Source organism: Neoroseomonas soli (assembly GCF_018129065.1).
Classification (GTDB): Bacteria; Pseudomonadota; Alphaproteobacteria; order Acetobacterales; family Acetobacteraceae; genus Neoroseomonas; species Neoroseomonas soli.
Map to the genome: position 1 here is coordinate 56,680 of NZ_JAAEDM010000002.1, position 104,422 is coordinate 161,101.

At 70.7% G+C, this 104,422-nt stretch carries 97 protein-coding genes (1 of these 97 cut by a window edge); 52 read left to right on the top strand and 45 right to left on the bottom strand.

Annotated elements, in window-relative coordinates; genetic code table 11:
• Positions 1 to 471: the 5' portion of a DUF6065 family protein gene (locus GXW76_RS01060; RefSeq protein WP_211860127.1), read on the bottom strand. 342 nt of this gene lie to the left of the window's left edge; the window shows 471 of its 813 coding nt (coding positions 1-471); its start codon is at positions 469 to 471; its stop codon lies beyond the left edge, outside the window.
• Positions 472 to 550: 79 nt separating this feature from the next.
• Positions 551 to 964 carry a hypothetical protein gene (locus tag GXW76_RS01065; RefSeq protein ID WP_211860128.1) on the bottom strand — a complete coding sequence of 138 codons (414 nt, stop codon included), beginning with the start codon at positions 962 to 964 and terminating at the stop codon, positions 551 to 553.
• A 433-nt stretch (positions 965 to 1,397) separates the two neighbouring features.
• On the opposite strand from GXW76_RS01065, the gene GXW76_RS01070 reads away from it, so the two are divergent.
• Complete coding sequence (locus tag GXW76_RS01070; RefSeq protein WP_211860129.1) at positions 1,398 to 3,407, top strand: BTAD domain-containing putative transcriptional regulator; 2,010 nt, start codon at positions 1,398 to 1,400, stop codon at positions 3,405 to 3,407.
• Positions 3,408 to 3,596: 189 nt separating this feature from the next.
• On the opposite strand, the gene GXW76_RS01075 is transcribed toward GXW76_RS01070, so the two are convergent.
• The 4 genes from GXW76_RS01075 to GXW76_RS01090 all read right to left on the bottom strand — a co-directional run bounded on the left by GXW76_RS01075 (position 3,597) and on the right by GXW76_RS01090 (position 6,856).
• Positions 3,597 to 4,070 (bottom strand): MOSC domain-containing protein, encoded by a 474-nt coding sequence (locus GXW76_RS01075; protein ID WP_211860130.1) that lies wholly within the window; start codon positions 4,068 to 4,070, stop codon positions 3,597 to 3,599.
• Positions 4,067 to 4,906: an alpha/beta hydrolase gene (locus GXW76_RS01080; protein ID WP_338150861.1), complete on the bottom strand. Its 840-nt coding sequence runs from the start codon at positions 4,904 to 4,906 to the stop codon at positions 4,067 to 4,069. The genes GXW76_RS01075 and GXW76_RS01080 overlap by 4 nt, the downstream gene beginning before the upstream one ends.
• Positions 4,903 to 5,874: a D-2-hydroxyacid dehydrogenase family protein gene (locus GXW76_RS01085; RefSeq protein WP_211860131.1), complete on the bottom strand. Its 972-nt coding sequence runs from the start codon at positions 5,872 to 5,874 to the stop codon at positions 4,903 to 4,905. The genes GXW76_RS01080 and GXW76_RS01085 overlap by 4 nt, the downstream gene beginning before the upstream one ends.
• Before the next feature lie 76 nt (positions 5,875 to 5,950).
• Entirely contained in the window at positions 5,951 to 6,856 is a 906-nt protein-coding gene (locus tag GXW76_RS01090; RefSeq protein ID WP_211860132.1) for an ABC transporter substrate-binding protein, read from the bottom strand.
• A gap of 235 nt (positions 6,857 to 7,091) precedes the next feature.
• On the opposite strand from GXW76_RS01090, the gene minC reads away from it, so the two are divergent.
• From minC to minE, 3 genes are read left to right on the top strand one after another with little or no spacing between them, the layout of a single operon-like run.
• Entirely contained in the window at positions 7,092 to 7,859 is a 768-nt protein-coding gene (gene minC, locus GXW76_RS01095; RefSeq protein WP_211860133.1) for a septum site-determining protein MinC, read from the top strand.
• Positions 7,860 to 7,897: 38 nt separating this feature from the next.
• Positions 7,898 to 8,716 carry a septum site-determining protein MinD gene (gene minD / locus GXW76_RS01100; protein WP_211860134.1) on the top strand — a complete coding sequence of 273 codons (819 nt, stop codon included), beginning with the start codon at positions 7,898 to 7,900 and terminating at the stop codon, positions 8,714 to 8,716.
• Positions 8,716 to 9,003, top strand: coding sequence for a cell division topological specificity factor MinE (minE, locus tag GXW76_RS01105; protein WP_211860135.1), 288 nt, complete (start codon positions 8,716 to 8,718; stop codon positions 9,001 to 9,003). The genes minD and minE overlap by 1 nt, the downstream gene beginning before the upstream one ends.
• Positions 9,004 to 9,019: 16 nt before the next feature.
• Here the strand turns inward: minE and GXW76_RS01110 are convergent, their stop codons facing one another.
• Positions 9,020 to 9,937: an ABC transporter substrate-binding protein gene (locus GXW76_RS01110; RefSeq protein ID WP_211860136.1), complete on the bottom strand. Its 918-nt coding sequence runs from the start codon at positions 9,935 to 9,937 to the stop codon at positions 9,020 to 9,022.
• 75 nt (positions 9,938 to 10,012) lie between these two features.
• Between GXW76_RS01110 and GXW76_RS01115 the strand changes: the two genes are divergently transcribed.
• The 4 genes from GXW76_RS01115 to pobA all read left to right on the top strand — a co-directional run bounded on the left by GXW76_RS01115 (position 10,013) and on the right by pobA (position 14,337).
• Positions 10,013 to 10,981 (top strand): Bug family tripartite tricarboxylate transporter substrate binding protein, encoded by a 969-nt coding sequence (locus GXW76_RS01115; RefSeq protein WP_211860137.1) that lies wholly within the window; start codon positions 10,013 to 10,015, stop codon positions 10,979 to 10,981.
• A 4-nt stretch (positions 10,982 to 10,985) separates the two neighbouring features.
• Positions 10,986 to 12,593, top strand: coding sequence for a gamma-glutamyltransferase family protein (locus GXW76_RS01120; RefSeq protein ID WP_211860138.1), 1,608 nt, complete (start codon positions 10,986 to 10,988; stop codon positions 12,591 to 12,593).
• A 166-nt stretch (positions 12,594 to 12,759) separates the two neighbouring features.
• Entirely contained in the window at positions 12,760 to 13,059 is a 300-nt protein-coding gene (locus GXW76_RS01125) for a transposase (RefSeq protein WP_246513825.1), read from the top strand.
• Positions 13,060 to 13,164: 105 nt separating this feature from the next.
• Positions 13,165 to 14,337: a 4-hydroxybenzoate 3-monooxygenase gene (pobA, locus tag GXW76_RS01130; protein ID WP_211860140.1), complete on the top strand. Its 1,173-nt coding sequence runs from the start codon at positions 13,165 to 13,167 to the stop codon at positions 14,335 to 14,337.
• A gap of 74 nt (positions 14,338 to 14,411) precedes the next feature.
• On the opposite strand, the gene GXW76_RS01135 is transcribed toward pobA, so the two are convergent.
• The gene (locus GXW76_RS01135; RefSeq protein ID WP_211860141.1) at positions 14,412 to 15,389 is read right to left on the bottom strand and encodes a Gfo/Idh/MocA family oxidoreductase; all 978 of its coding nucleotides are present in this window, start codon (positions 15,387 to 15,389) and stop codon (positions 14,412 to 14,414) included.
• A gap of 86 nt (positions 15,390 to 15,475) precedes the next feature.
• Here GXW76_RS01135 and GXW76_RS01140 point away from each other — a divergent pair, with 86 nt between their 5' ends.
• From GXW76_RS01140 to GXW76_RS01185, 10 genes are all read left to right on the top strand, one after another.
• On the top strand, positions 15,476 to 16,273 hold the full coding sequence (locus GXW76_RS01140; RefSeq protein WP_211860142.1) for an enoyl-CoA hydratase/isomerase family protein: 798 nt from the start codon (positions 15,476 to 15,478) through the stop codon (positions 16,271 to 16,273).
• Between the two features lie 367 nt (positions 16,274 to 16,640).
• Entirely contained in the window at positions 16,641 to 18,233 is a 1,593-nt protein-coding gene (locus GXW76_RS01145; RefSeq protein WP_211860143.1) for an ABC transporter substrate-binding protein, read from the top strand.
• A 10-nt stretch (positions 18,234 to 18,243) separates the two neighbouring features.
• Positions 18,244 to 19,257, top strand: a complete 1,014-nt coding sequence (locus GXW76_RS01150; protein ID WP_211860144.1) for an ABC transporter permease — start codon at positions 18,244 to 18,246, stop codon at positions 19,255 to 19,257.
• Complete coding sequence (locus GXW76_RS01155) at positions 19,254 to 20,096, top strand: ABC transporter permease (protein WP_211860145.1); 843 nt, start codon at positions 19,254 to 19,256, stop codon at positions 20,094 to 20,096. Before GXW76_RS01150 ends, GXW76_RS01155 begins: the two co-directional genes overlap by 4 nt.
• Positions 20,093 to 21,064: an ABC transporter ATP-binding protein gene (locus GXW76_RS01160; RefSeq protein ID WP_211860146.1), complete on the top strand. Its 972-nt coding sequence runs from the start codon at positions 20,093 to 20,095 to the stop codon at positions 21,062 to 21,064. The genes GXW76_RS01155 and GXW76_RS01160 overlap by 4 nt, the downstream gene beginning before the upstream one ends.
• Positions 21,057 to 22,022, top strand: coding sequence for an oligopeptide/dipeptide ABC transporter ATP-binding protein (locus GXW76_RS01165; RefSeq protein ID WP_211860147.1), 966 nt, complete (start codon positions 21,057 to 21,059; stop codon positions 22,020 to 22,022). Before GXW76_RS01160 ends, GXW76_RS01165 begins: the two co-directional genes overlap by 8 nt.
• Positions 22,023 to 22,032: 10 nt before the next feature.
• Positions 22,033 to 23,793, top strand: coding sequence for a hydantoinase B/oxoprolinase family protein (locus GXW76_RS01170; protein WP_211860148.1), 1,761 nt, complete (start codon positions 22,033 to 22,035; stop codon positions 23,791 to 23,793).
• Positions 23,780 to 25,861 (top strand): hydantoinase/oxoprolinase family protein, encoded by a 2,082-nt coding sequence (locus GXW76_RS01175; protein ID WP_211860149.1) that lies wholly within the window; start codon positions 23,780 to 23,782, stop codon positions 25,859 to 25,861. Before GXW76_RS01170 ends, GXW76_RS01175 begins: the two co-directional genes overlap by 14 nt.
• Before the next feature lie 64 nt (positions 25,862 to 25,925).
• Entirely contained in the window at positions 25,926 to 26,828 is a 903-nt protein-coding gene (locus GXW76_RS01180; protein ID WP_211860150.1) for an NAD(P)-dependent oxidoreductase, read from the top strand.
• 17 nt (positions 26,829 to 26,845) lie between these two features.
• A complete protein-coding gene (locus tag GXW76_RS01185) occupies positions 26,846 to 27,805 on the top strand; it encodes a Bug family tripartite tricarboxylate transporter substrate binding protein (protein ID WP_211860151.1) in 960 nt (319 codons plus the stop codon).
• Between the two features lie 12 nt (positions 27,806 to 27,817).
• Here GXW76_RS01185 and GXW76_RS01190 read toward each other — a convergent pair whose 3' ends face one another.
• The 3 genes from GXW76_RS01190 to GXW76_RS01200 all read right to left on the bottom strand — a co-directional run bounded on the left by GXW76_RS01190 (position 27,818) and on the right by GXW76_RS01200 (position 31,332).
• The gene (locus GXW76_RS01190) at positions 27,818 to 29,326 is read right to left on the bottom strand and encodes an amidohydrolase family protein (RefSeq protein ID WP_211860152.1); all 1,509 of its coding nucleotides are present in this window, start codon (positions 29,324 to 29,326) and stop codon (positions 27,818 to 27,820) included.
• A gap of 127 nt (positions 29,327 to 29,453) precedes the next feature.
• A complete protein-coding gene (locus GXW76_RS01195; protein WP_211860153.1) occupies positions 29,454 to 30,530 on the bottom strand; it encodes a tartrate dehydrogenase in 1,077 nt (358 codons plus the stop codon).
• Between the two features lie 82 nt (positions 30,531 to 30,612).
• Complete coding sequence (locus GXW76_RS01200) at positions 30,613 to 31,332, bottom strand: DUF1028 domain-containing protein (protein ID WP_211860154.1); 720 nt, start codon at positions 31,330 to 31,332, stop codon at positions 30,613 to 30,615.
• 106 nt (positions 31,333 to 31,438) lie between these two features.
• Between GXW76_RS01200 and GXW76_RS01205 the strand changes: the two genes are divergently transcribed.
• Complete coding sequence (locus tag GXW76_RS01205) at positions 31,439 to 32,422, top strand: Bug family tripartite tricarboxylate transporter substrate binding protein (protein ID WP_211860155.1); 984 nt, start codon at positions 31,439 to 31,441, stop codon at positions 32,420 to 32,422.
• 189 nt (positions 32,423 to 32,611) lie between these two features.
• Here the strand turns inward: GXW76_RS01205 and GXW76_RS01210 are convergent, their stop codons facing one another.
• The 4 genes from GXW76_RS01210 to GXW76_RS01225 are packed head-to-tail and all read right to left on the bottom strand — an operon-like array spanning position 32,612 to position 36,370.
• Entirely contained in the window at positions 32,612 to 33,796 is a 1,185-nt protein-coding gene (locus tag GXW76_RS01210) for a class I SAM-dependent methyltransferase (protein WP_211860156.1), read from the bottom strand.
• 3 nt (positions 33,797 to 33,799) lie between these two features.
• Positions 33,800 to 34,525 (bottom strand): haloacid dehalogenase type II, encoded by a 726-nt coding sequence (locus tag GXW76_RS01215; protein ID WP_211860157.1) that lies wholly within the window; start codon positions 34,523 to 34,525, stop codon positions 33,800 to 33,802.
• Positions 34,522 to 35,391, bottom strand: a complete 870-nt coding sequence (locus GXW76_RS01220) for an isocitrate lyase/PEP mutase family protein (RefSeq protein ID WP_211860158.1) — start codon at positions 35,389 to 35,391, stop codon at positions 34,522 to 34,524. The genes GXW76_RS01215 and GXW76_RS01220 overlap by 4 nt, the downstream gene beginning before the upstream one ends.
• Positions 35,392 to 35,401: 10 nt before the next feature.
• The gene (locus GXW76_RS01225; RefSeq protein WP_211860159.1) at positions 35,402 to 36,370 is read right to left on the bottom strand and encodes a Bug family tripartite tricarboxylate transporter substrate binding protein; all 969 of its coding nucleotides are present in this window, start codon (positions 36,368 to 36,370) and stop codon (positions 35,402 to 35,404) included.
• Between the two features lie 107 nt (positions 36,371 to 36,477).
• Here GXW76_RS01225 and GXW76_RS01230 point away from each other — a divergent pair, with 107 nt between their 5' ends.
• Positions 36,478 to 36,855 (top strand): nuclear transport factor 2 family protein, encoded by a 378-nt coding sequence (locus GXW76_RS01230; RefSeq protein ID WP_211860160.1) that lies wholly within the window; start codon positions 36,478 to 36,480, stop codon positions 36,853 to 36,855.
• Between the two features lie 34 nt (positions 36,856 to 36,889).
• On the opposite strand, the gene GXW76_RS01235 is transcribed toward GXW76_RS01230, so the two are convergent.
• The 4 genes from GXW76_RS01235 to GXW76_RS01250 form a co-directional block, all read right to left on the bottom strand.
• Positions 36,890 to 37,306, bottom strand: coding sequence for a nuclear transport factor 2 family protein (locus GXW76_RS01235; protein WP_211860161.1), 417 nt, complete (start codon positions 37,304 to 37,306; stop codon positions 36,890 to 36,892).
• Positions 37,307 to 37,385: 79 nt separating this feature from the next.
• A complete protein-coding gene (locus tag GXW76_RS01240) occupies positions 37,386 to 38,372 on the bottom strand; it encodes a Bug family tripartite tricarboxylate transporter substrate binding protein (protein WP_211860162.1) in 987 nt (328 codons plus the stop codon).
• Positions 38,373 to 38,395: 23 nt separating this feature from the next.
• Positions 38,396 to 39,301, bottom strand: coding sequence for a fumarylacetoacetate hydrolase family protein (locus GXW76_RS01245; protein WP_211860163.1), 906 nt, complete (start codon positions 39,299 to 39,301; stop codon positions 38,396 to 38,398).
• Positions 39,298 to 40,179, bottom strand: a complete 882-nt coding sequence (locus tag GXW76_RS01250; RefSeq protein ID WP_211860164.1) for a TauD/TfdA dioxygenase family protein — start codon at positions 40,177 to 40,179, stop codon at positions 39,298 to 39,300. Before GXW76_RS01250 ends, GXW76_RS01245 begins: the two co-directional genes overlap by 4 nt.
• A gap of 106 nt (positions 40,180 to 40,285) precedes the next feature.
• Here GXW76_RS01250 and GXW76_RS01255 point away from each other — a divergent pair, with 106 nt between their 5' ends.
• Entirely contained in the window at positions 40,286 to 41,539 is a 1,254-nt protein-coding gene (locus GXW76_RS01255; RefSeq protein ID WP_211860165.1) for an NAD(P)/FAD-dependent oxidoreductase, read from the top strand.
• Positions 41,540 to 41,551: 12 nt separating this feature from the next.
• On the opposite strand, the gene GXW76_RS01260 is transcribed toward GXW76_RS01255, so the two are convergent.
• The 5 genes from GXW76_RS01260 to GXW76_RS01280 form a co-directional block, all read right to left on the bottom strand.
• Complete coding sequence (locus GXW76_RS01260; RefSeq protein ID WP_211860166.1) at positions 41,552 to 42,427, bottom strand: hypothetical protein; 876 nt, start codon at positions 42,425 to 42,427, stop codon at positions 41,552 to 41,554.
• A gap of 11 nt (positions 42,428 to 42,438) precedes the next feature.
• Positions 42,439 to 43,587, bottom strand: coding sequence for an iron-containing alcohol dehydrogenase (locus tag GXW76_RS01265; RefSeq protein ID WP_211860167.1), 1,149 nt, complete (start codon positions 43,585 to 43,587; stop codon positions 42,439 to 42,441).
• Positions 43,588 to 43,733: 146 nt separating this feature from the next.
• Positions 43,734 to 44,759 (bottom strand): amino acid ABC transporter substrate-binding protein, encoded by a 1,026-nt coding sequence (locus GXW76_RS01270; protein WP_211860168.1) that lies wholly within the window; start codon positions 44,757 to 44,759, stop codon positions 43,734 to 43,736.
• Between the two features lie 96 nt (positions 44,760 to 44,855).
• Entirely contained in the window at positions 44,856 to 45,728 is an 873-nt protein-coding gene (locus GXW76_RS01275; protein ID WP_211860169.1) for an SDR family oxidoreductase, read from the bottom strand.
• 5 nt (positions 45,729 to 45,733) lie between these two features.
• The gene (locus GXW76_RS01280; RefSeq protein WP_211860170.1) at positions 45,734 to 46,519 is read right to left on the bottom strand and encodes an enoyl-CoA hydratase; all 786 of its coding nucleotides are present in this window, start codon (positions 46,517 to 46,519) and stop codon (positions 45,734 to 45,736) included.
• Positions 46,520 to 46,757: 238 nt separating this feature from the next.
• On the opposite strand from GXW76_RS01280, the gene GXW76_RS01285 reads away from it, so the two are divergent.
• Positions 46,758 to 47,564: an SDR family oxidoreductase gene (locus GXW76_RS01285; RefSeq protein ID WP_246513821.1), complete on the top strand. Its 807-nt coding sequence runs from the start codon at positions 46,758 to 46,760 to the stop codon at positions 47,562 to 47,564.
• Here GXW76_RS01285 and GXW76_RS01290 read toward each other — a convergent pair whose 3' ends face one another.
• Positions 47,565 to 48,902, bottom strand: coding sequence for an aspartate aminotransferase family protein (locus tag GXW76_RS01290; RefSeq protein ID WP_211860171.1), 1,338 nt, complete (start codon positions 48,900 to 48,902; stop codon positions 47,565 to 47,567).
• Positions 48,899 to 49,624, bottom strand: coding sequence for a DUF1194 domain-containing protein (locus GXW76_RS01295; RefSeq protein ID WP_211860172.1), 726 nt, complete (start codon positions 49,622 to 49,624; stop codon positions 48,899 to 48,901). Before GXW76_RS01295 ends, GXW76_RS01290 begins: the two co-directional genes overlap by 4 nt.
• Positions 49,625 to 49,826: 202 nt before the next feature.
• Here GXW76_RS01295 and GXW76_RS01300 point away from each other — a divergent pair, with 202 nt between their 5' ends.
• The 5 genes from GXW76_RS01300 to GXW76_RS01320 are packed head-to-tail and all read left to right on the top strand — an operon-like array spanning position 49,827 to position 54,807.
• On the top strand, positions 49,827 to 50,948 hold the full coding sequence (locus GXW76_RS01300) for an NAD(P)/FAD-dependent oxidoreductase (protein ID WP_211860173.1): 1,122 nt from the start codon (positions 49,827 to 49,829) through the stop codon (positions 50,946 to 50,948).
• Entirely contained in the window at positions 50,929 to 51,225 is a 297-nt protein-coding gene (locus GXW76_RS01305; RefSeq protein ID WP_211860174.1) for a (2Fe-2S)-binding protein, read from the top strand. The genes GXW76_RS01300 and GXW76_RS01305 overlap by 20 nt, the downstream gene beginning before the upstream one ends.
• Positions 51,222 to 52,601, top strand: a complete 1,380-nt coding sequence (locus GXW76_RS01310; RefSeq protein WP_211860175.1) for an FAD/NAD(P)-dependent oxidoreductase — start codon at positions 51,222 to 51,224, stop codon at positions 52,599 to 52,601. The genes GXW76_RS01305 and GXW76_RS01310 overlap by 4 nt, the downstream gene beginning before the upstream one ends.
• Before the next feature lie 58 nt (positions 52,602 to 52,659).
• The gene (locus tag GXW76_RS01315) at positions 52,660 to 54,216 is read left to right on the top strand and encodes a L,D-transpeptidase family protein (RefSeq protein WP_211860176.1); all 1,557 of its coding nucleotides are present in this window, start codon (positions 52,660 to 52,662) and stop codon (positions 54,214 to 54,216) included.
• 3 nt (positions 54,217 to 54,219) lie between these two features.
• Positions 54,220 to 54,807, top strand: a complete 588-nt coding sequence (locus tag GXW76_RS01320) for a DUF882 domain-containing protein (protein WP_211860177.1) — start codon at positions 54,220 to 54,222, stop codon at positions 54,805 to 54,807.
• 80 nt (positions 54,808 to 54,887) lie between these two features.
• Here the strand turns inward: GXW76_RS01320 and mepA are convergent, their stop codons facing one another.
• Positions 54,888 to 55,697: a penicillin-insensitive murein endopeptidase gene (mepA, locus tag GXW76_RS01325; protein ID WP_246513822.1), complete on the bottom strand. Its 810-nt coding sequence runs from the start codon at positions 55,695 to 55,697 to the stop codon at positions 54,888 to 54,890.
• A gap of 98 nt (positions 55,698 to 55,795) precedes the next feature.
• Between mepA and galE the strand changes: the two genes are divergently transcribed.
• Positions 55,796 to 56,791, top strand: a complete 996-nt coding sequence (gene galE, locus GXW76_RS01330) for a UDP-glucose 4-epimerase GalE (RefSeq protein WP_211860179.1) — start codon at positions 55,796 to 55,798, stop codon at positions 56,789 to 56,791.
• 120 nt (positions 56,792 to 56,911) lie between these two features.
• On the opposite strand, the gene GXW76_RS01335 is transcribed toward galE, so the two are convergent.
• The 3 genes from GXW76_RS01335 to GXW76_RS01345 are packed head-to-tail and all read right to left on the bottom strand — an operon-like array spanning position 56,912 to position 60,365.
• Complete coding sequence (locus tag GXW76_RS01335; RefSeq protein ID WP_211860180.1) at positions 56,912 to 57,193, bottom strand: hypothetical protein; 282 nt, start codon at positions 57,191 to 57,193, stop codon at positions 56,912 to 56,914.
• A gap of 17 nt (positions 57,194 to 57,210) precedes the next feature.
• Complete coding sequence (locus tag GXW76_RS01340; protein WP_211860181.1) at positions 57,211 to 58,611, bottom strand: HlyD family type I secretion periplasmic adaptor subunit; 1,401 nt, start codon at positions 58,609 to 58,611, stop codon at positions 57,211 to 57,213.
• Positions 58,608 to 60,365, bottom strand: coding sequence for a type I secretion system permease/ATPase (locus GXW76_RS01345; protein ID WP_211860182.1), 1,758 nt, complete (start codon positions 60,363 to 60,365; stop codon positions 58,608 to 58,610). Before GXW76_RS01345 ends, GXW76_RS01340 begins: the two co-directional genes overlap by 4 nt.
• 303 nt (positions 60,366 to 60,668) lie before the next feature.
• On the opposite strand from GXW76_RS01345, the gene GXW76_RS01350 reads away from it, so the two are divergent.
• Positions 60,669 to 61,868 carry a glycosyltransferase family 2 protein gene (locus tag GXW76_RS01350; RefSeq protein WP_211860183.1) on the top strand — a complete coding sequence of 400 codons (1,200 nt, stop codon included), beginning with the start codon at positions 60,669 to 60,671 and terminating at the stop codon, positions 61,866 to 61,868.
• A 6-nt stretch (positions 61,869 to 61,874) separates the two neighbouring features.
• On the opposite strand, the gene GXW76_RS01355 is transcribed toward GXW76_RS01350, so the two are convergent.
• On the bottom strand, positions 61,875 to 62,330 hold the full coding sequence (locus GXW76_RS01355; RefSeq protein WP_211860184.1) for a GtrA family protein: 456 nt from the start codon (positions 62,328 to 62,330) through the stop codon (positions 61,875 to 61,877).
• Positions 62,331 to 62,522: 192 nt separating this feature from the next.
• On the opposite strand from GXW76_RS01355, the gene GXW76_RS01360 reads away from it, so the two are divergent.
• From GXW76_RS01360 to GXW76_RS01445, 17 genes are all read left to right on the top strand, one after another.
• Positions 62,523 to 64,118: an ABC transporter substrate-binding protein gene (locus GXW76_RS01360; protein ID WP_211860185.1), complete on the top strand. Its 1,596-nt coding sequence runs from the start codon at positions 62,523 to 62,525 to the stop codon at positions 64,116 to 64,118.
• Between the two features lie 81 nt (positions 64,119 to 64,199).
• Positions 64,200 to 65,789, top strand: a complete 1,590-nt coding sequence (locus GXW76_RS01365; protein ID WP_211860186.1) for an ABC transporter substrate-binding protein — start codon at positions 64,200 to 64,202, stop codon at positions 65,787 to 65,789.
• Positions 65,790 to 65,983: 194 nt separating this feature from the next.
• A complete protein-coding gene (locus GXW76_RS01370; RefSeq protein WP_211860187.1) occupies positions 65,984 to 67,576 on the top strand; it encodes an ABC transporter substrate-binding protein in 1,593 nt (530 codons plus the stop codon).
• A 14-nt stretch (positions 67,577 to 67,590) separates the two neighbouring features.
• Positions 67,591 to 69,177, top strand: coding sequence for an ABC transporter substrate-binding protein (locus tag GXW76_RS01375; RefSeq protein WP_211860188.1), 1,587 nt, complete (start codon positions 67,591 to 67,593; stop codon positions 69,175 to 69,177).
• Between the two features lie 190 nt (positions 69,178 to 69,367).
• Positions 69,368 to 70,969, top strand: coding sequence for an ABC transporter substrate-binding protein (locus GXW76_RS01380; protein ID WP_211860189.1), 1,602 nt, complete (start codon positions 69,368 to 69,370; stop codon positions 70,967 to 70,969).
• A 24-nt stretch (positions 70,970 to 70,993) separates the two neighbouring features.
• Positions 70,994 to 71,935: an ABC transporter permease gene (locus GXW76_RS01385; RefSeq protein ID WP_211860190.1), complete on the top strand. Its 942-nt coding sequence runs from the start codon at positions 70,994 to 70,996 to the stop codon at positions 71,933 to 71,935.
• Positions 71,935 to 72,864 (top strand): ABC transporter permease, encoded by a 930-nt coding sequence (locus GXW76_RS01390; protein ID WP_246513823.1) that lies wholly within the window; start codon positions 71,935 to 71,937, stop codon positions 72,862 to 72,864. Before GXW76_RS01385 ends, GXW76_RS01390 begins: the two co-directional genes overlap by 1 nt.
• 5 nt (positions 72,865 to 72,869) lie before the next feature.
• Complete coding sequence (locus GXW76_RS01395; RefSeq protein ID WP_211860191.1) at positions 72,870 to 73,859, top strand: ABC transporter ATP-binding protein; 990 nt, start codon at positions 72,870 to 72,872, stop codon at positions 73,857 to 73,859.
• The gene (locus GXW76_RS01400) at positions 73,856 to 74,887 is read left to right on the top strand and encodes an ABC transporter ATP-binding protein (RefSeq protein ID WP_211860192.1); all 1,032 of its coding nucleotides are present in this window, start codon (positions 73,856 to 73,858) and stop codon (positions 74,885 to 74,887) included. The genes GXW76_RS01395 and GXW76_RS01400 overlap by 4 nt, the downstream gene beginning before the upstream one ends.
• A gap of 326 nt (positions 74,888 to 75,213) precedes the next feature.
• A complete protein-coding gene (locus tag GXW76_RS01405; RefSeq protein WP_211860193.1) occupies positions 75,214 to 75,717 on the top strand; it encodes a (2Fe-2S)-binding protein in 504 nt (167 codons plus the stop codon).
• 94 nt (positions 75,718 to 75,811) lie between these two features.
• Complete coding sequence (locus GXW76_RS01410) at positions 75,812 to 78,202, top strand: xanthine dehydrogenase family protein molybdopterin-binding subunit (RefSeq protein ID WP_211860194.1); 2,391 nt, start codon at positions 75,812 to 75,814, stop codon at positions 78,200 to 78,202.
• Between the two features lie 86 nt (positions 78,203 to 78,288).
• On the top strand, positions 78,289 to 79,080 hold the full coding sequence (locus tag GXW76_RS01415; protein ID WP_211860195.1) for an FAD binding domain-containing protein: 792 nt from the start codon (positions 78,289 to 78,291) through the stop codon (positions 79,078 to 79,080).
• A gap of 103 nt (positions 79,081 to 79,183) precedes the next feature.
• Positions 79,184 to 79,588: an AtzH-like domain-containing protein gene (locus GXW76_RS01420; protein ID WP_211860196.1), complete on the top strand. Its 405-nt coding sequence runs from the start codon at positions 79,184 to 79,186 to the stop codon at positions 79,586 to 79,588.
• Positions 79,589 to 79,593: 5 nt separating this feature from the next.
• On the top strand, positions 79,594 to 80,244 hold the full coding sequence (locus tag GXW76_RS01425) for a 2-hydroxychromene-2-carboxylate isomerase (RefSeq protein ID WP_211860197.1): 651 nt from the start codon (positions 79,594 to 79,596) through the stop codon (positions 80,242 to 80,244).
• Positions 80,241 to 81,503 carry an NAD(P)/FAD-dependent oxidoreductase gene (locus GXW76_RS01430; protein ID WP_211860198.1) on the top strand — a complete coding sequence of 421 codons (1,263 nt, stop codon included), beginning with the start codon at positions 80,241 to 80,243 and terminating at the stop codon, positions 81,501 to 81,503. Before GXW76_RS01425 ends, GXW76_RS01430 begins: the two co-directional genes overlap by 4 nt.
• Before the next feature lie 119 nt (positions 81,504 to 81,622).
• Positions 81,623 to 82,414: a cold-shock protein gene (locus GXW76_RS01440; protein ID WP_338150862.1), complete on the top strand. Its 792-nt coding sequence runs from the start codon at positions 81,623 to 81,625 to the stop codon at positions 82,412 to 82,414.
• A 159-nt stretch (positions 82,415 to 82,573) separates the two neighbouring features.
• Positions 82,574 to 83,407 (top strand): flagellin, encoded by an 834-nt coding sequence (locus GXW76_RS01445; protein ID WP_211860199.1) that lies wholly within the window; start codon positions 82,574 to 82,576, stop codon positions 83,405 to 83,407.
• Between the two features lie 3 nt (positions 83,408 to 83,410).
• Here the strand turns inward: GXW76_RS01445 and GXW76_RS01450 are convergent, their stop codons facing one another.
• Entirely contained in the window at positions 83,411 to 84,160 is a 750-nt protein-coding gene (locus GXW76_RS01450) for an aspartate/glutamate racemase family protein (protein WP_211860200.1), read from the bottom strand.
• Between the two features lie 72 nt (positions 84,161 to 84,232).
• On the opposite strand from GXW76_RS01450, the gene GXW76_RS01455 reads away from it, so the two are divergent.
• A complete protein-coding gene (locus GXW76_RS01455; protein ID WP_211860201.1) occupies positions 84,233 to 85,222 on the top strand; it encodes a Bug family tripartite tricarboxylate transporter substrate binding protein in 990 nt (329 codons plus the stop codon).
• A 77-nt stretch (positions 85,223 to 85,299) separates the two neighbouring features.
• On the opposite strand, the gene GXW76_RS01460 is transcribed toward GXW76_RS01455, so the two are convergent.
• The 8 genes from GXW76_RS01460 to GXW76_RS01495 all read right to left on the bottom strand — a co-directional run bounded on the left by GXW76_RS01460 (position 85,300) and on the right by GXW76_RS01495 (position 94,056).
• Positions 85,300 to 87,027, bottom strand: coding sequence for an ABC transporter ATP-binding protein/permease (locus tag GXW76_RS01460; RefSeq protein WP_211860202.1), 1,728 nt, complete (start codon positions 87,025 to 87,027; stop codon positions 85,300 to 85,302).
• Between the two features lie 10 nt (positions 87,028 to 87,037).
• Positions 87,038 to 87,469 carry a DUF1499 domain-containing protein gene (locus GXW76_RS01465; protein ID WP_246513830.1) on the bottom strand — a complete coding sequence of 144 codons (432 nt, stop codon included), beginning with the start codon at positions 87,467 to 87,469 and terminating at the stop codon, positions 87,038 to 87,040.
• A 5-nt stretch (positions 87,470 to 87,474) separates the two neighbouring features.
• Positions 87,475 to 87,723 (bottom strand): DUF3253 domain-containing protein, encoded by a 249-nt coding sequence (locus tag GXW76_RS01470; protein ID WP_211860204.1) that lies wholly within the window; start codon positions 87,721 to 87,723, stop codon positions 87,475 to 87,477.
• Positions 87,720 to 88,298: a pyridoxamine 5'-phosphate oxidase family protein gene (locus GXW76_RS01475; RefSeq protein WP_211860205.1), complete on the bottom strand. Its 579-nt coding sequence runs from the start codon at positions 88,296 to 88,298 to the stop codon at positions 87,720 to 87,722. The genes GXW76_RS01470 and GXW76_RS01475 overlap by 4 nt, the downstream gene beginning before the upstream one ends.
• Before the next feature lie 336 nt (positions 88,299 to 88,634).
• Complete coding sequence (locus GXW76_RS01480) at positions 88,635 to 89,384, bottom strand: DUF1194 domain-containing protein (protein ID WP_211860206.1); 750 nt, start codon at positions 89,382 to 89,384, stop codon at positions 88,635 to 88,637.
• A 207-nt stretch (positions 89,385 to 89,591) separates the two neighbouring features.
• Positions 89,592 to 90,164: a DUF924 family protein gene (locus GXW76_RS01485; RefSeq protein ID WP_211860207.1), complete on the bottom strand. Its 573-nt coding sequence runs from the start codon at positions 90,162 to 90,164 to the stop codon at positions 89,592 to 89,594.
• The gene (locus GXW76_RS01490; RefSeq protein ID WP_211860208.1) at positions 90,161 to 93,070 is read right to left on the bottom strand and encodes an FAD-binding and (Fe-S)-binding domain-containing protein; all 2,910 of its coding nucleotides are present in this window, start codon (positions 93,068 to 93,070) and stop codon (positions 90,161 to 90,163) included. The genes GXW76_RS01485 and GXW76_RS01490 overlap by 4 nt, the downstream gene beginning before the upstream one ends.
• Positions 93,070 to 94,056: a quinone oxidoreductase family protein gene (locus GXW76_RS01495; protein ID WP_211860209.1), complete on the bottom strand. Its 987-nt coding sequence runs from the start codon at positions 94,054 to 94,056 to the stop codon at positions 93,070 to 93,072. Before GXW76_RS01495 ends, GXW76_RS01490 begins: the two co-directional genes overlap by 1 nt.
• Positions 94,057 to 94,212: 156 nt before the next feature.
• Between GXW76_RS01495 and GXW76_RS01500 the strand changes: the two genes are divergently transcribed.
• Positions 94,213 to 95,397 (top strand): pyridoxal-phosphate-dependent aminotransferase family protein, encoded by a 1,185-nt coding sequence (locus tag GXW76_RS01500; RefSeq protein WP_211860210.1) that lies wholly within the window; start codon positions 94,213 to 94,215, stop codon positions 95,395 to 95,397.
• A 65-nt stretch (positions 95,398 to 95,462) separates the two neighbouring features.
• Positions 95,463 to 95,750 (top strand): hypothetical protein, encoded by a 288-nt coding sequence (locus GXW76_RS01505; protein ID WP_211860211.1) that lies wholly within the window; start codon positions 95,463 to 95,465, stop codon positions 95,748 to 95,750.
• Between the two features lie 9 nt (positions 95,751 to 95,759).
• Here GXW76_RS01505 and GXW76_RS01510 read toward each other — a convergent pair whose 3' ends face one another.
• Positions 95,760 to 96,383 (bottom strand): LbetaH domain-containing protein, encoded by a 624-nt coding sequence (locus GXW76_RS01510; protein WP_211860212.1) that lies wholly within the window; start codon positions 96,381 to 96,383, stop codon positions 95,760 to 95,762.
• A 214-nt stretch (positions 96,384 to 96,597) separates the two neighbouring features.
• Between GXW76_RS01510 and GXW76_RS01515 the strand changes: the two genes are divergently transcribed.
• Both GXW76_RS01515 and GXW76_RS01520 read left to right on the top strand, forming a co-directional pair.
• Positions 96,598 to 97,320, top strand: a complete 723-nt coding sequence (locus tag GXW76_RS01515; RefSeq protein ID WP_211860213.1) for a glutathione binding-like protein — start codon at positions 96,598 to 96,600, stop codon at positions 97,318 to 97,320.
• A gap of 36 nt (positions 97,321 to 97,356) precedes the next feature.
• The gene (locus GXW76_RS01520; protein ID WP_211860214.1) at positions 97,357 to 97,998 is read left to right on the top strand and encodes a VOC family protein; all 642 of its coding nucleotides are present in this window, start codon (positions 97,357 to 97,359) and stop codon (positions 97,996 to 97,998) included.
• A gap of 101 nt (positions 97,999 to 98,099) precedes the next feature.
• Here the strand turns inward: GXW76_RS01520 and GXW76_RS01525 are convergent, their stop codons facing one another.
• Positions 98,100 to 98,699 carry a class I SAM-dependent methyltransferase gene (locus GXW76_RS01525; protein ID WP_211860215.1) on the bottom strand — a complete coding sequence of 200 codons (600 nt, stop codon included), beginning with the start codon at positions 98,697 to 98,699 and terminating at the stop codon, positions 98,100 to 98,102.
• 116 nt (positions 98,700 to 98,815) lie between these two features.
• On the opposite strand from GXW76_RS01525, the gene GXW76_RS01530 reads away from it, so the two are divergent.
• A complete protein-coding gene (locus GXW76_RS01530) occupies positions 98,816 to 100,189 on the top strand; it encodes a PleD family two-component system response regulator (protein WP_211860216.1) in 1,374 nt (457 codons plus the stop codon).
• A 165-nt stretch (positions 100,190 to 100,354) separates the two neighbouring features.
• On the opposite strand, the gene rpmG is transcribed toward GXW76_RS01530, so the two are convergent.
• The 3 genes from rpmG to rnr all read right to left on the bottom strand — a co-directional run.
• Positions 100,355 to 100,522 carry a 50S ribosomal protein L33 gene (gene rpmG, locus GXW76_RS01535; RefSeq protein ID WP_211860217.1) on the bottom strand — a complete coding sequence of 56 codons (168 nt, stop codon included), beginning with the start codon at positions 100,520 to 100,522 and terminating at the stop codon, positions 100,355 to 100,357.
• A 125-nt stretch (positions 100,523 to 100,647) separates the two neighbouring features.
• Positions 100,648 to 102,072: a S41 family peptidase gene (locus tag GXW76_RS01540; protein WP_211860218.1), complete on the bottom strand. Its 1,425-nt coding sequence runs from the start codon at positions 102,070 to 102,072 to the stop codon at positions 100,648 to 100,650.
• An 89-nt stretch (positions 102,073 to 102,161) separates the two neighbouring features.
• Positions 102,162 to 104,422 (bottom strand): ribonuclease R (gene rnr, locus GXW76_RS01545; protein ID WP_408904291.1); only part of this gene is annotated, 2,261 nt, incomplete at its 5' end.

The following is a 104,422-nucleotide window of genomic DNA, read 5'->3' on the forward strand; positions in this document are numbered from 1 at the left end:
GATGCCTTCGAACTGCTCGTAGGCGGCGTGCTTCGGCAGGTTTGCGGGGGAACGGGTCAGCAGCGACCAGCCTGGCGCCGTGCGCACGAAGAGCCCGGTCCACATCTGCACCACGCCCGCTTCGGGCAGGCCGGTCAGGAAGGGCGGGGAGAAGCCGCGGATGTCTTCCGGCACGGCCTCGTCAAAGGTGTCTCGGAAATAGGGGTACTGCGCCGCGCCGAGGCCGAGGGGCATCCATTCCCCCTCGAGCGCCTCGCAGGTCCACAGCACTTCATGCCCGTCCCACATGAGTGTCAGGTCGAGCGGGGCGGTGATGTGCCAGCCGAAGCCGGCAGCGGTGGTGACGGCATCGCAGTAGCGGAAGGCCCGCGTTGGCAGCCCGCCGAGACCCGAGCGATCGGCGCGCTCCGGCGCCGGTATGCCGGGGATCAGGCGGTGGAAGCTGACGATCGGAGTGCGGTCCGGGCCCATGGCGGTGCGTCCTGGAGGGTGCGCGGATATCCACGCGACAGGGCGGGGGATCCGCGGTGCGGTCCCCCGGCCCCGAGGATCAGGCGCGACGGAGGCCGGCGCCGATGCGGACGGCGCCCTTGTCGGCGACGGCGGCCTTGGGGGTGCGGAGGCCGGCACCGGTGCGGACGGCGCCCTTGTCGGCGACGGCGGCCTTCGGGGTGCGGAGGCCTGCACCGATGCGGACGGCGCCCTTGTCGGCGACGGCGGCATTGGGGGTGCGGAGGCCGGCACCGATGCGGACGGCGCCCTTGTCGGCAACGGCGGCATTGGGGGTGCGGAGGCCGGCGCCGATGCGGACGGCGCCCTTGTCGGCGACGGCGGCCTTGGGGGTGCGGAGGCCTGCACCGATGCGGACGGTGCCCTTGTCGGCGACGGCGGCCTTGGGGGTGCGGAGGCCTGCACCGATGCGGATGATGCCCTTGTCGGCGACGGCGGCGAGGATCTTGGTCATGCGGTTTCTCCGGCTTGGAGGTCGCTGGCAACGGGGCCAGTAGCCCGACCTTGGCCAAGCAGGGCGGCACGCACAAGCAAACATTCCTACTTGTTTAAAACTATCTTCCTAGTATTATGATCAATAGGAAAAGCATCAGTTCTTCAATCCAGCGAGACGCTTAAAGACGAGGACCATGACTCACCTGAACGCTAGATTCATGCAGTTGTGACGTCTCTCACGCGAAATTAACGGAGGAAATCACAACTTATTGGAGAATACCTCCGGGGGTTGATCGCGAATAAGGTTCCACTCGCTTTGCGTGCGAGAATTCACCGCGGAGCCGTACCGATCAAGCATAAGGTAAATCATCACGATACCGGGCCCGCCGGGGTCAACGAGTCTCAGGGCGCGGTTTGGTGAAGCAGGCCGGACGCGTTATGAGAGCGTGAGGATGTCAGATCTCATTATCCGCTCCGGACAGGACGACAGACCTCCGCTGGAGGGAATCGTCCCCCCCGTCGTCATCGCCGGGCCGCCTGCGATCAGGGTGCGGATCACCATGCTCGGCAGGATGGATGTCCGCGCCGTGACGGGTGAGCCCCTGCTGCCGCGATCCCGCAAGACGCGCGCTGTGTTGGCGGTCCTCGCGATCGAATCGCCCTCCGTGGTGTCCCGCCAGCGGCTGGCCGACCTGCTCTGGAGCCGCCGCGGCGAGGAACAGGCCCGCGGCTCTCTCCGCCAGGCGCTGCACGAGTTGCAGGAGGCGCTCGGTGAGTGGGGCCGCGGCCTTCTGATAGCGACCCGCGAGACGGTGGCCTTGGACCTGGATGGCGTCTGGTCCGATGCACGCGAACTGCCGCTGATGGCGCGCGAGCGGGCCGAGGCGCTGAACCTGCTGCAGGCGGAGCTGCTCTCGGACCTCGACGGCCTCGATGCCGCCTTCGACACCTGGTTGCTCGACCAGCGCCGCCGGTTGCGCGAAGCGGCGCTCGATGCCGCCACCGCCCGCCTCGCCGCGGCAGCCACGGCCGAGGCCCGCGCGTTGGAGGCGCGCCGCGTGCTCGCCATCGACGCCGCGCAGGAACCCGTGTGGCGCATCCTGATCCGCGCCGAAGCCGAACGCGGCGACCGCGGCGCGGCCTTCGCCGCCTGGGAGGAGTGCCGCCGCGTCTTCGCCGAGCGCTTCCGCAGCGCGCCGTCGCCGGAAACCGCGGCGCTCGCGGATTCGCTGCGCGGCGAGGTCCCCGCCCTGCCGCCTGTCGCGGTTTCGCGCAGCGCGGTGCGTGGGGCGCGGCTCGGCGTCATGCCCTTCCGCGTGCTTGGAGGGGAGGCCGATGCGGAAGTCTCGCTGGGCCTCGCCGGAGAGATCACCGCGGCCCTCGCGCGGTTCCGCTGGCTCGTGCTGGTGGACAGTTCCTCGCTCGCCGCCGCCGTGCGGCAGGAAGGCGGGGGCGGGAGCCTCGAGCTCGACTTCACCCTCTCGGGCACCGTGCAGCGCGCCGGGAACCGGGTGCGCGTCACGCTCCGCCTGACCGACCACCGCACGCCCGAAGCCGTGGTCTGGGCCGAGCGCTTCGATCGCGACGCCAACGACATCCTGGCCCTTCAGGACGAGATCGCCGCCGAGGTGGTGGCTCGCGTCGACCCCGAGATCCTGCTGATCGAGGCGAACCGCGCCGCTGCGCGGCCTCCGGTCCATGCGACCGCCTACGACCTGCTGCTGCGCGCGATCCCGGCCATCTACCGCCTCGACCGGCAGTCCTACGAGCTCGCCGGCAGCATGCTGGCCGAGGCGACGCGGCTCGAGCCGGATTACGCGCCGGCCTATGCCTGGCATGCCTACTGGCACCTGTTCCTGGTCGGGCAGGGCTGGGCGCAGAACGATGCCGACGTGCTGGCCAAGAGCGAGGCGCTCGCCTCGCGCGCCGTGGCGCTCGATCCTTCGGATGCGCAGGCGCTCGCCATCCTCGGCCATGTGCGCGCCTTCCTCCACCACCGGGTTGCCGAGGCGGTCACGCTCTACGAACGGGCGCTCGCGCTGAACCCCAACCTGCCGATGGCCTGGGTCTTCTCGGCCCTCGCGCTGTCCTACCGCGGGGACCACGCCGAGGCCCTGCGGCGGTGGGAACGCTACAAGCGCCTGGCACCGCTGCATCCGCACGCCTTCTTCTTCGATGCGGCGCAGCTGGTGCCGCTGCTGCTCCTGCGCCGCTACGAGGAGGTGGACGCGGCCGCGCGGCAGGTGACCGCCCTCCATTCGGGCTTCACCTTCCCCTACAAGGCCTGGTTGTCCGCGCTCGGGCACATGGGGCGGCCGCAGGAGGCGGCGGAGGTGAGGGCCCGGCTTTCCGCCATGGAGCCGGATTTCGACCTCACCAAGGCGCGTGAGCGGGCGCCCATGCAGGCCGCGGTCGATCTCGACCACTACCTCGCCGGGCTGCGCAAGGCCGGCATCACCTGATCGGGTGAAGATGCTCGCACAAGACAAAGGCCTGGAGCGGTGTTCGTGAGCCGAGGCGAACGGAAACCGCTCTGGTGTCCTGCCTGCGAAGTTCGCTGGATTTCCAGCGAACGAAGCGAACAAGCAGGCCACTGAAAACAAAGGCCAGTGGCCTGAGAACGAAGTCCGCAGGATTTCGGAATCAGGACACTAGACAGGCCGGATCGTCTCACCCGGGCGGATCGTGCCGCCCGTCACGATCCGGCAATTCAGGCCGCTGCGATTGATCAGCGGCTTGAACACCTTCTTCCCGAGCAGGTCCTCGAGATACTGGCAGGGCACGTTCAGCCGCCCGCCATGCAGCACCACCTCGCCGACACGGAAATCCCGGCCGACCAGATGGTTCAGCGGCACGCCGGCGACCAGCAGGTTGCGCCGCGTCTCATGCGGCGCGAGGTCGATGCCGTGGTCGCGCCGCAGCGCCTCCAGCGTTTCCGTCTCGATCAGCGTCACCTGGCGATCGGCGTGCGGCTTGTGGCTGTAGGTGCCGCGGCCGTTGGCGTAGCGGTCGCCGTCGATGCCGACGCCTTCGACCAGCCGTGCCGCGTCGAGTTCCACCATCGGCGCCGAGGCCTCCGGCGCGATGTGGATCGCGACGAGGACGCCTGTGAAATCGAAGCTCATCGCAGCAACTCCGCCGCGGCGCGCAGCAGGGCGCCATCCGGGGTCCAGAGCGTTTCGAGCACGCGGAAATGGTCGGCGCCGGGGATGGGGATGAGAGGCCCCGGTGCCTGCGCCTCCGCCCGCACGCGATGGAAGGCGCGGGATTGGCGCCGCAGTTCCGGCAGTTCGGCCGCGCCGTAGGCCACGGCGATCGGCTTCTGCACAACAGGACGGCGGATCGGCGAGAGGTCGGCGACCTCGGCCCCGCTCAGGCGAAGCTTCGCGTCCAGGAAGGTGTCGCGGATCGGCGCAAGTTCGTAGATGCCGGACATGGCGAGCGCGGCCGTCACCGCCGGGTGTTCCGCCGCCAAAGCGGCGAGGTGCCCGCCCGCCGACCAGCCGGAGACGACGACAGGGCCCCCGATGCCGTGCGCGGCGCCATTCGCGGCGAGCCAGTCCAGGGCGCGCGAGATCTGCCAGGCGATGCCGGTCAGCGTCGCCTCGGGGGCCAGCGTGTAGCCCGGAAGCGCGGCGGACCAGCCCATGGCAAGCGCGCCCTGCGCGAGGATGGCGAAATCCTCCCGCCGGTTGCGCTGCCAGTAGCCGCCATGGATGAAGACGAGGCAGGGCGCGGCGGCGTCCCGGCCGGGATAGAGGTCCCACTTCTCGCGCTCGGCCTCGCCATAGGACAGGTCGAGATGCCCCGCATGGCCCGCGCGGAACTTTGCGGAGGCGGCGTTGCGCGCGGCGATCTGCTGCGCGCTGTCGGCCACCATGTCGGTGTTGTTGTAGGCGTCGTCGCGCTGCTTCTGCGGCCAGGACGACCAGCCTTCGGGGATGGCGCAGGGCGTGCTCACGGCTTGATCACCCGCACCGGGGCCCCCGTGTTGAAGGCCAGGACCGCCTCGACCGCGCCCTCGTAATAAGCGCGATAGTTCTGCTGCGTGACGTAGCCGAGATGCGGCGTCAGCACCGTGTTGGGCGCGGAGAGCATCGGATGGCCGGCAGGCAGCGGCTCGCTGTCATAGACGTCGATGCCGGCGCCGGCGATGGTGCCGGCCCTGAGCGCGGCGATCAGCGCATCCTGGTCGATCAGCGGGCCGCGGCTGGTGTTCACGATGTAGGCCGTGCGCTTCATGCGCGCGAGGTCCTCGGCACCGACGATGCCGCGCGAGCGGTCCGAGAGGATCAGGTGCAGCGTGACGACGTCGGCCTCGGCGAGCAGGGTCGCCCTGTCCACGCGCGTGGCGCCCATCTCGGCGGCGCGCTCCCCGGTCAGGTTCTGGCTCCAGGCGAGCACCTTCATGCCGAAGGCCTGCGCGACCTTCGCCACGCGGCCGCCCAGCTTGCCGAGGCCGATCACCCCAAGCGTGCGCCCTTCCAACCCGTACCCCACCGAGGTCTGCCACCCCCCGGCCCGCAGCGATTCCTGCTGGCGCGGGAGATCGCGCATCAGGCTGATGATCAGCCCCCAGGTGATGTCCACCGTGGGATCGCCGAAGGAGGGCGTGCCGCAGAAGACGATGCCCTTCTCGGCGCAGGCTGCCGCGTCGATGGAGCGGTTGCGCGCCGCGGTGGTGATCAGCAGGCGCAGCTTCGGCAGGCGCTCGATCAAGGCGCGCGGGAAGGGGGTGCGCTCGCGCATCGCCAGGATCGCGTCGAAGGGCGCGAGGCGCTGCGCCAGGGCCTCGCGGTCGGTCAGCGTGTCGCGGAAGACGGTGATCTCGACGCCCGGGAGCCGGTCCCAGGGGCCGAGCGACATGGCCACGCCCTGATAGTCGTCGAGGATGGCAAGGCGCTTCAGCGGCGCCGGGGCCTGGCTCATGGAACGTCTCCTCTGGTGTTGCGCCTTGATCGCCCCGGTTGGGCGACGGCGCAAGCCGGGTCCCGGGGGCGGGCGATCACGCGCCGAGGGCGCGGGTGACGATCGCCTCGTCCACGCAATCCTCGAAGGACGGGGCGCCCTTGAGAATGCCGGCGGTGGTCATGGCGCCGCGCAACTGCTCGAAGGCCGCGCGCGGGAAATGCGGGGTGGGCGACCAGAGCGCCAGCGCCTGGTAGCGGGCGAGCGCCGCGGTCAGCGCCTCGCGTGGCACCTCGGCGAAGAGCGGCGCGACGGTGGCGGCGATCTCCCCGGCAGGTGCCTGGGCGATCCAGGTGAGCGCCTCGGCCATGGCGCGGATCATCGCCTCGAACTCGGCGCTGCGTTCGGCGATGCGGGCCTCGGTGGCGTAGAAGGCGGTGTAGGCGGAAGGGCCGCGATCCGCCGCGCGGTGCCAGACGGCGCCGCCGCGCGCCTCGATCAGGGCCGCGTGCGGTTCGAAGACCTGCGCGACGTCGAGCGTGCCGGCGAGGACCGCCGCGGCGTTCTCCGCCATCGACCTTCCCGTCACCCGGTTCAGCGAGGCCAGGTCGATCCCGTCGCGCCGCAGGTCGTCCTGCAGGCACCACCAGGGGGTCGGGACCTCGCTGACGCTGCCGAAACGCAACCGCGGCAGGTCGGCGAGGGTGAAGCCGGGGTTGGGCCCGCGCCCGACCAGCAGGAAGGGGTCCTTCATCACCACGGCGCAGAAGGAGCGCAGCGGGCAGGAGGGGTCGCGGTCGCGCAGCATCATCGGTCGCATCGGGCCCGACCAGGCGATGTCGGCTCGGCCGGAGAGCAGGTTCTCCGCCGCCTTGCTGGGGTCGCCGGCGGTGTCGCGCCGGACCTCCACCCCCTGTCGCGCGAACATCCCACGCGCCTCGGCAACGTAGTAGGGAGCGTAGAAGATGGCGCGAAAGGGCTCGTTCAGGATGACGGGCTGCAAGGCGGGCCTCCGGGACAGGGGGGTGCATCCTGCGCAAGACGGTGCGGGCGGACCAGCCCTGCCGATTCGCCGCTGGCGTGACCTGCGAACTTCGCGGCATAAGCCCTTGCCCGGACAGGACAGCGGCAACGCGGCCTTCGCCGGGATTCGTGACAACGCTATATCTGGTGTGTGCCGTCGCCTTGGGCCACAATCCCTATGGTTCCGGCCCCCAGACGATCCCCTCGGGAGACCCATGTCCGCCGCGCCTCGGCCCGAAACGTCGCCCCGCCTCGAGCCGTTCCGCTTGCGCGGTGCGAACTTCAACCTGCTCGTCCTGCGCCTGCTCGATCCGCGCCCGGAAGCGGTGGTGCCCGCCATCGGGGATCAGTTCCGCCGCGCGCCAGGCTTCCTGCGCTTCGCGCCCGTCGTGCTCGGCCTCGGTGACCTCGAAGTGCCGGCCAGCGCGGTGGACTTCCAGGGGCTGATCGAGGGGCTGCGGGGCCTCGAGATCGTGCCCATCGGCACCACCGGCGGCACGCCGGAACTGCGCAATGCGGCCATGGCCTTCGGCCTGCCGCCGATCCGCAGCGCCGGCGGCAAGGAGATCGAGGAGCCCGCGCCGGCCCCGGCCGCCGTCTCGGCCGAGCCCGTGGCCGCGCCACCGCCGCCCCCGCCGCCCGCCGGCATGGCGCGCCCGACCATGATCGTCGAGCAACCGGTCCGCGCCGGCCAGCGCGTCTGGGCACAGGGCGGCGACCTGATCGTCACCTCCACCGTCAATGCGGGGGGCGAGGTGATCGCGGACGGGAACATCCATGTCTATGGCGCGCTGCGCGGCCGGGCCATCGCGGGCGGCGGCGCCAATGCCGATGCACGGATCTTCGCACTGAATTTTGACCCGGAACTGATCTCCATCGCCGGATACTACGCGGTGCGGGAGGGGCTGACGGGGGCGCCTATCGGCAAGGCGGTGCAGGTGCGGTTGACGGGCGAGCGGATGCGCTTCGATCCGCTCGGCTGAACGCGGCGCCACAGGGGAATTTCGAGGAGGCAGGGGAAATGGCACAGGTCGTCGTCGTCACTTCGGGCAAGGGGGGCGTGGGCAAGACCACGTCCTCCGCGGCCTTCGCCACGGGTCTCGCGCAGCGGGGCAAGAAGACCGTCGTCATCGACTTCGACGTCGGGCTGCGCAACCTCGACCTCATCATGGGGGTCGAGCGGCGCGTGGTGTTCGACATCGTCAACGTGATCAGCGGGGAGGCGCGGCTCAACCAGGCGCTGATCCGCGACAAGCGGGTAGACACGCTGTCCATCCTTCCGGCCAGCCAGACGCGGGACAAGGACGCGCTGACCAGGGAGGGGGTGCAGAAGATCATCGACGAGCTGTCGAAGGATTTCGACTACATCCTCTGCGACAGCCCGGCGGGCATCGAGAAGGGCGCGCTCCTTGCGCTCTACTTCGCCGACCAGGCGATCGTGGTGACGAACCCGGAAGTCTCGTCGGTCCGTGACTCCGACCGCATCCTGGGCGTGTTGCAGTCGCGGTCGAAGCGGTCCGAGGAGAAGCGGGACCCGGTGAAGGAGCATCTGCTCGTCACCCGCTTCGATCCCGCCCGCGTCGAGCGCGGCGAGATGCTGAAGCTCGAGGACATCCGCGAGATCCTGTCGATCCCGCTGCTCGGCGTGATCCCGGAAAGCGAGAGCGTGCTCCGCGCGTCCAACACCGGCACGCCGGTGATCATGGACGGCGAGAGCAATGCCGGCCAGGCCTATGCCGACGCGGTCGCCCGCTTCCTCGGCGAGGAGAAGCCGCACCGCTTCATCGAGACGGAGAAGAAGGGCCTGCTCAAGCGGCTGTTCGGCGGGAGGGCTGCGTGATGTCCTGGCTCGACTTCTTCCGCGGCCAGCGCAAGGAGCCGCCCACCGCCACCGCCGCCAAGGAACGCCTGCAGATCGTGCTCGCGCATGAGCGGATCGGCCGCACGCGGGAGGATTTCCTGCCGAAGCTGCAGCAGGAACTGGTCGCCGTGGTCGCCCGCTATGTGTCGATCGACCCGGGCAAGGTGAACGTCAACCTCGACCGCGGCGGGGACATGTCCACGCTGGCGATCGAGATCGAACTGCCCGCGCCGTCCGCCATGCGGGTCGTGGCGCAGGCGCGCTGACCGGCGCCGGGGGGCCTCAGGTCCCCCCGGCTTCCAGGGCGGTGCGCGTCACCTCCTCCGCCACCAGGCCGGCGTAGCCGGGCGTGCGCGTGATGGCGCCGGCCGAGAGCATGGCCGCCTCCAGCCGCGCCAGGGCCTCGGGCGGGAAGTGCGGCGTCTTCGTCCAGACGCCGAGCGACCTGTAGCGCGCGATGGCATGCGCGGCGATGTCCTGGTCCAGTGACTCGAAGAAGGGCGCGACGGTCGCGGCGATTTCCTCCGGCGAGGCGATGGCGAGCCAGGCGAGGGTTCGCTCGAGGCCGCGGACCATGGCCTCGAAGGCCGGGCGCTTCGCGGCGATGACGTCGGCGCGGGCATAGAAGGCGGTGTAGGAGGTCGGGCCGCGGCTTGCCTGCGCGTACCAGGCATGGCCGGTGCCGGCGCGTTCCATGGCGGTGGCGATCGGCTCGAACACCTGCGCGACATCGAGCGTGCCGGCGGCGACGGCCGCGGCGTTTTCCGCCATGGTGCGGTCCGTTATGCGCCGGACCCTCGCGGGGTCCAGCCCGGCGCGGCGGATGTCGTCCTGCAGCGTCCACCAGGGGGTCGGCACCTCGCTGACCGTGCCGAGCGTCATCGTCGCGAGGTCCGCCAGCCCGAAGCCGGGATTGTCGGCGCGGCCCACGAGGAAGAAGGGGTCGCCCATCACCACGGCGCCAAAAAGGCGCAGCGGGCAGTCCGGATCGGCGTCGTGCGCCAGCAGCAGCCGCATCGGGCCGCCCCAGGCGAGGTCGGCGGTGCCATCCAGCACGCTGTCCTTGGCGAGCGATGGCACGGTGCCCGACAGCAGCCGCACCTCCACCCCCTGCGCCGCATAGTCCCCGCGCGCCAGCGCCGCGTAGAAGGGCGCGTAGAACAGGGCGCGGAAGGGTTCCTGGAGAATGACGGCGTGCATGGTGTGCTCCCGGGGCTGGTGATCCGGCGAGGGTGGCGTAACCTGCCCGCGCCGCCAACCGCCCGGGAGGATCCCATGCCGTACCGTCGCTCGTTGCTCGCCGCCGCAGGAGTTCTGCTCGCGGCGCCGTCGCTGGCGCAGGAACGCTATCCGGGCCGACCGGTGCGCATGATGATCCCGGTCGGCGTCGGCGGCGTGACCGACATCGTCGGGCGGATCCTGGCGGAGGGCATGACGCCGATCCTCGGCCAGCCGGTGGTGCCGGAGAACGTGGTGGGCGCGGGCAGCACGATCGGCGCCGCGGCCTTCCATCGCACGCCGGCGGATGGCTACACGATCTTCATCGGAACCAACAACCATCCGCTGATGAAGGCGCTGCGGCCTGAATTCCCGCACGACCCGGTGACGGATTTCGTGCCCGTCGCGCTGGTGGGGCGGCAGCCCTTCGTGCTGGCCGTCAATCCCTCGGTGCCGGCGCAGGACGTCGCGCAACTGCTCGCCTGGCTGCGCCGGGAACGCGACGCGGCGAATTTCGGCTCGACCAATCCCGGGGCGACGAACCACCTGGCAGGGGAACTGCTGAAGCAACTCGCCGGGCTCGACTACACCATCGTGCCATACCGCACGGCCGCGCTGGCGGTGCAGGACCTGGTGGCGGGGCGGATGCAGTTCACCATCGACAGCCCGACGATGCTCAACTCGCTGATTCAGGCGGGGCAGGTTCGCGGCCTCGCGGTGTCCTCGCGTGACCGCTCGGTGCTGGTGCCGGGACTGCCGAGCCTCGCGGAGTCCGGCGTCCCCGGCTACGATCTGACGGCCTGGCAGGTGCTGTTCGCGAAACCGGGCACGCCGGCGCCCATCGTCGCGACGCTCGAGGCCGCCGCGCGCCGTGCGCTGGCCGATCCTGCGGTGCAGGACAGGCTGCGCCGCGCGGGCGTGGACACTTGGCCGGACACATCGGCCGCGGCCGCCGCGCAGCACGTCCGCGAGGAGGTCGCGCGCTGGGCGCCGATCGCCGAGCGCATCCGGCAGGCAGGAGGTTGAGGTCATGGCCTATGAGGGCATCCGGGCGCATCGCCCGCTGATCATGGGCCGGCGCGGCGCGGTGGCGAGCAACCACCCGGTCGCGACGGCGGCGGGCCTGGAGGTGCTGCGCGCCGGCGGCTCGGCGGCGGATGCGGCGGTCGCCGTGTCGCTGACGCTCGGGGTTGTCGAGCCGCACATGTCCGGCCTCGGCGGCGACGGCTTCTATCACCACTGGTCGGCGCGGAGCGGCAAGGCAGAGACCTATGCCGGCACCGGCCAGGCGCCAGCGGCGGCGACCATTGCGCGCTATCGCGCGGCGGGCGGCATCCCCAACCATGGCCCGCTGTCGATCCAGACGCCGGGCAAGGTGGCGGGCCTCGCCGCGCTGCACGCCGCGCACGGCGCGAAGGCCTGGGGTGCGCTGTTCGGGCCGGCGATCGAGGCGGCACGCGACGGCTTCGCGGCCACCCATGCGCTGCGCCATTTCGTAGGCGAGAATCGCTACCGCCTGGACCCCGACCCGACCAGCCGCGCCATCTGGCTGCCGGACGATGCGCCGCCGGCGCTCGGCGCGCTGGTGGTACAGCCGGCGCTGGCGGAGACGCTGGAACGGCTCGCCGCGGGCGGGCCGGAGGATATCTTCCAGGGAGGCCTGGCACGCGACCTCGCGGCCGACATGGACGATGTGGGTGCGCCGGTGGCGGCGGCGGACCTCGCGGCCGTGACGCCGCTGCGCGCGCCGCCGGTCGGCATCACCTGGCGCGGCTTCGAGGTGCGCCAGACGCCGGCGCCCTCCATGGGCTTCGCCATGCTGCAGATGCTGCGCATCGTCGAGGGCTTCGACCTCGCCGCGCTGGGCTGGGGCAGCGCGGGGCTGATCCACCTGATGGTGGAGGCGAAGAAGCGCGCCTTTCTCGATCGCGAAGGTGAGGCCGGACGCGATGCGCCGGACTTCGCGGGGCTTCTTTCGGATGCGCGCTGCGCGGCGCATGCGGCGGTTATCGGCGAGCGCGCCGCCCACCTGCCGGTGCGCGCGATGGCCGAGGCCGACACCACCTATTTCTGCGTGGTGGATGCGGAGGGCAACGCGGTTTCCGCCATCCAGTCGATCAACTCGGCCTTCGGTTCGGGCGTGACGGGGCCGCGCACCGGCATCCTGCTCAACAACCGCATGTCGTATTGGCACCTGGAGGAAGGGCACGCGAATGCGCTCGCGCCGGGTCGTCGCGTGCGCCACACCATGAACGCGCCGATGGTGATGAAGGACGGCAGGCCCTGGATGGTCTTTGGCACGCCGGGCGCGGACAACCAGGTGCAGGTGAACTTCCAGGTGCTGGTGGCCTGCGCCGTCTTCGGCATGGATCCGCAGCAGGCGCTGGAGGCGCCGCGCTGGACCTCCTCCCAGCCCGGCCAGGAATCCAACTACCCGCACGGCGGCGGCGGGGTGCTGACGATCGAGCGCGGCGTGGGCGAGGCCGCCATCGCCGGCCTGCGCGAGCGCGGCCACGAGGTGAAGGTGGTCGGCGACCTCGATGGTGCGTGCAGCGTCGAGGCGATCCGCGTGCTCGAGAATGGCGTGCGCATGGCGGCCTCCGACCCGCGGCGGGACGGCTGGGCGGCCGCCTGGTAGGCGCCCCGTGCCGCGGCGCGCGGGCCCCGCCCAGGCGCAGGACCCATTAGTCGTTTGGAGCGGCGCGGCGGAATGTGACTCTGGGTGTGGCGGAGGTACCGTCATGCCTATGCCGCCATGCCTGCTCTCCGAAGGCCAGGCCATTGGCCACCGCGGTGCAGTTCTGATGCTGTCCCGGTTTCCAGCCGGGAAGCAGGAACCGCTCGTGGATCGTGGCTACGGCAGCGCCCGCTTCCGCGGTGTCCGGGGTACCCGCGGCCTCACGCCCTGCATTCCATCGGCGCGGGGCCGAAGGCAGCCGATGCCACACGACGCCTTGCTCCACCGCCAGCGCCACCGCATCGAAACCATGTTCGGCAGGCTCAAGGACTGGCGCGGCATCGCCATGCGTTACGACCGCTGCGCCAACACCTTCGTCAGCGCCATCGCCCTCGCCGCGACCGCCACCTTCTGGCTCAATCAATGAGTCCTGAGCCCAGGGACTGATGCACCTGGCCGGCAAGCCTGATGCGCCGTGCTTGCGTCGCGGCCGCGCCGTGCCCATACCCGAAGGACGCAGGGGGAAGCGGGGATGCGCACCCAGGTCGGTATCATCGGGGCCGGGCCGGCGGGGCTGCTGCTGGCGCAGATGCTGCACCAGCGCGGCATCGACAGCGTGGTGCTGGAGGCAAAGCCGCGCGCCTATGTCGAGGGCCGCATCCGCGCCGGGCTGCTCGAACAGGGTTCGGTCGACACACTGACCGAGGCCGGCGTCGCCGATCGCCTGCATCGCGAAGGCCTGGTGCATCACGGGCTGCATCTGCGCTTCGGCGGGGTGGATCACCACATCGACCTCTCGCGCCTCACCGGCGGCAAGGCCGTGACCATCTACGGCCAGCAGGAGGCGGTGAAGGACATGATCGCCATCCGCCTCGCCGCCGGACTGCCGCTGTGCTTCGAGACGGAGGACGTCGCGGTCCACGACATCGCCTCGACCCGCCCGCGCGTCACCTTCCGCCATGAGGGGCGCGCGCAGGCGCTGGACTGCGACGTCATCGCCGGCTGCGACGGCTTCCACGGCATCTGCCGACCATCCATCCCGGCCGCCGACCTGCGCATCTTCGACCGCACCTATCCCTTCGCCTGGCTCGGTATCCTCGCTCGCTCGCGGCCGATGTCGGAGGAACTGATCTACGCTCGCCACGCGCGCGGCTTCGCGCTCGCAACCATGCGCAGCACCAGCGTCAGCCGCCTCTACCTGCAATGCACGCCGGAGGAGGATCTCGCGCAATGGTCCGACGAACGCATCTGGTCGGAACTGCGCACGCGCCTCGGTGCGGCTGACGGGGAACTGGAGGAAGGTCCGATCCTGCAGAAGGGCGTCACCGCCATGCGCTCCTTCGTCGCCGAGCCGATGCGCCACGGGCGCCTGTTCCTGGCGGGCGATGCCGCGCACATCGTGCCGCCGACGGGTGCCAAGGGCATGAACCTCGCCATCGCCGACGTGCGCGTGCTGGTGCGCGCGCTGGAGGCCTTCTTCGTCGGCAGGGGGGAGGCGCTGATGGACGCCTATTCCGCCACCTGCCTCGATCGCATCTGGAAGGTGCAGCGCTTCTCCTGGTGGATGACGCAATTGCTGCACCGCTACGACCAGGAAGACGCCTTCGAGGAACGGATCCGCAAGGCGGAACTCGACTACCTCGCGTCTTCGGTCGCGGAGCAGACCACGCTGGCCGAAAACTATGTCGGGCTGCCGCTGGACTGACGCGCGCCACGCCTTCGTGCGGAAGGCATCGCGCGCGGGACCGGTCGCGGGGCTATCCGCAGGTCGGGACCGCGTCAGCCGCGCGCGGCGAGCACCGCCTCGACGACCTCCTGCACCTCCAGCGCCTCGCGCAGCGTGGCGAGGTGGTGCGCCTGCCCGCGCGTCATGGCCGCGACGCCATCCAGCTGGTGGCGCAGCACCATCGGGCGCATGCGCTCGTTCGGCACCGCGTCCGGGGCGGCGGACCACACGCCGTCGGCGGCACGACGCTCGGCGAAGGACCAGTCGCGCAGGCGGATGGCGCCGGTGGGGCCTTCCAGCACCCAGGCATTGTGGTCGTCCGCCAGCGTGGTGCCGACGCCGCCCGACAGCGTGACGGGCACGCCGCCCGCCGTGAGTCGTGCGGCGATGGCGGTTTCCGAACGGCCCGGCGCGGCGAAGGTGGCGCGCGCCGCCTCCAGCGCCAGCGGGCCGAGCTGCCGCCGCGTCAGGAACAGGAAGTGCGAGACGACCTCGCGCGTGAAGCCGCCCTGTTCCGGCCGGTCGAGCCAGGTCACCGCGTCGCGCTGCCATGAGCGGGGCCAGGCGGCGAAGGCGACGGTCACGGACAGCTCGCGCGGCTCGCCCACCACGCCTTCCGCGCGCCACGTGCCGAGTTGCGCGACCGCCGGCGAGGACGCCATCGGGAAGTTCACCGCCCCGCGCGCGCCGGAGGCCTCCGCCGCCGCAACGAAGGCGCGCGCCTCCTCCGTGCTCACCGCCAGCGGCTTCTCGAGGAACGCCGCCTTGCCCGCGGCGAACGCCGCCTTGGCGTGGGCGAGGTGAAAGGCGGGCGGCGAGGCGACATAGAGGCAGTCGCAGGCCGCGATCACCGCCTCCGCCGAGGCCAGCATCGGCACGCCGGGCACGGCGGCGGCAAGCCGCGCCGCCGCCTCGGGCGCGGGATCCCAGACGCCGACCAGGCGCACCTGCTCGTGCTCCGCCGCAAAGCGCGCGAGCCGCTCCCCCATGATGCCGAAGCCGACGATGCCGAGGCCGATACGATCCGCCATGTCACTTACCTCCGCGGGTACAGCGCCTGTATCGCCGCCCTCGGGGGCGCGGTCTATCCTCCGCGCGCTTCACGCGCGAGGAACCCATGTCCGAGACCGAACCGCCCGTCCTGCTGACGCTCGAAGGCGCCGTCGCGCGCCTGGTGTTCAATCGCCCGCATCGCCGCAATGCCATGAACTCCGCGATGGGGGATGCGCTGGACGCCGCGCTCGCGACCCTGGAGGCCGACCCGGGGACGCGCGTCGTCGTCGTCTCGGGCGCGGGCGGGCATTTCTGCGCGGGTCTCGACCTCGGCGAGGTGGGATCCCAGGACAGCGAGGCCGAACGCCTGGCCGCGGCGCAGGAACGCAACCGGAAGATCGGCGAGCGCTACCGCAGGCTCAGCGCGCTGCCCAAGGTGGTGGTCGCGGCGGTGCAGGGTGCCGCGCATGCGGGCGGCCTCGGCTGGGTCTGCGCGGCGGATATTGCAATCGCCTCGGCCGATGCGCGCTTCTGCGCGCCGGAGACGCTGCGCGGCCTGGTGCCGGCGCAGATCCTGCCTTGGATGGTACGCCGCATGGGGCGCAGCGCGGCGACGCGCATGGTGCTGCGCGCCGATGTGATCGATGCCGCGGAAGCGCTGCGGCTCGGCCTGGTGCATCAGGTGGCGTCGGATGCCGCGGCGCTGAATTCGGCGGTCGAGGCCGTGCTGGCGGACATTCGCAAGGGCGCGCCGACGGCCATCGCCGAGACCAAGGCACTGATCGCCGCGCTCGGGCCGCTGGCGCCGGAAGGCTATGCCGAGGCGGGCGCGCTGGCCTTCGCCCGCTGCGCTGCGGGGGAGGAGGCGCGCGAGGGCATCACCGCCTTCCAGCAGAAGCGGGCGCCGCGCTGGGCTTCCTGACCCGCGCGGCGGGCGGCGCCCGACCCGCGCACCCGCCTGCCGGCTCCGCGTCATGAAGGATGCCACGGACTGCATCGGCGGCGTGGCGCCGAGCGCGGCGATCCAGGGCGTCGTGCCGCCGCGTGAGGCATCGCCGAAGGGCTGACCACGTGCATGCCGGCCCCGATCTCCATGCAGCAGCATGGCCGATCCGCGCGCGACCGGGGAGGGGGCGCCGCATGTGCGACTGCCGCGCGCCGATGCAGCCTGCCGCATCGGGCGGCACCGCGATGCGCCGCGAGAGGGGATTCGTTACGGCGGGGGCTTGCCTGGCCGGAGCGCCGGGTTTCTCATGCCGCACGACACGCGTCACAGGGAGAACCGAGAGATGGGCTTCCGTCGCCTGCGCGCCGCCTTCCTCGCCGCCGTCGTCGCCACCGTGCCGGTTGCGGCGACGACCTTCCCCGCCGCCGCGCAGCAGCGCCCGCTGGTCTGGGGCGACACGCTGCCGGCGACGCTCGACCCCCACGCGGTCTTCGACGTGCCGAGCCAGTTCGTGCTGCTCAACGTCTATGACGGGCTCTATCGCTACCAGGGCAACCCGCCGCAACTCCTGCCCTGGCTGGCGGAGAGCCACACCACCAGCGCCGACGGCCTGACCTGGGAATTCACCCTGCGGGAAGGCATCAGGTTCCACGACGGCAGCGACATGACGGCGGAGGACGTCGTCTATTCCTTCCGCCGGCTGCTCGCGATGAACCGCGCGCCGGCCGCCGCCTTCGCGCCCGTCCTGCGGGCCGAGAACGTGACTGCGGCGGGCCCGCGCACGGTGCGCTTCGTGCTCTCCAGCCCCTATGCGCCGTTCCTTTCCGCCATTCCATTGGTCGCCATCGTCAACCCGCGCGCCATCGCGCCGCATGTCGCGAACAATGACTGGGGCGCGGGCTGGCTCGCGGTGAACGGCGCCGGGTCGGGTGCCTACCGCATCGACCCGTCGAACTACCAGGCGCGGGTCTCGCTCGATCTGGCGCGCTTCCCTGGGCACTTCATGGGCTGGACGCACAACCAGCGGCCGATCGAGCAGGTGCGCGCACGGCCGGTGCTCGAGACCTCGACCCGCGTCCTGGCGCTGCTGCGGGGCGAGATCGACGCGACGGATTCCTACCTGCCGACCGACCAGGTGGAGCGGGTCGAGCGCAACGCCCGCACGCGCGTCGCGCGCGACGAGAGCATGCGCGTCTTCATCATCCGCATGAACAACCGCAAGCCGCCCTTCGACAATCGCGACGCGCGGCTCTGCTTCGCCCATGCCTTCAACTACCAGGGCTTCAACGAGGTGATCCTGAAGGGCCTGGTGGTGCGCAACGGCGGCCCCAATCCGAACAACCTCTGGGGCAATCCGTCGGACTTGCAGCCCTATGCATTCAACCTCGACCTGGCGCGCCAGCATTGCGACCGGGCCCGCGCCGCCGGCGCGCCGCTGAACCGCGAGATCGAGATCCACATCCAGTCGGAACTCGAGCAGACCGTGCAGGCGGCGCAGATGTTCCAGGCGGACCTGCGCCGCGTCGGCATCAACCTGCGCATCGTGCCGAGCACCTGGGCGAACATCACCGGCGCGACCGGACAGCCGCAGACCACGCCCGACATGTGGGTACACTGGGTCTCCACCTACTTCGTGGATCCGGAGAACTGGGTCGGCCAGATGTACGACAGCCAGTTCCACGGCACCTGGAAGGCCAGCGCCTGGTACACGAATGCGGAGGTGGACACGCTGCTGCGGCGCGCGCGGGCGAGCCTGGACCGCGGCGAGCGGGAGCGGCTCTACCAGCAGGCGACGCGGCAGGTCGTGGCCGATAGCCCGGACATCTGGGTCTACAACACGTTGAACCTGCGCGGCCTGTCGCGGCGAGTGCAGGGCTACCAGTTCTCGCCGGTCGGCTCGGGCGGCGAGATCCGCCTGATGTCGCTGGAGAACTGAGCGGGGATCGGTGGCGCTCTACGTCCTTCGCCGGCTACTGCTCGCGCTGCCGGCGCTGTTCGGGCTGGTCATCCTGACCTTCGTGCTGTCCCGCGTCGTGCCGGGGGATCCGGCCGCGACGCTGGCGGGCGATGCCGCGACGCCGGCGCAACTCGCCGAGATCCGCGCGCAATACGGGCTGGACCGGCCAATCATGGAACAAGCCGTGATCCATGTGCGGCAGGTGCTGACGGGGGATTTCGGCCGCAGCATCTTCTCCGGCCGCCCGGTGACGGAGGAGATCGCCCAGCGCCTGCCCGCGACGCTGGAACTGACCTTCGCAGCCTTGCTGTTGGCGGTGCTGCTCGGCGTGCCGCTGGGGCTGGTGGCGGCACTGAACCACAATGGGCCGGTGGACCACCTGGTGCGGCTGCTTTCCGTCGGCGGGCTTGCCATCGCCTCCTTCTGGCTGGCGATCATGCTGCAGTTGGTCTTCTCGATGGATCTGGACGTGCTGCCGCTGCGGGGCAGGGTGGATGTCGCGATCGGGTTGCCGCCGCGGGTGACCGGCTTCCTGCTGGTCGACAGCCTGGTCGCCGGCCGGCTCGACATGTTCGGCGATGCACTTAGGCATCTCGCCCTGCCGGCGATCACGCTGAGCCTGCCTGGGCTTGCCACCATCGCGCGCTTTACCCGTTCGGGCGTGCTGGAGACGTTGCAGAAGGACTTCGTGCTCTATGCCCGCGCCGCCGGATACGGGCGCGTGAGGCTCGCCGCCATCTACGTGCTGCGCAATGCGGTGACGCTGGTGGTGACGCAGGTCGGGCTGCTCTTCGGCGCGCTGATCTCGGGCGCGGTGGCGGTGGAGGCGATCTTCGACTGGCCGGGCCTCGGCACCTATGCGGTCCAGGCGATCCTTTCCTCCGACTACAAGGCGCTGCTCGCGGTCACGCTGGTGGTCGGTGTGGTCTACGCCGTCGTCAACGTTCTGGTGGACGTCGCGCAGGCACTGATCGACCCGCGCGTCGCGGAGGACGCGGGGTGACGGCGCTGCGCCACCTGCTGAGGGACCCGGTCGCCGCGCTCGGCCTGCTGATCGTGATCCTCGCTGTCGTGATTGCGATCTTCGCGCCCTGGATCGCGCCCTATCCGGAGGACGCCTTCGAGAGCCACCTGATGCAGCGCCTGCGTCCGCCCTCGGTGGATTTCCCGTTCGGAACGGACAATCTGGGGCGGGACATCCTTTCGCGCGTCATCCTCGGCACGCGGAATGCGCTGCTGGTGGCTGTCGCGGTGGTGGTCGCGGCCATGGCGATCGGCGTGCCGATCGGGCTTGCCGCTGGCTGGAAGGAAGGCTGGCTGTCGGAGACGTTGATGCGCGTGACGGACGTCTTTCTTGCCGTGCCGCAATTGATCCTGGCGCTGGCGCTCGGCCAGTTGGTCGCGCCGGGGATCGGTGCGGCGATGGTCGCGTTGGCCCTGACCTACTGGCCCTTCTTCGCCCGCACCGTCTACGCCGAGACGCGACGGTTGCGCAGTGCACTGTTCGTGGACGCGCTCGCGGGCATCGGGGCGAGCCCCACGCGAATCCTGTTCCTGCATGTCCTGCCAAACGCCGCCCCGGCGGTGCTGGTGCGCGCGACGATCGGCATGGGTTTCACGATCCTGACGGCGGCGATCCTCGGCTTTCTGGGTGTCGGCGCGGCGCCGCCCTCGCCCGACTGGGGGCTCGCGGTGTCCGAGGCGCGGCAGCACCTGCCGGAAGCCTGGTGGTTCCCGACCTTTCCGGGACTTGCGATCCTGCTGCTGGTGCTGGGGTTCAACCTGCTCGGCGACGGGTTGCGTGATGCAGCCGACCCGCGCCTGCGACGGTCGCGCCGATGAGCCCGCCCGTGCTGCAGGTGGAAGGCCTCGTCGTGCGCATGCGCACGGAAGGCGGCGTTGCGGAGATCCTCGACGATGTCGCGATCACCGTCCCGCGCGGCGGCACGGTCGGTGTGGTGGGGGAGAGCGGCTGCGGCAAGTCGACGCTGCTGCGTGCCATCCTGGGCATACTTCCCAAGGGCGCGGAGACGCCGCGCGGCAGCATCCTGTTCGAAGGGCGCGACATCCTGGCGGACCACGCCGAATCCGCCCGCGGGCGCATCGGCTTCGTGCCGCAGGACCCGTATCTTTCGCTGAACCCGGTGTTTCGGGCGGGGGATCAGATCCTCGAGATCATGCGTCGCCATGCGCCGGGTTCGCGGGCGGACCACAGGCGGCGGATCCTCGATCTCTTCCGTGCCGTGCAATTGCCCGATCCGGAGGCGGCGTTGCGGAAGTTTCCGCACCAGTTCTCCGGTGGGCAGCGGCAGCGCCTGCTCATCGCCGCGGCGCTTGCCTGCGACCCGGCGCTGGTGGTGGCGGACGAGCCGACCACGGCGCTCGACGTCACGACGCAGAGGGAAATCCTGGCGCTGCTGCGCGGCCTGGTGGTGGAGCGCGGCCTGTCGCTGTTGTTCGTCACGCATGATTTCGGCGTGCTCGCCTCGGTCTGCGCGGAGGTGACGGTCCTCTATGCCGGCCGCGTGGCGGAGAACGGCCCGACGCGGGCCGTGCTCGACACGCCGCAGCATCCCTACACGCGGATGCTGCTCGCCTGTCACCCGGACCGCGCGACGGACCTGACGGGCATCCCCGGAACCGTGCCGGCGGCGACGGCGCAGCCTTCCGGCTGCCGTTTCCATCCGCGCTGCCCGATCATCCGCTCTGGCTGCCCGGTCGAGCCGCCGCCGCTGGAGGCACTTCCGGGCGGCCGTGCCGTGGCTTGCCCCTGGCACGCCGATGCGATCCCGGAGGCCGTGCATGGCTGAGATCCTCGGTGCCTCGCGGCTGGTGGTGGATCTCGGCGCGCGCCGCGGCTTGCTGCGCCGTCGTGCCGGCGTGCGCGCGGTGGACGGCGTGGACCTCTCGATTTCGGCGGGCGGGACCTTCGGCATCGTCGGCGAGAGCGGCTGCGGCAAGACGACGCTCGCCCGTACGCTGCTCGGCTTGCAGCGGGAGGCGGCGGGCGAGATTCGGCTTGAAGGGCGCACGGTCTCCGGCCTCGGTCCCCATGCGGCGCGGCGGGCGCGGGGGACGATCCACTACGTCCACCAGGACCCCGGCGCGGCGCTGGACCCCTGGTGGCGTGTCGGCGCGACCTTGGCGGAGGGGCTGGCCATCCACGGCGTGACGAGCGGCCCCGAGCAGCAGGCGCGCATCGCGGAGACGCTCAGCGCGGTCGGCCTCGATGCCGCGCTGGCGGATCGCTACCCGCATGAACTCTCCGGAGGGCAGCAAAGGCGCATAGGCCTTGCGCGCATCCTGTTGCTGCGGCCGAAGGTGGTGATCCTGGATGAGCCGACGGCGGGGCTCGACCTTTCCGTTCAGGCGGCAGTGCTGCGGTTGCTGCGCGACCTGCGGGAAAGATTTGGGCTGACCTACGTGTTCATCTCGCATGATCTCTCGGTGGTGCGCCGCGTGTGCGACCGGGTGGCGGTGATGTATCTCGGCCGGGTGGTGGAGGAAGGCAGCGCAACGACGCTCTTCGCCGAGCCGCGTCATCCCTATACCCGCGCGCTGATCGCCGCCGCGCCGCATCTCGACGGGCGGGAGAGTGGGCCGTCTCTCCCCGGCGACCCGCCCAGCCTGCGCGCCATTCCCACCGGCTGCCGCTTCCACCCGCGCTGCGCCATGGCAACGGCCGACTGCGCCGCGCGCGACCCCGTGACGGAGCCCGCCGGCCCCGGCCACAGCGTGGCCTGCCACCGCTGGCGGGATGCCGCCTGAAGGCAACACCATGAGCCACTGCGATCCCGTCACCCTCGAGATCATCCGCGGCGCCGCGCGCGCTGCGCAGGCGGAGATGGAGGCGCTGCTCGAACGCACCGCCATGTCCGCCTTCATCCGTGAGAAGAAGGATTTCTACACTGCGCTGTTCGACGCGAACGGCGCCATGGCGGTCGGCAGCGACCTGCCCATCTTCGGCGACATCGTTGCCCCCGTCGCCGGACGTTTTCCGATCGAGACCATGCGGGAAGGCGACCTCTACTGGTATAATGACTGCTACGGCAGTCGTGGCGCCGTCTCCCATTCCAACGACCAGGTCTTCCTTGCGCCGACCTTCCACGAGGGGAAGCGCGTCGGCTTCGTGATGGGCTGGGCGCATTTCTCGGACATTGGCGGGCTGCGGCCGGGCTCCCTCAGCCCCGATGCGACGGACCATTTCCAGGAGGGCATCATCATCCCGCCGGTGCGCCTCGCGCGCGACGGCGAGACGAATGAGGACCTGCTGCGCACCTTCTGGCGCAACAGCCGCTTCCCGACCCAGTCCCAGGGAGACACGCGCGCGCTGATGGCCGCGGTGCGGCTCGGCGAGAAGCGTCTGTCGGAAATGGCCGGCCGCTTCGGGCCGGAGGTGCTGGAGGACGCCTTCCGACAGTTGCTTGCCCGCACCGAGGCGACGGTGCGCGGGAAACTGCGGCAGATCTTCCCCATTGGCACGACGCGCTTCGCCGATGCCATCGACACGGACGGCCATGGCAACGGCCCCTTCACGCTGCGCCTCGCACTGACGCGCACGGAAGACGACCGCTTCATCTTCGATGCAACCGGGACCGACGACCAGGCGCCCGGCCCGGTGAACCTGCTGATGCACCCGGATGTGCCGGGCATGGCGCTCGGCCTCTACGTGCTGCAGGGCACGACGGGGCAGGTGCTGAACGCCGGCGCCCCGCATGCCATCGATGAGGTGCGTCTGCGCGAGGGCTCCCTGTTGGCCCCGAAGGCGCCCGCGCCGCTCGGCCTGCGCGGGCTGACCATGATGCGGTTGCTCGCCGCGCTGCACGGGCTGGTGGCGGTGGCGCGGAACGGGGAGGCACCCGCCGCGCATTCCGCCTATGTCGTCATCGCCCTGCGCGGCACGGCGGAAGGCAAGCGTTTCCTGATGAGCGACGGCATAGGCGTCGGCTACGGCGCGCGCCCCTTCGCCGACGGCACCGACGCCGTCTATTTCGTCGCACAGGAGAACTACCCGGCGGAGTTCATGGAGCTCACCTACCCGGTGCGCCTGCGCGCCTACGGGCTGAACCGCGATTCCGGCGGGCCCGGCCGGTTCCGCGGGGGCTGCGGCGTGATCCGCGAGTTCGAGGTGATGGCCGACGAGGCGATGCTCGCCGTGCGCATCGACAGCGTGAAGAACCCGCCCTGGGGCGTGGCGGGCGGCATGAATGGCGGCTCGGGCCGTGCCGTGGTGAATCCGGGAACGGAGCGTGAGCGCATCCTCGCGCCGCTCTCGGACGGGACGATCCTGCGCAAGGGCGACGTCTTCCGGATCGAGACCGGCGGGGGCGGCGGCTGGGGCCACCCCTTCGACCGACCTGCGGATCAGGTGCTGGCCGATGTGCTCGGTGGCTTCGTCTCGCTGGAACGTGCGGCGCGCGACTATGGCGTCGTCGTCCGCGAAGGCACCGTGGACGAGGCCGCGACGGCGGCCCGCCGGATGCAGCGTCCGGCGACGGGCCTCTTTCACCGGAACGGATACCGCGATGCCGTCGCCTGACCTTCGCCCTGGATCGCGCGCCGCCGAGACCATGAAGCCGGAATTGTCGGCGCCCCTCATCGTCGCCGTGGACATCGGCGGCACCTTCACCGACGTCACGCTGCAGGATGCCGTGACGGGGCAGGCTTGGACGGCCAAGACTCCCTCCACGCCGCGCGACCCCTCCGAGGCCTTCGTCACCGGGGTGCGCCTGGCGCTCGATGCCGCCGGCCGCCGCGCGGAGGAGACGGGCCGTGTCCTGCATGGCACCACTGTCGCGACCAACCTGATCCTGGAAGGCCGCACTGCGCCGACCGCGCTGCTGACCACGGCCGGCTTCCGCCATGTGCTGGAGATCGGCCGCGCCGACCTGCCGCGGCGGGACAATCTCTGGGCCTGGGTGAAGCCGAAGCGGCCGGTGCCGCCCTCGCTGGTCTTCGAGGCGGGCGGGCGCATGGCGTCGGACGGCAGCGAACTCGCGCCGCTCGACGAAGAAGCGGTGCGCGCGGCGGCGCGTGCGGCGAAGGCGGCGGGCGTCGCGGCGATCGCGGTCTGCTTCCTCCATGCCTTCGCCAATCCGGCGCATGAACGTCGCGCCCTGGCGATCCTCGCCGAGGAGGCGCCGGACCTGGCGCTGACCGCCTCGGTCGATGTCTTCCCCGTGGTGCGCGAATACGAACGCAGCATGGCCACGGTCCTGAACGCCGCCGTCATGCCAGCGGTGTCCACCTACATCGCGCGGCTCGAGACGCGCCTGGAGCAGGCCGGCATCCACGCGCCGCTGCTGCTGATGAAGTCGAACGGCGGTGTCGCCGGCGCGGCGGCGATCGGGCGCGCGCCGGCGCAGACCGCACTCTCGGGGCCGGCCGCGGGTGTGGTCGGGGCACGCGCCGTCGCTGCGGCGGCGGGGGTGGAAAACCTGATCACCGTGGATATCGGCGGTACCAGCGCCGACATCTGCCTGATCGCGAAGGGCGAGATCGGCCTGACCCAGACCGGCCGCGTCGGCCCCTGGCCGTTGCCGCTGCCGATGGTGGACATGGTGACGATCGGCGCCGGCGGCGGGTCGCTCGCGCGCATCGGCGCCGATGGCGCGCTGACGGTCGGCCCGCAGAGCGCCGGCGCGGAACCCGGCCCCGCCTGCTACGGCCGCGGCGGCACGGAAGCGACGGTGACGGACGCGCATGTCGTGCTCGGCCACCTGCCGCCTTCGTTGCTCGGCGGGCGGATGACGCTCGATCCGGCCCTTGCGGAGGCGGCGATCGCCCGCGTCGCGCAGTCGCTGGACCTGACGCTCGATGCCGCCGCGCGCGGCATCCTCGCCATTGCCGACAACAACATGGTCGGCGCGATCCGCGTCGTCTCCGTGGAGCGCGGGCACGATCCGCGCGACTTCACCCTGGTGCCATTCGGCGGTGCCGGCCCGCTGCATGGCTGCGCGCTGGCGGAACTGCTCGGCATCACCCGTGTGCTGGTGCCGCCGGCGCCCGGCGTGCTGTGCGCGCAGGGGCTGCTCGCCGCCGACCTCAAGGCCGAATTCACTCGCAGCATCGCCGAGCCGCTGGACGGCGCGGATCTCGCGCGCATCGAGGCGGCCTTCGCCGCGCTCGAGGCCGAGGCCATTGCCTGGTTCGCGCTGGAACAGGTCGCCGAGGCCGACCGCCGCACCCGCCGCGTCGCGCTGATGCGCTACGAGGAACAGGGGCACGAACTCTCCATCCCCTGGACGGCGCCGGAGGCGCTGGGCGCCGCCTTCGCCGCCGCGCATCGTGGCCTCTACGGCTTCGACCTGCCGGAAGTCGCGGTCGAGATCGTCACCCTGCGCGTCGAGGCGGCCGGTGCCTTGCCCGCCCCGGCGCCCAGCCCGCCGCATGGCGGCAGCGCCGCGGAGGCCATGGTCGGCCGCCAGCGCATCCTGCTTCCCGGCGGCGCGGTGGAGGCGCCGGTGCTGGATCGTGCGCGTCTCGGTCCCGGTGCGGTCTTCCCCGGCCCGGCCATCGTCACCCAGTTGGATGCGACGACGCTGGTGGGCGCGGGATGGTCGGGCGAGGTCCATCCCTCCGGCGCCCTGCTGCTGACGCGGGGCTGACCCGCGCTTGCCAAGCCGCCTGCTGCGCGTGAGCATCGCGCCCGAATCAATCGGGGGAAGGTCCATGGCGGATCAAGGGATTGAGGTCGGTTTCATCGGCCTCGGCATGATGGGGCTTCCGATGGCGCGCAGCCTGGTCGCGCGCGGCTTCCGGGTGCTTGGCTGCGACCCCTCGGAAGCGGCCCGCGCGGCGGTGGCGGAAGGCGCGCCGGCCGGTGCGGTTGCCTTCGCGCCGGATCCGGCGGCGGTCGCGGCCAGGGCCGATGTCGTCGTGCTGATGCTGCCGAACAGCCGTGTCGTCGCGCAGGTGATGGAAGGCCCGGGTGGCCTGCTCGCCGCCCTGCGGCCGGGCACGCTGGTGATCGACATGAGTTCCTCGGAACCCGGCGAGACCCGGCGCCTCGCGGCACTGATCGAGGCGCGCGGCGCCGCGCTGGTGGATGCGCCGGTGTCCGGCAGCGTGGCCAAGGCGACGACCGGCACGCTCGCCATCATGGTCGGCGGCGAGGACGCGGCCTTCGCCAAGGCGGAGCCGGTGCTGAAGGGCATGGGCGAGAAGATCATCCGCACCGGCGCGGTCGGCAGCGCGCATGCGATGAAGGCGCTGAACAATTTCGTCTATGCCGCGGGCCTGCTCGCGACGGCGGAAGCGCTGCGGATGGGGTCTGCCCTCGGCCTCGACCTCGGCATCCTGACCGACGTGATGAATGCCTCCTCCGGCCGCAACATCGCCACCGAGACCAAGTCGCGGCAGGAGATCATCAGCGGGCGCTACGCCGGCGGCTTCCAGCTCGGCCTGATGCGCAAGGACCTCGACACCGCGGGCAGCATCTCGGACCAGACCGGCATCGAGGCGCCGTCGCTCGCGCTCTGCCGCGGCCTTTGGGCGGAAGCCGTCGAGGCGCTGGGACCGGGCGTGGACAATACCGAGATACACCGGTTCCTGGGCATCCGGGCATCGCGGTGAGACGGAGGCAGGCGACCATGATGAACCGACGCACCCTTCTGGCCGGCTCCAGCGCGGCGCTCCTCGCGACCCCAGCGCTGGCCCAGGCTTGGCCCGACCGGCCGATCCGGCTGGTGGTGGCCTTCCCCGCCGGCAGCGTGACGGACACGCTGATGCGGCATCTGGCGGAACCTCTCTCGCGCGAACTTGGCCAGCCGGTGATCGTGGACAACAGGCCGGGCGGCAGCGGCGTCGTGGGCACGGAAAGCGCGGCGCGCTCGGCGCCCGATGGTCACACCTGGTGCGTGCTGAGCGTGACCAACGGCGCGCTGAATACCTACACGGTGCGACGGCTCTCCTACGATCCGATCCGCGACTTCGCGCCGATCGGCTTCGTGGCGGAGACGGCCTATATCCTCGTGGTGCCGGCGAGTTCCCCGGCGCGTGACTTGCGCGGCTTCATAGAGCACGCCAAGGCCGCGCGCACGCCGCTGACCTTCAGCCATGGCAATTCCAGCGCGCTGATCGCCTCGGCGACGCTCGCGCGGCTGGCCGGCGTCGAGATGACGGCGGTGCCCTATCGCGGCGGGCCGGAGGCGCTGACGGACGTCATCGCCGGGCGCATCGACAGCACCTTCACCGACTTCGCCGCCGGCATGCCGCAGGCGCGGGAAGGCAAGGTGCGCGTGCTGGCGGTGACCTCCCCGCAGCCTTTTTCCCTGGCGCCCGAGATCCCGACCGTGAAGTCGGTGCTGCCGGAGTTCGATTTCGACGTGTGGTTCGGCATCGGCGTGCCGGCCAATACGCCGGCGCCGATCATCGCTCGCGCCAACGCCGCGCTGAACAAGGTGCTGGGCGATGCGGAACTGGGGGAAAGGCTGGCGCGCCTCGGCTATGCGCCGCGCGGCAGTACGCCGCAGCAGTTCCAGGACTTCCTGCGCAACCAGATCACCGTGCTGACCGCCCGCGCGCGGGAAGCGGGGCTGGAACAGCAGTAGCGCGCCGCCTGCCTACTCCGGCGCGTCGCAGAGATAGCGCCGGAGGTGGTAGGGCCGCGCCGCGAGCGCCGGGCAGAAGGAAGCGACGATCGGCTCCAGCCGCTCGAACAGCCCCTTCCATTCGGCATTGAGCGCTTCCAGCCGCTCACGCGCGGCCTCCGCCTCGATCGCCAGCTTCGCCAGGTCGATCGTCAGCAGCTTCCGGTCCTGCACCACGAAACGGCCGCCGATCATGACGTGGCGGACGCTGGTGCCGTCCTCGGCGTGCACCATCTGGTTCACCGACCAGTGGTGCGGGATCCAGTTGATCGATCCAAGGTCGAGGAAGACGATGTCCGCCTTCATGCCCGGCGCGATGGCGCCGATGTCCTTGAAGCCGAGCGCGCGCGCGGAGCCGGTCGTCGCCGCCTCGTAGACCTCCTCCACGCTGGCCCAGGCGCGTGGATCGGGCGTCTGCACCTTCGACAGCAGGGAGGCGGCGCGCATCGCCTCGTACATGTTCTGGTTGTCGGAGGAACTCGATCCGTCGGTGCCGATGCCGACCGTGACGCCGAGATCCCGCGCCCGGCGGAAGCGGAACATGCCGTTGCCGAGCTTCATGTTGCTGCTGGGGTTGTGCGCAACCGCCGCCCCCGCGTCGCGCAGCCGTCTGAAGTCATCGTCGTCCAGCCAGATGCCGTGCGCGGCCGTGAAGTCCGGCGTCACGAGGCCGAGCGCATCCATGTGCGCGACCAGCGTCTTGCCGTAGCGGCGGATGCCGGTGATCGCCTGGACCTTGCTCTCGCCGACATGGGAATGCAGACCAATGCCGAAATCCCGCGCCAGGTCGCGGCAGCCGCAGAGGAAGGCGTCCGAGCAATGCAGCGGGATGGTGGGCGCCACCGCCGCGCGGATGTCCTTGCCGGCCCAACGCCAGTTCGCGAGCACGCCACGCATCGCATCCAGCGTGCGTTCCCAGGCAGGCAGGCGCAGGCGGTCCACCTGTGCGCGCAACGCATCGGGCAGGGCGTCGTAGAGGCCCGGGATGGCCTCGTACACGGTGCGGTCAGCGACCATCGGGGCGATGACCGCGCGCATGCCGACGCTGGCATAGGCCTCGGCCACTGCATCGAGCCCCTCGGCCGTGGGCAACGGCACTTCGGCGTAGAGGTCGTAGGCCGCGGTGCAGCCCTTCAGCACAAGCTCCGCCGCGTTGATCTGCGCGGCGAGCTTCTTGTCGGCCAGCGCCCGGTTGCCGCCGGTCCAGGGTCCGGCCGCCAGCAGCAGTTCGAGGGTCCAGCGGTCGCTTTGCCCGCGGGAGAGCGCGCTGTGGCCATGGGTGTGCGCGTTGATCAGGCCGGGATGCAGCAGGAAGCCGGCGGCCTCGATCACGCGCGCGCCGGGTGGGGCCGAGAGGCCGGTGCCGACCTCCCGAATGACGCCGTCCTGCACGAGGATGTCGGTCACCTCCGCGCGGCGCCGCGCGGGATCGGCCAGCCGTCCGCCGCGGATGAGGGTGAAGCCCGCTTCGATCTCCGCCATGCCGGCTGCTCCTGTGCTGCGCTTTTGAGCGGTTTCCGTTCGCCTCGGCTCACGAAAGTCGCTCCAGGCCCTTGTTCTTGCGAGCATCTTCACCCGACCAGATGATTCCACCTGATCGGGATCTGCTCTAGATGTTGGCACCCTTCAGCGCGGCGATCACTGCATCCGTGACCTGTGCGGTCGTCGCCGTGCCGCCGAGGTCCGGCGTCAGCACGTCGCCGCGGGCCGTCACCGCCTCCACCGCGCGCATCAGGCGTTGCGCAGCGGGTGCTTCGCCCAGGTGATCGAGCATCATCGACGCGGTCCAGAAGGCGCCGAGCGGGTTGGCGATGCCCTTGCCGGTGATGTCGAAGGCCGATCCGTGGATCGGCTCGAACATCGAGGGCCGGCGCCGCTGCGGGTCGATGTTCCCCGTCGCGCCGATGCCGAGCGAGCCCGCCAGCGCGGAGGCGAGGTCGGACAGGATGTCGGCATGCAGGTTGGTCGCGACGATGGTGTCGATCGTGCCGGGCTTCATCACCATGCGCGCGGTCATGGCGTCCACCAGCATCTTCTCGACCGTCAGCGCGGGATAGTGGGACGTCACCTCGGCGCAGACCTCGTCCCACATCACCATGCCGTGGCGCTGGGCGTTGGATTTGGTGACCACCGTCAGGTGCCTGCGCGGGCGGGACATGGCGATCTCGCAGGCATGGCGGCAGATGCGCGCGACGCCCTCGCGGGTGAAGACCGCGACGTCCATCGCCACCTCGATCGGCAGCCCGCGATGGGCGCGCCCGCCGACGCCGGCGTATTCGCCCTCGGAATTCTCGCGCACGATCACCCAGTCGATCTGCTTGCCGAGATCCTCCCGCAGCGGGCCGCGCACGCCCGGCAGCAGGCGGGTGGGGCGGACATTCGCGTACTGGTCGAAGCCCTGGCAGATCGCCAGGCGCAATTCCCACAGGGTGATGTGGTCGGGAATGTCCGGCGCGCCGACGGCGCCGAAGAAGATGGCATCGAAGCCTTCGAACTGCTTCAGCCCGCCATCCGGCATCATCTTGCCGGTGCGGCGGTACATCTCGCTGCCCCAGTCGAAGGACTGGAAGGACAGCGAGAAGCCGCCCTGCGCCGCGGCGACGGCTTCCAGCACGCGGCAGCCCGCGTCGATGACCTCCGGTCCGATGCCGTCGCCCCCGATGGCGGCGATCCTGTGCTGGCGCATGGGCTGTTCCTCCTGTCTCCCGGCTTCCCTGCCGTCGCGTTGCGAGGCACGCAAGTCCTGATCGGTGTCCGCGCGCAAGTCTTCAGCGGCGGAACTTCAGGTCGAGGCCGCGGGCGCGCCAGCCGGCCTCGATCTCGTCCATGTCCGTCAGCCCGGCCGGATTGGCGCGGGAGGGACGGGTCGACAGGCCCGGCTCGGCCTGCGTCCGCCACAGGGCGAGCAGGCGGGACAGTTCCACCAGCGGGTCGGCGTGGTCGTCCACGCGCAGGTTGATGTCGGGGAAGTCCTCGGTGGTGGTGATCACCAGCGCGGCGGATTGCCTGCCGCGCTTGTCGCCGCCCGCCGCCTGGCCGGCATGCAGTGCCTCCATCAGGCGTTCGGGGAGGGGCAGGTCGCTGCGCCTCGCGAAGACCTCGGCGGTCTCGGTCACCACGCGCTCCCCCACGAGCATGTTGCCGGCGACGCTGAAGCCATCTCCGGCGACGGAGCCGCACCATTCCACGCAGTTCGCCCCGGTGAAGGCCGCGACGCGCCCCTGCGCGTCCACTGCGTGAATCTGCCGCAGGCCACGCCCTTGGTCCCCGGCCAGCGCGCTGTCCAGCGCCAGTTGCGGCGAGAGGCCGCGCGCCATGGCGTCCAGCACCGCCGGGCCGAGATATCGGTTGCTCATCGACTGCGTGGAGACCGCGCCCACCCCGGTGCGCAGGAAGGGGCAGGCTGCACCGACCGCCAGATTGCAGGTGGTGACGGCGACGGCGAAGGCGCCGGTGGACCGATCTCGCGCGACGATGGACCAGGTCATGGCGGAGGACTCCTGAACGACGCCGCATCCTGCACTGTCACGTCGCGGTTGACAGCAGGGCGCGGGCGCGCAGATGTGGACGCAATAAGCGGGAGGGACCAACGCCATGAATTTCGTGCTGCGCCGCCGCGCCTTCGGCGCCCTTGCCTTAGCCGCCGCGGCGCCCGCCGTGGCGCGCGCCCAGGGCGCCTGGCCCGACCGGCCCGTGCGCCTGATCGTGCCCTTCGGCGCCGGCGGCGCGGTGGACACGCTGTCGCGCACGGTCGCCAATGCATTCCCGCAGCACGCCAACGGCCAGCCGATGGTGGTGGAGAACCGGTCGGGCGCCGGCGGCACCATCGCGGGCGGGGTCGTCGCGACGAGCCGGCCTGACGGCTACACGCTGATGATGGCGGACCTCGGCGCCAATGCGATCGGCAAGATGCTGCAGCCGGGCCTCGGCTACGATCCGCTGGCGGCCTTCTCGCCGATCATCCACCTGGTCAACCTGCCGCTGGTCATCGTCGCCCGGCCGGGGCTCGAGGCAGCGACGCTGCCGGAACTGATTGAACTGGCGAAGCGGCGCAACGGGGAGATGACCTATGCCTCCCCGGGCGTGGGCCATGCCAGCCACCTGAGCGCGGAACTGCTCGCACGGCGGGCGGGCATCCGCTGGACGGCGGTGCATTATCGCAGCGGCGCGGACGTCATGCGCAGCGTGATCGCGGGTGAGACGGACTGGACCTTCCCCTCGGTTTCCACCTCACTGCCCTTCATCCGCGAGAACCGGGTGAAGACCATCGCCGTCAGCACCGCGAATGCGGTGCCGCTGCTGCCGGGCGTGCCGCCGGTGGGGGCGACCTATGCAGGTTTTTCCTCGGCGACCTGGCACGGTGTCGTCGGGCCCGCCGGGATGCCGGCGGAACTCGTGGCGGCAGCCAATCGTGCGCTGCGCGCCATCATCACCACGCCCTCGATCAAGGAGCAGACCGAGCGCGTTCAGGCGGCCGAGATCGTCGCCGGCTCGCCGGATGCATTCGCCACCTTCATCCGCGCCGAGGCGGAGAAGTGGGAGCCGGTGATCCGCGAGGGCAATATCCGCGCGGAGTAGGCGCACGGCACCGGGCCGCTCCGGCGGGCGTCGGGACGCGGGCGGCCGGGTCCGGCCGCCCGCGATCCGTTCCAATGGCCTGATTCCGAAATCCTGCGGACTTCGTTCTCGGGCCACTGGCCTTGGTTTTCAGTGGCCTGCTTGTTTGCTTCGTTCGCTGGAAATCCAGCGAACGAAGCGGGCAGGACACTAGCGGTCCTTCCGCGCCAGCACGGCGAAGGCGTAGGCGTATTCGGGACCGGCGCGGCGGCCGAGGTCGAGCGTGGCGGCGACGATCTCGGGGTCGTCGTCGGTGAGGTGGCGCACCGTGTCGTCCACGCCAGGCACGCCCCAATAGGGGTAGAGGAAGATGCCGTCGGCCCGTTCGGCGCGCAGGCCGACGGCGGCGAGCATCGACTGGGTCTCGGCCCAGGTGAATTCGTGCAGGTGCTGGTAGTTGGTGACGAACTCGCCCGAGCCGAGCTTGCGCGAGATGCGCTGGTTCAGCCCGTCCCGGTTGGTGACGGTGATCATGGCGGTGCCGCCGGGGCGCAGCACCCGCGACGTCTCCGCCAGGGTGCGCGCCGGGTCGCTCACATGCTCGATCGCGTCGATGAAGAGCACGCGGTCGAAGGCGGCATCGGGCAGGGCGAGCGCGGCCGTGTCCATCGCGGCGAAGCGGAAGCGCGCATCGTGGGCGTGCCGCGCGCGGCCCATCTCCAGCGCCACGGTCGAGATGTCCACGCCGAGCACCGCGTGCGCGCCGGGCACGAGCCGCGCCAGCCGCCCGGTGCCGCAGCACAGGTCCAGCAGGTCCAGCCCGTCGCAGGCGCCGAGATACTCGGCGATGAGCCGGTCGAGTTCCTCGTAGTAGGTGCGGTCTCGCAGCGTCTCGTAGACATAGCCGCCGTTGCGCCAGAACTGGTTCATCGCATGGCGCAGCTCGGCAGCCGTCATGGCCGGGAATTGCGCGATGATGCCGGGTTCCGGCAGGACGGGATCGGTCTCGGCCTCGGGCGCCGGGTCGGGGCGCTCCATCCGCCCGGGCAGGGCGTTCTCGAAGGCCTGGAAATGCTCGCTGGCGCGGATGGCCTCCGCCTCCTCGGCCTTGGCCTCGGGGCCGAAGACGACGAAGACGGCGTTGGCCAGCATCGGCTGCAGGCGTGCCGTGATGTCGCGCAGCGCGTCGCGCGTCAGCGCATCCAGCATGCCCTTGTGCAGGATGGCCCAGTCATGGCGGTCCTCCGGCGCGATCACCGTGCGCACGTAGCGGTGGATGCGCGGGAAGACCCACCAGAAGATGTCCGGCGCCAGGATGCCCGCGCCCGGCGTGGCACGGTCGCGCACCACGCGGGCGGCCTCGGACCAGAAGGGGTCCTGGCTCGGGAAGCTCATGGGTCAGCAGCCAAGTCGGTCGGCCAGTTGCTCGAAGGAGTCCGCCACCACCTCCCAATCCTGCTCGGCGTGGGTATCGGTGGCCTGGTCCGGGCCGTGCTCAGTCGGGCGCAGCACGAAGGCAGTCTTCAGCCCCGCCTTGCGCGCCGCCGCCAGGTCGCCGTTGTGGGCGGCGACCAGTGCGACCTCGCCGGGCGCCAGGGCGAGGATCTCCGCCGTGCGCAGATAGGCCTCGGGCTGCGGCTTGTAGGCCTGCGCGGCCTCCGCCCCCAGCACCGCGTCCCAGGGAATGCCCGCGCGCTTGGCCATGTTGGCCAGCAGCAGGATGTTCCCGTTCGACAGCGGGGCGAGGAAGTGCCGCGCCTTGAGCCGGATCAGTCCGGGGATTGTGTCCGGCCAGGGATCGAGCCGGTGCCAGGCGCGGTTGAGCCATTCCAGCTCATCCTGCGCGATGCCGTCCGGGTCGATGCCATGGTCGCGCAGCACACCGTCCAGGTTCTCACGGTGCAATACGTCCAGCCGCGTGAAGGGGCGGCGGCCGGAGCGCACCGCCTCCATCGCCGGCTGGTAGCGCCGGCGCCAGGCGTCCGCGAAGGCGTGAGGGTCCATGTCGGCCTTGCCATGGCGCGCGAGGAAGGTCCTCGCGTCGCGCGCCACGCCGCTGCGCCAGTCCACGACGGTGCCGAACACGTCGAAGACCAGCGCCTTCACGCCAGGGAGCGCGCTCATTCCGCGGCCTTCGTCGCCCAGCGGCTTTCGAAGTTCCACACGTCAGGGAAGCCCATGAGGTCCGTCATGCGCTTGAAGCCGTAGGATTCGCCGATGGCGATGCTGTCGCCGCTCGCCTTCAGGTGGGCATAGGCCTTTTCCAGCGCCGCCGCGGCGGCGAGGAAGCCGATGGCGGGATAGATCGCCATGGCGTAGCCGATCTCCTTCAGCTTCTCGGCCGGCAGGATCGGCGTGCGGCCGCCTTCCACCATGTTGGCGAGCAGCGGCTTGGCGATGGCCTTGCCGATGGCGCGCATCTCCTCCTCGCTCTCCGGGCTTTCGATGAAGACGATGTCGGCGCCGGCATCGCCGTACATCAGGCCGCGGCGGATCGCTTCCTCGAGCCCGAGCGTCGTGCGCGCATCGGTGCGGGCGACGATCAGGAAGTCGGCGCTGGTCCGCGCCTCGGCCGCGACCTTGATCTTCAGCACCATCTCCTCGGCTGGGATGACGCGGCGGCCGGGCGTATGGCCGCACTTCTTCGGCATCTCCTGGTCTTCGAGCTGGATACCGGAGATCCCGGCCTGCTCGTAGCCCATGACCGTGTGGCGCACGTTGAGCAGCCCACCATAGCCGGTATCGGCATCGGCGATCAGCGGCGTGCGGCAGCCGCGCGCCATCTGCCCCATGCGCGCGACCATGTCGGAATAGGTGGCGATGCCGGCATCGGCGACGCCGAGCGCCGAGGCCACCGTGCCGAAGCCGGTGCCGTAGATGCAATCGAAGCCCATGCCGTCGGCCACCTTGGCCGAGATCATGTCGAACACGCCGGGGGCGACGATGAAGCGCTTCTGCGCGAAGGCCTGGCGGAGGGCGGGATTGGCCATGGCGGTGATCCTACTGCTGCGGACGGATGTGGCCGGCCTGGGCGGCGGCGGCCCAGATGCGGTCGTCACGCTGCATCGCTTCGAGCAGCGCGGGGGCAGGGCGGAAATCGCGCTCGACGCCGAGGGCGACCAGGCGCTGCTGGAAGGTCGCGTCGTCGAAGACGCGCTGCACCGCGCCGCCGATCTGCGCCGCCAGCGCCGGGTCCATGCGCGGCGGCGCGAGCATCGCCACCCAGCCGGAGAGGTCGAAGTCCCGGATGCCCTCTTCCTGCGGCGTCGGCGCGTCGGGGAAGTAGGCCGAGCGCGTCGCCGTCGAGGCGGCGAGCACCCGCACCCGGCCCGTGCCGACATGCGGCATGACGCTGACGGTGCTGGTCCAGCCGCTCGGCAGGTGGCCGGCGACGATGTCGTTCATCAACTGCCCACCCGAGCGGTAGGAGATGTCCGGCATCTCCACCCCGGCCCGGCGCGCCAGTTCCTGGCCGATGAAGGAGGAGAGCGCCTCCGTGCTGCCGGTGCCGACGCGGCCCGGATTGCGCTTCGCGTGATCGATCATGCTGCGCAGGCTGTCGAAGGGCTGGTTCGCGCCGGAGACCAGCATCATCGTGTTGCGCGTCAGCATCGCGATCGGCGTGAAGTCGCGGATCGGATCGTAGGGCAGGGACGGCAGGTGGTAGCGGTTCATCACATGGGTCGAGACCACGACGAGCAGCGTATGCCCGTCCGGCTCCGCCCGTGCCACGACCTCGGAACCCACGACGCCGGCGGCGCCGGCGCGATTCTCGACGACGATGGGCTGGGACAGGGAGGGGCGCAGGGCTTCCCCGATGGCGCGGGCGAGGATGTCGGTGCCGCCGCTCGCGGCATAGGGCACGATCACGCGCACGGGGCGCGACGGCCAGCCGGCGCCCTGGGCGCGGAGCGGCGCGGGCGCGGCGAGCGCGGCGGCGGACAGCAATAGCGGGCGACGTCCGAACATCTTGGTGGTTCCTCTCCAGATGGGGCTCACATGCCCCGCCACGGCGCCCCTGTAAACGGCCGCGCTTCCGGGCAATGATGTACCCGCCGACATCCCGGAGGACCACCATGCCCGCCAGCGACATCGCCGCCATCGAGGCCGTGCTGCAGACCTATTTCGATGGGCTGCACGAAGGCGACACGGCGAAGCTCGCCAGCGCCTTCCACCCCTGTTCCCACCTGTATTGGGAGAAGGACGGGGTGGTGCAGGACCTGCCGCGCGAGCAGTGGTTCGAGATGGTGCGCAGCCGCGGCAGCGCGAAGGCGAAGGGCCTGGCGCGCGAGGACCGGATCCTGACGCTCGACCAGTCCGGGCCGGAGACGGCGGTGGCCAAGGTCGCCTGCCAGATCCCGCCGCGCTACTTCACGGACTACCTGGTGTTCCTGAAGACCGCCGAGGGCTGGAAGATCGTCAGCAAGGTCTATCGCTTCGACGTCCGGGAATGACGCCTCGCGGGGGTGCCGAACCCTCGCCCGCAGGTCACGAGCCGCGCCAGTCGCGCAACACGCGGCTGGTGTCGTAGTACTCGCGGAACTCGCAGAGCAGGCCGTTCCGCAGGCGCAGGGCATCCGCCTTGGCGTAGCCGTGTTCGGTGCCCCTCGCGCTGTAGCGCAGGCGAATGGAAGCCAAGGCGACAACCCATTCGCCATCGGCAATGACGTGATCGAGCTGGTAGCTCAGGACCTCGCATTCGCGGGCCAGCACGGCGAAGTAGTGCCGGACCCCTTCGGCGCCGAGATGCAGCCCGGCCCAGGGGATGTCGGCGGATCCTTCCGACTGCCAGCGCACGTCGTCGGTCAGCGCCGCCAGCACATGGGGCAGGTCGCCGCGCGCATAGGCGCCGTAGAGGGCGAGCACCCGGTTGCGGTTGGCCGCGGTCAAGTCTGCGGGCGTCACGTGCGGCTCCCCTTCTCCTCGGATGACGGGTGTGTTGCCCTCCACCGCTACGCGGATCAAGCCGGGAGACGCAGCCGGATCAATCCACCCGCGCGCCCGAAGCCCGCACGATCGGCACCCATTTGTCGATCTCGGCGGCGATGAAGGCGCGGGTGGCGTCGGGCGTCATGCCCTCCGGGATGGTGTTGCCCAGCGCGATCAGTCGGTCGCGCACCTCGGGCTGCTTCAGCACCTCGGCGATCTGCTCGGAGAGGAACTGCCGGATCACCATCGGCGTGCCGAGGGTGGTGGACCAGGGCGTCCAGGTCGTCGCCTGGAAGTCGGGCAGCCCGGCCTCGGCCGCCGTCGGCACGTCCGGGATCATGGGGGAGCGCTGCGGCGTCGCGATCACCAGGCCGCGCACCTGGCCGGTGCGGATCGGCTCGGTGACGAAGGATATGGTGTCCGCCTGGAAGGAGGTGCGGCCCGCGAGCAGGTCCTGGAAGGCGGCGGCCGACCCGCGATAGGGCACGTGCTGCGCCTGCACGCCCATCAGGTGCAGCATCAGCGCCGCCGCGATGTGCCCGGTCGTGCCGTTGCCGGAGGAGCCGTAGTCGAAGCGGTTGGGGTTCGCCGCGACCTGTTGCCGGAACTCCGCGAGCGTGCGCGCGGGGAAGTTGTTGTTCACCACGAGCACGATCGCCGAATGGCTGCTGATGGTGACGTGGTCCACGCCGGTCAGCGGGTGGACGCGCAGCCGCTCCCCGTAGAGCCCGACATTCAGCGTGTGCGAGCCGAGCGCGCCCACCAGCAGCGTGTAGCCGTCGGGCGGGGTCTGCGCGACCGTCTCGAAGGCGACGGTGCCGCCGCCGGAGGGGCGGTTCTCCACCACGAACTGCTGGCCGAGCCGCTGCGACAGCGCGGTGGAGACGAGGCGCGCATTGATGTCGGCATTGCCGCCCGGGGCGAGGGCGACCACCACGCGGACCGGCCGGTTCGGGTAGTCGGTGCCCGGCGCGCGCGGCTGCGCCAGTGCCGGCAGCGCGGCGAGCGCCATCGCGGCGCCGAGAAGCGTCCTGCGGATCATTCTTCGTTCCCCCCTTTTGGTTCTTATGCGATCGAATGTTCGAGCACGCCGACGCGCTCCACCTCCATCCGCAGACGGTCGCCCGGCTTCAGGTAGCGCGGCGGGTCGCGGAAATGGCCGACGCCGGCCGGTGTGCCGGTGGCGATGACGTCGCCGGGCTCCAGCGTCATGTAGCGCGAGAGGAAGGCGATCAGCGTGGCGACGGGGAAGATGAGGTCCCGCGTATTGCCGTGCTGCACTTCCTCGCCGTTCAGCCAGCATCGGATGTCGAGCGCCCAGGGCTCGCCCACCTCGTCGGCCGTGGCGATGCAGGGGCCGATCGGGCAGAAGCCGTCCATGCCCTTGGCAAAGGATGTCATGGCGAGGGGTACGTCGAACTGGAATTCGCGCGCGCTGACGTCGTCGAGCACGGTGTAGCCGGCGACATGGTCCAGCGCGGTGCCCTCGGATACGTCCTTCGCGCGGCGGCCGATGACGACGGCGAGTTCCGCCTCCCAGTCCGGCTTCTTCACGGCGGGCGGGATGCGCACCGCGGCGCCGGGGCCGGTGACGGAGGAGGCCGGCTTCATGAAGATGCGCGGCAATTCCAGCTTCGGCCCGCCGACCTCCTTCGCGTGGTCGCCGTAGTTGCGGCCGACGCCGAGGATCTTGCCGGGTTTCAGCGGCGCCAGCAGGTGCACGGCGGCGAGCGGCGCGCGCAGCGCCGTGTTCTCCGCCCGAGCGGCGAAGGCCAGCGCGCGGCCTGCGGCGACCATCGCCGCCTCGTCGGCGATCAGCGCCACCATGTCGGACGGGATGGCGGAGGCGGTGTCCGCCTCGCCCGCCGCGCGCATCGCCGCGGCGAGGGCGGGGCGCAGCGCGACCACTTCCTCGCCGATCATCCCGCCCAGGACCGGCCCTGCGCCGGCATCGAAGGTGACAAGCCTCATGCCGCGAGCGCCGCGTAGTCGAGGTTCGCCATCACCTGCACGCGCAGGATGAAGCGGTGCTCATCCGGCCCATAGTCGGCGACGGCGTTGTGAGTGGTGCCGATGTTGTCCCACATCAGCACGTCGCCCTCGTTCCATTCGTGGGTGTAGAGGTACTTGTCCTGTGCCTGGTGGCGGAACAGGTAGTCGAGCAGCGCGTCGCTCTCCGCGCGCTCCATGCCCTCGACATACATCGCGTAGCCGGAATTGCAGTAGAGCACGCGCCGCCCGGTGATCGGGTGGATGCGCACCATGGGCTGCGAGACGGGCGGCTTCTTCGCCCGCTGCTCCGGCGTCAGCGGCCCGCGGATCGAGCCGGGGCGGATGCGCATCATGTCCCAGAACTTGGCGAAGTCGTGGATCGCGGTGCGGCCCTCGATGCGGGTTTTCACCTCGGCCGGCAGGTCGTCATAGGCGGCGTGGACGTTGCGGAACTGGGTGCAGCCCAGCACCTTGCCGTCGCGCCGCGGCACGCGCTTGGCGTGCAGCACGTTCGCGAGCGCGATCTCCTTCGAATAGGACATGTCCGTGTGCCAGCCCTGGCCGGCATCGGACAGGCCGAGCGGCTTGCCGTCCGCGTCCTTCATGTTGGACAGGTGCATCACCTCCGGATGCCCTTCGGCATGAAAGAGGTTGGCGACGTTCACCTCCAGATCCCCGAAGCGGCTGCCGAAGGCGGACAGCGCCGCCGCGTCCAGGTCCTGGCCCGGGAAGCACAGCACGCCGTACTGGCCGAGGGCGCGCAGCACGGTCCTGAAGTCCTCCGGCGTCAGGCTGCGCGAAAGGTCGATGCCCTCCACGCGCGCGCCCAGCCCGGCATTGTTCGGGGTGATCCGCATCGGGACGTTCCTCGTGTTGATTGGAGCGGAGGGTGCGACGCTAGCCCGCGCGCGTCAACGCGGCGGAGGCTTCCGCACCGGGCCCGGCTGGGCCAGCATGACGGTCATGGAAAGCGCATCGAACGAACCGCGGATCGTCGTCGTGGGCGGGGGCATCGTCGGCCTCTGCGTGGCCTGGTACCTGGCGCAAAGGGGGCTGCGGCCGCTGGTGCTGGAAGCCCGGAAGCCGCATGCCGCCTATCCGGGCAATGCGGGGGCGATCAGCCATGGCTCGGTGGCGCCGCTCGCCATGCCGGGGGTGCTGCGCCAGGTGCCGAAGATGCTCACGGACCCGGCGGGTGCCCTGCACATCCCGGCGCGCTACTGGCTGAAGGCGATGCCGTGGCTGCTGCGCTTCGTGGCCTCCGCGCGGACCGCGAAGGTCGAGGCGGCGGCGGATGCGCTTGCCTCGCTGCTGTTCGGCGCGCTCGAACGGCACAAGGAGATCCTGGCCGCCGAGGGTGCGCTCGACCTGATCCGGGAGGAGGGGCAGTTGTACCTCTACCGGGACGAGGCGCAGATGGCGAAGGATGCCGCCTCGCTCGACCTGCGCCGCCGCCACGGGCTGCGCATGGAGGTGCTGGACCGCGCGGCGCTCGCCGCCCTGGAGCCCGAGGTATCACCGGCATACACCCGAGCCGTGCTGTTGCCGGATCATGGTTCCTGCGTGAACCCCGCGCGCCTGGCCGAGGTCGTCGCCCATGGCGTGCGGCGCATGGGGGGCGAGGTCCGCGAGGCCGAGGTCCGTTCCATTCGCATGGAGGGGCGCCGCGCCACCGGCGTGCGGACCGACGCCGGCGATGTTCCGGCGGACATCGTCGTGCTCGCGGCCGGCGCATGGTCCGCGCGGCTGCTTGCGCCGCTCGGGGTCAAGGTGCCGCTGGAGACCCAGCGGGGGTACCACGTGACGCTGCCGGATGCCGGGGTGAAGGCGGGGCGCGTGCTTTCGCCTGCCGACCGCAAGGTCTTCATCACGCCGATGGAGGACGGGTTGCGCGTCGCGGGTTCGGTCGAGTTCGCGGGGCTCGATGCACCGCCGAACGAGGCGCGGGCGCGATTGCTGCTCGATGACCTGCGTGCGGTATTCCCCCATGTGCGGACGGAAGGCGGCACGACCTGGATGGGCCATCGTCCCTGCCTGCCCGACAGCGTGCCGGTGCTGGGCCCGCTGAAGACCTGGGACGGCATCTGGTGTGCCTTCGGCCATGGCCATCTCGGCCTGACGGGCTCGGCGCCGACGGGTGCCGTGATGGCTGCCGCGATCGCCGGGGAGAAGCCGAATTTCGACTTCGCGCCCTTTTCAGCCGAGCGCTTCGCCTGACGGCCGCAACCGCTACAGGATCGCCTTGCCGGCGACCGACCAGGCCTGGATCGCCGCATCCTCGGCCGACATGCCTGGCGCGGAGGGAAACGGCATTCTCTCGCCCAGCAGGAGCGCGCTGATGAGGAACACCAGCACGCGGCGGTCCTGCGCGTCGTCGGTTTGCGTGTATTGCGCCGGGTCGCGGTTCACCAGCACTTCGCCGAGATGAAGGCGGTCGCCGTTCCATGACGCCTCGGCCTCGTAGATCAGGTTCCCCGTCCAGGAGCGCCGGAAGCACAGCCGGCCGCCGTCGAGGTGGATGACCCACTTGTCCTCCATCTCCGTCGCGCGGAAGCCGCGGGCGATCAGCCAGGACTCGAAGGGGGCGAAGGTGACGTCGAGGCGGATGCGTGTCGTCCGCTCCGGCATGGGCGGGACGTGGCCGCCGAGATGCCCGGCATGTGCGCCCCGCAGCGCAGTCTCCTCCTCCCGTCCCAGCACGGCCGCCAGGTGCGCCTGCGGGCCAGGCCCCGCCAGGGGCTTGCCATCGATGTGCGTCGTCGGAACCTCCGGTGGGCGGCGCCGCCAGAACTCGGGGCAGAAGGCGGCGAGCCATGCGAAATCCGCGACGGAAATCACGCCTGTGCGGATGGTGCCATCGGTGTCGCGCAGCGTGCCAGCGATGTGCGAGGGGCCTCGATGGGTGACACGGAGGTCCACGCTGCGCCTCCTCGCCGCAACCGGCCGGATCGCGTGGATGAAGCCGAGGCGCAGGTCGCCGCGGCCGCTCTTGAGAGGCTGGACCTCGGTGAGCAGGACGGGGCTCGCCCCCCAGCCCGGGTGGCGGGCGGGCACTTCGATCCAGCCCCACCAGGCGCCGGGGGCCAGGGTGAGGGGCGGCATCATCCTGCCTGCTCCTAGGCCGCCAGGCGCAGGATTGCTTCGAGATCCCCTGCGGAGCGGACAGGCCGCGGGTTCGTCGCGATCGGCGCGTCCCCGTTCCACAGCGCCGCCAGCGCCGGGATCTCGCCTGCCGCGATCCCCCGTTCGGAAAGCCGCGTCGGCAGGCCGAGGCCACGCACGAAGGCCTCGATGGCGGGCCCCGCTTCCTCGCCGCCGAAGATGTGCGCGACGTCCTTCTGGCGATGTTCATTCACCGGCGCGTTCCAGCGCATCACGGCGTGGAGCATGAGGCAGGAGGTGATGCCATGCGGCACGCCGCGCGCCGCGCCGAGGATGTAGCCGAGACCGTGGCTCGCCCCGACCGGCACGCCGGCCCAGCCGCCCATCACCGAGAGCCAGGCCGCTTCCTGGCAGGCCGCACGCGCGGCGAGGTCGCCCGGGTGGCGACGCACGCGCGGGAGGTTCTCCGCCAGCATCACCATGGCCTGGCGGGAGACGGCATCCGAGAAGGGCTGCGGCACCGTCGAACACCACCGTTCCGCCGCATGGTCGAGCGCGCGGATGCCGGAGGAGAGGAGGAGTTCCGCCGGTGTCTCGAGCGTCGCGGCCGGATCGAGGATGACCGCGCGCGGCACCATCCAGGGATCGAGCGCCCGATGCTTCCGCCCGGCGGCGAGGTCCGTGTAGCCGGCATGCGGCGCGAACTCCGCTGCGGACAGCGTGGTGGGCACCGCAACGATCCGCGGGGCGGGTGCCGGCCCGTCCCAGTTGCCCGGCGCGGCGCCGCGCGACGTGGCGGCACCGATCAGCGAGCCTGCATCCGCAATGCCGCGCCAATTCGCGAGGCAGGCGACCTTCGATCCGTCGATGACCGACCCGCCGCCGAGAGCAACGACAAGATCGGCCTCCTGCTCCCGCAGCAATGCAGCGAGGGCGAGCACGTCCTCGACCGGGCTGTGGGCGCGCATGGCGGAAAAGGTGCCGGCCAGGCGATCCCCGATCGCCGCCTCGGCCGCGGTGGCGAGCGCCCCGCCGGACAGGGAGCGCGTCGTCACCAGCACGACGCGCGACGCGGTGGCCACCTCTCGCGGCAGCGCCTCGGCCAGTGGCGCGCCGTGATGCACGCGGCCCTGCGCCGGCCATTGATGCAGATGCGCGGCCATTCGTCCCTCCTCGGTCCTTGCGGGCGAGGATGGGGCGGCGGCCGGCGCCGGACAAGCTACCGCATGGCGGCGAGCACGGCGGGGTGGTGGTCGGAGCCGTACGGCCCCCGCCCGTCGGGCGGGGGCCGCTTACGCGACGGTGACGCTCAGCGCATCGGCCAAGCGTACATCAGCCCGCCATTCGTCCACAGGCGGTTCAGCCCGCGCTCGAGGCCGATCGGCGTGTTAGGACCGATCGTCCGATCGAACAGTTCGCCATAGTTCCCGACTGCGCGGATGGCGTTGTAGGCCCAGGCGGGATCGAGCTTCAGCGCATTGCCGAGCAGCGGGTCGGCGCCCAGCAGGCGACGGATCTCGGGGTTGGTGCTGGTGCGGCGGAGTTCTTCCGCATTCTGACTGGTGACGCCGAGTTCCTCCGCATTGATCAGCGCGGAGACCGTCCAGCGGATGACGTCGAACCATTCCTGGTCATCGCGCCGCACGACGGGGCCGTAGGGCTCCTTCGAGAAGCGCTCCGGCAGGATGACGAAATCCTGCGGCTGCGAGAACTGGCTGCGCAGCGCCGCGAGCTGCGTCGCGTCCGTGCCGATGGCATCGCAGCGGCCCGCCTGCAGGGAAGTCGCGTTGTCCTGCATGCGCTCCTGCAGGACCGGCGTGAAGCGGAGGTTGTTCGTGCGGAACCAGTCCGTGGTCACGAGCTCGTTCGTCGTCCCGGGCGAGAGGCAGATCGTCATGCCGTCCATCTCGCGCGGGTTGGTGATGTTCGCGTCGCGCCGCACCATGAAGCCGTGGCCGTCATACAGGTTGGCGATCGTCAGCCGCAGGCCGAGCGTGGTGTCGCGCGTCATCGAGAGCGTGGTCTGGCGGATCAGCACGTCGATCTCGCCGGACTGCAGTGCCGTGAAGCGTTGCACGGCGGTCAGCGGGACGAAGCGGACCTTGTTGGGATCGCCCAGCACGGCGGCCGCCACGGCACGGCAGAGGTCGGCATCCATGCCGCGCCAGACGCCCTGGCTGTCCGGCAGGGAGAAGCCGGCGACGCCGACATTCACGCCGCAGGCGAGGACGCCGCGGCTCTTCACGCCATCGAGCGTGGCTCCGGCCATGGCGGGGCCGCCGAGGGTGATGCCCAGTCCGGCGGCAAGGGCCGCCATCCAGCGTGTTGCTCTCATGCTCTATTCCTCCTCTTCGCGGCTTCGTTGCCGCGATGTTGATCGACGATACGGGCAGCGCGACCGATCGGCACAAGGATCGCGTGTTCCCCGACACTACCCGCGCTTCGCCTTGTCCGCCTCGTTGCGGGCCTTGATGCGGGCGCGCGCGGCGTCCCATTCCGCATCGCCCCAGGCGAGGTAGTCCTGGAATCCTCCGCCACCCGAAAGCCATCCGCCACCGTCGAGAGCGATGGTCTCCCCGTTGATCCAGATCGGCGTGAGCAGGAAGGCTGCGAGGTCGCCGATATCCTGCGGCGTGCCGATGCGCCTCATCGGGTTCTTCTCGGCCAGCCGCGCGGCGGGGTCGGCCTCGCCCGGACGCAGGCGCGCGAACATGCCTTCGGTGGGAATGGTGCCAGGCGCGATGGCGTTCAGCCGGATGCCGTGCCGCCCCCATTCCACCGCGAGCGACTTCGTCATCGCGTCGATGCCCGCCTTCGACATGGCGGAGGGCACGACGAAGGGCGCCCCGGTCCGCACCCAGGTGACGATGATGGAGACGACGGCCCCGCCGGTCTTCTCCCGGATCCAGCGTTTGCCGAGCGCCTGCGTCACCTGGAAGGTGCCGTGGAAGACGATGTCGGCGATGGCGTGGAAGGCGCGGTGCGAAAGGTCTTCCGTCCGGCTGATGAAGTTGCCGGCGGCGTTGTTGATGAGGTGCGTTGCGGGCTTGCCCTCCGCCCACATCGCCGCGACGGCGGCCTCGATGGCGTCGGGATCCTTGATGTCCACGGCCCGCGCGGTAGCCATGCCGGGGTGCTGCGCGTTCATCTCGGCCGTGGTCGCCTGCACGACCTCGCCGCGCCGGCCCCAGATCTCGACCGCGGCGCCCAGCGAGAGCATGCGTTCCGCCATCATGCGCCCAAGGCCCGTGCCACCGCCCGTGACCAGCACGCGCGAACCCTTGAGGATGTCGTCGCGGAACATGCGCGTCACTCCGCGGCCAGGAAGCGGGAGAAGTCGGGCTTGCGCTTTTCCTGGAAGGCGGCAACCGCCTCGGCGGCTTCCGGCCCGCGCAGCAATTCGCTGAACGTCCCGAACTCCTCGGTCATGTGGGCGGTCAGCGCCTGGGCGCCCGTCTCGCGCAGCAGGCGCTTCGTCGCCGCCAGCGCGGCGGGGGGCTTGGCGGCCAGTTTGCGCGCCACGCCTTCAGCGACCGGGAACAATTCGGCCAGCGACACGACCGTATTGGCGATGCCGGCGCGCACCGCCGTCTCCGGCGAGAAGGCCTCGCCGAGCATCAGCAACTCGTTGGCCAGCAATTGCCCCGCGCGCTGCGGCACGATCAGCGACGACCCGCCCTCCGGGCAGAGTCCGAGATCGACGAAGGGCATGCGGAACACCGCGGTATCGGCCGCATAGACCAGGTCGCAGTGCAGCAGCATCGTGGTGCCGATGCCGATGGCGAAACCCGCCACCGCCGCCACCACGGGCTTCGGGCAGTCGCGCAGCGCGAAGAGGAAGTCCCGTGCCGGCGTCGGGATGGAATCGTCCGGCGTGGCGCTGCGGGTCTTGAAGTCGTTCACGTCATTGCCCGACGTGAAGCAGGACGCCCCGCCGGTCAGGAGCACGGAACGCACCGCGGGCGAGGTGGCCGCTTCGCGCAGTGCGTCGCGCATGGACGCGTACATGGCGCGCGTCAGGGCGTTCTTCTTCTCCGGCCGGGCGATGCGGATGGTCCGCAGGCCCGTATCGTCGATGACCTCGATCTCGCTCATGGTTTCCTCCGCATGCGTTCAGGCCATGATCGGCGGAACGGCCCCCGCGATCCAGCGGGCAATCGCGGTGGCGCGCTCGTCACCGTGGGGCTGGACGGTCGGAAGGGGGTGTCCTCGCGCGCCGTGACACGCGGCATGGCAGCGCGGAAAGTCGCCGGCGAACAGGCGGGCTGGTCCATGGGCGTCTCCTCGGCACCGCATGCTGGCCCGCGGGCAGGCGGGCGTCCAGGCGCCCCGCATGACAGCGCGGCGCATCTCCGCGATGATGCGTCCAACCAATGGTCAGGAGGAACGCATGGCGCGGCGGGTGATGCTCATCACGGGCGGCGGGCGAGGCATCGGGGCGGCGACGGCACGGTTGGCGGCGGCGCGCGGCTACGACCTGGTGCTCACCTACCGATCCGACACCGCCCGCGCCGGGGAGACCGCGCGCGCCTGCGAGGCCGCCGGCGCGAAGGTCGTGCTGCTCAAGGGCGACGCGGCCTCGGAGGCCGACATCGTCGCCGCCTACGACACGGCCGGGCGCACCTTCGGCGGCATCGACGCGGTGGTGAACAATGCCGGCACGACCGGCGGCAAGCGCCTGGTCGCCGACACGACCGAAGCCGATTGGCGCGGCACCTTCGAACCCAACGTCTTCGGCCTGGCGCTGTCCTGCCGCGAAGCGGTGCGCCGCATGTCCACCGCGCGCGGCGGCAAGGGGGGGGTGATCGTCAATGTCTCCTCCCGCGCCTCGGAACTCGGCAGCGCGGGGGAATGGGTGCACTACGCCGCCTCCAAGGCGGCGGTGGACACGCTGACCCAGGGCCTCGCGCGGGAAGTGGCGAAGGAGGGTATCCGCGTGAACGCGGTGAACCCCGGCCTGATCGAGACGGAACTCCACGCTGCATCCGGCCAGCCGGACCGGCTGCAGCGCCTCGCGCCCTTCGTGCCGATGGGGCGCGCCGGGACGGCGGAAGAAGTCGCGGAATGCATCCTCTTCCTCGCCTCGGACGCCGCATCCTACGTGACGGCGGCCTGCCTGCCGGTGGGCGGCGGGCGCTGATCAGGCGGGTTTCAGCACCGGCTTCCTCGCCGCGCAGAACTCGTCGACCGCGGCGACGAAGCGCGCGCAGTCGGCATCGGTGACGGGAAGGCTCAACGCCGCCATGCCGCGGCGCGCGAGGTAGATGCCGGCGGCGAGCATGTCGAAGAAGAACAGCTCGCGCATCTGCTCCTCCTCCGGGCTCGCCTTGTAGGGCGCGGTGACGGGGCCGTTGCGGAAGTGCGGGTTCAGCATCGAGCCCGCGCCGGTGAAGTGCATGGCGACGCCATGCTTCGCGCAGGCCGCGTTCAGCGCCGCGCGCAGCGTCTCGCCCCGCGCGAAGAGTGCCTCGGCCGCGCTCTCGTCGAAGATCTCGCCCAGCGCGACGCAGCCCGCGGCCATGGACAGCACGTTGTTGTTGAAGGTGCCGGCATGCGGCATGGCACCTGGCCTGTGGCCGTCGAACACCGCCATGACGTCGCGCCGCCCGCCGAAGGCGCCGAAGGACATGCCGCCGGCCATGTACTTGCCGAAGGTCGTCATGTCCGGCGTGATGCCGAGGCGCTGCTGCAGCCCGCCATAACCGTGGCGGCTGGTCATCACCTCGTCGAAGATGAGCAGCGCGCCGGTTTCCTTCGTCGCGTCGCGCAGGGCTTGCAGGAATTCCCGCGTCGCCGGGATGCAGCCGCCCGAACCCTGCATCGGCTCGACGAGCACCGCCGCCAGCCTGTCGCCGGCCTCGCGGATCGCCGCTGCCGCGCCGGCGGCGTCGTTGTAGTCGGCGAAGCGCATCGGGATGGGCAGGTTCACCGCCGAGACCGGCACGCCCAGCGGGAAGGTGAAGACGCCGCCGTGGTACCCGCCACGGAAGACGAGCACCTCGGTCCGACCGGTGAGGCCGCGCGCACCGGCGAGCGCCATGATGTTCGCCTCGGTGCCCGAATTGGTGAAGCGCACCTGCTCCACGGAAGGGAAGCGCCCGCAGATCAGCGCCGCGAGCCTGACTTCGTTCTCGCCCACCGCGGCGAGGTTGATGCCACGGTCCATCGCCGCCTTCACGGCATCGAGGATGCGCCGTTCCGAATGCCCGAACAGCCCGGCGGAATATTCGCCGCAGAGGTCCAGATAATCGCGGCCGTCGGCATCCCGCAGGTGCGCACCCTCGCCGCGGACCATGGCGGTGGGGAAGGGGGTGTAGAAGAGCACGGTGCGGGTATTGCCGCCGGGCATCACCTCCCGGGCCTTCGCGTGGATCGCGGCGCTTTGCGGACGCGCGGCGGCGTAGGCCTCGCGGGCCTCGATCAGCGCGGCGTCGAGGTCACTGTTGCGCGGGTCGCGCGGGGCGTCGAGCGGGCTCATGGCGGTCTCCGGCCGTGTTGGTCGGAAGGCTCGCGCTGTCCCATCCCCCCGTCAACCATCGGCGCTACGACGGCGGGCACGGAGCCGGGGAGGAGGGCGATCTCGGTGAGGAACTTGCGCCGGAAGGCTTCCGCATAGCCGCCCGGCTCGGCCGCGAGCCGGAGGAAGCCGGTCACGACATTATCGCGCAGCCAGGCCTCCGCCTCGGTCACCAGCGCGAACCGGTCCAATCCCTCGCGCACCTGATCGTTCGGGTCGAGCAGGAGGACGTTCACCGTGATGCGGTCGGCGGATGCGGCGCTGCGGACGGCCTCGATCGGGATCCGCGTCAGGCTCTCGACGCCGTCCGTCGAGACGTCGATCACCCGCAGTTGCGGTGTGCAGGGGGCGTCGCGGTGCGCCAGGCGCGCATGGTCGATCGCATGCCCGATCGCGGTTTGGCTCATGCGGTGCACGCGCCCCAGGCCGCGGACGGTGGCGGCGAAGCGCCGTGCCTCCGTCTCGTTGCGGATCAATGACCAGTCAACGCGCGTTGTGGCGCCGTAGCCGAACTCCCCGACCAGCACGGCAATTCCCTCGGAGGCCTCGATGAGGGCGATCACCTGCGGATCCTCGAAGGCCGCGGCGGTGCCGTCGCGCTGGATGGCGAAGTGGCGGTCGGAGATCGACCCCGATGCGTCGATCAGGAAGGCCACGGCGGCAAGACAGGCGGGCGGGAGCATGGTGCCCCTCCTTTCCGGGGGCGGTCGGCAGCCAATCACCCCGGGTGGGAAAGATCGCGTCGAGATCGGAACATAATCCATTCCGGACCCGTCAGGGCGGCTTCCGTGGGGCGCTTTCCTGAACGTCAGGTGCGGCTTCACGCAATCCCCCGGTCGCCTGGCCCCGATTGACGTTCCGGGCGCCTCCGCGTCCCATGCGCGGATGCCTCCAAGGACCAGCGACGCGATCGTCATCGGCGGCGGCCTCGTCGGCGCCGCCATCGCCTGGGGCCTGCGCGGCCAGGGCCTGGAGACCGTGCTGCTGGACGAGGGCGACATCGCCTTCCGCGCCAGCCGCGGCAATTTCGGGCTGGTCTGGGTGCAGTCGAAGGGGCTGGGGGCGCCCTGGTACCAGCGCTGGACGCGGGGCTCGGCCGGGGAATGGCCGGCGCTGGCGGCCGATCTCGGCGCGCGCACGGGGCTCGACCTGGCGCTGCAGCAACCGGGGGGCGCGCATCTCTGCCTCAGCGAGCCGGAATTCGAGGACCGGGCCGCGAGGATGGCGCGGATGCAGTCGGAGGCCGGCAACCACGGCTTCGACTACCGCATGATCCGCGCCAAGGAACTGCGCGAGATGCTGCCGGGCCTCGGCCCGTCGGTCGTGGGCGCGTCCTGGACGCCGTATGACGGGCATGTGGGCCCGCTCGCGCTGCTGCAGGCGCTGCACCGCGCCTTCACCGAGGCGGGCGGTGCCTACATCCCGGATGCGCGCGTCACCGGCGGCACCGCCGCGCCGAACGACTTCCGCGTGGAGACCGCAGCAGGCGCCTTCGCCGCGCCGCGCATCGTGCTCGCGGCCGGGCTCGGCAATGCGGACCTCGCGCCGCGCTTCGGGCTGGACGCGCCCGTGCGCCCGCAGCGCGGGCAGATCCTGGTCACCGAGCGCGCGCGCACCATCCTGCCCATGCCGACCACCACCGTGCGGCAGACGGGGGAGGGCACGATCATGCTCGGCGACAGCATGGAGGAGGTCGGCTTCGACACCCGCCAGGCGCCGCCGGTCATGGCGCAGATCGCGCAGCGCGCCGTGCTGTCCTTTCCCTGGATCGCGGAACTCAACATCGTCCGCGCCTGGTCGGCGCTGCGTGTCATGGCGCCCGACGGCCTGCCGATCTACGACCAGTCGGACCGTTACCCCGGCGCCTTCATCGCCAATTGCCATTCCGGCGTGACGCTGGCCGGGGCGCATGCGCGGCTGCTCGCGCCGATGATCGTGCAAGGATCCCTCGACCCTGTCCTCGCTCCCTTCTCAGCGAAGCGATTCGATGTTCCGCACGCGGCCTGATGCTCGCCCCGCCACGGTGGAGGTGCTGGTCGAAGGCACCCCCGTGCTGGTCCCCGAGGGCGCATCGGCCGCGGTGGCCGTGCTGCTCGCCGGGCTGTCCGCCATCCGCGAGATGCCCGTCACCGGCAGCCCGCGAGGCCCGCTCTGCCTGATGGGCGTCTGCTTCGATTGTCTCGCCGAGATCGACGGCGTGCCCAATCGCCAAGCCTGCATGGTGCCGGTGGCGCCGGGGATGCGCATCGCCCGCCAGCGCGGCGCGCGCGAGGCACGGCCATGACCGACTTCGACGTCGCCATCATCGGCGCCGGCCCGGCGGGCATGGCTGCGGCGGTGGAAGCACGCTCCCGGGGCCTCTCGGTGCTGGTGGTGGACGAGAATGCGGCGCCCGGTGGCCAGGTCTTCCGCGCCGCCGAGGCCGCTGCCCAGGATCCGGCAGTCGGGCCGGCGATCGCTCCCGGCCTGCCCCTTGTCGCCGCCTTTCGTGGATCCGGCGCGACCTACCGCCCGGCGACGACGCTGTGGCACCTGGACGCCGATGAAGGCGCGCTGTCCCTCGCGGCGCATGGCCGCGCCGAGGACGTCACGGCCAGCCGGGTGATCCTGGCGACCGGCGCGCAGGAACGACCGGTGCCCATCCCGGGCTGGACGCTGCCCGGCGTGATGACCGCCGGAGCGGCGCAGATCCTGCTCAAGACCGCCGGCGTGGTGCCGTCAGGGGCCGTGGTGCTGGCAGGGCAGGGGCCCCTGGTGTGGCTGCTCGCCGTGCAACTCGCCCGCGCCGGCGTGGCGTCGCTGGTGCTCGAGACGCGCACGACATCGCTGGCCGCGGCGCTGGCCAGGGCCGGTGGCGGGGTCTGGGCCGGGCGCCGGCTGCTCGCCAAGGGCCTGGCGCTGATGGCCGGGGCGCGGCGCCGGGGCGTGCGCGTCGTCACCGGCATCCGCGGCCCGCGCGCGGAAGGCGAGGGCCGCGTGCAGCGCGTCGCCTGGGAGGGCGGCAGCGCCCCCTGCGACACCCTGCTGCTGCATGAGGGGGTGATCCCCTCGACCCATGTCTCCCGTGCCATCGGCCTGGAACACGAGTGGGACGCGACGCAGGCCTGCTGGCGGCCGGTGGCCGATGCCTTCGGTGGCTCCTCCCATCCGCGCATCGCAGTGGCGGGCGACGGGGCCGGGATCGGAGGCTGGGAAGCAGCGGTGGCGGCGGGCCGCCTTGCCGCGCTGGATGCCGCGCGCCGGCTGGGCGCGCTGGCCGAGGACGCCTTCGCCGCCCGCACCGCCACTTTGCTCGCGGTGCGGGCGGCCGCGCTGTCGCCAAGGGGCTTCCTCGATGCGCTCTACGCCCCGCCCGCCGCGGTGCTGGCACCGGCGGACGACGTCATCGCCTGCCGGTGCGAGGAAGTGACCGCCGGCGCCGTCCGCCGGGCGGCGCGGCTCGGGGCGACCGGGCCGAACCAGCTCAAGGCCTATCTCCGCTGCGGCATGGGGCCGTGCCAGGGGCGGCTCTGCGCGCCCACCGTCGCCGCGCTGATCGCCGAGGCGCGCGGATTGGCGCCCGGCGAGGTGGCGCCCCTGCGCCCGCGCGCGCCTTACAAGCCGGTGACGGTGGGAATGCTCGCCGGTGGTGCGGAAACGCTGCAACAGGGCGGGAAATAACGCTGCGGCGGGGAATCCTATTCTTGGCTTTTTCACAAGTGCCGCTTACCAGAAACATATGCGCGTCGCTCTTGTCCTGACAGTCCTTGCCGTTTCCACGCTCGTTCCGCCGCCGGCCCTGGCGCAGGGGGCGGGAACGGCCGCACCGGCCTCGGCCGTCGAGGCAGCGTCCCCAGCCGCCATTGCGCGGCTTGCGGAGCGACTGGCACGCCTTGCCGAGGACGGGCTCGACCCACGGCACTACCCCATCCCGCCGGCCGAACTGGCGTCGTCGGACCCGGGTCGTCACCGGGCGGAGACGATGCGCGCGGCGCAAGCGGCGCTCGCGGACCTGCTGCTGGGGCGCGTCGCGTCGCTGCGCGGGCGGGTGGACCTGCGGCGCGATCCGGCCGCGGTGAACCTCGCGGGCTGGATGTCCGATCTCGGCACCGCGCGCGAGCCGGCCGAGGTGATCGAACGCGCCTCCAACCTGCCGCCCGACGCGGCGGCGCTGAAGGCGGAACTGGCGCGCTACCGGGCGCTGGCCGCGGCGGGCGGCTGGCCGCGCATCACCGGCGACACCCGGCGCACGCTGGAGCCCGGCAGCACCGATGCCGCGCGCGTGCCGGCGTTGCGCGCCCGCATGGCGTTCATCGACCCGGCCGTGGCCCATGGCGCGGCGGCGGACAGCCCGGTTTACGATGAGCGGCTGCTCGCCGCGGTGCGGCACTTCCAGGCCGAGGAAGGGCTCGAGACCGATGGCCGGGTCGGCGCCATCACCTGGACGGCCCTGAACACCTCGGTCGAGGAGAAGATCCTCCAACTGCGCGTCGCCCTCGACATGCGTCGCGGGCAGCCCGCACGCAGCACGGAGCGGCGGATCGAGGTCAATATCCCCCACTATCGCCTCCGGTTGCTCGAAGGTGACCGGGTGGTACGGGACATGGCGGTCATCGTCGGGCGCCGGGACCGGCAGACGCCGATGCTCAACGTCCGCATGACCACGGTGCAGTTCAATCCGCCCTGGGGCGTGCCGGAGCGCAATGCGCGGGAAGACCTGCTGCCCCGCTTCCGCCGCGACCCGGCGGCGATGCAGGCGCGTGGGTTCCGCCTCTACCAGCGCCTGGACGGCGAGGTGGTCGAGGTCGATCCCACAACCGTGGACTTCAGCGGCTACAGCCGCACGAACTTCCCTTACTTCGTCCGGCAGGATGCCGGCGACGCGAACGCCCTGGGTCGCATCAAGTTCGTGATGCCGAACGGGGATGACATCTACATGCATGACACCCCGGACCGACATCTGTTCACCCGGGGCCAGCGGGCCTTCTCCTCGGGCTGCATCCGGCTCGAACGGCCCATGGAGTTGCTTGCCGAGGCGCTTTCGGGCACGACGGGCTGGGACAGGACGCAGGTGGATCGCGTCCTGGCCAGCCGCGCCACCCGGAGTGCGCCCCTCGCGCGTTCCATCCCGGTGCGGCTGCACTACACGACCGTCATCGTGGAAGGGGGCCGCGTCGCCATGCGACAGGACATCTACGGGCTTGATGCCGAATATGCGCGCGCGATGGATCGCGCGCAGAACCAGCGCCTGGCTTCGGCCGACGGGGGGGCTGGCCGCAACACCGGGACGCGCTGAGCCATGGCGCGCCTGTTCCATCGTTTCGATTGCCCCTGCTGCGACCCGGTGGTGGCGCGGCGGCGGGAAGTGATCCGTGCCGGGTTGGGCGGGCTGCTGGCCCTCGCCGTGGCGCCCGCGACCGCGGCGGCGCAGGCCGCGGCGGGCGGTGTCCGCACCGTGCGCATCCGCCGGGTGCAGACGGGGGAAGCCTTCGAGGGCGTCTATTGGCGGAATGGTCGTTACGACCGCGACGCCCTGCGGCGCCTGGACGTCGTCTTCCGCGATCCCTCCATGGACGAGACGACCCCCATGGACCCGCGTCTGTTCGACGTCCTGAACACGGTCGCTCGGCAACTCGATTCCGACGAGTTCTACGAGGTGATCAGCGGCTATCGCGCGCCGGAGACCAATGCCGCGCGGGCGAGCCAGTCGCGGCGCGTGTCGCGCGTGTCGCTGCACATGTCCGGCATGGCGGCCGATGTGCGCCTGCCCGGCCGGCAGTCCATGGGCATCGCGCGCATCGCGGCTGACATGCAGATCGGCGGCGTCGGCCTGTATCGCCGCGACGGCTTCGTCCACCTGGATTGCGGCCCCGCCCGCCGCTGGTAACGACCCCCAACGGACCCCGGGTCCGGGGGGGGGCGGTGGCCCCCCGGTGGGGGAGCGCGAGGGGGCAAGCCCCCTCGCAGTCATCGCAATGCCAGGACTCCCGCACAAGCCGCCGGCATCTGCGGCGGCGGCCCCGGAGGCCGCGGCGTCGGCCGCCGTGCTTCCGGCGTCAGCCACCAGTCAAGGCTCGCGTCGCACCCATCCCCCGCCGGCGGCGGCGCGATGCCGCGACATTCCGGCTGCCCGTCCGGGCAGGGCAGGCGGATGTGCATGTGCGAATCATGCCCGCGCCAGGGCCGCACGCGCCGCAGCCAGGCTTCGCCCCGGTGCCGCCGACAGAGTTCCCGCTTGATCGCGTGGTTCACCAGCAGCCGGTCCAGCCCGCGCTGTTCCGCTGCGAGTCGGATCAGCGCCGCGTGACGATCGGTGAAGCGGGTGGGGTCCACGCCCGATTCGTCGGGCAGTACCAGGGACGCGACGCGCACATCTTCCCGCTGCGCCGACGGCAGCCGGGGCTTCGCGTTCACGTCCAGCCAGATGTCCGCGTCGATGCCCGTCTGATGGCTGGCGTGGCCGTAGGTCATCGGCCCGCCGCGCGGCTGGGAGAGGTCGCCGATCCACAGGTCCGGGAATCCGCGGGCTCGCGCAACCGCGGCGAAGTCCTGCACCCAGGCGACCATCGCCGGGTGCCCCCAGTGGCGGTTGCGGGAGACGCGCACCGCCTGCCAGCCCGGCCCTTCGCCGGGCAGTTGCACGGCGCCGGCAATGCATCCGAGGCCCGTGCCGCCGATGATCCGGGTCGGCCCCGGGGCCGGCAGCGCGACCGCGCCCCAGCTTTCCGCGCGGGAGATACCCTGCGCCGCCACGACGCCCGGAAGCAGAAGCGCCATGAACGCGCCAAGCCATGCCTTGCCCATGCCCGATTGCTAGAGCAGATCGGCATGGGTTGAAATGACCGCCGCGGCGCCGCGCGCGAAGGAGGACGCACTTGCCCCGATATCTCGTGACCGGCGGCGCCGGCTTCGTCGGCAGCCATGCGGTGCTCGCCCTGCTCGACCGCGGGCATGAGGTGGTCGTGCTCGACAATCTCTCGCAGGGGCATCGCGCCGCCGTCCCGGCAGCGGCGACGCTGGTGGAGGCGGACCTCGCCGATGCGAAGCGCGTGGCGGAGGTCTTCGCCTCCTGGCGCTTCGACGCGGTGCTGCACTTCGCGGCGCTGTCGCTCGTCGGCGCGTCGATGCGCGAGCCGCTGCACTATCTCGCGGAGAATGTCGGCCATTCGCTGCGCCTGGCCGAGGTCGCGATCAAGGCGGGCTGCCTGCGCTTCGTCCTGTCCTCCACCGCCGCGCTGTTCGGTGAGCCGGACCGCGTGCCGATCGACGAGGACTGCCGCATCGCGCCCTCCAACCCCTATGGCGACAGCAAGCGGATGGTGGAGGAGGGGCTCGCCTGGGCGGAGCGCATCCATGGCCTGCGCTACGCCGCGCTCCGTTATTTCAACGCGGCCGGGTCCGATCCGGCCGGGCGCGCGGGCGAGGACCACGACCCCGAGACGCATCTCGTGCCGCTCGCCATCGATGCCGCCCTCGGCCGCCGTCCGGCGTTGACGGTGTTCGGCGACGACTACGCTACGCCGGACGGCACCTGCATCCGGGACTACGTGCATGTGAGCGACCTCGCCGAGGCGCACCTCGCCGCGCTGCGGCGGCTCGAGACGCATGGCTCCTGCCGCTACAACATCGGCAGCGGGACGGGCGCCTCGGTGAAGGAGGTGATCGGCGCGGTGGAGCGCGTCGGCGGCCGCCAGGTGCCGCACAGCATCGGGCCGCGCCGCGCGGGCGATCCGGCGGTGCTGGTGGCGGCCTCCGACCGCTTGCGCGCCGAGACGGGCTGGACGCCGAAGCTCGGTGCGCTGGACGACATCGTCCGCACCGCCTGGGCCTGGCGCGAGGCGCATCCGAAGGGCTACGGCGACCGCGGCTGAACCCGTCGCCTGCGCGGCATGATCCTGCGCAGGAGCCTTCGGCCGGACATGACCGGCCCGAGGGCGGTCACCCCGCGAACCGAACCGCGTTCGGCCCGCGGCCGCTTTCGTATCCGGGCGTCAGCTCTGGAAGCGGAAGGCCCCGGTCGTGGAATCGGCGTCGGCCGGCTGCACCGCCTGCTGCTGCTGGACCTGGGCGCGGACGCGATCCTCGATCTGCTTGAGCAGGTTGCCCATGCCGTTCACCAGCGCGGGCAGCTGCGTCACGGGCACGCAGAGCGTCGCGCAGGGGATCGCCTTGCCGTCGCTGCCGGTCGTGGCGAGCGTGATGCGGGCGACGCCGTGCGCGACCTGTGCCTCGATCACGCCGTCCGCGAAGACGGTGGGGCGGCTGTCGGCCATGTCTGGTATCCCTTGTCCTATTGTTCCCGGAAGGCGCGGGTGAAGCTGTCGCGCACGGGCTGGGTGATGTAGCGCAGGAAGCTGCGCTCGCCGATCTGGATCATCGCCTCGACCGGCATGCCGGGCACCAGTGTCACGCCCTGGAGCCGCGCGAGTTGCTCGGCGTCGATCAGGATGTGGGCGCGGTAGTGGCTCATGCGCGTGCGTTCATCGATCGTCACGTCCTGCGCGACGAAGGTGACGTGGCCGTGCAGGTAGGGCACCAGGCGCTGCTTGAAGGCAGGCAGCCGGACTTCCGCCTGCAGCCCGACATGGACCACGTCGATGTCGAAGGGCTGCACGTTGACTTCCGCCACCAGGCGATCCTGCGCCGGCACCAGGTCCATCACCGGGTCGCCGGGGCGGACCACGGCGCCGATGTTGAACAGGCGCAGGTTCAGCACGGTGCCGTCCTCGGGTGCTGCGATGTCGCGGCGGACGGCGACGTCCTGAGCGGCGCGCAGGCGTTCCTCGACCTCGGCGAGGCGGGTGCGGATGTCGCGCTGCTCGGCCGCGACCTCCTGGCGGCGCTGGCCGACGATGGAGGCGATGGTGCTGCGCGCCTCGGCAATCGCCTGGTTGGCGCGGTCGAACTGGCCCTGCAGTTCCTCCCCCTGGCCTTCCAGCGCGGCGGCGGTGCGCTGCAGCGCGAGCAGCGTCGGCAGGCGCTGCAGGCCCTGCTGGACCAGCCCGCGGGTGAGTTCCTCCTCCCGCCGGATCAGCTGGAGCTGCTGGCGCTGGGCGCGCTGCTGGCCGGTGACGCCGGAGATGATCGCCTCCTGCTGGCCGATCCGCGCTTCCTGCACAGCCACCTGGCCGGTCAGGGAGGCGCGCCGCGCCTCGAAGACGGCGCGCTGGCCGCTCATGGCATCCATCGCGCGCGGCTCGTTCGAGGCGCGCAGGTCGTCGGCGAAGCGCGGTTCGCGCAGGTCCCCGAGTTCGGCGGTGAGGCGGGCGTCCTGGGCGAGGAAGGACCAGCGCTGGCTGCGCAGCGTCTCGAAATCCGCCCCGGCGCGGATGTCGTCGAGGCGCACCAGCACCTGGCCGGCCCGCACGCGGTCGCCGTCGCGCACCAGGATCTCGCGGACGATCCCGCCTTCGAGGTGCTGGATGGTCCGGCGCGTGCCCTCGACCTTGATCATGCCGGGGGCGATCGCCGCCTCGCTCAGCGGGGCGAACGCCGACCACGCGCCGAAGGCGCCGAAGAACACGCTGATGGCGGCGAAGCCGAACAGGATGGTGCCCCGGGTGCGTGGCCGGGGTGCCGGCTCCGGCGCCTTGGGCAGGGTGAGTTCCACGGCCGGCAGGCGGTCGCGGCGGGGGACGACGTCGTGGCCCGGGGCGGGACCGGGGACGGCGGGGGCGGTCGTCTCGCTCATGCCTGCGCCTCCTTGCCTTCGATCCGGCCGGCGGGCGCCGGGATGGGGGTGGCGGGCTTCATGATCTTCTTCAGCACCTCGGCGCGCGGGCCGAACAATTCCACCGCGCCGTCGCGCATCAGCAGCACCTTCTCGACCCCCTGGACCAGCACGGGGCGGTGGGAGACCAGCACCACGGTCGTGCCGCGCCGCTTGAGGTCATGCAGCGCGCGCAGCAGCGCCGATTCCGCATCGCCGTCGAGGTTGGAGTTGGGCTCGTCCAGTACGATCAACTTAGGGTTGCCGAACATGGCGCGGGCAAGGCCGATCTGCTGGCGCTGCCCGCCCGAGAGATGCTGCCCGCCTTCGCCGATCTCGGTCTCGTAGCCCTTGGGCAGGCGCAGGATCATGTCGTGGCAGCCGGCGAGCTTCGCCGCGTCGAAGACCGCTTCCGACGGCGCCTGGGCCATGCGGGCGATGTTGTCCATCACCGTGCCGTCGAAGAGCTCGACGTCTTGCGGCAGGTAGCCGACATGCCGGCCGAAATCCTCCCGCTGCCAGGTGTAGACATCGGCGCCGTCCAGCCGGACCGAGCCCTGCATGGGCTGGAGCGTGCCGGTCAGCATGCGGATCAGCGTGGTCTTGCCGGCCGCCGAGGGGCCGATCACTGCCAGGCTCTCGCCGGGATCCAGCACGAAGGCGACGCCCTTGATGGTCGCCATGCTCGATCCGGGGAAGCCGAAGGTCACCCGCTCGACGGAAATCCGGCCCCTGGGCTCGGGCAGCGGGATGCCGGGCGGGCGCAGCCGCGGCAGCATCAGGAAGGCCTGCAGCCGCTTCCAGGACTGGCGCGCCTGCACCAGTTGCTTCCAGCCGCCGATCATCTGCTCCACCGGCGCCAGCGCGCGGCCCATGATGATGGAGGCGGCGATGGACGCGCCTGCGGTCAGTTCCTGCTGCAGCACGAGATAGGCGCCGATGCCGAGGATCGCGACCTGGATGACCAGGCGGAAGAACTTGGTCATGGCGAGCAGCGGCGCCGCGCGGTCCATGGCGCGGTTCATCGGCACCGACATCTCGGCGACGCTCGAGCGCCAGCGGGCCATGACGGCGGGCAGCATACCCATGCTGTCGATGACCTCGGCGTTGCGGACGATGGAATCGGCCCGCCGCTGGGTCGCCATCGCCGCCGTATTGGCCTCCCGCAGCAGCTTGGAGGTGGCGACCTCGTTGAGGACGGTCAGCCCCAGCAGCAGCACGGCGCCGAACAGCGCGACCGTGCCGAGGACGGGATGGAGCGCGAAGATCACCAGCAGGTAGGCCGGCACCCAGGGAACGTCATACAGGGAGAGCGCCCCGGGAGAGCCGATGAAACCGCGGCAGACGCCGAGGTCGCGCAGCGCCTCCATCCGGTAGGGCCGGCCGCGGAGCTGGCTTTCGATGGCGCGGCCGAAGCCTTCGGGGGCGACCTTCTCCTCCACCCAGGCGCCGATGCGCTGCATGATGCGGGAGCGCGCGCCCTCGAGCAGTGCCAGCAGGCCGAGCGCGACGAAGGCGATGAGCGTCAGGTAGAGCAGCGTGTTCAGGTTCCGGGTCGAGAGCACCCGGTCGAACACCTGCATCATGTAGAGCGAGACGGTGAGCTGCAGGACGTTGACAACGCCGCTGAACACGCCGACGGCGATGAACTGGCTGCGGCATGCGGCGACGGCGCGCGCGAGCGGTGTCTCGGCCGGCTTCGTCTCCCCGAGCAGGGCCCTGGGGTCAATGGCCATTCGCAACCGCCCCCGCGCAGGCGCGCAGCTTCCGTGAGGCGACAGCGCGACGCGTTCCGATACTTCTCGCCATCCAGGCGTCCTGTCTCCGCTATGCTTTCATCATGAGGGGGGGATCGGCGTGCGGCCGGGACCGCCTGCCCACCCTCTTATGAACAGCGAAAGGGCATGCATCCAGCGCAGCGTAACTTCACCATATCATGATTGCGTTCAATGTAACTCACATGACAATGCGGGGCGCGCCGGCCGGAGGAACCCTGCCGCCGGGGGCGCGGCGCACGGGGAAGGGGTTTCGGGAGGGGCATGGACAAGGCTGAATCGCCAGGCATGGCCGGCATGGAGGCGGTGGAGCTGACCATCCTGATGCCCTGTCTCAACGAGGCCGAGACCTTGGGCACCTGTGTCCGCAAGGCGATGGACTACCTCGCGCGGAGCGGGGTGGCCGGCGAGGTGCTGGTCGCGGACAACGGCAGCACCGACGGCAGCCAAGCCATCGCCGAGGCGCTCGGCGCCCGCATCGTGGCCGTGCCGGAACGCGGCTATGGCGCTGCCCTGATCGCCGGCATCCATGCCGCGCGCGGGCGCTACGTCATCATGGGCGACAGCGACGATTCCTATAATTTCACGGCTTTAGACGGTTTTGTCGAGAAACTGCGGGAAGGCTTCGACCTGGTGATGGGCAACCGCTTCCGGGGCGGGATCGAGCCGGGGGCGATGCCGCCCCTGCATCGCTACCTCGGCAACCCGGTGCTTTCGACCATCGGGCGGGTGTTCTTCGGCAGCCCGGTCGGGGATTTCCATTGCGGGCTGCGGGGCTTCGACCGCGAGGCGATGCTGGCGCTGGAGCTGCGCGCGCCCGGGATGGAATTCGCCTCGGAGATGGTCGTGAAGGCCACGGTGAACGGGTTGCGCATCGCCGAGGTGCCGACGACGCTTTCGCCCGATGGGCGGTCGCGCCCGCCGCATCTGCGCTCCTGGCGCGATGGCTGGCGGCACCTGCGCTTCCTGCTCGTGTTCTGCCCGCGCTGGCTGTTCCTCTATCCGGGGGCGGCGCTGTTCCTGGCGGGGCTGGTGGCCATGGCGGCGCTGCTGCCGGGGCCGCTGCCCCTCGGCGGCGTCACCTTCGACGTGCACACGCTGCTCTATGCCTCCGGCGCCATGGTGATGGGCTTCCAGGCGGTGCAGTTCTGGGTCTTCGCCCGGATCTACGGCGGGCAGCAGGGGGTGGTGCCGGAGGAGAAACGGCTCGTCGCCGTGCTGGCACGCTTCGGGCTGGAGCCGGCGCTGATCGTGGCGGGGCTGTTGGTGCTGCTTGGTCTTGGCCTCGGCGTCGCGGCGGTGGTGATCTGGGGCGGCGAGGATTTCGGCCAGTTGACGGGCATGGGGGCGATGCGGGTGGCGATCGCCTCGGTCACCGCGATGGTGCTTGGCCTGCAACTGGCCTTCGGGGCCTTCTTCCTGGCGCTGCTCGGGATGATGCGCGCGGGCCCGCGCGGCGGGTAGCCGGTTTCAGCCCCGCTGGTCCGCGAAGACCAGCCGGCGGGACAGGGCGAAGTTGGTGAACATCCCGGCGACGGAGCCCGCGGCGACGCCCAGGATCGGGTGCGCCGCAACCATCGGCACGAAGGTCACGAGCAGCGCGTAGGCCCCGTAGTTCAGCGCGAATCCCACCAGGTTCACCAGGACGAAGAGCGCCCATTGCCGGTGCACCGGCCCGCCGCCGCGGCCGCGGAAGGTCCAGATCCGGTTCAGGCCCCAGTTCGCCGTCGCGGCCGACAGGTAGGACACGGCTCGGCCGAGATAGAGGCCGCCGCCCAGCGCCAGCGCGCCGTAGAGCACCGCCGTGTCCACCAGGAAGCCGATGGTGCCGACGATGCCGAAGCGGAGGAACTCGGTCGCGAGCGCCGCGCGCTCCGCTCCGAGCGCCCGCACCAGCAGCGGGCCGAGGATGGGGATGTCCACCATGCCCCGCGGTTTAGGGCCGCCACGCCGCCTTGCCCAGCACGGACCGCCCTGCCGGGCTCGCCCCCTTCGTGGCGGCGTGGCCGGGACCGCCCCGCCAGGTTCGGGCGGTCATTCTCAAACGTTACGACTGATTCCAGCCGCATCCGAACTGTTCTAGGCTCCGACCGGCTTCACCGAACGGAGAACATCCGCATGTTCCGACGCGACCTTCTGGCCGGCGCCGCCGCCCTTGCCGCGCTGCCGCGATTCGCCATCGCGCAGCCGGCCGCAGCGCGCACGCTGAAATACGTGCCGCACGCGAACCTGCCGAACATCGACCCCTTCACCAACACCGCCTTCGTGGCGCGCGACCACGCCTTCCTGGTCTTCGACCAGCTCTACGGCATGACCGACAGGTTCGAGCCGCAGCCGCAGATGGTCCAGGGCCACGTGGTCGAGAACGGCGGCCTGCTCTGGCGCTTCACCCTGCGGGAGGGGCTGAAGTTCCACGACGGCGCGCCGGTGCGCGGGCGGGACTGCATCGCGTCCATCAAGCGCTGGGGGCGCCGCGACGCCTTCGGGCAGGAACTGATGGCCCGCGTCTCCGACATGACGGAGGACAGCGACCGCGTATTCAGCATCAAGCTGAGCCGGCCCTTCCCGAAGATGATCGAGGCTTTTTCGAAGGTCACGACCTCCTGCCTGTTCATCATGCCCGAGCGGCTGGCGAACGTGGATCCCTTCACCAACATCAGCGAGGCAGTGGGCAGCGGCCCCTACCGCTTCGTGCAGAACGAATGGGTGCCGGGGTCGAGCCTCGCCTATGTCAGGAACCCGGACTACGTGCCGGTCTCCTCTGGCACGCCGTCGATGACGGCGGGACCAAAGGTCGCGCATTTCGACCGCGTCGAGTGGCGGATCATCCCCGATGCCTCGACCGCCGCGGCGGCGCTCCAGTCGGGCGAGATCGACTGGTGGGAGCAGCCGACCGCGGACCTGTTCCCGCTGGTGGCGCGCAACCGGAACATCGCGGTGGACGTGATCAATGGCACCGGGCTGATCGGCATCTTCCGCCCCAACCACGTCACGGCGCCGTTCAACAATCCGGCGGTGCGGCGCGCGGTGATCACGGCGATCAGCCAGATGGATTTCATGACCGCGGTGATCGGCGATGCCACCGTGCCCGGCTATCCGACGCTGAAGCGCGAGAACATCGGCTTCTTCGCCCCCGAATCGCCTTCCGCCTCCACAATCGGGCTCGACCGGCTGAAGAAGAGCATCGACGCGGCGCGGGCCGAACTCCAGGCCGCGGGGGCGATGGGTGCGCGGCTGGTGCTGCTGAACGCGACCGACCTCGCCTCGATCAACGCCTCGACGCTGGTGGGCGCGGACCTGTTCCGCCGCATGGGCTTCAACGTGGACCTGGTCAGCGCCGACTGGGGCACGGTGGTCTCGCGCCGCGCGAGCAAGAACCCGCTCGACCAGGGCGGCTGGTCGGGCTTCTTCACCTTCTGGTCGGGCGTGGACCACTGGAACCCGGCGAGCCATGCTTCGATACGCGGCCATGGCGATGCCGCCTGGGCCGGCTGGCCGACCATTCCGGCCATCGAGGCGCAGCGCAACGCCTGGTTCGACGCGCCCGACGAGGTCGCCGCCGCCGCCGCCACGACCGAGATCCAGCGCATCGCCTTCGACGAGGTCCCCTACGTCCCGACCGGCATGTATTACCAGCCGACCGCCTATCGCCGGAACCTCACCGGCATCCTCAAGGGCCAGCCTCCGCTGTTCTGGAACGTCCGTCGCACCTGACGCGGATGCGATGCCCGGCGCCCTTGCGCGGCGCCGGGCGATCTGGTGGAGACTGCGCGCGACTTCCCCCGGAGGGCTTCGATGCGCCGTCGTCACCTGCTTGCCGCCGCCACCGCCGCCGCGCTGCCTGCGCGCGCGGCGCTGGGGCAGGGCACCGCCGGCGCGGCGCGCGTGCTGAAATTCGTGCCGCAGGCGGATCTGGCGGTCCTCGACCCCATCGTCACCACCGCCTATGTCACCCGCCATCACGGCTTCGCGGTCTGGGACACGCTCTACGGCTTCACCCAGGACTACGCCGCCGAGCCACAGATGGCCGAGGGCCACAGCGTCGAGAATGACGGCCGCCGCGTCACCATCCGCCTGCGTGAAGGGTTGAAGTTCCACGACGGGGAGCCGGTGCGCGCGGCGGACTGCGTCGCCTCCATCCGCCGCTGGGGCGCGCGCGACCCGCTCGGCCAGGTGCTTCTGGCGCGGACCGAGGAACTCTCCGCCCCCGACGACCGCACCATCCTCTTCCGCCTGTCCCGGCCCTTCCCGCTGCTGCTGGATGCGCTGGCCAAGACCTCCCCGCCGGTCTGCTTCATCATGCCGGAGCGCCTGGCGGCGACCGATCCGCGCCAGCCGGTGCAGGAGATCGTCGGCAGCGGCCCGTTCCGCTTCCTCGCCGACGAGCGCGTGCCCGGCCGGCGCGCGGTCTATGAGCGCTTCGCCGACTATGTGCCGCGCGCCGAGGGCGTGCCGACCTGGACGGCCGGGCCGAAGCGCGTCCACCTCGATCGCGTCGAGTGGCACATCATGCCCGACACGGCGGCGGCGTCCGCCGCGCTGCAGGCGGGCGACGTGGACTGGTGGGAGAATCCCCTCGGCGAGTTGCAGCCGCAGTTGCGCCGCAACCGCAACATCGTCATGGAGATCCTCGATCCCACCGGCTTCGTCGGCATCGCCCGCTTCAATACGCTGCATCCGCCCTTCGACCGGGCGGTGATCCGGCGCGCGCTGCTCGGCGCGGTGGACCAGGAAGCCTTCATGACCGCCGTCATCGGCAGTGATCGCAGCCTGTGGCGCGACGATGTCGGCATCTTTCCGCCCGGCACGCCGCTCGCGAACGACGAGGGAATGGGCGTGCTCACCGGCACGCGCGACATCGAGAAGGTCAAGCGCGAGATCGCCGAGGCCGGCTACGGGGGCGAGAAGGTGGTGCTGCTCGTCGCCAACGATTTCCCGACGCTTGCCGCGATCGCCAATGTCGGCGCCGAGATGCTGCGCCGCGTCGGCATGGAGGTGGAGGTCGTCGCGGACCAGCTCTCGGCGCTGCTGCAGCGGCGCGCGCGGCGGGAAGCGCCTGCCGCCGGCGGCTGGAACATGTTTTTCACCTTCTGGTCCGGGCTCGACCTGTTCAACCCTGGGGTGAACCAGGCGCTGCGCGGCACCGGCGAACGCGCGTGGTTCGGCTGGCCGACCATGCCGAGGATGGAAGAACTGCGCGCGCAATGGTTCGACGCGCCGGACCTCGCGGCGCAGCAGCGACTGGCGCGCGACATCCAGGCCGAGGCGCTGCGCGAGGCACCCTACCTGCCGCTCGGGCAATATTTCCAGGCGACCGCCTATCGGCGCGGCCTATCCGGCATGCTGAAGGGGCCGCCGCTGTTCTGGAATCTCCAGCGCGCCTGATACCGGCCAGCCTTTCCGCTGGCCGGTATCCGGGCCTCGGTTTCGCGAGCGGCCGCCCCACCAGCCCCGCGCGCCACACCGCTCGCCTTGCCGATGATGGGATCATCGCCAAGGCTCGGCGGTATGACCCGTGGCCTTGCGGTGTGCGCCCGTGGCGTGTCTGATGCGCCGAATTCGAGGGCTGGGAGACAGACATGAACCGCCGTGACCTGCTGAGAGCCTCCGCTGCCGCGGGGGCCGCTGCCGCTTTGCCGCGCGCCTCCTTCGCCCAGCCCGCGCAGAATCGCGTGCTGAAGATGGTGCCGCAGGCGAACCTGACGAGTCTCGACCCCGTCTGGACCACGGCGAACATCACCCGCAACCACGGGCACATGATCTACGACAGCCTCTACGGCATGGACGCGCAGTTCCGTCCGCAGCCGCAGATGGCCGAGGGCCACGTGGTCGAGGATGACGGCAAGTCCGTCACCATCACGCTGCGCCAGGGGCTGAAGTTCCACGATGGCGAGCCGGTGCGCGCGCAGGACGCGGTGCCGTCCGTCACGCGCTGGATGAAGCGCAACCCCTTCGGCCAGAAGCTGGACACCGTGGTCGACGCGATCGAGGTGGTGGACGACCGCCGCCTGCGCTTTCGCCTCAAGCGCCCGTTCCCGCTGCTGTTCAAGGCGCTGGCGCAAGTCTCCAACAGCCCTGCCTTTGTCATGCCGGAGCGCCTGGCGAAGACCGATCCGTTCCAGCAGGTGCGCGAGGCGATCGGCTCCGGGCCGTTCAAGTTCAAGGCGGACGAGTTCAACTCCGGCAGCCGCGTGGTCTATGAGCGCTTCGCCGACTACGTGCCGCTGCCCAGCGGCACGCCGAGCCTGACCGCCGGCCCGAAGGTCGCGCATTTCGACCGCGTCGAGTGGCACATCATCGTCGATGCCGCGACGGCCGCCGCCGCCCTGCAGACCGGCGAGATCGACTGGTACGAGCAGCCGCCGCCGGAGATCCAGGAACTGCTGCGCCGCAACCGTGGCATCTCGATCGAGGCGATCGACCCGCTGCCGCTGACCGGCATCCTGCGCTTCAACCACCTGCACGCGCCCTTCAACGACAAGAAGATGCGCCAGGCGATCCTTCCTGCGATCAGCCAGGAAGACTTCATGCAGGCGATCGTGGGCACGGACCCGGCGACCTACTTCACCAATGTGGGGCTGTTCACGCCGGGCACGCCGCTCGCGAACGACGCCGGCATGGGGCCGCTGACGGGGCCGCGCAGCATCGATCGCGCCAAGGCGATGATGCGCGAGGCCGGCTACACCAACCAGCCGATGCGCCTGATCGGGCCGACCGACATCCTGGCTCCGTCGGCCCTGACGCAGGTGGCCGCCGACCTGGTGCGGCGCCTCGGCTTCAACGCCGATATCGTGCTGACCGATTGGGGGACCGTGGTGCAGCGCCGCACCAGCCGGGAGCCGGTCGAGCGCGGCGGCTGGTCGATGCTGCTCACGGCCTTCTCCTCCTTCGACTTCGCCGACCCGGCGGCGCATTTCCCGATGCGCGGCAATGGGGCGCAGGCGTGGCCGGGCTGGCCGACCGTGCCGCGGCTCGAGGAACTGCGCGACGCCTGGTTCGACGCGCCCGACCTCGCGACCGAACAGCGCCTGGCGCGCGAGATGCAGACGGTGGCGATGGACGAACTGCCCTATGTGCCGTGCGGGTCCTACCTGTCGCTGACCGCGATCAAGCGCAACCTGACGGGCCGCGTGCCCGGCCTTGCGCTGTTCTGGAACATGCGGCGCACGTGAGCGGAGGATCGACGATGGAACGCAGGACCTTCCTCGGCGCCGCCGCCGGCCTCACGGCCGGTGGGGTCTCGGCGCCGGCGCTGTCGCAGGGCGCGGTGGCGCGCACGCTGCGCGTCATCCCGCAGGCTAACCTGACAAGCCTCGATCCGGTGTGGACCACCGCGGTCGTCACCCGCAACAACGCCTTCATGATCTACGACCAGATCTGCGCCCAGGATTCCAAGGGCGAGATCCGGCCGCAGATGGCGCAGGGCTGGGACGTCTCGCAGGACAAGCTCACCTGGACCTTCACGCTGCGCGAGAACCTGTTCTTCCACGACGGGGAGAAGGTGCTGGCGAAGGATTGCGTCGCCTCCATCGACCGCTGGCGCCGGCGCGATCCCTTCATGCAGGTGCTGTGGGCGAACGTCGCGGAACTGGCGGCGGTGGACGACCGCATCTTCCGCTTCCGCCTGCACAAGCCGACGCCGCTGCTCATCCTCGCGCTCGGCCAGACGCAGTTCCCCTGCTTCGTCATGCCCGAGCGCGTCGCGCGCACCGACGCCTTCCAGCAGATCCGCGACACCGTGGGCAGCGGCCCGTTCCGCTTCCTGCGCGACGAATGGAACCCGGGCCAGCGCGCTTCCTGGGCGAAATTCGACCGCTACGTTCCGCGCGAGGAGGCAGTGGATGGCCTCGCCGGCGGGCGCGTGCCGCGCATCGACCGCGTCGAGTGGACGATCATCACCGATCCGGCGACCAGTGCCTCGGCCATGGTCACGGGCGAGCAGGACTACTGGGAATACCCGCTGCACGACCTGCTGGGCATGATGCGCCGCTCGCGCGACCTGGTGGTCGAGCAAAGGCTGCAGGAGGGCACCTACGGCGTCTGCCGCTTCAACACGCTGCAGCCGCCCTTCAACAACCCCGCGATCCGCCGCGCCGTGGCGATGGCGGTGGACCAGCGCGACTACCTGCGCGCCGTCGCCGGCGACGATCCGGCGGGCTGGGGCGTCTGCGAGGGCGTCTTCACCTGCGACACGCCGCTTGCCAACGAAGTGGGCAGCGATGCGCTGAAGGTGCACAACATCGAGCGTGCGAAGCAGGCGCTGCGCGAGGCCGGCTACAACGGCGAGAAGGTCGTGCTGATCGCGCCGGGCGATTACCCGCAGATCAATGCGCTTTCGATGATGACGGCCGACATCATCCGCCGGCTCGGCATGAACCTCGAGCTGATCGCCGCCGACTGGGGCACGCTGGTGCAGCGGCGCACGAGCAAGGAGCCGGTGGAGCGCGGTGGCTGGAGCATCATCCACACCACGGCCTCCGGCCAGTCGCTCGCGCTTCCGGTCTTCCACCTTTTCCTGCGCGCCAATGCCGACCAGGCGTGGTTCGGCTGGCCGGACGTGCCGGAGATCGAGCGGCTGCGCGCGGAATGGGTCGAGAAGGGCGGCGATCCGGCCGAGAGCCGGCGCATTGCCGAGGCCCTCAACCGGGAGGCGATGAAGTCCATGTACTACATCCCGCTCGGCTACTACTGGCAACCTTCCGTCTGGCGCCGGAACGTCACCGGCGTATTCCGCGCGCCTGCGACGGTGTTCTGGAACATCGGCAAGCGCTGACCGTCGATCAGCCAGGCGCGGAACGCGTCTGGCATGCTCCGTGCTCCGTAATGTTGCGGCCGGGCTTCCACCGGCCACCGTCGGGCGGATTTGCCCGGCGGGGGTGCTGGTGGAGCGCCCATAGTTGATGCAATGTGAACGCCAACCGGGCAGGGGCAATCCGACCCGGAAGGCACAAGGGAGACGGTGGATGGATCGGAGAACGTTCCTCAATACGGGTGTGGGCGTGGCCGCGCTCGGGGCGGCGGGCGGGATGCCTGCCCCGGCGCTGTCGCAAGGGGCGGCGGCACGCACGCTGCGCTTCGTGCCGCAGGCCAACCTCGCGAACTTCGACCCGATCTGGGGGACCCAGTACGTCGTCCGCAACGCCTCGGCGATGGTGTGGGACACGCTCTACGGCGTGGACGACAAGCTCGAGCCGAAGCCGCAGATGGTCGAGAGCGACGAGGTTTCCTCGGACGGCCTGACCTGGACCTTCAAGCTGCGCCCGCAACTGCGCTTCCATGACGGCACGCCGGTGCTGGCGAAGGACGTGGTCGCTTCCATCACGCGCTGGATGCCGCGCGACCCGATGGGGCAGATGATCCGCGCCATCCTTGCCGAGATGACGGCGGTGGACGACCGCACCTGGAAGATGGTGCTGCGCCGGCCCTACTCGAAGATGCGATTCGCTTTCGGCAAGACCAACACGCCGATCCTGTTCATCATGCCGGAACGCATCGCGCGCACCGACCCCTTCCAGCAGATCAGCGAGTATGTCGGCTCCGGCCCGATGCGCTTCGTGCGCGACGAATGGGTGCCGGGTGCCAAGTCGGTGTTCCAGAAGTTCGACGGCTACGTGCCGCGCAACGAACAGCCGAGCTGGCTCGCGGGCGGCAAGCGCATCAACGTGGACCGCGTCGAGTGGGTGGTGATGCCCGACCCGGCGACGGCCGCCGCCGCGCTGCAGAACGGCGAGGTGGACTGGTGGGAGAACCCGATCTCCGACCTGATCCCGGTGATGCGGCGCAACCGCAACATCCGCGTGGATATCGCCGATCCGCTCGGCAACATCGGCTCCTTCCGCATGAACCACCTTCATGCGCCGTTCAACAGCCTGAAGATCCGCCAGGCGATCCTCATGGCCATGAGCCAGGAGGACTACATGCGCGCCCTCGTCGGCAACGACGACGCGCTGTGGAAGCCGCTGCCCGGCTTCTTCACCCCCGGCACGCCGAGCTACACCGAGGCGGGCGGGGACATTCTCAAGGGCCCGCGCAACATCGATGCGGCGAAGCGGCTGCTGGCCGAAGGCGGCTACTCGGGCCAGCCCGTCATCTGCATCGTCGCGCAGGACCAGCCTATCACGAAGACGCAGGGCGACGTGACGGCGGACCTGCTGAAGCGGCTCGGGATGAACGTCGATTTCGTCGCCACCGACTGGGGCACGGTCGGCCAGCGCCGCGCGATGAAGAACCCCCCGGGTCAGGGCGGCTGGAGCATGTTCCACACCTGGCACGCCGGGGCGGACTGCGTGAACCCGGCCTCCTACAACGCCATCCGCGCGAATGGCGACGGCGCCTGGTTCGGCTGGCCGAATGTGCCGTCGGTCGAGCAGGCGGTCACCGAATGGTTCGACGCGCCGGATGCGGCCGCCGAACGCGTCGCGATGGACAAGCTGAACCGCGAGGCGATTTCCAACGTGGTGTACGCCCCCACCGGGTTCTTCCTGGGCTACACCGCGTGGCGCAGCAACGTCTCGGGCATCCAGAAGGGGCCGCTGCCCTTCTTCTGGGGTGTCACCAAGGCATAACGAGCCAGCAAGCAAGCGAGAAACATGTTCGCGTACGTCGTCCGCCGAATACTCGCCACCATCCCCGTCATGGCGGTGGTGGCACTCTTCGTCTTCAGCCTCCTCTATGTCGCGCCGGGCGATCCGGCGGCAGTGATCGCGGGCGACCAGGCGACCCCCGATGATGTCGAGCGCATTCGCCAGAGCCTCGGCCTCGACCGGCCCTACCTGGTCCGGTTCGGGGCCTGGGTGTTCGACATCATGCGGGGTGACCTCGGGGTGTCGATCTTCACCAACCTGCCTGTCGTCACGATGATCCAGCAGCGCATCGAACCGACGCTCTCGCTGATGGTCGTGACGCTGATCCTCGCCGTCTCCATCGCCGTGCCGATGGGTGTGGTGGCGGCCTGGAAGGTCGGCACCTGGATGGACCGCGCGGTGATGGGCTTCGCGGTGCTCGGCTTCTCGGTGCCGGTCTTCGTCGTGGGCTACCTGCTGGCCTACGTCTTCGCGCTCGAGCTCGATTGGCTGCCGGTGCAGGGCTACACGCCCTTCAGCCAGGGCTTCGTGCCGTGGTTCGAGAACCTGATCCTGCCCGCGATCGCGCTTGGCTCGGTCTACATCGCGCTGATCGCGCGCATCACCCGCGCGACGATGCTCGAGGTGCTGCAACAGGACTACATCCGCACCGCGCGCGCCAAGGGCGCGGGGCAGCCCTCCATCCTGTTCCTGCATGCGCTGAAGAACGCGGCGGTGCCCATCGTCACGGTCATCGGCATCGGCATCGCGCTGCTGATCGGCGGCGCGGTGGTGACGGAAAGCGTCTTCGCCATCCCCGGCCTCGGGCGCCTGACCGTCGATGCCATCCTGCGGCGCGACTACCCGGTCATCCAGGGCGTCGTGCTGCTGTTTTCCTTCGTCTACGTGCTGGTCAATCTCGTGATCGACCTGCTCTACACCCTGTTCGACCCGAGGATCCGGTACTGATGTCCTCCGCCTCCGTCCTCAACCCGGCGGACGTGCCGCAGTCGGCCATCAAGGCCGCGGCACCGATGCCCGACATCATGCCCCCGGTGAAGGCCCGCAAGGGTCTCTGGGGTTATATGTACCGCAACCCGTCCATCGCCATCGGCGGCACGATCGTGCTGCTGATGGTGCTGATGGCGATCTTCGCGCCGCTTCTCTGGACCGTGGATCCGACCGCGCTGGCGCCGGCCCGCCGCACGCGCGAGCCGTCTGCCTTGTACTGGTTCGGCACCGACATGCTGGGGCGCGACGTCTATTCGCGCGTGGTCTATGGCGCGCGGGTGTCGCTGATCGTCGGCTTCGCGGTGGCGGTGCTCGCCTCGGCCATTGGCCTCACCATCGGCCTCGTCTCCGGCTTCGTGCGCTGGGCCGACAGCATCGTCATGCGCGTGATGGACGGCATGATGTCGATCCCGCCGATCCTGCTCGCCATCGCGCTGATGGCGCTGACGCGCGGCTCGGTGGGCAACGTCATCATCGCCATCACCATCGCCGAGGTACCGCGCGTCTCGCGCCTGGTGCGCGGCGTGGTGCTCTCGCTGCGCGAACAGCCCTATGTCGACGCGGCGGTGTCCTGCGGCACGCGGACGCCCGTCATCATCTGGCGCCACATCCTGCCCAACACCGTCGCGCCCATGACGGTGCAGGCGACCTACATCTGCGCCTCGGCGATGATCGTGGAATCGATCCTGTCGTTCATCGGCGCCGGCACGCCGCCGATCATCCCCTCCTGGGGGAACATCATGGCGGAGGGCAGGGCGCTCTGGCAGGTCAAGCCCTACATCGTGTTCTTCCCCGCGCTCTTCCTGTCCATCACCGTGCTCGCCGTGAACCTGCTCGGCGACGGCCTGCGCGACGCTCTCGACCCTCGCATGGCCAAGAGGATCTGACACCTATGGCCCTGCTCGAAGTCGAGAACCTGCAGACGCATTTCCGCGCGCCCGATGGCGTGAACCGCGCGGTTGACGGCCTGAACTTCCACGTCAATGCCGGTGAGACCGTCGCCATCGTGGGCGAGTCCGGCTGCGGCAAGTCGGTGACGGCGATGTCCATCCTGCGGCTCATCCCCGAGCCGCCGGGCAAGATCGCCGGTTCGATCCGCTTCAACGGAAGGGACCTGCTGAAGCTCAGCGACCGCGAGATGCGCGCCATCCGCGGCAACGAGATCAGCATGATCTTCCAGGAGCCGATGACCTCGCTGAACCCGGTGCTCACCGTGGGGCGGCAGATCGGCGAGACGCTGCGCCTGCACCAGGGCATGTCGAAGTCGCAGGCCGAGGCCCGTGCCGTCGAGATGCTGAAGCTCGTCGGCATCCCGGAGCCCGAGCGGCGGGTGAAGGAATATCCGCACCAGCTCTCGGGCGGCATGCGCCAACGCGTGATGATCGCCATCGCGCTTGCCTGCAACCCGAAGCTGCTGATCGCGGACGAACCGACCACCGCGCTCGACGTGACGATCCAGGCGCAGATCCTGGACCTGATGCGCGATCTCAAGCACCGCGTGGGTGCGGCGATCGTCATCATCACCCATGACCTCGGCGTGGTGGCCGAGGTCGCCGAGCGCGTCATCGTCATGTACGCGGGGCGCAAGGTGGAGGAGGCCGCTGTCGAGAAGCTCTTCCGCTCGCCGCGGCATCCCTATACCCAGGGCCTGCTCGGCTCGATGCCGAAGCTCGGTTCCTCGCTGACCGGCGATGAGACGCGGTTGCAGGAGATCCCGGGTCTCGTGCCGAGCCTCAAGCGCAAGCTCGACGGCTGCGTCTTCGCCAGCCGCTGCGCCTATGCGACCGACATGTGCCGGAAGGTCGCCCCTGCGCTCGAGGAGAAGGCCGAAGGCCACATCGCGGCGTGCCACTACGCCATCAAGGAGGCGGTCGCCGCATGAGCAAGCCGATCCTCGAGGTCAACGACCTCAAGAAGCACTTCCCGATCCGCGCCGGCTTCTTCGGCGGCATCACCGGCCATGTCTATGCCGTGGACGGCGTCTCCTTCTCCATCGAGAAGGGGGAGACCCTGTCGCTGGTGGGCGAATCCGGCTGCGGCAAGTCCACCGTCGGCAAGGCGATCCTGCGCCTGTTCGACATCACGGGCGGGCAGGTGGTGCTTGACGGCCAGCGCATCGACGACATGCCGGCCGGCACGCTGCGGCCGATGCGTCGCCGGATGCAAGTGGTCTTCCAGGACCCGTACTCGAGCCTCAATCCGCGCATGCGGGTGCGCGACATCCTCGCCGAGCCGATCCGCAACTTCGGCCTGGCGAAGGACGCCGCGGACATCGAGCGCCGCGTCGGCGACCTGATGGACCGCGTGCGCCTGCCGCGGGATGCCGTGAACCGCTGGCCGCATGAATTCTCCGGCGGCCAGCGCCAGCGCATCTGCATCGCGCGCGCGCTGGCGGCGGAACCGGACCTCATCATCTGCGACGAAGCGGTCTCCGCGCTCGACGTCTCGGTGAAGGCGCAGATCGTGAACCTGCTGCAGGACCTGCAGAAGGAACTCGGGCTGGCGATGCTCTTCATCAGCCACGACCTCGCGATCGTCGAGCACATGACGCACCGCGTCGCGGTGATGTATCTGGGCAGGATCGTCGAGGTGGCGCCGAAGCGGCAGCTCTTCGCCGCGCCGAAGCACCCCTATACCGAGGCGCTGCTCTCCGCCGTGCCGGTGCCCGAGCCCGGGGCGGCGCGGGACCGCATCATCCTCAAGGGTGACGTGCCGAGCCCGATCCGCCCGCCCAAGGGCTGCCGGTTCCACACGCGCTGCCCCTATGCCTTCGACCGCTGCAAGCAGGAGGAGCCGGTCCTCCGGCAGACTGAGCAGGGCCACTGGTCGGCCTGCCATCTGCACGACCGGCCGGCAGCGGAGAATCCCCTCGCCGGCGAGCGCGGGGCGGCGGTGCTGGCCCATCACTGACGGACGAGGGAGGGGCGGGGGCGACGTTGGTACCCGCCCCCCTTCGAAGATCGTGCAAGGCCAAGGCAGATCGTCCGGCGTGTCCGCCGCCTCACCTCTCGACTGAGGATCGGCCGGCCCCAGGGCCGGGCGCCGTTCGGCCGCGGCGCAGCGTCCTTCGCCCACGGGACCTCGTCACCCCCATGCTGATCGGTCCGATCCGGTCGCACCGCCTGCCGCACTGCCCGGCAACGCTTGACGAAGCACCTTGCCCGAGGCGAGGCTTGTGTCCTGACAGCCGGGCTCCACACGCCCTGCAACCAATGGACTCTCTGGGGAGACGCGCGATGCCGCAGGTCACGCTGACCGTGAACGGCCAGACCCACACGGCCGAGGTGGAGGGACGTACCCTCCTCGTGGAACTCCTGCGGGAGAAGCTGCGCCTGACCGGCACGCATGTCGGCTGCGACACCAGCCAATGCGGCGCCTGCGTCGTGCACATCAACGGGGAGAGCGTGAAGTCCTGCACCACGCTTGCCGTGATGGCCGATGGCGCGAACGTCACGACCATCGAGGGGCTCGCCAAGCCCGACGGAACGCTGCACCCGATGCAGGAAGCCTTCCGTGAATACCACGCCCTCCAGTGCGGCTTCTGCACCCCCGGCATGGTCATGAGCGCGATCGACCTGGTCCAGAAGAACCCGCAGGGCCTGACCGAGCAGGAAATCCGCGAGGGGCTCGAGGGCAACCTCTGCCGCTGCACCGGGTACCACAATATCGTCAAGGCGATCGCCGCCGCGGCCGACGTCATGCACGGCAAGCGGAGCGAGATCGCGCGCGCGGCCGAATAGGGCCGCGCGACCGGGCGCCACCGCGCGCCCCAATATTCCGGTACCGGCGAATGCCGGGCCGACAACGAAGCGCCCAATGGGAGGCGACAGGACCATGAACGTGGTGGCACCCTTCGAAGGCATCGGCGCGAGCGTCCGGCGGAAGGAGGATTTTCGCTTCATCCAGGGCCGCGGCGCCTATACCGACGATTTCAACCGCCAGGGCCAGTTGCATGCCTGGATCGTGCGCAGCCCGCACGCCCATGCACGCATCAAGGGCGTGGACACGAGCGCGGCGGCGAAGATGCCGGGCGTGGTCGCTGTCTTTACCGGCGCCGACATGGCGAAGGACAATCTCGGCGGCCTGCCCTGCGGCTGGCAGATCCACAACAAGGACGGCTCGCCGATGGCCGAGCCGCCGCATCCGGTCCTCGCCGTGGACAAGGTCCGGCATGTCGGCGACCCCGTCGCGGTCGCCATCGCCGCGACGCGGGAGCAGGCGCGCGATGCGGCGGAAGCCATCGCGGTGGACTACGAAGTGCTGCCGGCGGCCGCCACCATGGCGGATGCGCTGAAGCCCGGCGCGCCGGTCATCCATGACGGCGTCGCGAACAACCTCTGCTACGACTGGCACATCGGCGACAAGGCGGTGCTGGATCAGGCCTTCGCGGGCGCGGCCAAGGTCGTCTCGCTCGACCTGGTCAACAACCGCCTGATCCCGAACGCGATGGAACCGCGCGCCGCACTCGGCGAGTTCGACCGCACGACCGGCGATTACACGCTCACCACCACCAGCCAGAACCCGCATGTCATCCGGCTGCTGATGGGCGCGAACGTGCTGCACATCCCCGAATCCAAGCTGCGGGTGGTGGCGCCGGATGTCGGCGGCGGCTTCGGCTCCAAGATCTATCACTACGCGGAGGAGGCGATCGTCACCTGGTCGGCCGGCAAGCTGGCCCGCCCGGTGAAATGGACCGCGGACCGCAGCGAATCCTTCATGTCGGACGCGCATGGCCGCGACCACGTCTCGAAGGCCGAACTGGCGCTGGACGCGAACGGCAAGTTCCTCGGCCTGCGCGTGCATACCTACGCCAACATGGGCGCGTATCTCTCCACCTTCGCGCCCTGTGTGCCGACCTACCTCTACGCGACGCTGCTCGCCGGCGTGTACACGACGCCGGTGATCTACTGCGAGGTGAAGGCCGTCTTCACCAACACCGTGCCGGTGGACGCCTATCGCGGTGCCGGCCGGCCGGAGGCGACCTTCCTGCTCGAGCGCCTGATGGATGTCGCCGCGAAGGAGACGGGCATCGACCGCGTCGATCTGCGCCGGCGCAACTTCATCCCGACCGACGCCTTCCCGTACCAGACGCCGGTCGCGCTGCAGTACGATTCCGGCAATTACCACGCGACGCTGGACCAGGCCCTGCAGTCCGCCGACTGGGCGGGTTTCGAGGCGCGGCGCGCCGAGGCTGCCAAGCGCGGCAAGCTGCGCGGCATCGGCTGCTCCACCTACCTCGAGGCCTGCGGCATCGCGCCGTCCGCCGTGGTGGGCAGCCTCGGTGCACGCGCCGGCCTCTACGAGGTCGGCACCATCCGCGTGCATCCCACGGGCAGCGTCACGGTGCTAACAGGGTCTCACAGCCACGGGCAGGGGCATGAGACCACCTTTGCGCAGCTCGTGGCCGACAGGCTCGGCGTGCCGGTGGCGCAGGTCGATGTCGTGCATGGCGACACGGCCAAGGTGCCCTTCGGCATGGGGACCTATGGCAGTCGCAGCCTCGCCGTCGGCGGCTCGGCGATGGTCAAGGCGATGGACAAGATCATCGCCAAGGGCAAGCGCATCGCCGCGCACCTGATGGAAGCCTCGGTCGACGACATCGAGTTCGACCGCGGCACCTTCCGCGTCGCCGGCACGGACAGGACCAAGGCGCTGGTGGACATCAGCGTCGCCGCCTACGTCCCGCACAACTATCCCATCGACGAACTCGAACCGGGCCTCGAGGAAACCGCCTTCTACGACCCGAAGAACTTTACCTATCCGGGCGGCTGCCACATCGCCGAGGTCGAGATCGACCCCGAGACCGGCCAGGTGAGCGTCGCCAACTTCACCGCGGTGGACGATGTCGGCCGGGTCATCAACCCGATGATCGTCGAGGGCCAGGTGCAGGGCGGCGTCGCCCAGGGCATCGGCCAGGCGCTGCTGGAAGCCTGCGTCTATGACGCGGACGGGCAACTGCTCTCCGGCTCGATGATGGACTACACCATGCCGCGCGCGGACGACCTGCCGCCTGTCAGCGTGGCGACGCACACCACGCTCTGCACGCACAACCCGCTCGGCGTGAAGGGCTGCGGGGAGGTCGGGGCCATCGGCTCGCCGCCCGCGGTCATCAACGCCGTGGTGGATGCGCTGCGTGACTTCAACGTGCGGAGCCTGGACATGCCGGCGACACCGGCCAAGATCTGGCAGATCATCAATGGCGGCCGCAGGATGGCGGCGGAGTAGGGGATCGGGACCGCCGTCCGATCGCCGGAGGGCCACAGGGCCCGGAGGCGGGAATCGGCCGGCCTGCGACGCGAGGAGCAAACGAGATGTACGATTTCGCCTATCACAAGCCCGCCACCGTCGCCGACGCGGTGAAGCTGCTGGCAGACCCGGACGCGAAGGCGATCTCCGGCGGCCATACGCTGCTGCCGGCGCTGAAGCACCGGCTGAACAAGCCGTCGGCGCTGGTCGACCTCTCCGGCATCGCCGAGTTGAAGGGGATCAGGCGAGCCGGCAACGCCATCGTCATCGGCGCGCTGACCCGGCACGTGGAAGTGGCGACCAGCGCCGAGGTGAAGGCCGCCATCCCCGCGCTCGCCTACCTCGCTTCCCATATCGGCGACGTGCAGGTGCGCAACCGCGGCACGCTCGGCGGTTCCGTCTCCAACAACGACCCGGCGGCGGATTATCCGGCGGCGGTGCTCGGCCTGGGGGCGACGATCCACACCTCCAGCCGCAAGATCGCCGCGGACGACTTCTTCCTCGGCATGTTCACCACGGCGCTGGAGCCGAACGAGATCCTGACCGCGATCGAGTTCCCGATCGTGGACAAGGCCGGCTACGCCAAGATGAAGAACCCGGCGAGCCGCTACGTCATGGCCGGCGTCTTCGTCTCGAAGTCCGGCGGCAATGTCCGTGTCGCGGTGAACGGCGCCGGCCCCTGCGTCTTCCGCCAGGCGGAGATGGAAAAGGCGCTCGCCGCCAACTGGTCGCCGGAGGCGGTCGCCGGCATCAAGCAGGCCGCGGGCGACCTCAACACCGATATCCATGGCAGCGCCGAATACCGCGCCCATCTGGTGACCGTGATGGCCAAGCGCGCGGTCGCGGCCGCCGGCTGACCTGCCCGCTCGCGTCACGAAGGGGCCGGGCGGCAGCGTCCGGCCCTTTTGCGTTCCGCGATGGCGCGCGGCATGCTTGCAGGGCAGTCCGGGAGTCCCTGCCGTGGAGATCGACAACCCCGACATCATCGCCGAGGCCCGTGCGGTCTTCGACCGCTACGAGACCGCCATCGCGACGAACGACACGGCGGTGCTCGACGCGTCCTTTTGGCCGGACCCGCGCACGGTGCGCTTCGGCGTGACCGAGATCCTGTATGGCATCGACGCCATCCGCGCCTTCCGCGCCACGGTGAAGACCTACGCCGCCCGCATCCAGAAGCGCATCCACATCACCACCTTCGGCCGCGACTTCGCCTGCACGCACCTGGAATACGAGCGCGTCGGCACCGGCCTGATCGGGCGGGAGACGAAGATCATGGCGCGCCTGCCCGAGCATGGCTGGCGCGTCGTCTCCGCGCATGTCTCGCTACTCGCCGCGGCCGATCCCGGCCGCACCCAGAAGGGGTGACCGCCATGGGCCAGACGGTCGAATGCTTCTATACGCTTTCCTCGCCCTGGATGTACCTCGGCGGCCCACAGTTGCAGGACATCGTGAAGCGCCGCGGCGCGACGCTGGTGCTCAAGCCCTATGACTTCCGCCTGGTCATCAAGCACACCGGCGGCATTCCGCTGCGCAGCCGGCCGGAGCCGCGGCAGGACTACCACGCGCTCGAACTGGATCGCTGGTCGCGCCACCTCGGCGTCCCCATCAATCTGAAGCCGAAGCACTACCCGCCGACCGACCAGCGCCCTGCCGGACGCATGGTGATGGCCGCGCAGGCGCGCGGCATGGACGCCATGGCGCTGTCCCACGCGCTGCTGCGCGCGCTCTGGCTGGAGGACCGCGACATCGCCGACCCGCGCGTGCGCGCCGCCATCGCCGAGGAGGAAGGCTTGCCCGGCGAGGCCCTGCACCGGGAGGAGGAAAGCCCCTCCGTCATGGCCGAATGGGACCGCAACAACCAGGAAGCCGTGCAGAGGGGCGTGTTCGGCGCGCCGACCTTCTTCTGCGACGACCTCTGGCTCTGGGGCCAGGACCGGCTCTTCTTCCTCGACCAGCATTTGGCGGGGAAGCAGGTGCAGTCCGGCCCCTCGAAAGTGATCGGGAAGACACGCGCATCATGACACGCCATGTGGCGGTGATCGGCGCCGGCATCGTCGGCGCCTGCTCGGCCGTGGAGGCGCTTCGCCGCGGCTTCCGCGTCACCATCATCGACCCGGCCGAGCCGGGCGGGGAGCAGTCGGCTTCCTACGGCAACGGGTGCTGGCTCAGCCCGATGTCGGTGATCCCGCCGGCGGTGCCGGGCCTGTGGAAGAAGGTGCCGAAGTTCCTGATGGACCCGTTGGGGCCGCTGGCCATCCGCTGGTCCTATTTCCCGCGCGTCGCGCCGTGGCTGATCCGCTACCTGCGCGCCGGCTGGACCTGGGACCGGGTCGAGGCCGCCGCCCGCGCCCTGCGGCCGCTGGTGGTGGACGCGCCCGCGCTGCACAAGGCGCTGGCCGACGAGGCCGGCGTCGGGCACCTGATCGAACGCCACGGCCTGATCTACGTCTATCCTTCCCGCGCCGATTTCGAGGCCGAGGCCATGGCCTGGGAGATCCGCCACAAGGTCGGCGTGCGGTGGCTGGAACTGGACGCCAATGAACTGCGCCAGCGGGAGCCCGATCTTGATCGCCGCTACACCTTCGGCGTGATGGTCGAGGAAGGCGGCCACTGCACCGATCCCGGCGCCTACACCGCCGCGCTGGTCGCCCATGCCGTCGCACAGGGGGCGGAGCATCGCCGCGCCGCCGCCACGGGGTTCGCGATCGAGGGCGGGCGCCTGAAGGCTGTCCGAACCGACGGGGGCGACATCCCCGCCGATGCCGCGGTCCTTGCCGCCGGCGCCCATGCGAAGCCGCTCGCGGCCGCGGCGGGTGACGTCGTGCCGCTCGAGACCGAGCGCGGCTACCATGCCGAACTCGCCGACCCGGAGGTTTCCCCCCGCCATGGCCTGATGCCCTCCGACGGCAAGATGTCCATCATGCGCACGCGGAACGGCCTGCGCTGCGCCGGCCAGGTGGAGATCGCCGGCCTCGAGGCGGCGCCGAACTGGAAGCGGGCCGAGATCCTGCGCGACCACCTGTTGCGCTGCTTCCCCGGCCTGCCGCGGGACCTGCCGGCGGAGCGGGTGAAGGTATGGCTCGGCCACCGGCCGTCCATGCCGGACGGGATGCCTTGCCTGGGCCCCGCCAGCGCCACGCCCGACGTCATCCATGCCTTCGGCCATGGCCATACCGGACTGGTGGCCGGGGCGCGGACGGGCAGGTTGGTCGCAGACCTGCTCTCCGGGCGGCCGCCCGAGATCCCGATCGGCGCTTTCGATCCGCGGCGATTCGCCTGAGGCGCGGGTCGGAGGCCGGGCCCGGATTTTTCTCGCAATCAGGTCCGGGCAGTGCCATCCTGGCACATAGCGAACCTGCATCCCGCAGGATCGCCTGTTATTCGTGGACCTTCAGGAACGTGTCTTCCGATATCGATAACCAGGGTGGCGCCGGGCCGATCGAGGCCGAGGTGAAATGGTACAATGGCCGGAAAGGGTTCGGGTTCGTCCTCGGGCCGGACGGCAATGACGTCTTCTTCCACGCCTCGGCTCTGACCGAGGCGGGAATCGAACCGCCCGACACCGGCGACAAGCTGGTTTGCGAGATCGGCACGGACCGGCAGGGCCGCCGTCTCGTGACTCGCATCGTCGAGCTGAAGCGCGGCGAAGGTGGCGGTGCCGGTGCCGGTGCACGTCCGCCGCGTCGCGACTTCGGCGGCGGTGGCGGCTTCGGCGACCGTCCGCCGCGTCGCGACTTCGGCGGCGGTGGTGGCTTCGGCGATCGCCCCCCGCGCCGTGACTTCGGCGGCGGTGGCGGCTTCGGCGATCGCCCCCCGCGTCGCGACTTCGGTGGCGGTGGCGGCTTCGGTGACCGTCCCCCGCGCCGTGACTTCGGTGGTGGCGGCGGCTTCGGTGGCGGTGGTGGTGGCTTCGGCGACCGTCCCCCGCGCGCCTTCGGCGACCGTCCGCCGCGCCGCGAGTTCGGCCGCGACGAGGGTGGGCCGACCTACGATATCAACGGCACGGTCAAGTGGTTCGACCAGGTCCGCGGCTTCGGCTTCGTGACGCCGGACGATGGCGGGCAGGACGTGTTCCTGCATTCCTCCGTCCTGCAGCGCGCCGGCAAGCAGGACGTGCAGCAGGGTGAGAAGGTCTCGCTCGAGGTGCGCGACGGCCAGCGCGGTCGTCAGGCCGTGAACATGAAGGACTGATCCTCCGGATCAGCCCGGAAAAGCCCCGCTGCCGCAAGGCCGCGGGGCTTTTTCTTGCCCGCGCCCGTTTTCACCGGCGCGATTAGCGATCCTTTCACCTTCGGACGCGAGAGTGAGGCGTCGGCGGGAATATCCCGCCCTTGCGAAGGGAAGATCCCAATGAGCCTGAATTCGGTGAACACGAATCTTGGCGCCATGGTGGCGCTGCAGTCGCTCAACCGCACCAATGAGGCGCTGAACACCACGCAGAAGCGCGTCTCGACCGGCTATCGCGTCTCCGACGCGAAGGACGACGGCGCTGCCTTCGCCGTGGCGCAGGCGGTGCGCGCGGACGTGGCGGGCCTGACCGCCGCCAATGAGCAGCTCGGCGGCGTCAAGGGCGTGCTCGACACCGCTCTGGCTGGATTGAACAAGGTCTCCGACACCATGATCAAGGTGCGCGAGACGCTGGTCCGCCTGGCGGACGACACGCTGAATGCCGACCAGCGCGCCCAGTACGGCGCCCAGTACGAGGCGCTGCGCACCCAGATCCAGAACTTCATCGACGACGCCACGTACAATGGGCGCACGCTGCTCTCGACCGCAGCGCCGGCGGGCGGGGACATCACGACGACGCGCAACGAGTCCGGCACCACCTACATGCTGACCTCCGTCGATGCGGCCGGCACCATGGTCGTCGCCACGACGCCGGCCGATGCGGCGACCGCCCAGGCGGCCCTCGCGGCGGGCGGCGACTGGGGCGCGGTCAATACCGTCATCGCCAATGCGCTGAACCAGTACGGTTCCGACTCTCGCTACGTTGATGCCCAGATCGGCTACAACCGCGACAAGCTCGATGCGCTGGACGGCGGCCTTGGCGCGCTCATCGACGCCGACCTCGCCAAGGAATCGGCGCGGCTCCAGGCGCTGCAGATCCGCCAGCAGCTCGGCACCCAGTCGCTGTCCATCGCCAACCAGGCGCCGCAGTCGCTGCTCAGTCTCTTCCGGGGCTGAGCGTCACCCGAAGCGTCGCGGCCTGAGCCCGGCGTGGAACCAGGTGATCATCGAATAGATGTCGTACACGGGCAGGCCCACCGCGGCCTGCAGCGCGGCGGCATAGGGCGGCATGTTGGTGCATTCCAGCACGATGGCGCCGACGTCGGGGTGCGCCGCCACCAGCGCGCGCCCGGCCTCGACGATGTCCTGCTCGGCGAGCGCCACGTCCATGTCGGATTTCTCGGCGCTGATCAGCACGCGGAAGAACTCCCGCCCGCCCTCCGTGCCGACCACCGGCGTGTCGAGCGGCACGCCCGCCGCCTCCAGGTGCGCCGGCGTCAGGGACCCCTTGCTGACCGTCACCACGCCCACGCGCTTGCCCGGCGGCAGCGTCGCCTGCACCCACGGCACCTGCATCAGCGAGGAGGTCGCCACCGGCACGCCCACCGCCGCCGCCAGTTCCTTCTGGAACAGGGAGAGGAAGCCGCAGTTCGTCGTGATCGCCTCGGCGCCGAGGTCCACCAGGTCCTGCGCTGCGGCGATGAAGTCGGGCAGCAGGCCCGGCGCACCCTTCAGCACCACGCGTTCCGGCGTCGCGCCGCGCACCACGCGGAACAGCACCGGGAAGGGCCAGGTCTCGCCATTGCCCATGTCTCCGGGGATGCGGGGAAACCGCGCCTCGAGCATCAGGATGCCGAGCGGCGCGCCATAGATGGACTTCCCGCCACGCGCGATCCGCGCGAGGCTCGGTGCAGGGGAGGGAGCGTTCATGGCCGGGCAGGCTAGCGCCTCCGCGCGCGCTGGCCCAGCCGCCCTTCCGCCACTGCCGAGGAGACCCGGACCATGTTGCGTCGCCCCCTGCTAGCCGCCGCCCTTGCCGCGGTCACCGCCCTGCCTGCCCTGGCGCAGGAGGCCCCCTGGCCGTCGCGCCCCATCACCATCATGGGCGGCTTCCCGAACGGGGCGGGCACGGACATCTATGCCCGTCGGCTGGCGGAACCGCTGTCCCGCGCCCTCGGCCAGCCGGTGGTCGTGGACAACCGCACGGGCGCGGGCGGCAACATCGCCTCCGAATACGTCGCGAAGCAGCCGGCGGACGGGTACCTGTTCCTGTTCGGCACGGCCGGGACGCATGCGATCAATGCCTCGCTCTACCGGCGCCTGCCCTTCGACGTGATACGGGATTTCACGCCGGTCGTGCTGCTGGGCGACGTGCCGAACGTGATGATCGTCAGCCCGGAGAAGCGGCCGAACTACCGCACCTGCCAGGACGTGATCGCGGCCGCGCGCGTGCGGCCCCAGGCGGTGACCTACGCCTCCACGGGCAACGGCGCCTCCACCCATCTCGCCGGGGCGCAGTTCGCGGTGGCGACGGGACTCGACCTGCTTCACGTCCCCTATCGCGGCCAGCCCGGGGCGATGACGTCGCTGCTCGGCGGGGATACCGACGTGTTCTTCAACCAGACCGGCGCGGCGATGGGGCCGATCCGCCAGGGCCAGGTGCGGCCGCTCGCGGTGATGACGCGCGAACGCCTGGCCGCCCTGCCGGACGTGCCGACGGTCGCCGAGGCCTGCGGCACGCAGCCGATGGACACCTCGACCTGGTATGCGCTGCTCGCGCCGGCACACCTGCCGGAGCCGATCCTGCGGCGGATGAACACCGAGGTGAACCGCATCATCGCGACCCCCGAATTCCGCGCCTGGCTGATCGAGAACCAGGCCATCACCCCGCCCGTCGCGCCGAACACGCCGGAGCAGTTCCGCGAAACCATGGCGCGCGACGTGGCGCGCTGGGCGGAAGTGGTGCGGCGGTCGGGCGCGACGGTCGACTGAAAGGAAGGTCGGGGGAAGGGAACTTCCCCCGAGCCCCCATCCTTTTTTGGTTTTTTGGAACTGATGGCGGAGGGGGGTCAGCCCGCTTTCAGTGTCTTGTCTTCCAGGCGCAGGCCGCGGTCGTGGAACTTCGCAACCGCCGGGCGGTGCGCGATGGACAGGATCGACGTAGCGGGGAGCCTTTCCCGGATACGCGCGTAGAGGCGTTCCTCCGCACCCGGATCCAGGCTCGCCGTCGCCTCGTCGAGGAACAGCCAGTCCGGCTTCAGCAGCAACGCACGCGCCAGCGCCAGCCGCTGCTGTTCCCCGCCCGAGAGCCGCCTGTCCCAGGTATCGGCCTCGTGCAGGCGAGGCACGAGGTGCGCGAGTTCGGCGGCCTCCAGCACCTCGGCGACAGCCGCGTCGGTGAAGCCTGCCTCATCTTCCGGGTAGCACACCGCGCGCTTGAGCGAGCCGAGCGGGATATAGGGCCGCTGCGGCAGGAACAACGCGCGCCCCATGGCGGGCAACTCGACCCGCCCGCCGCCGAAGGGCCAGATCCCGGCGATGGCACGGAACAGCGTGGACTTGCCGGAACCCGAGGCGCCGGTGATGACCACGGCCTCGCCCGGTCCGATCTCCGCGCTCGCCTTGTCCAGCAGCACGCGCCCGTCGGGCAGCGCCAGCGTGACGTCGCGCAGCGTGAGGCCCGCAGCGTCGCCCGCGGCCGCGACCGGCCCGGCTTCCGCCGTGCGCGCCGCCTGCACGGCACGGGTGAAGCCGGTCAGGCGTTCGACCGTCGCACGCCATTCCGTCAGCCGCGCGTAGTTGTCCACGAACCAGGACAGCGCGCCCTGGACCTGGCCGAAGGCGCTGCTCGTCTGGATCAGCCCGCCCAACTGGATGCGTCCGGCGAAGTAGGCTGGCGCGGCGACCACGATCGGGAAGATGATCGCCACCTGCGTGTAGCCCGCGGTGAAGAAGGTCAGGCGCTTGGTGGCCGTCATGATCGCCCACCAGTTCTCCATCAGCGCGCGGAAGCGCTGCGTCAGGCCGCGCTTCTCATCCGCCTCCCCGCCATACAGGGCGATGCCCTCCACGTTCTCGCGGAAGCGGACCAGGGCGTAGCGGAAATCCGCCTCCACCTTCTGCTGCGTGAAGTTCAGCGCGATCAGCGGCCGCCCGATCAGGTGCGCGAGCCAGGTGCCGAGCAGCGCATAGACCAGCGCCACCCACACCATGTAGCCCGGGATATCGACGCCCAGCACGTTCAGCGGCCCCGACAGCGACCACAGCACGATGACGAAGGAACCGAGCGTCACGACCGAGTTCATAAGCCCGAGACCGAGCGACAGCGTGTCGTCCACGAACATGCGCGCATCCTCGGCGATGCGCTGGTCGGGGTTGTCCGTCACCGGGTCGGTGAGCGCCATGCGGTAATAGGCGCGGCCGTCCAGCCATTGCGCGAGGTAGACTTCGGTCAGCCAGCGCCGCCACCGGATCTGCAGCGCCTGGCGCAGATACAACTGATAGACCGCGATCAGGATGTAGAGCGCGGCGACGATGGCGAAGCCCGGCAGCCAGCCCTCGCCGTCCGTCCGGTGCCAAGTGAAAAGTAGCGCGACGAAACCGTCCCAGTCCTTGGCCTCGAGCGCATTGTAGAAGGCGCGCTGCCAGTAGGTCAGCAGCACCGTCATGCCGACGAGGGACAGGTTCAGCGCGACCACGACGGCGAGCAGCGCCCGGCCGCGCCAACGGTCCTCGCTGGACCAGTAGGGGCGGGCGAGCGCCCACGCTTCGCGCAGGAAGGGGCCGAGGCGGCGCATGATGGTCTCCTTAGCCCTGGCGCAGCCGGTCCTCGAAGGCGGCGAGCCAGGTCATCACCCGCGCCCGGTTCACCCCGAAATCCGACCGGCCGATGAGGCTCCGCGAATAGAGCCAGAGCCCCGTGCCGGCCCCGGCCGGCGCGACCTCGGCCACGATGATGTCCGGGTAGTTCATCAGCCGCGTGCGCGCCACCCATTGCGCCTGCCGCCGACCCGGATACTCGGCGAGGGGGAAGCAGCGCGGCTGTGCGGCGCCGACCGCGCGGATGGCGGCGAAGGCCTGGTCCGGCGTGACCGGATAAGGGTCCCGGTGCAGGTGGCCGATGCCCGGTGCGGTGCCTGGCGTCAGCAGGCAGGTATTGGGCGTGGGGGGCAGCGTCAGCGTCGCGAAATCCACCGGCGCGGGCGCCGGCACGCCCTTCGCGCCGCGCGACAGCAGCATCGGGATCACGGCCTGATCCTCAGGCGGATGACGCCGCGGATCTCGCCCTCCGGGTCCGCCGGCTTGCCCTTGCGGAGGATGTCGATCTTCCCCTCCCGCGCCAGCAGCACCGCCTCGCGGCGGATGCGAGTCATCAGGGAACGCCATTCCTCGGGCGAGAGAACGCGGGCGACGTCGGAGGGGCTGATGCTCTTCCCGGTGCCGGCGGCGGCGGTCTGGGCGAGGATGGCCTCGCGGATGGCGGGTTCGCTCATGGTGCGATCCAGGTGCTGGAGAGGGTGCCGGCCGCGTTCCAGTCGAAGCGCGCGCGGCGATGGCCGGCGCGTGCCAGCAGCAGCCAGTCGAGGCTGTCCACGCGCAGCGTGACGGCGGCGAAGTGGGGGCGGCCCGCATCGGCGTCCTGCGGCGCCGCGGGGGGCGCGGGTAGCGGGACGCCGGGAGCGTGCCCGGCGGCGTAGCACATGCGGGTCGTCTCCCGGCTGCTGGCCCAGGCATCATCGGCGATGGCGTCGTCGAGGTGCAGCGTGGCGACTCCGGCGAGCCGCAACTGCACCTGCGCCTCGGGATCGTAGCCGTGGAGCATGGCGCGCGCATCGCGCGCGAGTTCCGCGGTCTTGGCGCTGCGCCGATCGGTGTGGATGCGCAGGCTGCGCGCTGCGGGATCGAAGGCGCGCAGCACGACCGTGCGCAGGTTCGGCGCGCCGTCCAGCCCCGCCGTGGCGAGGGTCGGGGTATGGAAGGGGCTGCCCGGATCCCTGGCGCCGCGCGCGAGCAGGCGGAAGGCCTCCGCCAGCGTGTCCTCCAGCGTCGCGGGCTGCGCCGGGGTCATGCGGGGATGCCGCGGGCGGTGCGGCTGCGGGTCGCGGCGGCGGAGGCGACGGTCTGGATCATCCCGGCCGGTATGGCGTGCCGCGTCGGCCACGCAAGCCCCCTCGGGCGGTGCCTAGAGCAGATCCGGATCAGGTGGGGTCATCTGATCGGGTGAAGATGCTCGTTAAAACAAAGGTCTGGAGACGTTGCCGTGAGCCAGGGCGAACGGGAGCGACTCTAGTGTCCTGCCCGCGAAGTTCGCTGGATTTCCAGCGAACGAAGCGAACAAGCAGGCGACTGAAAACAAAGGCTAGTGGCCTGAGAACGAAGTCCGCAGGATTTCGGAATCAGGACACTAGGCGGTCGCGCGTTCCACCGACGGGCCGGCGAGGCCGGCGATTTCGCGGATGAGCTTGCGGCGGACGGCGCCGGAGAAGGATTCGTAGCCCTCGGCGACCATGAGGAAGGCGCCGGGGCCGCCGATCACCTCCTCGCGGTAGTACTCGTCGATCGGCGGCAGGCCGGCGAGCAGGGTGGTGGGCGGCGGCGTGCGGTCGAGCACCGCGAGGCCGTTCAGCACGATGCCCTTCTCGAGCGCCTCGGCCCGCGCGGCGGCGAGCGGCCGGCCGGAGTTGTTCACCCCGTCGCCCGAGACATCCACCACCTTGCGCAGCCCGCCGTAGCGCTGGCCGAACTGCCGGCTTGCGTAATCGATCGCGCCCGATATCGAGGTGTAGAGGTAGGTCTCGCGGGAGGCGCCATCGACCGCGCGGGCGAATTGCTCGCAGGTCGCCGCGCCGTCGAGCCGCATCCAGGGGACCAGCGTGTCCTGGATGTTCCAGTCCGACCAGACGAAGAGCGTGACGGCGATGGCGCCGAGCGGGCCGCCGGCGATGCCATCTGCCAGCCGCGGGTCACGGAAGGCCTCGGCATAGCCGCGCATCTGCATCTCCATCTCCTCCGCATCGACCGAGCGGGAGACGTCGACGGCGAGGATCAGTTCGACGTCCACCTCCTCGGCGGCGCGGGCGCTGCGGGTGGAGATCAGGGCCGGGGCAGCGAGGCCGGCGGCCAGCAGGTGGCGGCGCGACAGGAAGCGAGACATCGGAACCCTCTCATAGGTCCGTGAATCCCGGAGCTTCCTGCCCGTCGCCCTCGCATCAGAAGGGCTTGCAGGTACAACTAAGGAACCATTTTGTGCGCTGCAACACGAAATTCCATGACTTCAAGGGGAACTTGCCGGCAAAAGCGGCATAAGCGCCATGAATGCAGCGTGAGCGAGCTGTCTTGCCTGTTTCATGGGCGAATGCTCTCAGAAACCTCCGCCGTTGCTGAGCCAAGCCTCTTCCTCGGCCGTGCTCGCACGCCCCAGCACCGCATTGCGGTGGGGGAAGCGGCCGAAGCGGCTGATGACCGCGCGGTGGCGCCAGGCGTAGTCGATGCTCGCACCGGGCTTCGCGCAGCGCGGGTCGTCGCGCAGCCCCTCGAACAGCGCGACCGAGAGGTCCTGGTCGGCCATCGCCTCGGAATGCTCGAAGGGGAGGTAGAGGAAGCAGCGTTCGGTCGGCGTCAGCGCCAGGTCGAAGCGGTGGTGGAGCACCACGTCGCGCGCGATGGCGCGGGCATGGGCGTCGGAGGCGAAGGCCTCGGCGGTGCCGCGGTGGATGTTGCGCGGGAACTGATCGAGCAGGATCAGCAGCGCAAGCGCGCTGTCCGGCATCTCCGCCCAGTCGTCGAGGCCGCCATTGCGGGCGACGGCGGTCGCCGCGCCGAACCGTTCGCGGATCGCCGTGTCGAAGGCGTCGTCGCGCCGGAACCACGCTTCGCGGAAGGCGTCGGGGTCGCCGTCGAACCAGAAGGAGAGGATGTCGGCAGGCGTGGTCATGCGAGGGCCATCTCCAGGACGCGCACGGAATGTAGCGCCGTGCGGCCCGACAGGTCGCCGATCTGGTGCCGGCAGGAGGTGCCGTCGGCGACGATCAGCGCCTCGGGCGCCGCGGCGCGCACGGCGGGCAGCAGCGAGAGTTCCGCCATCGCCTTCGAGGTGTCCAGCGTTTCCGCCTGGTATCCGAAGGCACCGGCCATGCCGCAGCAGGAGGAGGTGATGGGTGTCACCTTCAGCCCGGGAATGCGCTTCAGCACCGCGACGGCAGGCGGGAAGGCGCCGAATGCCTTCTGGTGGCAGTGGCCGTGGATATGCGCCTCGGCCGCGACGGGCCTCAGCGCGAGGTCCGGCTTCTCGCGGTCGAGGAATTCCGACAGCAGGAAGGCGCGGGCGGCGAGCGCGCGGGCCGGTTCGCCGGGAAGCAGGGCAAGGAACTCGTCGCGCAGGGTCGTCAGCGACGAAGGCTCGATGCCGATCACCGGGGAGGCGAAGGGGGCGAGCGCCTCCAGCGTCCGTCGCGCCTCGGCGCGGGCATCCTCCACCAGACCGGCGGCGAGCAGTGTGCGGCCTTCGTCCAGCGGGCGCGCGCCCTTCGCCGGGCGGGCGACGGCCGGATCGTAGCCGGCGGCGCGCAGCACGGCGATGGCGGCGCGCAGGTTCTTCGGCTCGAAATAGCGGTTGAAGGCGTCGGGCAGCAGAATCACCTCCCGCTCGCGCCCGTCCGGTGCGCGAAGTTCCGCATCGTGGAACGCATCCCCGCGGAAGTGGGGCAGGGAGCGTTCGGCGGCGAGGCCGAGCAGGCGTTCCGACAGCCACGCCAGGCCGGGCACGGAATCCCGCGCATTGGCGGCGAAGGGCGCCATGGCGGCGAAGGGTGCCCAGCGCGGCAGGGTGGCGATGATGCGCTCCCGCCAGCGCAGGCCGTGGCGCTTCGTGCGCGCGGCCAGCACCTCGATCTTCATTCGCGCCATGTCCACGCCGGTCGGGCATTCGCGCTTGCAGCCCTTGCAGGAGACGCAGAGCGACATCGCCGCCGCGACTTCGTCCGAGGCCAGCGCGTCGGGGCCCAGTTGCCGCGTCAGGGCGAGCCGCAGCGTATTGGCGCGGCCGCGCGTCAGGTGCTGCTCGTCCCGCGTGACGCGGTAGGACGGGCACATGACATTGGCGTCGAACTTCCGGCAGGTACCGTTGTTGTTGCACATCTCGACGGCGCTGAGCATGCCGCCGAGCGGGCCGGGGTATTCCGACCAGTCGAGCACCGGCGTGACCGCCTGGTCCGCCGCGTAGCCGGGCGCGTAGCGGAACAGCGTGCGGTCATCCATCTTCGGTGGGCGCACGACGCGGCCGGGGTTGAGCAATGCCTTCGGGTCGAAGGAATCCTTCACTTCCTCGAAGGCGCGGGCGATGCGGCTGCCGAACATCGGTTCGTTGAACTCGGAGCGGACGATGCCGTCGCCGTGCTCGCCGGAATGGCTGCCCTTGTACTCGCGCACCAACGCGAAGCATTCCTCGGCGATGGTGCGCATCTTCTTCACGTCCTCGCCGTCCTTCATGTTCAGGACGGGGCGGACATGCAGGCAGCCGACGGAGGCATGGGCGTACCAGGTGCCCTTGGTGCCGTGCTTCGTGAAGACGTCGTTCAGGCGTTCCGTGTAGTCGGCGAGATCGGCAAGCCCGACCGCGCAGTCCTCGATGAAGGAGACCGGCTTCCCGTCGCCCTTCATGGACATCATGATGTTGAGGCCGGCCTCGCGCACCTCGGCGATCGCGGCCTGGAATCCGGGATCGGTGGCGCGCACCACGGCGTCGGGGTAGCCGAGATCGGCCATCATCTCATCCAGCCGGTCCAGCGCGGCGAGCAGCGGCGCGTCCTCGTGGCCGTGGAACTCGACGATCAGCAGGCTGTCGGGTTCGCCCTTCACCATCTGGTCGATGGTGGCGCGGTAGATCGGGATCGACCGGCCGAGGTCGATCATCGTCCGGTCCACGAGTTCGACGGCCTCCGGGTCCAGCGTGACGAGATGCTGCGACGCCGCCATGGCCGCGCGGAAGGTCGGGAACTGGCAGATGCCGAGCATCTTGCGCGGCTTGATCGGCCAGAGCTTGAGGTCCAGTGCCGCCGAGAACGCCAGCGTCCCCTCTGACCCCACCAGCAGCCGCGCGAGATTGCCACGCCCTTCCGCGCGCGCCGCGGGCGTCAGGCTCTCGATGTTGTAGCCGCCGACGCGGCGCAGCTGGTGCGGGAAGCGGGCGGCGATTTCCTCCGCTTCCCGCGCGCCGAGCGCGCGCAGCCGCTGGATCAGGTCCGCCGCCGGCGCCGGGATGTCGCCGCCGAGATTGTCCGGCAACTCCCCGAAGGTGAAGCGCGATCCGTCCGCGAGCAGCGCGTCGATGCCCGTCACATTGTCCGCCATCAGCCCGTAGCGGATGGATTTCGACCCGCAGGAATTGTTCCCCGCCATGCCGCCGATGGTGCAGCGCTGCCAGGTGGAGGGATCGACCGGGAAGAACAGCCCGTGCTTCTTCAGTGCATCGTTCAGCGCGCCGAGCGTGATGCCGGGCAACACGCGCGCCGTGCGCGCTTCCGCATCCACACTGACGACGTTGCGCAGGTACTTCGTGCAGTCCAGCACCAGCGCGCGGTTCACCGTCTGCCCGCATTGCGAGGTGCCGCCACCGCGCGGCAGGACCGGAATGCCTTCCTCCCGGCAGATCGCCATCGCGGCCTGCACGTCCTCGATGGTACGCGGGACAAGCACTCCATAAGGCTCGATCTGGTAGATCGACGCGTCGGTGGCGTACCGGCCACGATCGGAAGCGGAGAACAGGACTTCGCCGCGCGTCTCTCGGCGCAGGCGGTCGGCAAGGCGGCTGTCGCCGATGGTTGGTCGGGTGGAGACGTTCATCAGCAGTCTTCCTGGGGCAACAGGACGAGGGGCGCCTCGGCCTGCCGGGATTCGAGCAGGTGATGGGCGCGCGCGGCCTCGGCCAGCGGCAGCGTCGCGCCCGGTTCCGCGCGCACGGCGCCACTTTCGAGCAACGCGAACAGCGCGTCGGCCATGCGTTCCAGCGCGGCGCGTTCGGCGATGTAGTGGAACAGGATCGGCCGTGTCAGGCTGTTCGACTTCGCCGCCAGCCGCTGCACCTGGAAGGGCGGCACGGGGCCGGAAGCCTGCCCGAAATTCACCAGATGCCCACGCGGCGCGAGGCATTCCAGCGATCCGTCGAAGGTGTCGTGCCCGACGGAATCATAGGCCGCAGCAACGCCACGGCCGCCCGTGATGCGCTTCACCTCGGCGACGAAATCCTGCTCGCGGTAGAGGATGACATGCGCGCAGCCGGCGGCCCGGGCGACCTCGGCCTTCGCAGTCGATCCCGCCGTGCCGATCACCGTCGCGCCAAGATGCGCCGCCCATTGGCACAGCAGCCGCCCGACACCGCCCGCGGCGGCATGGACAAGGATGGTCTGCCCGGCCTCGACGCGGTGCACCTGGCGCAGCAGCATCTCCGCCGTCAGCCCTTTCAGCAGCACGCTCGCGGCAAGCCGTTCGTCCATGTGCATCGGCAGGCGCAGCGCCAGCGCCGCGGGCAACACGCGGTGTGAGGCATAGGCGCCATAGGCCCCCGTGACGTAGCCGACACGGTCTCCCGGTGCGAAGCCGGTCACGCCGGGGCCGACTGCCTCGACCAGGCCGGCGGCCTCGATCCCCGGCACGCCGGGCAGCGCCAGCGTGCGGTAAAGGCCCGAGCGCACGTAGCAATCGTGGAAGTTCACGCCGATGGCGGTCTGGCGCAGGCGAATCTCTCCGGGGCCGGGCGACGGAACCTCGACGGGTTCCATGCGCAGCACCTCCGGGCCACCATATTCGCGCAGCATGATCGCCTCGGGCATGGGGCGCGTCCTCCGTGATTCAGTGAACTTGGCGCGAACCTAGCGGCGAAGGCCCGCCTTGTCCGATCCATAATCGTCATCGGAGCGACAAGCCGAACTCATTGGCCTCCGCGTCGTGGCTGTCGCATGAAGCGGGCTCGAAGAGAGGAGCCGTCCATGGCCTATTTCCAGTCCAAGCCCGTCGCGGGCCGCCATTTCCTGCAGATCCCGGGTCCGACGAACGTGCCCGACCGCGTGCTGCGCGCCATGGACAACCCCACCATGGACCATCGCGGCCCCGACTTCGGCAAGATGGGCAAGGCGCTGCTGGAGAAGATCCGCCACGTCTTCAAGACCGAGGGCCCGGTGGTGATCTACCCGGCTTCCGGCACCGGTGCGTGGGAAGCGGCGCTGACCAACACCCTCTCACCCGGCGACCGCGTGCTGATGTGCGAGACCGGCTGGTTCGCGCATCTCTGGCACGAGATGGCTGGCCGCCTCGGCATCGTGACGGATTTCGTCAGGACCGACTGGCGCCGCGGCGCAGACGTCGCGCAGATCGAGCAGCGCCTGCGCGAGGACAAGGCGCACGCCATCAAGGCCGTCTGCGTCGTGCACAACGAGACGAGCACCGGCGCCACCTCCCGCATCGACGAGGTCCGCCGCGCGATCGACGACGCCGGACACCCGGCGCTGCTGATGGTGGACACCATCTCCTCGCTCGGCAGCATCGACTACCGGCATGACGAGTGGGGCGTGGACGTGACGGTGGCGGGTTCGCAGAAGGGGCTGATGCTGCCGCCGGGCCTGTCCTTCAATGCGGTCTCGGCCAAGGCGCTGAAGGCGAGCGAGACGGCGAGGCTGCCGCGCTCCTTCTGGGACTGGAAGGCGATGCTGGCATCCAACGCCACCGGCTACTTCCCCTACACGCCGGCGACGAACCTGCTCTACGGGCTGAGCGAGGCGGTGGACATGCTGATGGAGGAAGGCCTCGACAACGTCTTCGCCCGCCATGACCGCCTCGCGGAAGCGACCCGCCGCGCCGTGCGGCACTGGGGCTTCGAGGTGCAGTGCGCGGAGCCGCGGCACTACTCGTCCTCGCTGACCGCGGTGCGCCTGCCGGAAGGCCAATCGGCCAACGGCCTGCGCGCGACGATCCTGGAGAAGTTCAACATGTCCCTCGGCAATGGCCTCGGGCAGTTGAACGACCGGGTGTTCCGCATCGGCCATCTGGGCGACATCGGCGACCTGCAGCTCATCGGCACGCTGGGCGGCGTGGAGATGGGGCTGCGCGCGGCCGGCATCCCGCACAAGTCGGGCGGCGTGCTGGTGGCGATGGAGTATCTGTCGGGCAACGCCTGACAGCGAGGTCCGGGGGAGGGAAACCTTCCCCGGGCACCCGGAAGGCCGCAGGCAGGAGGCCACGGATGACCTTCGATGAATTCCGCCGCAGTACGGTGCACGACACCCCGCCAGCCGGGCTGTCCACCCCCCTGCTGGCACTGTGGTGGGATGCGCGCGGTGACTGGGGCCGTGCCCATGCCCAGGCCCAGGCGAGCGAGGACGCTGTCAGCGCCCTCGTCCATGCCTACCTGCACCGCAAGGAAGGCGACCTTGCGAACGCCGGCTACTGGTACCGGCGCGCCGGGCGGGTGCCGCCCGAAGTCACCCTCGACCAGGAATGGGCCGCCATCGCGGCCGAACTGCTGCGCTGACGCCGCGCTTCACGCTCCCCATCGGTCGCAGAAGGCCGCGACGTCGCCCGACTGGAATTCGGTCAGCCGCTCCATGATCGTCTCAAAGGGCCAGTCCCACCAGGCGATGCGCTGCAACCGCGCCGCGACGTCCCGCGGGAAGCGGTCCCGGATCACGCGGGCCGGCACGCCGCCGACGATGGCATAGGGCGGCACGTCCTTCGCCACCACCGCGCCGGCCGCGAGCACCGCGCCGTCGCCGACGGTCACGCCGGCCAGAACCGTCACGCCATGCCCGATCCACACGTCGTTGCCGATGCACGTGCGCGCCGCGCGGCGGGCGGCGAAGAAGGCGGCGTCCCGCGTTTTCGTCGCGTCGTAGTATTCCGGCACGTAGGTGAAGCGGTGCTGGGAAGGCCGCTCCATCGGGTGGTTCGGCGGGCCGATCCGCACCTGGGCGGCGATGGCGCAGAACTTGCCGATCTCCGCATCCGCCACCTGGCAGTCGTGGCCGAGATAGGAGGCGTCGCCGATCGTCGCGTATTCGACATAGCAGCGGTCCAGGATCTCGCAGCGCGCGCCGATGCTGGCCTCGCGCAGCTTCGCGGTCGGGTGGATGAAGGTCTCGGCGATCTTCGGGCGCTTCTGGTCCATGGTTCCGGTCCGCTGACAGGCCGGCGCAGCACGTCAGGCCAGGCCGGCAGGGTCAAGGCGGAGGACCGGACCCGCCATCCGCACGCCGTCCGCTATCCGGCGGCACTCCGCGCCGCCGCGCCCGACGATGTCACCCGACTGTCTTCGACGGGCGCAGGCTTGCACGCCCCCGGCCCTCTGCCCATGGTTGCGTGACGCCAGCACGGAGAACCCCATGCCCGCCCCCATCCAGGTCTGGACCTGGCCGACGCCGAACGGCCACAAAGTGCACATCCTGCTCGAGGAACTGGCCGAGGCGGGGGCCGGCATCCCCTACGAGATCGTGCCCGTGGCCATCGGCAAGGGTGAGCAGTTCCGCCCCGAATTCCTCGCCATCACGCCGAACCACCGCATCCCGGCGATCGTCGATCCCGAAGGCCCGGGCGGCGAGCGCTTCAGCCTCTTCGAAAGCGGCGCGATCCTGATCTACCTCGCGGAGAAGGCCGGCAGCGACCTCTGGCCGCGCGACCCGGCCACGCGCTACCGCTGCCTGCAATGGGTGATGTTCCAGATGGGCGGCGTCGGGCCGATGTTCGGCCAATACAACCACTTCGCCAACTACGCGGTCGAGAAGCTGCCCTACGCCATCGAGCGCTACACCAACGAGGTCGCCCGGCTGCACCGCGTGCTGGACAAGCGCCTGGCCGAAAGCCCCTACCTCGCCGGGCCAGGCTACTCGATCGCCGACATCGCGACCTTCCCCTGGGTGCGAAATCCGGAGCGCCGCAACGTTGATCTCGGTCAATATCCGCATGTGAAGCGCTGGCACGATGCCATCGCGGCCCGGCCCGCCGTGCGGCGCGGCGTCTCGGTGCTGGCGGAAAGCCAGCGAAAGGGGCAGATGACGGATGCCGAGCGGGAACAACTGTTCGGCAAGACCCAGTTCGCCGCGCACTGACCAGCGCCCGGACCAACAGGAACGCCAAGGGAATTCATGGCCGAGATTGACCACATCGTGATCGGGGCCCGCACGCTCGAGGAAGGCGCCCGCTACGTCGAGGAGATCCTCGGCGTGAAGCCTTCCAAGGGAGGCGCGCATGCGGGGGTGGGCACCCACAACATGCTGCTCGGCATGGGCGCCAACTGCTACCTCGAGGTCATCGCCCCGGACCCCGGCCAGCCGGAACCGCCCCATTCGCGGCCCTTCGACCTCGACGACGCGTCGCTGAGGACCGCGCTGGAAGCGGAGCCGCGACTGATCGCCTATGTCGCCTCGACCCCGGCGCTGGAGGCGGTGGTGGCGCGCCTCGGCCCCTCCCAGGCCGGGGACATGATCGAGATGTCGCGCGGCAACCTCTCCTGGCGGATGGCCTTCCCGCCGCAGCGGCAGGACATGGACAACCTCATCCCCCCGCTGATCCAGTGGAACGGGGAGCGGGCGGCGAAGCACATCAAGGATTCGGGTTGGCGCCTCGCGGCGCTGGAGGCCGAGCACCCGGACGCCGCCTCGCTGCGCTCCTCGCTCACCGTGCGGGGCCTTGGCGACGCGGTGAAGGTGCGCCAGAGCCCGCATCCACGGCTGATCGTCCATCTCCGCCACCGCGACGGGCGCGAGGTCACCCTGACCAGCGCGTGATCCGGGGTGGCGGTGCGGTTTTCATCTGTTGGCGAGGCTCTGCGTGTAGGATTGCGCGACGGCGCTCGACTCCGAGGCGCGTGAGGGATCGGATGCGGCAACTATCCGGCGGGTCGATACCGCCACACGCTCGCGGGCGGCAGGTTGAGCGGCGTCCAGGCTTCCCGCCGCGCCGTCAGGCCGAGCTTCCGGTACGGCAGCGGGGAGGTCACGCAATAGGAGTAGAGCAGGAAGCCGCGCCCCGGCGCGACCGACTCGACGGCATCGACGAAGCGCCGCTGCTGCTCGGCCGGCAGCAGCACCAGCGGGATGCCGCAGATCGCGGTGCCGATCCTGCCGTGCAATGCCCGTGGCAGCGCCTCGGACAGGGCGAAGGCATCGCCCTCGACTACCGTCACGCCGGGCAGGCTGCGCGCGAGGTGGCGGGCCATCTCCGGCACGATCTCGACCACCACCAGCCGTTCCGGCGGCAGCCCGGCGGCGAGCAACTCGCGGGAGATCGCGCCGGTGCCGGCGCCGAGCTCGACCACCACCTCGTCGCCCTGCCGGTCGATCAGCGCGGCGATCCGCCGCCCCAGTGCCGGGGAAGACGGGACCACCGAGCCCATCTGCAGCGGGTTGGCCGCCCAGCGACGGAGGAAGAGGCCGAAGCCTCCCGCCGGACGCGGGGCGGGACGATCTCCGAGGGTGATGCCGGACATGCGGTGCTCCGTGACAATTTTCTGACAATTCAAAGGCTTGTCATTGCCCGCGTGATAGGTGGCGTGGGCGGGTCGGGCCAGTTACCGTTCCGTGGCGCGATGCGGGGGCTGTCGCAGTGACCGCGCGCGTGCTGGTGGTTGACGACGTGCCGGCCAATCTCCGCCTGCTCGAGGCGAAACTCCGGGCCGAGTATTTCGAGGTCGCGCTCGCCGCCTCGGGTCCGGAGGCGCTCGCCCTCAGTGCCGCCTGGTCGCCCGATATCGTGCTGCTCGACGTCATGATGCCGGGCATGGGTGGCTACGAGGTCTGCCAGAGGCTCAAGGCGCAGCACGCCACGTCCCATATCCCGGTCGTCATGGTCACCGCCCTCACCGAACAGGCCGAACGGGTCCGTGGGCTCGAGGCCGGGGCGGACGACTTCATTTCCAAGCCGGTGGACACCGCGCTGCTCTTCGCCCGGCTGCGAGCGCTGCTGCGCGTCAAGCAGGTGCTCGACGCGTGGCGCCTGCGGGCGGAGACCGCGCGGGAATTCGGCTTCGATGCCGGGGATGCGCCGGACGATGCCTTCGTCGGCTCACGCGTGCTGCTGGCCGGCGGCCATGCGCTCGAGGCCGGCGCGGTGACCGAGGCGCTCGCTGCCGACGGCCTGCTGGTCGAGCACGCACCGGACGAGGCCGGCGCCTGGGAGAGGCTGCAGGACGAGAACCACGACCTGATGCTGCTGAGCCTGCCGCTGGCCGGCGGGGATGCGTTGCGCCTCGCCTCCCGCCTGCGGGCGCGGCCCGAGAGCCGCGACATGCCGCTGGTGCTGCTGGCGGCCGAGGACCAGCGGCAGGCGGTGCTGCGCGCCTTCGACCTCGGCGCCAGCGACCATGTCATGCGTCCGGTCGATCCGCCGGAACTGCGCGCGCGCGTGCGCAACCAGCTGCGCCGCCGGCGATTCCAGGAACTGCTGCGGGAAAGCCTCGACCGCTCGCTCGAACTGGCTGTCACGGACCCGCTGACCGGGCTGCGGAACCGGCGCTACGTGCGGCGCCATCTCGATTCGCTGCTGCGCTCCGGCGCGGCGGCGGCGGTGCTGCTGCTCGACGTGGACCGCTTCAAGCCGCTGAACGACCGCCACGGCCACGCCGCGGGCGACGTCGCGCTGAAGGAGGTCGCCGCCCGGCTGCGGGAGCACCTCCGCGCCGTCGACGTCGTCGCCCGTTATGGCGGCGAGGAATTCCTGGTGGTCATGGCCGGTGCCGGGGAAGAGGAAGCGGCCGCTGTCGCCGAGCGCCTGCGCGCCGCCATCGCCGACCGCCCGGTCGAAGCGGGGGGGCTGGTCCTGCCCGTCACGGTCAGCATCGGATGTGCCGTCGCGCGCGGGGAACCGGATGCCGACAGGCTCATTGCCACCGCCGATGCGGCGCTCTACCGCGCCAAGGAGCACGGCCGGAACCGCGCCGAGATGGCGACCGCCGAGGATTGGGGCGCGGTGGCGGAATAGGGCAGGGGCGCGCCGGCAGGCCGGTGCGCAAAGGCCCGGCCGCACGGAGCCGCAGCACGCAAGCCGTGCCTCGGCCTGACGTGGCGCGGCCCGTGCTCCGGGCCCGGAATCGTTCGGGAAGGGCCGCGGGCCGAGGCCGCGCGGCCGGGCACCGCGACTGCGGTGCTACTTGATCTTGGCTTCGCGGAAGACGACGTGCTTGCGCGCAACCGGATCGTACTTCCGCTTCTCCATCTTGGAGGTCATCGTCCGGGTGTTCTTCTTCGTCACGTAGAAGTAGCCGGTGTCGGCGCTGCTCACGAGGCGAATCAGGATGGTGTTCGACTTGGCCATGTCACGACTCCATGGCCCGTGGGCGAGTGGGCCCCGGGCGCGAGAGGCCGGAAACTAGCGTCCGCGGCGGCCGCGTCAAGCGAAAGCGCGATTCCCCGTGCGAAGGCCGGCCAGCCGGCCCCCGATCAGCGGGACATGGCCGCCGCCAGGGCGAGCGGATCGAGTACCAGGGCCCGTGCGATGGGGAGGTCCGTCTCCTGCCCGTCGCCCGGCGGGCAGGCGGCCCGGAGCGCCTCGGCCGTCCCCGCCGGGACGGGGTGGCGGAGTGCGCGCAGGCTGGCCTGGGCCGGGCCCATCGGCCGCGCGCCGGCCCGCAGCGCCGCCAGGTTGCGTGCCGCCTGTTCCGGCCCGCCGGAGGTGCAAAGCCCCGGCAGCACGCCGATGCCCTGCAGCGGCCAGCCAGCCGGCATGACCAGGCGTGACCAGGACATCAGCAGTTCGCCGCCATCGGGCAGCGGGATCACGAGCTGGACCAGCCCCTTGCCGGTGGTGACGGTGCCGACCACCGCCGCCCGGCCCCGGTCGCCAAGGCTTGCCGCCACGATCTCGGCCGAGGAGGCGGTGCGCCCGTCCACCAGCACCACCAGCGGCACGCCCTCCGAGAGATCGGGCAGGGCGGTGACGTAGATGCGGCCGGCCTCGGGATGGCGGCCGACGGTGCGGAAGGCCTCCCCGTCGCCGAGGAAGATATCGGCCACCGCCGCCGCCTGGGAAAGCAGCCCCCCGCGATTGCCGCGCAGGTCCAGCAGCACGGCGCGCAGCGGGCCCTGGGCCTGTGCCGCGAGCAGGGCGGCCGCGACCTGCTGGTCGGTATGCGCGGAGAAGCCGGGCAGGCGGATGACCAGGACCTCGTCCTGCCGGTCGGCCGTGACGGGCGTGCCGACCCTCAGCGTCCGCAGCAGGGTCACTTCCCGGCGGCGCCGGTTCCGTTGTTCCACCAGCAGCCGGACCTCGGATCCGGCGGGCCCTTCCAGCAGCCCCGCGGCCGTGCCGGCGTCACGCGTGCGCAGCGGCCGGCCGTCGATGGCGAGCACGCGGTCGCCCACGCGCAGCCCGGCCTCCGCCGCCGGCCCGCGCGGCGTCAGGGCGGCGATCAGTGCGCCGATCCCGCGCCCGGGTGCGAGCCGCAGGCCGAGTCCCGCCTCGCCGGTGCGGCGTTCGCGCGCGGCCTGCGCCTCCTCCGGGGTCACGTAGCGGCTGAAGGGGTCGAGGTGGTTGAAGACTGCCTCGAAGGTTTCGCCGATGAGCCGCGGCGCGCCTGCGCTGCGCAACGTCGGCGATGCCGCCCAGGCCGCCTGCTGGAACAGCGTGAGAGTATCAGCCGCCACGCCCCCTGCGCTGCCAGGGCCTTCGCGGCCGATGCCGGGCGGTGCGGGGCGCGTGAGCAGGGTGTGTTCCCCGGCGCTCAGGCGCACGTCGCGCGCGGTCCGCCGCACCGTGAGCGCGGGGTCGAGTTCGGTCAGCGCCGATAGGGCCCAGGTCAGCAGGTCGGCCGGCGTCGCAGCCTCGAGATGGCGTTCGAGGACGGCGGCGAAGCCGGCGCCCAGCACCAGGCGCATCTCCTCGCGCGGATAGGGGGCGTTGCGGGCCGCTTCCTGCGCTGCGGCGACGCCGGGCAGCAGCAGCAGCAGGAACAGGATCAGCGGCGCCGTTCGCGCTGGCGTCCCTTGGGGGCGGGGCGGCCGCGTCCACGCGTCGGCAGTCCCTGCATGAGGTGAAAGACCATGCCTCCCGTGCGCGGCGTCGCTTCCGCCAGCCGGGCCTCGACTGCCTGGCCCAGGCTGAAGGTCAGTCTCGTCCTGCGACCGGCCAGCGTCTGCGTGGCCTCGTCCAAGTCCCATCTGTCGTCCGGCAGAGAACCGAGCGGGACGATTCCGCTCGCTCCATTCTCTTCAAGGGTGACGAAGAGACCGAAGCGAGTCACCCCGGAAATTCGTGCCTCGAAGCACTCTCCGACTCGTTGTGCCATAAAGGCCGCGAGGTAGCGGTCCACCGCATCGCGCTCGGCCGCCGCGGCGCGCCGTTCGGTGCTGGTGATGTGTTCCCCGGTGTCGGGGAAACGCGCGGCCTCGCTTTCCTCCAGCCCGTCCTTGCCGAGCTTCAGGCCACGGATCAGCGCGCGATGCACCAGCAGGTCCGCGTAGCGGCGAATGGGCGAGGTGAAATGCGCGTAGCGCGACAGCGCGAGACCGAAATGCCCGAGATTGTCCGGCGCATAGGCGGCCTGGGACTGGCCGCGCAGCACGGCCTCGTTCACCAGGCGCTCGTGCGGGCTGTCCTTCACCTTTTCCAGCACGCGGGCGAAGTCGCGCGGGTGCAACCGGTCCGAGGGCGGCAGGGAGATGTCGAAGGTGGCGAGGAACTGCCGCAGCCCCTCCAGCTTCTGGTCGGATGGCCGGTCGTGCACGCGGTACATGCAAGGCTGGGTCAGGCGTTCCAGCTCCTCTGCCGCGCAGACATTGGCGGCGACCATGAATTCCTCGATCAGCCGGTGCGAATCGAGCCGCGCGCGCGGCTCGACGCCGGTGACGCGGCCATGGGCGTCCAGCATGACCCGGCGCTCGGGCAGGTCGAGTTCGAGGGTCCCGCGCTTCTCCCGCGCCGTGAGCAAGGCCCGGAAGGCGCCGTAGAGACGGGCGACGTGGCCCTCCGGCAGGGCACCGGGGGTGGTGCCGGCATGGGCGGCTTCCTGCACCTGCTCGTAGGTCAGGCGGGCGGCGCTGCGCATGATGCCGCGGCCGAAGGCATGGCCGTGCTTCCGGCCATGCGCGTCGAAGCGCATCTCGACGAAGAGGCAGCCGCGGTCCTCGTCCGGCCGCAGGCTGCACCAGCCGTTCGACAGCGCCTCGGGCAGCATCGGCACGACGCGGTCGGGGAAATAGACGGAATTGCCGCGCGCCCAAGCCTCGCGGTCCAGGTGGCTGCCCGGCGTGACGTAGTGGGCGACATCGGCGATGGCCACCAGCACGCGCCAGCCCTCGCCTTCGGGTTCCGCGAAGACGGCGTCGTCGAAGTCGCGGGCGTCCTCGCCGTCGATCGTGACCAGCGGGATGTCGCGCAGGTCGGTGCGGCCGTGGACCGCGACGCCGCGCGCGCGCTCGGCCTGCTGCACGGCCTCGGCAGGGAAGATGTCGGGGATGCCGTGGGCGTGGATGCAGACGAGCGAGACTGAGCGCGGTTCCCCCATCACGCCGAGGCGTTCGGTGATGCGCGCGGGCTTGGGGCCGAGGTGGCGGGTTGAGGGCAGGGGCTCGGCGAAGACGATCTCGCCGGGCTTCGCGCCGTTCTCCTCGCCGCGCGGGACCTCCCAGATGCCCTTCTGGCGCCGATCGGTCGGGATGATCCGGCCATCCTCGAAGACGCCGAGGATGCGCGCGGGCGGCGCGCCGCCGATGCGCTTGAAGGTGCGGCCCTCATACTTGCCGGGGCCGATCGGCTTGAGCCGGGCCAGCACGCGCTCGCCGGCGGTCAGGGCGGGGCGGCCCTTGGGCTCGGGGCGCATGTAGATGACCGGCGGGCGGCCCTCGCCCTGCCAGCCGACGGGGCGGGCGATGGGGTCGCCGTCAGGGTCGGTGCCGGTGACCTCGATCGGCGCGATCTCCGGCAGGCGAGAGGGAGCGACGATGGCGCGTTTGCCGGCCGGGGTGCTGCCGCCCTCCGCCGCCAGGTCCCGCATCAGCGCGCGCAGGGCAGGGCGCTGGTCGGAGGCAAGCCCGAAGGCGCAGGCGATGTCGGACTTGGTGACGCGGCCGGTGGCCTCGGCGAGGAAGGCGCGCAGTTCGGCCTTGCTCGGCAGGGCGGCGGGTTCGGTGGGGCGCGTCGCGGCGCGGCGCTTCGCGGCCGCGCGCGGGCCGGCGGCGGATTTGGCGGTGGCGCGGTGGGGCTTGCCGTTGCTTCCGG

Bases quoted from the DNA above. Each gene is read 5' to 3' on its own strand.
- GXW76_RS01265 (WP_211860167.1), bottom strand. From the start codon at position 43,587: ATGGCCGCGCATCTGCATCAATGGCCGGCGCAGGGCCGCGTGCATCAC.
- GXW76_RS01200 (WP_211860154.1), bottom strand. From the start codon at position 31,332: ATGACCTGGTCCATCGTCGCGCGAGATCGGTCCACCGGCGCCTTCGCC.
- GXW76_RS01245 (WP_211860163.1), bottom strand. From the start codon at position 39,301: ATGAGGCTTGTCACCTTCGATGCCGGCGCAGGGCCGGTCCTGGGCGGG.
- GXW76_RS01075 (WP_211860130.1), bottom strand. From the start codon at position 4,070: ATGAGCTTCGATTTCACAGGCGTCCTCGTCGCGATCCACATCGCGCCG.
- GXW76_RS01390 (WP_246513823.1), top strand. From the start codon at position 71,935: ATGTCCTCCGCCTCCGTCCTCAACCCGGCGGACGTGCCGCAGTCGGCC.
- minE (WP_211860135.1), top strand. From the start codon at position 8,716: ATGTCCTGGCTCGACTTCTTCCGCGGCCAGCGCAAGGAGCCGCCCACC.
- GXW76_RS01505 (WP_211860211.1), top strand. From the start codon at position 95,463: ATGACCTTCGATGAATTCCGCCGCAGTACGGTGCACGACACCCCGCCA.
- GXW76_RS01350 (WP_211860183.1), top strand. From the start codon at position 60,669: ATGGACAAGGCTGAATCGCCAGGCATGGCCGGCATGGAGGCGGTGGAG.
- GXW76_RS01395 (WP_211860191.1), top strand. From the start codon at position 72,870: ATGGCCCTGCTCGAAGTCGAGAACCTGCAGACGCATTTCCGCGCGCCC.
- GXW76_RS01285 (WP_246513821.1), top strand. From the start codon at position 46,758: ATGACAGCGCGGCGCATCTCCGCGATGATGCGTCCAACCAATGGTCAG.
- GXW76_RS01500 (WP_211860210.1), top strand. From the start codon at position 94,213: ATGGCCTATTTCCAGTCCAAGCCCGTCGCGGGCCGCCATTTCCTGCAG.
- GXW76_RS01400 (WP_211860192.1), top strand. From the start codon at position 73,856: ATGAGCAAGCCGATCCTCGAGGTCAACGACCTCAAGAAGCACTTCCCG.
- GXW76_RS01380 (WP_211860189.1), top strand. From the start codon at position 69,368: ATGGATCGGAGAACGTTCCTCAATACGGGTGTGGGCGTGGCCGCGCTC.
- pobA (WP_211860140.1), top strand. From the start codon at position 13,165: ATGCGCACCCAGGTCGGTATCATCGGGGCCGGGCCGGCGGGGCTGCTG.
- GXW76_RS01300 (WP_211860173.1), top strand. From the start codon at position 49,827: ATGCCTCCAAGGACCAGCGACGCGATCGTCATCGGCGGCGGCCTCGTC.
- mepA (WP_246513822.1), bottom strand. From the start codon at position 55,697: ATGGCGCTTCTGCTTCCGGGCGTCGTGGCGGCGCAGGGTATCTCCCGC.
- GXW76_RS01510 (WP_211860212.1), bottom strand. From the start codon at position 96,383: ATGGACCAGAAGCGCCCGAAGATCGCCGAGACCTTCATCCACCCGACC.
- GXW76_RS01470 (WP_211860204.1), bottom strand. From the start codon at position 87,723: ATGAGCGAACCCGCCATCCGCGAGGCCATCCTCGCCCAGACCGCCGCC.
- GXW76_RS01225 (WP_211860159.1), bottom strand. From the start codon at position 36,370: ATGTTCGGACGTCGCCCGCTATTGCTGTCCGCCGCCGCGCTCGCCGCG.
- GXW76_RS01415 (WP_211860195.1), top strand. From the start codon at position 78,289: ATGTACGATTTCGCCTATCACAAGCCCGCCACCGTCGCCGACGCGGTG.
- GXW76_RS01410 (WP_211860194.1), top strand. From the start codon at position 75,812: ATGAACGTGGTGGCACCCTTCGAAGGCATCGGCGCGAGCGTCCGGCGG.
- GXW76_RS01165 (WP_211860147.1), top strand. From the start codon at position 21,057: ATGGCTGAGATCCTCGGTGCCTCGCGGCTGGTGGTGGATCTCGGCGCG.
- GXW76_RS01280 (WP_211860170.1), bottom strand. From the start codon at position 46,519: ATGAGCGAGATCGAGGTCATCGACGATACGGGCCTGCGGACCATCCGC.
- GXW76_RS01170 (WP_211860148.1), top strand. From the start codon at position 22,033: ATGAGCCACTGCGATCCCGTCACCCTCGAGATCATCCGCGGCGCCGCG.
- GXW76_RS01465 (WP_246513830.1), bottom strand. From the start codon at position 87,469: ATGCTGCTGTCGCGCGGCGCGAAGGGCGTGCCGGCGCCCGCGCCGGTG.
- GXW76_RS01115 (WP_211860137.1), top strand. From the start codon at position 10,013: ATGCCGTACCGTCGCTCGTTGCTCGCCGCCGCAGGAGTTCTGCTCGCG.
- GXW76_RS01145 (WP_211860143.1), top strand. From the start codon at position 16,641: ATGGGCTTCCGTCGCCTGCGCGCCGCCTTCCTCGCCGCCGTCGTCGCC.
- GXW76_RS01515 (WP_211860213.1), top strand. From the start codon at position 96,598: ATGCCCGCCCCCATCCAGGTCTGGACCTGGCCGACGCCGAACGGCCAC.
- GXW76_RS01385 (WP_211860190.1), top strand. From the start codon at position 70,994: ATGTTCGCGTACGTCGTCCGCCGAATACTCGCCACCATCCCCGTCATG.
- GXW76_RS01315 (WP_211860176.1), top strand. From the start codon at position 52,660: ATGCGCGTCGCTCTTGTCCTGACAGTCCTTGCCGTTTCCACGCTCGTT.
- GXW76_RS01335 (WP_211860180.1), bottom strand. From the start codon at position 57,193: ATGGCCGACAGCCGCCCCACCGTCTTCGCGGACGGCGTGATCGAGGCA.
- GXW76_RS01460 (WP_211860202.1), bottom strand. From the start codon at position 87,027: ATGCGCCGCCTCGGCCCCTTCCTGCGCGAAGCGTGGGCGCTCGCCCGC.
- GXW76_RS01125 (WP_246513825.1), top strand. From the start codon at position 12,760: ATGCTGTCCCGGTTTCCAGCCGGGAAGCAGGAACCGCTCGTGGATCGT.
- GXW76_RS01230 (WP_211860160.1), top strand. From the start codon at position 36,478: ATGCCCGCCAGCGACATCGCCGCCATCGAGGCCGTGCTGCAGACCTAT.
- GXW76_RS01365 (WP_211860186.1), top strand. From the start codon at position 64,200: ATGCGCCGTCGTCACCTGCTTGCCGCCGCCACCGCCGCCGCGCTGCCT.
- GXW76_RS01340 (WP_211860181.1), bottom strand. From the start codon at position 58,611: ATGAGCGAGACGACCGCCCCCGCCGTCCCCGGTCCCGCCCCGGGCCAC.
- GXW76_RS01240 (WP_211860162.1), bottom strand. From the start codon at position 38,372: ATGATCCGCAGGACGCTTCTCGGCGCCGCGATGGCGCTCGCCGCGCTG.
- GXW76_RS01220 (WP_211860158.1), bottom strand. From the start codon at position 35,391: ATGGCCAATCCCGCCCTCCGCCAGGCCTTCGCGCAGAAGCGCTTCATC.
- GXW76_RS01250 (WP_211860164.1), bottom strand. From the start codon at position 40,179: ATGCGGATCACCCCGAACAATGCCGGGCTGGGCGCGCGCGTGGAGGGC.
- GXW76_RS01370 (WP_211860187.1), top strand. From the start codon at position 65,984: ATGAACCGCCGTGACCTGCTGAGAGCCTCCGCTGCCGCGGGGGCCGCT.
- GXW76_RS01445 (WP_211860199.1), top strand. From the start codon at position 82,574: ATGAGCCTGAATTCGGTGAACACGAATCTTGGCGCCATGGTGGCGCTG.
- minD (WP_211860134.1), top strand. From the start codon at position 7,898: ATGGCACAGGTCGTCGTCGTCACTTCGGGCAAGGGGGGCGTGGGCAAG.
- GXW76_RS01140 (WP_211860142.1), top strand. From the start codon at position 15,476: ATGTCCGAGACCGAACCGCCCGTCCTGCTGACGCTCGAAGGCGCCGTC.
- GXW76_RS01495 (WP_211860209.1), bottom strand. From the start codon at position 94,056: ATGCCCGAGGCGATCATGCTGCGCGAATATGGTGGCCCGGAGGTGCTG.
- GXW76_RS01525 (WP_211860215.1), bottom strand. From the start codon at position 98,699: ATGTCCGGCATCACCCTCGGAGATCGTCCCGCCCCGCGTCCGGCGGGA.
- GXW76_RS01190 (WP_211860152.1), bottom strand. From the start codon at position 29,326: ATGGCGGAGATCGAAGCGGGCTTCACCCTCATCCGCGGCGGACGGCTG.
- GXW76_RS01110 (WP_211860136.1), bottom strand. From the start codon at position 9,937: ATGCACGCCGTCATTCTCCAGGAACCCTTCCGCGCCCTGTTCTACGCG.
- GXW76_RS01185 (WP_211860151.1), top strand. From the start codon at position 26,846: ATGATGAACCGACGCACCCTTCTGGCCGGCTCCAGCGCGGCGCTCCTC.
- GXW76_RS01295 (WP_211860172.1), bottom strand. From the start codon at position 49,624: ATGCTCCCGCCCGCCTGTCTTGCCGCCGTGGCCTTCCTGATCGACGCA.
- minC (WP_211860133.1), top strand. From the start codon at position 7,092: ATGTCCGCCGCGCCTCGGCCCGAAACGTCGCCCCGCCTCGAGCCGTTC.
- GXW76_RS01270 (WP_211860168.1), bottom strand. From the start codon at position 44,759: ATGAGAGCAACACGCTGGATGGCGGCCCTTGCCGCCGGACTGGGCATC.
- GXW76_RS01210 (WP_211860156.1), bottom strand. From the start codon at position 33,796: ATGAGCTTCCCGAGCCAGGACCCCTTCTGGTCCGAGGCCGCCCGCGTG.
- GXW76_RS01360 (WP_211860185.1), top strand. From the start codon at position 62,523: ATGTTCCGACGCGACCTTCTGGCCGGCGCCGCCGCCCTTGCCGCGCTG.
- GXW76_RS01425 (WP_211860197.1), top strand. From the start codon at position 79,594: ATGGGCCAGACGGTCGAATGCTTCTATACGCTTTCCTCGCCCTGGATG.
- GXW76_RS01355 (WP_211860184.1), bottom strand. From the start codon at position 62,330: ATGGTGGACATCCCCATCCTCGGCCCGCTGCTGGTGCGGGCGCTCGGA.
- GXW76_RS01290 (WP_211860171.1), bottom strand. From the start codon at position 48,902: ATGAGCCCGCTCGACGCCCCGCGCGACCCGCGCAACAGTGACCTCGAC.
- GXW76_RS01480 (WP_211860206.1), bottom strand. From the start codon at position 89,384: ATGTCTCGCTTCCTGTCGCGCCGCCACCTGCTGGCCGCCGGCCTCGCT.
- GXW76_RS01345 (WP_211860182.1), bottom strand. From the start codon at position 60,365: ATGGCCATTGACCCCAGGGCCCTGCTCGGGGAGACGAAGCCGGCCGAG.
- GXW76_RS01450 (WP_211860200.1), bottom strand. From the start codon at position 84,160: ATGAACGCTCCCTCCCCTGCACCGAGCCTCGCGCGGATCGCGCGTGGC.
- GXW76_RS01375 (WP_211860188.1), top strand. From the start codon at position 67,591: ATGGAACGCAGGACCTTCCTCGGCGCCGCCGCCGGCCTCACGGCCGGT.
- GXW76_RS01065 (WP_211860128.1), bottom strand. From the start codon at position 964: ATGACCAAGATCCTCGCCGCCGTCGCCGACAAGGGCATCATCCGCATC.
- GXW76_RS01070 (WP_211860129.1), top strand. From the start codon at position 1,398: ATGTCAGATCTCATTATCCGCTCCGGACAGGACGACAGACCTCCGCTG.
- GXW76_RS01195 (WP_211860153.1), bottom strand. From the start codon at position 30,530: ATGCGCCAGCACAGGATCGCCGCCATCGGGGGCGACGGCATCGGACCG.
- GXW76_RS01430 (WP_211860198.1), top strand. From the start codon at position 80,241: ATGACACGCCATGTGGCGGTGATCGGCGCCGGCATCGTCGGCGCCTGC.
- GXW76_RS01160 (WP_211860146.1), top strand. From the start codon at position 20,093: ATGAGCCCGCCCGTGCTGCAGGTGGAAGGCCTCGTCGTGCGCATGCGC.
- GXW76_RS01175 (WP_211860149.1), top strand. From the start codon at position 23,780: ATGCCGTCGCCTGACCTTCGCCCTGGATCGCGCGCCGCCGAGACCATG.
- GXW76_RS01120 (WP_211860138.1), top strand. From the start codon at position 10,986: ATGGCCTATGAGGGCATCCGGGCGCATCGCCCGCTGATCATGGGCCGG.
- GXW76_RS01490 (WP_211860208.1), bottom strand. From the start codon at position 93,070: ATGAACGTCTCCACCCGACCAACCATCGGCGACAGCCGCCTTGCCGAC.
- rpmG (WP_211860217.1), bottom strand. From the start codon at position 100,522: ATGGCCAAGTCGAACACCATCCTGATTCGCCTCGTGAGCAGCGCCGAC.
- GXW76_RS01085 (WP_211860131.1), bottom strand. From the start codon at position 5,874: ATGAGCCAGGCCCCGGCGCCGCTGAAGCGCCTTGCCATCCTCGACGAC.
- GXW76_RS01305 (WP_211860174.1), top strand. From the start codon at position 50,929: ATGTTCCGCACGCGGCCTGATGCTCGCCCCGCCACGGTGGAGGTGCTG.
- GXW76_RS01255 (WP_211860165.1), top strand. From the start codon at position 40,286: ATGGAAAGCGCATCGAACGAACCGCGGATCGTCGTCGTGGGCGGGGGC.
- GXW76_RS01320 (WP_211860177.1), top strand. From the start codon at position 54,220: ATGGCGCGCCTGTTCCATCGTTTCGATTGCCCCTGCTGCGACCCGGTG.
- GXW76_RS01180 (WP_211860150.1), top strand. From the start codon at position 25,926: ATGGCGGATCAAGGGATTGAGGTCGGTTTCATCGGCCTCGGCATGATG.
- GXW76_RS01275 (WP_211860169.1), bottom strand. From the start codon at position 45,728: ATGTTCCGCGACGACATCCTCAAGGGTTCGCGCGTGCTGGTCACGGGC.
- GXW76_RS01520 (WP_211860214.1), top strand. From the start codon at position 97,357: ATGGCCGAGATTGACCACATCGTGATCGGGGCCCGCACGCTCGAGGAA.
- GXW76_RS01485 (WP_211860207.1), bottom strand. From the start codon at position 90,164: ATGACCACGCCTGCCGACATCCTCTCCTTCTGGTTCGACGGCGACCCC.
- GXW76_RS01475 (WP_211860205.1), bottom strand. From the start codon at position 88,298: ATGACCCCGGCGCAGCCCGCGACGCTGGAGGACACGCTGGCGGAGGCC.
- GXW76_RS01455 (WP_211860201.1), top strand. From the start codon at position 84,233: ATGTTGCGTCGCCCCCTGCTAGCCGCCGCCCTTGCCGCGGTCACCGCC.
- GXW76_RS01260 (WP_211860166.1), bottom strand. From the start codon at position 42,427: ATGATGCCGCCCCTCACCCTGGCCCCCGGCGCCTGGTGGGGCTGGATC.
- GXW76_RS01215 (WP_211860157.1), bottom strand. From the start codon at position 34,525: ATGAGCGCGCTCCCTGGCGTGAAGGCGCTGGTCTTCGACGTGTTCGGC.
- GXW76_RS01405 (WP_211860193.1), top strand. From the start codon at position 75,214: ATGCCGCAGGTCACGCTGACCGTGAACGGCCAGACCCACACGGCCGAG.
- GXW76_RS01310 (WP_211860175.1), top strand. From the start codon at position 51,222: ATGACCGACTTCGACGTCGCCATCATCGGCGCCGGCCCGGCGGGCATG.
- GXW76_RS01205 (WP_211860155.1), top strand. From the start codon at position 31,439: ATGAATTTCGTGCTGCGCCGCCGCGCCTTCGGCGCCCTTGCCTTAGCC.
- GXW76_RS01135 (WP_211860141.1), bottom strand. From the start codon at position 15,389: ATGGCGGATCGTATCGGCCTCGGCATCGTCGGCTTCGGCATCATGGGG.